This is a genomic window from Siminovitchia thermophila, assembly GCF_016909185.1.
GTDB lineage: Bacteria > Bacillota > Bacilli > Bacillales > Bacillaceae_C > Siminovitchia > Siminovitchia thermophila.
Genome location: NZ_JAFBFH010000011.1, coordinates 1 through 115,343, shown reverse-complemented (window position 1 = coordinate 115,343; position 115,343 = coordinate 1). Strand labels below are relative to the sequence as shown.

General features: G+C 40.4%; 96 protein-coding genes and 4 pseudogenes. 20 read left to right on the top strand and 80 right to left on the bottom strand.

All coding sequences use genetic code 11. The annotated features are described in order from the left end of the window. Positions 1-114: 114 nt before the first annotated feature. From JOC94_RS09575 to JOC94_RS09525, 11 genes are all read right to left on the bottom strand, one after another. Positions 115-480, bottom strand: coding sequence for a hypothetical protein (locus JOC94_RS09575; protein WP_077111499.1), 366 nt, complete (start codon positions 478-480; stop codon positions 115-117). Positions 481-1,022: 542 nt separating this feature from the next. Then, positions 1,023-1,229: a hypothetical protein gene (locus tag JOC94_RS09570; protein WP_077111500.1), complete on the bottom strand. Its 207-nt coding sequence runs from the start codon at positions 1,227-1,229 to the stop codon at positions 1,023-1,025. Positions 1,230-1,411: 182 nt separating this feature from the next. Next, positions 1,412-2,218: a serine hydrolase gene (locus JOC94_RS09565; RefSeq protein ID WP_077111501.1), complete on the bottom strand. Its 807-nt coding sequence runs from the start codon at positions 2,216-2,218 to the stop codon at positions 1,412-1,414. An 11-nt stretch (positions 2,219-2,229) separates the two neighbouring features. Continuing rightward, positions 2,230-3,840, bottom strand: a complete 1,611-nt coding sequence (locus JOC94_RS09560; protein WP_077111502.1) for an N-acyl-D-amino-acid deacylase family protein — start codon at positions 3,838-3,840, stop codon at positions 2,230-2,232. Between the two features lie 592 nt (positions 3,841-4,432). Beyond that, positions 4,433-5,326, bottom strand: a complete 894-nt coding sequence (locus JOC94_RS09555) for an acetamidase/formamidase family protein (protein WP_077111503.1) — start codon at positions 5,324-5,326, stop codon at positions 4,433-4,435. A gap of 9 nt (positions 5,327-5,335) precedes the next feature. After that, positions 5,336-6,559, bottom strand: coding sequence for an aromatic amino acid transport family protein (locus tag JOC94_RS09550; RefSeq protein ID WP_077111504.1), 1,224 nt, complete (start codon positions 6,557-6,559; stop codon positions 5,336-5,338). A gap of 1,209 nt (positions 6,560-7,768) precedes the next feature. After that, positions 7,769-9,034: a peptidase gene (locus JOC94_RS09545; protein WP_077112994.1), complete on the bottom strand. Its 1,266-nt coding sequence runs from the start codon at positions 9,032-9,034 to the stop codon at positions 7,769-7,771. A 42-nt stretch (positions 9,035-9,076) separates the two neighbouring features. After that, positions 9,077-10,258 carry a thiolase family protein gene (locus JOC94_RS09540; RefSeq protein ID WP_077112993.1) on the bottom strand — a complete coding sequence of 394 codons (1,182 nt, stop codon included), beginning with the start codon at positions 10,256-10,258 and terminating at the stop codon, positions 9,077-9,079. A gap of 184 nt (positions 10,259-10,442) precedes the next feature. Next, on the bottom strand, positions 10,443-11,096 hold the full coding sequence (locus JOC94_RS09535; protein WP_077112992.1) for a 3-oxoacid CoA-transferase subunit B: 654 nt from the start codon (positions 11,094-11,096) through the stop codon (positions 10,443-10,445). After that, positions 11,081-11,758 (bottom strand): CoA transferase subunit A, encoded by a 678-nt coding sequence (locus JOC94_RS09530; protein ID WP_139345690.1) that lies wholly within the window; start codon positions 11,756-11,758, stop codon positions 11,081-11,083. Before JOC94_RS09530 ends, JOC94_RS09535 begins: the two co-directional genes overlap by 16 nt. Positions 11,759-12,337: 579 nt before the next feature. After that, positions 12,338-13,690 carry an aspartate aminotransferase family protein gene (locus tag JOC94_RS09525; protein ID WP_077112991.1) on the bottom strand — a complete coding sequence of 451 codons (1,353 nt, stop codon included), beginning with the start codon at positions 13,688-13,690 and terminating at the stop codon, positions 12,338-12,340. Between the two features lie 189 nt (positions 13,691-13,879). Here JOC94_RS09525 and JOC94_RS09520 point away from each other — a divergent pair, with 189 nt between their 5' ends. Further along, positions 13,880-15,529, top strand: coding sequence for a PucR family transcriptional regulator (locus JOC94_RS09520; protein WP_083717638.1), 1,650 nt, complete (start codon positions 13,880-13,882; stop codon positions 15,527-15,529). Between the two features lie 113 nt (positions 15,530-15,642). Here the strand turns inward: JOC94_RS09520 and JOC94_RS09515 are convergent, their stop codons facing one another. The 8 genes from JOC94_RS09515 to JOC94_RS09480 form a co-directional block, all read right to left on the bottom strand. Continuing rightward, positions 15,643-16,431: an ABC transporter substrate-binding protein gene (locus JOC94_RS09515; protein ID WP_077112990.1), complete on the bottom strand. Its 789-nt coding sequence runs from the start codon at positions 16,429-16,431 to the stop codon at positions 15,643-15,645. A 32-nt stretch (positions 16,432-16,463) separates the two neighbouring features. Beyond that, the gene (locus JOC94_RS09510) at positions 16,464-17,186 is read right to left on the bottom strand and encodes an amino acid ABC transporter ATP-binding protein (protein WP_077112989.1); all 723 of its coding nucleotides are present in this window, start codon (positions 17,184-17,186) and stop codon (positions 16,464-16,466) included. A 2-nt stretch (positions 17,187-17,188) separates the two neighbouring features. Further along, positions 17,189-17,845, bottom strand: a complete 657-nt coding sequence (locus JOC94_RS09505) for an amino acid ABC transporter permease (RefSeq protein WP_077112988.1) — start codon at positions 17,843-17,845, stop codon at positions 17,189-17,191. 483 nt (positions 17,846-18,328) lie between these two features. Beyond that, entirely contained in the window at positions 18,329-19,651 is a 1,323-nt protein-coding gene (locus tag JOC94_RS09500) for a short-chain fatty acid transporter (RefSeq protein WP_077112987.1), read from the bottom strand. Positions 19,652-20,330: 679 nt separating this feature from the next. After that, the gene (locus tag JOC94_RS09495) at positions 20,331-21,800 is read right to left on the bottom strand and encodes a sodium:solute symporter family protein (RefSeq protein ID WP_205179221.1); all 1,470 of its coding nucleotides are present in this window, start codon (positions 21,798-21,800) and stop codon (positions 20,331-20,333) included. Positions 21,801-21,817: 17 nt separating this feature from the next. Beyond that, positions 21,818-22,045 (bottom strand): hypothetical protein, encoded by a 228-nt coding sequence (locus tag JOC94_RS09490; RefSeq protein ID WP_077112985.1) that lies wholly within the window; start codon positions 22,043-22,045, stop codon positions 21,818-21,820. An 18-nt stretch (positions 22,046-22,063) separates the two neighbouring features. After that, positions 22,064-22,513 (bottom strand): hypothetical protein, encoded by a 450-nt coding sequence (locus JOC94_RS09485; protein WP_077112984.1) that lies wholly within the window; start codon positions 22,511-22,513, stop codon positions 22,064-22,066. Positions 22,514-22,626: 113 nt separating this feature from the next. Next, positions 22,627-23,628, bottom strand: coding sequence for a dipeptidase (locus JOC94_RS09480; RefSeq protein WP_077112983.1), 1,002 nt, complete (start codon positions 23,626-23,628; stop codon positions 22,627-22,629). A 147-nt stretch (positions 23,629-23,775) separates the two neighbouring features. Between JOC94_RS09480 and JOC94_RS09475 the strand changes: the two genes are divergently transcribed. The 3 genes from JOC94_RS09475 to JOC94_RS23650 all read left to right on the top strand — a co-directional run bounded on the left by JOC94_RS09475 (position 23,776) and on the right by JOC94_RS23650 (position 26,551). Further along, the gene (locus JOC94_RS09475) at positions 23,776-24,675 is read left to right on the top strand and encodes a LysR substrate-binding domain-containing protein (RefSeq protein ID WP_077112982.1); all 900 of its coding nucleotides are present in this window, start codon (positions 23,776-23,778) and stop codon (positions 24,673-24,675) included. A gap of 200 nt (positions 24,676-24,875) precedes the next feature. Continuing rightward, on the top strand, positions 24,876-25,868 hold the full coding sequence (locus tag JOC94_RS09470; protein WP_077112981.1) for a zinc-dependent alcohol dehydrogenase family protein: 993 nt from the start codon (positions 24,876-24,878) through the stop codon (positions 25,866-25,868). Positions 25,869-26,191: 323 nt separating this feature from the next. Then, on the top strand, positions 26,192-26,551 hold the full coding sequence (locus JOC94_RS23650; RefSeq protein ID WP_077112980.1) for a hypothetical protein: 360 nt from the start codon (positions 26,192-26,194) through the stop codon (positions 26,549-26,551). Positions 26,552-26,554: 3 nt separating this feature from the next. On the opposite strand, the gene JOC94_RS09460 is transcribed toward JOC94_RS23650, so the two are convergent. The 11 genes from JOC94_RS09460 to JOC94_RS09415 form a co-directional block, all read right to left on the bottom strand. Next, the gene (locus tag JOC94_RS09460; RefSeq protein ID WP_077112979.1) at positions 26,555-27,676 is read right to left on the bottom strand and encodes an NAD(P)/FAD-dependent oxidoreductase; all 1,122 of its coding nucleotides are present in this window, start codon (positions 27,674-27,676) and stop codon (positions 26,555-26,557) included. A gap of 114 nt (positions 27,677-27,790) precedes the next feature. After that, the gene (locus JOC94_RS23195; RefSeq protein ID WP_268920972.1) at positions 27,791-27,925 is read right to left on the bottom strand and encodes a hypothetical protein; all 135 of its coding nucleotides are present in this window, start codon (positions 27,923-27,925) and stop codon (positions 27,791-27,793) included. 1,246 nt (positions 27,926-29,171) lie between these two features. Then, positions 29,172-29,585 carry a GNAT family N-acetyltransferase gene (locus tag JOC94_RS09455; RefSeq protein WP_139345688.1) on the bottom strand — a complete coding sequence of 138 codons (414 nt, stop codon included), beginning with the start codon at positions 29,583-29,585 and terminating at the stop codon, positions 29,172-29,174. A 189-nt stretch (positions 29,586-29,774) separates the two neighbouring features. Next, positions 29,775-29,966 (bottom strand): GrpB family protein, encoded by a 192-nt coding sequence (locus JOC94_RS09450; RefSeq protein ID WP_077112977.1) that lies wholly within the window; start codon positions 29,964-29,966, stop codon positions 29,775-29,777. Between the two features lie 40 nt (positions 29,967-30,006). Beyond that, positions 30,007-31,329 carry a 4-aminobutyrate--2-oxoglutarate transaminase gene (gene gabT / locus JOC94_RS09445; RefSeq protein ID WP_077112976.1) on the bottom strand — a complete coding sequence of 441 codons (1,323 nt, stop codon included), beginning with the start codon at positions 31,327-31,329 and terminating at the stop codon, positions 30,007-30,009. Between the two features lie 410 nt (positions 31,330-31,739). Beyond that, on the bottom strand, positions 31,740-33,155 hold the full coding sequence (locus JOC94_RS09440; protein ID WP_077112997.1) for an MDR family MFS transporter: 1,416 nt from the start codon (positions 33,153-33,155) through the stop codon (positions 31,740-31,742). A 760-nt stretch (positions 33,156-33,915) separates the two neighbouring features. Further along, on the bottom strand, positions 33,916-35,397 hold the full coding sequence (locus JOC94_RS09435; RefSeq protein WP_077112975.1) for an amidase: 1,482 nt from the start codon (positions 35,395-35,397) through the stop codon (positions 33,916-33,918). 255 nt (positions 35,398-35,652) lie between these two features. Further along, a complete protein-coding gene (locus JOC94_RS09430; protein ID WP_083717634.1) occupies positions 35,653-36,717 on the bottom strand; it encodes an NAD/NADP-dependent octopine/nopaline dehydrogenase family protein in 1,065 nt (354 codons plus the stop codon). Positions 36,718-37,090: 373 nt separating this feature from the next. After that, the gene (locus JOC94_RS09425; RefSeq protein WP_077112974.1) at positions 37,091-37,798 is read right to left on the bottom strand and encodes a GntR family transcriptional regulator; all 708 of its coding nucleotides are present in this window, start codon (positions 37,796-37,798) and stop codon (positions 37,091-37,093) included. Positions 37,799-37,827: 29 nt separating this feature from the next. Beyond that, positions 37,828-39,297 carry an argininosuccinate lyase gene (gene argH / locus JOC94_RS09420; RefSeq protein WP_077112973.1) on the bottom strand — a complete coding sequence of 490 codons (1,470 nt, stop codon included), beginning with the start codon at positions 39,295-39,297 and terminating at the stop codon, positions 37,828-37,830. A gap of 206 nt (positions 39,298-39,503) precedes the next feature. Further along, a complete protein-coding gene (locus tag JOC94_RS09415) occupies positions 39,504-39,701 on the bottom strand; it encodes a helix-turn-helix domain-containing protein (RefSeq protein WP_077112972.1) in 198 nt (65 codons plus the stop codon). Between the two features lie 163 nt (positions 39,702-39,864). Between JOC94_RS09415 and JOC94_RS09410 the strand changes: the two genes are divergently transcribed. Further along, positions 39,865-40,221 carry a helix-turn-helix domain-containing protein gene (locus tag JOC94_RS09410; protein ID WP_077112971.1) on the top strand — a complete coding sequence of 119 codons (357 nt, stop codon included), beginning with the start codon at positions 39,865-39,867 and terminating at the stop codon, positions 40,219-40,221. A gap of 189 nt (positions 40,222-40,410) precedes the next feature. Here the strand turns inward: JOC94_RS09410 and JOC94_RS22905 are convergent, their stop codons facing one another. From JOC94_RS22905 to JOC94_RS09305, 23 genes are all read right to left on the bottom strand, one after another. Beyond that, positions 40,411-40,503, bottom strand: coding sequence for a hypothetical protein (locus tag JOC94_RS22905; protein WP_236017047.1), 93 nt, complete (start codon positions 40,501-40,503; stop codon positions 40,411-40,413). Positions 40,504-40,808: 305 nt separating this feature from the next. Continuing rightward, positions 40,809-42,386: an OPT/YSL family transporter gene (locus JOC94_RS09405; protein WP_268920970.1), complete on the bottom strand. Its 1,578-nt coding sequence runs from the start codon at positions 42,384-42,386 to the stop codon at positions 40,809-40,811. 14 nt (positions 42,387-42,400) lie between these two features. Further along, the gene (locus tag JOC94_RS23190; RefSeq protein ID WP_268920969.1) at positions 42,401-42,526 is read right to left on the bottom strand and encodes a hypothetical protein; all 126 of its coding nucleotides are present in this window, start codon (positions 42,524-42,526) and stop codon (positions 42,401-42,403) included. Positions 42,527-42,558: 32 nt separating this feature from the next. Further along, on the bottom strand, positions 42,559-43,650 hold the full coding sequence (locus JOC94_RS09400; protein ID WP_077112969.1) for a M24 family metallopeptidase: 1,092 nt from the start codon (positions 43,648-43,650) through the stop codon (positions 42,559-42,561). 294 nt (positions 43,651-43,944) lie between these two features. Beyond that, positions 43,945-44,658: an aspartate/glutamate racemase family protein gene (locus tag JOC94_RS09395; RefSeq protein WP_077112968.1), complete on the bottom strand. Its 714-nt coding sequence runs from the start codon at positions 44,656-44,658 to the stop codon at positions 43,945-43,947. A gap of 21 nt (positions 44,659-44,679) precedes the next feature. Beyond that, positions 44,680-45,942, bottom strand: a complete 1,263-nt coding sequence (locus JOC94_RS09390; protein ID WP_083717632.1) for a purine-cytosine permease family protein — start codon at positions 45,940-45,942, stop codon at positions 44,680-44,682. A 76-nt stretch (positions 45,943-46,018) separates the two neighbouring features. Then, positions 46,019-46,774: an IclR family transcriptional regulator gene (locus JOC94_RS09385; RefSeq protein WP_236017046.1), complete on the bottom strand. Its 756-nt coding sequence runs from the start codon at positions 46,772-46,774 to the stop codon at positions 46,019-46,021. Positions 46,775-46,856: 82 nt separating this feature from the next. Then, entirely contained in the window at positions 46,857-48,551 is a 1,695-nt protein-coding gene (locus JOC94_RS09380; protein ID WP_077112966.1) for a hydantoinase B/oxoprolinase family protein, read from the bottom strand. Between the two features lie 2 nt (positions 48,552-48,553). Beyond that, positions 48,554-50,593: a hydantoinase/oxoprolinase family protein gene (locus tag JOC94_RS09375; RefSeq protein ID WP_077112965.1), complete on the bottom strand. Its 2,040-nt coding sequence runs from the start codon at positions 50,591-50,593 to the stop codon at positions 48,554-48,556. Between the two features lie 568 nt (positions 50,594-51,161). Beyond that, a complete protein-coding gene (locus JOC94_RS09370) occupies positions 51,162-54,941 on the bottom strand; it encodes a metallophosphoesterase (protein ID WP_077112964.1) in 3,780 nt (1,259 codons plus the stop codon). Positions 54,942-55,607: 666 nt separating this feature from the next. After that, positions 55,608-56,417, bottom strand: a complete 810-nt coding sequence (locus JOC94_RS09365) for a DUF368 domain-containing protein (RefSeq protein ID WP_077112963.1) — start codon at positions 56,415-56,417, stop codon at positions 55,608-55,610. Positions 56,418-57,631: 1,214 nt separating this feature from the next. After that, positions 57,632-58,387 (bottom strand): aspartate/glutamate racemase family protein, encoded by a 756-nt coding sequence (locus JOC94_RS09360; protein ID WP_077114396.1) that lies wholly within the window; start codon positions 58,385-58,387, stop codon positions 57,632-57,634. Between the two features lie 21 nt (positions 58,388-58,408). Beyond that, a complete protein-coding gene (locus JOC94_RS09355; RefSeq protein WP_077114398.1) occupies positions 58,409-59,140 on the bottom strand; it encodes an aspartate/glutamate racemase family protein in 732 nt (243 codons plus the stop codon). After that, positions 59,137-60,459 (bottom strand): purine-cytosine permease family protein, encoded by a 1,323-nt coding sequence (locus tag JOC94_RS09350; RefSeq protein ID WP_077114400.1) that lies wholly within the window; start codon positions 60,457-60,459, stop codon positions 59,137-59,139. Before JOC94_RS09350 ends, JOC94_RS09355 begins: the two co-directional genes overlap by 4 nt. 136 nt (positions 60,460-60,595) lie before the next feature. Continuing rightward, positions 60,596-60,913, bottom strand: coding sequence for a cupin domain-containing protein (locus tag JOC94_RS09345; RefSeq protein ID WP_077114401.1), 318 nt, complete (start codon positions 60,911-60,913; stop codon positions 60,596-60,598). Beyond that, entirely contained in the window at positions 60,910-62,658 is a 1,749-nt protein-coding gene (locus JOC94_RS09340) for a hydantoinase B/oxoprolinase family protein (RefSeq protein ID WP_077114403.1), read from the bottom strand. Before JOC94_RS09340 ends, JOC94_RS09345 begins: the two co-directional genes overlap by 4 nt. Before the next feature lies 1 nt (position 62,659). Continuing rightward, positions 62,660-64,702: a hydantoinase/oxoprolinase family protein gene (locus tag JOC94_RS09335; RefSeq protein WP_077114405.1), complete on the bottom strand. Its 2,043-nt coding sequence runs from the start codon at positions 64,700-64,702 to the stop codon at positions 62,660-62,662. Positions 64,703-64,870: 168 nt separating this feature from the next. Continuing rightward, positions 64,871-65,014 carry a hypothetical protein gene (locus JOC94_RS09330; protein ID WP_171974073.1) on the bottom strand — a complete coding sequence of 48 codons (144 nt, stop codon included), beginning with the start codon at positions 65,012-65,014 and terminating at the stop codon, positions 64,871-64,873. 474 nt (positions 65,015-65,488) lie between these two features. Continuing rightward, the gene (locus tag JOC94_RS09325) at positions 65,489-66,247 is read right to left on the bottom strand and encodes an aspartate/glutamate racemase family protein (RefSeq protein WP_077114406.1); all 759 of its coding nucleotides are present in this window, start codon (positions 66,245-66,247) and stop codon (positions 65,489-65,491) included. Beyond that, the gene (locus JOC94_RS09320) at positions 66,248-67,522 is read right to left on the bottom strand and encodes a purine-cytosine permease family protein (RefSeq protein ID WP_077114408.1); all 1,275 of its coding nucleotides are present in this window, start codon (positions 67,520-67,522) and stop codon (positions 66,248-66,250) included. It abuts the gene before it with no gap. Between the two features lie 200 nt (positions 67,523-67,722). Further along, positions 67,723-69,489, bottom strand: coding sequence for a hydantoinase B/oxoprolinase family protein (locus JOC94_RS09315; RefSeq protein WP_077114410.1), 1,767 nt, complete (start codon positions 69,487-69,489; stop codon positions 67,723-67,725). Then, positions 69,482-71,524, bottom strand: a complete 2,043-nt coding sequence (locus tag JOC94_RS09310; protein ID WP_077114412.1) for a hydantoinase/oxoprolinase family protein — start codon at positions 71,522-71,524, stop codon at positions 69,482-69,484. Before JOC94_RS09310 ends, JOC94_RS09315 begins: the two co-directional genes overlap by 8 nt. Positions 71,525-71,549: 25 nt before the next feature. After that, entirely contained in the window at positions 71,550-72,092 is a 543-nt protein-coding gene (locus JOC94_RS09305; protein ID WP_077114414.1) for a helix-turn-helix domain-containing protein, read from the bottom strand. Positions 72,093-72,701: 609 nt separating this feature from the next. Between JOC94_RS09305 and uvsE the strand changes: the two genes are divergently transcribed. Then, positions 72,702-73,667, top strand: coding sequence for a UV DNA damage repair endonuclease UvsE (gene uvsE, locus JOC94_RS09300; RefSeq protein WP_077114416.1), 966 nt, complete (start codon positions 72,702-72,704; stop codon positions 73,665-73,667). Positions 73,668-73,697: 30 nt separating this feature from the next. Here uvsE and JOC94_RS09295 read toward each other — a convergent pair whose 3' ends face one another. Next, positions 73,698-74,591, bottom strand: a complete 894-nt coding sequence (locus JOC94_RS09295) for a LysR family transcriptional regulator (protein ID WP_077114418.1) — start codon at positions 74,589-74,591, stop codon at positions 73,698-73,700. Between the two features lie 433 nt (positions 74,592-75,024). Between JOC94_RS09295 and JOC94_RS09290 the strand changes: the two genes are divergently transcribed. Beyond that, entirely contained in the window at positions 75,025-76,296 is a 1,272-nt protein-coding gene (locus JOC94_RS09290; RefSeq protein WP_171974074.1) for a dicarboxylate/amino acid:cation symporter, read from the top strand. Between the two features lie 23 nt (positions 76,297-76,319). Next, entirely contained in the window at positions 76,320-77,600 is a 1,281-nt protein-coding gene (locus JOC94_RS09285) for an aminotransferase class V-fold PLP-dependent enzyme (RefSeq protein ID WP_077114420.1), read from the top strand. 713 nt (positions 77,601-78,313) lie between these two features. Here the strand turns inward: JOC94_RS09285 and JOC94_RS09280 are convergent. Beyond that, positions 78,314-78,569: pseudogene (locus JOC94_RS09280) on the bottom strand (RidA family protein); the annotation flags it as partial. Between the two features lie 14 nt (positions 78,570-78,583). On the opposite strand from JOC94_RS09280, the gene JOC94_RS09275 reads away from it, so the two are divergent. Next, positions 78,584-79,147: an SGNH/GDSL hydrolase family protein gene (locus JOC94_RS09275; protein ID WP_139345771.1), complete on the top strand. Its 564-nt coding sequence runs from the start codon at positions 78,584-78,586 to the stop codon at positions 79,145-79,147. A gap of 771 nt (positions 79,148-79,918) precedes the next feature. Here the strand turns inward: JOC94_RS09275 and JOC94_RS09270 are convergent. The 4 genes and pseudogenes from JOC94_RS09270 to JOC94_RS09255 all read right to left on the bottom strand — a co-directional run. Then, positions 79,919-80,953: a glycosyltransferase family 4 protein gene (locus JOC94_RS09270; protein ID WP_083717781.1), complete on the bottom strand. Its 1,035-nt coding sequence runs from the start codon at positions 80,951-80,953 to the stop codon at positions 79,919-79,921. Positions 80,954-81,032: 79 nt separating this feature from the next. After that, the gene (tagH, locus tag JOC94_RS09265; RefSeq protein WP_077114426.1) at positions 81,033-81,839 is read right to left on the bottom strand and encodes a teichoic acids export ABC transporter ATP-binding subunit TagH; all 807 of its coding nucleotides are present in this window, start codon (positions 81,837-81,839) and stop codon (positions 81,033-81,035) included. A gap of 14 nt (positions 81,840-81,853) precedes the next feature. Then, entirely contained in the window at positions 81,854-82,672 is an 819-nt protein-coding gene (locus JOC94_RS09260) for an ABC transporter permease (protein ID WP_077114428.1), read from the bottom strand. A 13-nt stretch (positions 82,673-82,685) separates the two neighbouring features. Next, positions 82,686-83,882 (bottom strand): annotated as a pseudogene (locus tag JOC94_RS09255) (CDP-glycerol glycerophosphotransferase family protein); the annotation flags it as partial. 123 nt (positions 83,883-84,005) lie between these two features. Here JOC94_RS09255 and JOC94_RS09250 point away from each other — a divergent pair. The 4 genes from JOC94_RS09250 to JOC94_RS23180 all read left to right on the top strand — a co-directional run bounded on the left by JOC94_RS09250 (position 84,006) and on the right by JOC94_RS23180 (position 88,841). After that, positions 84,006-85,538, top strand: a complete 1,533-nt coding sequence (locus JOC94_RS09250) for a glycosyltransferase family 2 protein (protein ID WP_077114430.1) — start codon at positions 84,006-84,008, stop codon at positions 85,536-85,538. 955 nt (positions 85,539-86,493) lie between these two features. Further along, positions 86,494-87,489, top strand: a complete 996-nt coding sequence (locus JOC94_RS09245) for an LCP family protein (protein ID WP_205179219.1) — start codon at positions 86,494-86,496, stop codon at positions 87,487-87,489. Between the two features lie 220 nt (positions 87,490-87,709). After that, positions 87,710-88,405, top strand: a complete 696-nt coding sequence (locus JOC94_RS23185; protein WP_328799789.1) for an ISL3 family transposase — start codon at positions 87,710-87,712, stop codon at positions 88,403-88,405. Positions 88,406-88,418: 13 nt separating this feature from the next. After that, on the top strand, positions 88,419-88,841 hold the full coding sequence (locus tag JOC94_RS23180; protein ID WP_328799788.1) for a transposase: 423 nt from the start codon (positions 88,419-88,421) through the stop codon (positions 88,839-88,841). A 14-nt stretch (positions 88,842-88,855) separates the two neighbouring features. Here the strand turns inward: JOC94_RS23180 and JOC94_RS09235 are convergent, their stop codons facing one another. The 6 genes from JOC94_RS09235 to JOC94_RS09215 form a co-directional block, all read right to left on the bottom strand. Then, positions 88,856-89,977 carry a glycosyltransferase gene (locus JOC94_RS09235; RefSeq protein ID WP_205179217.1) on the bottom strand — a complete coding sequence of 374 codons (1,122 nt, stop codon included), beginning with the start codon at positions 89,975-89,977 and terminating at the stop codon, positions 88,856-88,858. Between the two features lie 96 nt (positions 89,978-90,073). Then, a complete protein-coding gene (locus JOC94_RS09230) occupies positions 90,074-91,387 on the bottom strand; it encodes a nucleotide sugar dehydrogenase (protein ID WP_205179216.1) in 1,314 nt (437 codons plus the stop codon). Positions 91,388-91,759: 372 nt separating this feature from the next. Then, positions 91,760-91,951: a UDP-N-acetylglucosamine 2-epimerase gene (locus JOC94_RS23175; protein ID WP_268920967.1), complete on the bottom strand. Its 192-nt coding sequence runs from the start codon at positions 91,949-91,951 to the stop codon at positions 91,760-91,762. Continuing rightward, entirely contained in the window at positions 91,923-92,171 is a 249-nt protein-coding gene (locus tag JOC94_RS23170; RefSeq protein WP_268920973.1) for a hypothetical protein, read from the bottom strand. Before JOC94_RS23170 ends, JOC94_RS23175 begins: the two co-directional genes overlap by 29 nt. A gap of 357 nt (positions 92,172-92,528) precedes the next feature. Beyond that, positions 92,529-92,726: a transposase gene (locus tag JOC94_RS23525; protein WP_205179215.1), complete on the bottom strand. Its 198-nt coding sequence runs from the start codon at positions 92,724-92,726 to the stop codon at positions 92,529-92,531. A 2-nt stretch (positions 92,727-92,728) separates the two neighbouring features. Continuing rightward, entirely contained in the window at positions 92,729-93,121 is a 393-nt protein-coding gene (locus tag JOC94_RS09215; protein ID WP_205179211.1) for a transposase family protein, read from the bottom strand. A 414-nt stretch (positions 93,122-93,535) separates the two neighbouring features. On the opposite strand from JOC94_RS09215, the pseudogene JOC94_RS09210 reads away from it, so the two are divergent. The 4 genes and pseudogenes from JOC94_RS09210 to JOC94_RS09200 all read left to right on the top strand — a co-directional run. Next, positions 93,536-94,047 (top strand): annotated as a pseudogene (locus JOC94_RS09210) (DUF4372 domain-containing protein); the annotation flags it as partial. A gap of 256 nt (positions 94,048-94,303) precedes the next feature. Next, a complete protein-coding gene (locus tag JOC94_RS22900) occupies positions 94,304-94,531 on the top strand; it encodes an ATP-binding protein (protein ID WP_236017045.1) in 228 nt (75 codons plus the stop codon). 103 nt (positions 94,532-94,634) lie between these two features. Beyond that, on the top strand, positions 94,635-94,847 hold the full coding sequence (locus tag JOC94_RS23520) for an ATP-binding protein (protein WP_408021912.1): 213 nt from the start codon (positions 94,635-94,637) through the stop codon (positions 94,845-94,847). 51 nt (positions 94,848-94,898) lie between these two features. Then, a pseudogene (locus JOC94_RS09200) lies at positions 94,899-95,069 on the top strand (IS4 family transposase); the annotation flags it as partial. A 196-nt stretch (positions 95,070-95,265) separates the two neighbouring features. On the opposite strand, the gene JOC94_RS09195 reads toward JOC94_RS09200, so the two are convergent. The 12 genes from JOC94_RS09195 to JOC94_RS23515 all read right to left on the bottom strand — a co-directional run bounded on the left by JOC94_RS09195 (position 95,266) and on the right by JOC94_RS23515 (position 109,606). Then, positions 95,266-96,405 carry a glycosyltransferase gene (locus tag JOC94_RS09195; RefSeq protein ID WP_205179209.1) on the bottom strand — a complete coding sequence of 380 codons (1,140 nt, stop codon included), beginning with the start codon at positions 96,403-96,405 and terminating at the stop codon, positions 95,266-95,268. An 81-nt stretch (positions 96,406-96,486) separates the two neighbouring features. Beyond that, entirely contained in the window at positions 96,487-97,860 is a 1,374-nt protein-coding gene (locus JOC94_RS09190) for an O-antigen polymerase (RefSeq protein ID WP_205179236.1), read from the bottom strand. A gap of 10 nt (positions 97,861-97,870) precedes the next feature. After that, entirely contained in the window at positions 97,871-99,292 is a 1,422-nt protein-coding gene (locus JOC94_RS09185) for a lipopolysaccharide biosynthesis protein (protein WP_205179207.1), read from the bottom strand. Positions 99,293-99,572: 280 nt separating this feature from the next. Beyond that, positions 99,573-100,313 carry a hypothetical protein gene (locus tag JOC94_RS09180; protein WP_205179198.1) on the bottom strand — a complete coding sequence of 247 codons (741 nt, stop codon included), beginning with the start codon at positions 100,311-100,313 and terminating at the stop codon, positions 99,573-99,575. 74 nt (positions 100,314-100,387) lie between these two features. Continuing rightward, positions 100,388-101,503, bottom strand: coding sequence for a DegT/DnrJ/EryC1/StrS family aminotransferase (locus tag JOC94_RS09175; protein WP_205179196.1), 1,116 nt, complete (start codon positions 101,501-101,503; stop codon positions 100,388-100,390). A 620-nt stretch (positions 101,504-102,123) separates the two neighbouring features. Continuing rightward, positions 102,124-102,762 (bottom strand): sugar transferase, encoded by a 639-nt coding sequence (locus tag JOC94_RS09170; protein ID WP_328799787.1) that lies wholly within the window; start codon positions 102,760-102,762, stop codon positions 102,124-102,126. 17 nt (positions 102,763-102,779) lie between these two features. After that, positions 102,780-103,931: a DegT/DnrJ/EryC1/StrS family aminotransferase gene (locus JOC94_RS09165; RefSeq protein WP_205179189.1), complete on the bottom strand. Its 1,152-nt coding sequence runs from the start codon at positions 103,929-103,931 to the stop codon at positions 102,780-102,782. Positions 103,932-103,972: 41 nt separating this feature from the next. Then, positions 103,973-105,202, bottom strand: a complete 1,230-nt coding sequence (locus JOC94_RS09160) for a glycosyltransferase family 4 protein (RefSeq protein ID WP_205179187.1) — start codon at positions 105,200-105,202, stop codon at positions 103,973-103,975. An 11-nt stretch (positions 105,203-105,213) separates the two neighbouring features. Further along, the gene (locus JOC94_RS09155) at positions 105,214-105,924 is read right to left on the bottom strand and encodes an acyltransferase (protein ID WP_205179185.1); all 711 of its coding nucleotides are present in this window, start codon (positions 105,922-105,924) and stop codon (positions 105,214-105,216) included. 27 nt (positions 105,925-105,951) lie between these two features. Further along, the gene (locus JOC94_RS09150) at positions 105,952-106,983 is read right to left on the bottom strand and encodes a Gfo/Idh/MocA family protein (RefSeq protein WP_205179183.1); all 1,032 of its coding nucleotides are present in this window, start codon (positions 106,981-106,983) and stop codon (positions 105,952-105,954) included. Between the two features lie 93 nt (positions 106,984-107,076). Continuing rightward, complete coding sequence (locus JOC94_RS09145; protein ID WP_205179182.1) at positions 107,077-108,948, bottom strand: polysaccharide biosynthesis protein; 1,872 nt, start codon at positions 108,946-108,948, stop codon at positions 107,077-107,079. Between the two features lie 520 nt (positions 108,949-109,468). Beyond that, positions 109,469-109,606, bottom strand: coding sequence for a hypothetical protein (locus JOC94_RS23515; RefSeq protein WP_205179180.1), 138 nt, complete (start codon positions 109,604-109,606; stop codon positions 109,469-109,471). 393 nt (positions 109,607-109,999) lie between these two features. On the opposite strand from JOC94_RS23515, the gene tagD reads away from it, so the two are divergent. Both tagD and JOC94_RS09130 read left to right on the top strand, forming a co-directional pair. Next, positions 110,000-110,395 (top strand): glycerol-3-phosphate cytidylyltransferase, encoded by a 396-nt coding sequence (gene tagD / locus JOC94_RS09135; protein ID WP_205179178.1) that lies wholly within the window; start codon positions 110,000-110,002, stop codon positions 110,393-110,395. A 13-nt stretch (positions 110,396-110,408) separates the two neighbouring features. After that, positions 110,409-111,539, top strand: a complete 1,131-nt coding sequence (locus tag JOC94_RS09130; RefSeq protein ID WP_205179176.1) for a CDP-glycerol glycerophosphotransferase family protein — start codon at positions 110,409-110,411, stop codon at positions 111,537-111,539. Between the two features lie 71 nt (positions 111,540-111,610). Here the strand turns inward: JOC94_RS09130 and JOC94_RS09125 are convergent, their stop codons facing one another. Together JOC94_RS09125 and JOC94_RS09120 are read right to left on the bottom strand one after the other, a co-directional pair. Continuing rightward, positions 111,611-112,369, bottom strand: coding sequence for a WecB/TagA/CpsF family glycosyltransferase (locus JOC94_RS09125; RefSeq protein ID WP_205179174.1), 759 nt, complete (start codon positions 112,367-112,369; stop codon positions 111,611-111,613). 230 nt (positions 112,370-112,599) lie between these two features. After that, positions 112,600-113,484, bottom strand: a complete 885-nt coding sequence (locus JOC94_RS09120; RefSeq protein ID WP_205179172.1) for a LysR family transcriptional regulator — start codon at positions 113,482-113,484, stop codon at positions 112,600-112,602. Between the two features lie 118 nt (positions 113,485-113,602). On the opposite strand from JOC94_RS09120, the gene JOC94_RS09115 reads away from it, so the two are divergent. Next, on the top strand, positions 113,603-114,661 hold the full coding sequence (locus JOC94_RS09115) for a YeiH family protein (RefSeq protein ID WP_205179170.1): 1,059 nt from the start codon (positions 113,603-113,605) through the stop codon (positions 114,659-114,661). 90 nt (positions 114,662-114,751) lie between these two features. Here the strand turns inward: JOC94_RS09115 and JOC94_RS09110 are convergent, their stop codons facing one another. After that, positions 114,752-115,081 (bottom strand): thioredoxin family protein, encoded by a 330-nt coding sequence (locus JOC94_RS09110; protein ID WP_205179167.1) that lies wholly within the window; start codon positions 115,079-115,081, stop codon positions 114,752-114,754. Positions 115,082-115,343 lie beyond the last annotated feature (262 nt).

The window sequence follows — 115,343 nt, the reverse complement described above, 5'->3', positions numbered from 1 at the left end:
AGTCGCGGCATAGGGAGCGACAAAGCATAAGTGGGGTCAAGTTTGGTATGGGGATTATTTCAATCCACGCACTCATATAGGGAGCGATTGGCGGGGCTTTGGCGGACGCAAAAATTAAACTCTAAAATGAACTTTTTCTCTAAGCGTTCTTGTTATCCCCCAAAACAGAAAGCGATATAAAATTATAAAACCAACAAACAAATAAATAAATTCGAAAATAGAAAAAGGCTCATAATCTATGAAATAAGAATTAGCATATACCAAAATCAAAGATGAGAGCTCTGTTAAAGAATCTTTTAATCCATTTTTCTTATATAAACTTCTTAACGATTCTAAATTCAAAAAGTCATGAAGCTTCCCACTGCACCAACCTTTCATAAAGCCAAAAGCTAACAAATAAATTCCTAAAGCAGGTCCAAAAGACAGATCTATAAGTCGTGTCACCAAGCAATAAATGATGGTGAATAAAAATAAATACACGTTAAATGCCCCCTTTATTTACTAGCAGTTTGTTCAAAAATGTAGAAACACCTAAAAAAGAAAAAACGCCTTATAATAGACGGATAAGTGATACCTTGTACAAATCCGTTACAAAAGGATAGCTCTACGGAAAGCATACACTATTTACGCCACTTGGTATACGAAATCCCTTTTGGGAGAAGCTTTTTTTACAACATGTTTCTATATGCCCTGCTGCAAGAATACCAGGGAATAAAGGCAATAAGCGATGATGCTCATGAAAATCTTCGTAAACAATGAGTACCGAGCCATATTCCAGAAAAAACAGTCTCGTTCATGCCAATTGTCTTTTGTACATCTGGCAATCACTTACACAGTATTCGCATGCTGGACTTTCCTTTGCAGAAAATGATACATGCAGAGTCCCCATTCAATAGAGTCATATCCTTTATTACTAAATGACATTTTTGATGGCAAGTCTATAGTATCGAATCTTAAAAACATTAAAAAGGTGAGTGTGCACCTGCATTACTCACCTTAGTGTTCTTATGCTTTGGAAATAATCATGGAATATTCACATTATAAGTCAAACTCAATCCAGGAATATTCCTGCCTAGCCAAACTTTTCTTATATTTTTTTCAACTGCACGTTTTACAGCAGCTGCTGTACCAGCAGTAATAAGACCTGGTACACCAGCAGTAATGGGATTAACAGCAAACTTTTTAGCATACCACCCTGCCGCAAAAGCACCGGCAGCCCATCCAATCATCTTACAAACTTTAGGACCTAAGTTAATGGATATACCAACAAATCCATAAGGTTGAACTTTTGAAGTTTGTTCAGGTTGTAATTCATCAACCGCCAGTCACATTAGATGAGCATCTTCCTCTGACACTCCTAACTCATTAACTAACGTATCACGATCAGCCGCAAATGTAAGGTTCCCATCTTCTAATTGTTTAACGCATAATCATATACGGCTTTTCCGATCTCTCCCAACACATCCAATGCGGTTTTTGAAGAAACATTTTCTGATAAAACGGATATAATCATTGTCCGTTGTCCCGTATATAAAATACCGGCATCATGTTGGCGGTTCAGATCCCATCCGGTCTTATGAGCCAGTTCCCACTTCGGAATATCTCCGGCGATTTTCCCGGATGGACTTGGAAGCTGTGATGGAAGACCATTTCTATATTGCTGCCATTTCATGATTTGAATCATTTGTTCACATGCATGCCGGGATACAAGTTGACCCGCGGCCATTTTTCTCAACATGAAAGACACATCAGCCGCCGTAACGATATTTTGCAAATGCTCACGTGCTGGATAGACCATCAGCTTCCGTTGAAAGTGGCTGTTTTTCATCCCCGCTTCCAATAAAGTTTGCTGTATCGCTTCCATTCCGACCAGATCAATGAGCATGTTTGTAGCTGTGTTATCGCTTTGAACGATCATAAGAACCAATAAATCATATATGGATAACTCAATGCCGGGTGTTACGTATTGCAAAGCACCCGCACCACCGACCTGATCCCCTTGATTCATGCTTACACAGTCGCTTAATCGCAGTTGCCGATTTTCCGCGGCGGAAAAAACGGCTGCCATTATCGGAATCTTAATAATACTTTCAGCAGGGAATGGTGTATGTGCCTCATATCCCCAACTGATATCGTTCTGTATATCTTCTATCATGATCCCCCAATCTCCGCCCGCTTGCTCCATGAGTTTTTTAACTCGTATTTCCACAGTTTTCATTTACCAGTCTCCTAATGATGGTTATGTGTTGATGGTATCAGATGATCTCTTCGAATGATTCGTCCTGCTGTTTCTCCCATGTATTTTCCATCTGATACAGTCCATTTTCCATTGACGAAAACGTGACGAATGCCTGATGGCAACTGATGTGGATTTTCAAATGTGGCACAATCCATCACTGTGGCCGGATCAAAAACAACGAGATCACCCCAGTACCCTTCTCGAATCATTCCTCTATCTTTTAAGCGCAGTAATTGGGCAGGCGCACTGGTCATCTTCCGAATAGCTTCCGGAATGGAGAAGATTTTTTCTTCCCGGCCATACTTGCCCAATACGCGTGCAAATGACCCATATAGTCTCGGATGCGGCTTTCCGCCGAACACACCGTCTGATCCGACCATCTGCAACGGATTTTTCATCACTTTCGTTACGTCTTCTTCAACGCCCCAGTGAATGATCATCGTAGCCGCAGCTTCCTCTGAGATCAGCAAATCCATTGCGGCGTCTGCTGGGTCCTTCTGCTGTATCTCTCCTATTTCTTGTAAGCTCTTGCCCTCAAATTTCTTGTTTTCATCCAAAACGACAGAGGCGATGACAATATGATCCCATCCATTATTTCTGACCGGATTATCGTACTCTCCGTTATGGAGCATTTCTTCCTTGATTTTTTCACGTAGATGCGGTTCCCTTAACCTGTTTAAGATGGCCTTTGTACCGTCCGCTTGCGCCCAAGGAGGTAAAATAGCCTGAAGCATCGTGGAAGCAGCCGTATATGGATATTGGTCAAACGTCACTTCGATTCCTTCCTGCCGTGCTTCTTCTAATTTGCGCAAAGCCTTTTCGAGCTTATCTCTATTGATTTTCCCGCAAACTTTAAAGTGGGAAATATGCAAGCGAATACCCGATATTCTCGCAGCCTCTATCACTTCATCAAGCGCTTCTAAAGACAAATTGCTTTCATTTCGAATATGAACAACAAAGCAGCCATCATACTTTGCGGCTCCCTTGCATATTTCAACCAGTTCCTCCAAGTTTGCATAGGCACAAGGAGGATATTGGATTCCCGAAGATATTCCAAAAGCGCCCTGACGCATTCCCGCTTCCACCCACTCACGCATTTCCCGGCACTCTTCTTTTGTTGCCTGGCGACCTTCAAATCCCATCACAAGCGTCCGAATATTGCCGTGCGGAATTAAATAAGCCGCGTTGCCAATCATATCGGCCGTCTCCAAAAAGGACAGATACTCTTCGATCGTTTCCCACGGCCAGTCCCCGATATCTCCGTTTAGACCTTTTAACTGTTTCTGCCATTCCTGCTTTGTATGTTTCGATACAGGAGCAACAGATATGCCGTCTTGCCCAAATAATTCCGTTGTGATTCCTTGAAGCACCCTTATTTTATGGATCTCCGGATTGGTGCATAACAAATCGGAATGCACGTGCGGATCGATAAAGCCGGGAGAAACGATGCAGCCTGAAACATCAACTTCTATTTCCGCTTGTTCAAAGACGAGTTTAGCCAATCTGACGATTTTTCCTGAACGGATGCCCACATCCAGTTTTGTCCAAGGATTTCCGGTCCCATCACATACCATCCCATTGCGGATAATCACATCATACATAGTTGGTGTCACCTTCCCATCATTCCTATCATCCTTAATCCTGCCTGAAGATATCCGATTTCCCGCCGCCAGATCAGATCTGGCGGAAACATCACTCTCGTCAAATACAAAGGGGGGGTATCGCGCTTTTCGCTCCCCAATAATAAGTGACAAGAGATATCAAAGCTACAATAATTTGATCCCATGGAGCCGCAATCCAGCCATTGCCGCCAAAAGTACCGGCCCAACTCAGTATGATCATGATGACATTATAAAAAACGAGCCATCATGCGGCAGGCATTTGTATCCTCAAGAGAGAACCCGGCTTTTTCTTTCCTTTCCATATAGCGATATATGCCACACTCCAATAATTAATAAGGAAAAAGACGATTAACAAAAATAACTGGTAAACCATCCAACCGCAGTTGGATTTTGGGAACCAAGAGACGGCCACCACACGTACAAAGGGATTGACAAGTTTTTATATCCATTATTGGCTATTTGTGTGCATACTTCAACCTTCATTAATCCAGTATGTTTTGCTCATATGGAAGCCTTGAATATTCAGCAAAAAAAAGCCTGCCCCCTGTAAGGACAAGCTCATATGTTCCAATTACTTTTTAAACAACCTCGGCAACAATTCCTTCGGCACCACAATCCTCACTGTTACGAGCGGGTTTACGATCTGGCTGATCCGCACGTCACAGAGCATGCTCAGAAGCCTGTATGCTTCCTGGAATTCGAGCGACAGCTCTTGTTGCAAATGCCCGACAACGTGTTTCGATCCCTTGCGAATCGCTTCGTCCAACGTTTTTGCCGAGGCTAAAAACATGAAGGAATCCGCGGTTTCAACGACAGGCGCTTCAAGTGTCCCGCCTTTTACCGCTCGTACCGTTAATGTCGTCCTGCCGCCAATTTCAACACCGGTTCCATCCAATTCTCCATCTCCCATGGAGGCGTGAAGATCACCCAGGGCAAATAAAGCGCCATCTTGGAACACCGGAAAATACAATTTGCTTCCTATCGTAATATCTTTCGTATCCAAGTTACCGCCATGATCTCCGGGTGAAGCACAATGGACACTTCCGGAGGCTGGAGCCACTCCGATAACCCCAATCATGGGCCGCACGGGAAAAATAAAGTCTTCCTTAAAACAAATTCGCCCTTCTTTTACCGGCAAGATTTTGGTCGTCGGCTCCTCAATATGGTCACCCAAAACGCCCAAACCTTTGGATGTGACCATTATCCCACGGGGATCAAGCTCGATTTCCTCGATGTCAATTTGAAGCACGTCCCCCTTTTCCACGCCATTGACGTAGATTGGACCAGTCGCCTGATTCATCGTTTCCAAGTTAATATCCGGACGAAGCACAGTTTCACTGTCTATTTGGCCCCCATAACAATCATGGGTTTCAACGGTGATCGTCTCCTGAAGACGGACGTCTGTAATCGGCTCCATATTTGCAGAGAAATGAGTGATCGTTCTATTTTTGCTTATAAACCTCATATCCCGTTCCTACCAGCCTTTCGGAAGAACGTTAAAAATACCCAATAGCGTATAAATACCGGCACCGGTATATAAAGCAATGATCAAGGTTTGAATAGCAGGATGCGCAAGCTTACCGCATGTCCACTCCGGTTCCTTTTCCTGTATTTTCCTGGATTTATTCAACATCATGACTGGCACAATGGCCATGATGATTCCGGCAAAAGCGCCTGCAATAGACAAGGCATCTACAAACCCGACAAAACCGCTATAGGCCAAAATGAACGGTGGAACAGCAACAACCGCCAATACAATGGCACGATACTTCTTATTCGTTTCCGATGGAACTTTGAAACGGTCGATAATGTTTGTAAAATAACTTTGTCCCAACGCCCAGAAAGACGTCATCATCGCCATTAAAGCAAAGCCGTTCGCTGTAAAAAATGCCCAGTCTCCCAGCATTTCCGCCCAGGCGATCGTAACAACCTCTGTTACTTTATCAGGACCTGTCAAACCAAGCGCCGCCATTGGCACGAGCGTCAATAAAATACCTGTGATCGCCATACCGATGACAATGGCGCGCGGCAAGTTTTTAATCGTTTCTTTATCATAGCCGCGTGACAACTCAGGCACAATGTATTGCGCCAAAAAGGCAAATACGGTCAAACTGAAAACAGGGATGGCAAATTTTGGATTGGTATAAATAAGATATTCCGCTTTCAATCCCGGGCCAAAGACCGATGCCAAAATTAAAATAAGAACTAACACAAGCATCCCGAAGGTTATTACTTTTTCCGCAACCCCCGCAGCTTTTAACCCCAACCAAATAACACCGACAGCCGGAATAAAAAAGAGAAAGCTTCCCAATACATTCGGTATACCGAAAACTTCAGCCATTATTTGGCCGCTTCCAGCCGTATAAGCAATCAATGCTCCAAGCGAGTTGACGGCTACAGATAAAAAGATCAGCCAAGATCCCAGGTTCCCGACATATTTTTCCGCTAAACCACTTAGCTGCAAGTTTTTCTTTGTCCGAAGCGTCGTCTCCGCAACATAAAGCATTGATATTGTTGTAAGAATACCCGCCACAATCACCCAGAAAACGAGCACGGGCCATCCAGCATTTTTCGCACCGTACGCTAAACTCAAAATGCCCGCACCAATATTGGCACCGACAATTAATGCAATCCCTTCCAACAGGGTCAATTTCGTCCGGACAAGTGCGGACTTCCCATTACTATTTGACTCAGACAATAAAACCTCTCCTTTGCTTCTAAAAAAATTCTATGATGTCAATTTGTCTTTAAAAAAAGATACAAAGAACATTATATCAAAACAAAAAAAATGAGACCGATTACATTGAAAGGAATTTTTTTTCGTTTTTTTCCAACTCTCCCAAAACCCTTTCATATCAATAGTTTTATCATTTCCAACTGTATATAAAAAATGAATTCAAAAATTTTTCATCAATACATTTTCGCCTTTTCGCCAAAAATTTGGATCCTATTTTCCACAATTTCACAATTCGGTCATATTTTTTAAAAGTAGACCGTTTAGTCCATCCTCCTTTTTAGCCACTACACAAAAACACCTCAAATTTAGCCTTAAACATTGGATACAGTTCGAAGAAGGAGAGGACGGTTATACGCGGACAGAAAAGATGATATAAAGTGAAACTTCATTCAGTAGGCGTTTTCTTCCATCTCCTACTGAATGTTAGTTGAACGAATCGAGGTGCCGCTTTCTCCCACTTTCAACTCAGGTCTTGAAGTGGTGTATATGGCACCTTACATGCGGGATAAAGTGAAACTTCATTCAGTAGGGCTCCTACTGAATGTTAGTTGAACCAATCGGGCATGTAGGTGCCGTTTTCTCACACTTAGACCTTTTGTATTCACTCAAGATGTTGAAGTGGGAGTCTTACGGCACCTTACATGCCGGATAATTGGAATAATGAACACAATCGAAATGTCAGACGTGGGCGGAAGCGCTTCTACGGCGGAAGAATATTCATAACTACAGTCATTTATAAAATAGAAATGAGAAGAGAGAGTTTCAAAGCACGTTATTGCACAGCATACAGCGAAAGAAGATTTGCTGGAAAAATTTATAACAATTTCATATTTTAAAGAAAACAGAGGGCTTATTTGTTCAGGTCGTAAACAACTCTTCCAGGCCGGGGTTTTTATGGTGACATTTATTTGCACGCAACTCCAATCTTTCTTGTTTCTCATGAAAAATGGGATGTTCATATGTATTTTTTTGTCGTATCTACATTATGGGGGCAGGAATCCATTTTCATTCATGGGTTGAGAGCGAAAGATCATGAACGTTTTTTTATGTGCAAATTGTGTGTCCCTAACATTTAGAATAGAGCCAACAGAAAAAACCCGGGACTATCAATCCGGAGCAAATGTAAAAACCCCAGATTCAATCTGGGGAAGGTATCCTTAATAGCCACTTCTATGAATCCACTTCACACCAATCCACAATCGTAGCCGCTATAATCTTAGCAGCTTCAAATATTTTTTCAATGTCAATCGCTTCATTTGGATAATGGGCAAGACCGGTCGTTCCGGGCCCAAACACAACGGTTGGCGTATCGCCCACTTGTGATAACAAGCCGCCGTCTGTCCCCCAAGGCGCCGCTTCGATCACAGGGTCTTCGTTCGTTATGGCTTTAAAGTTGCTGATCAAAGAATTCATGAGCGGGTGATCCGTGGCAATCTCTCCCGGCACCCACCGTGCCCCGAACCATTCAATTTCCACGGGATGATCTTGAAACCATTCATCCTTCTCAGACAGCTTCTTCATCCATTGCTCCATTTCCGCTTGAACCTGTTCCATCGTTTCATGGGGAGCAATGCCAATTCGTCCCTCCAATTGCACAATGTCCGGAACAGAAGAAGGCCAGTCCCCACCTTTTATGACTCCCATATTAATGGGAACAGGAATCGGGATATTGTTGTACAACGGATCGGTGATACGGTCGTTTCTGACTTTTTCCAATTCCTTTATATGTTCCGTCACGATGAATGTTTTATCAATCGCGCTAACGCCATGATATCTTGTGCCGCCATGGGCCGTTCTCCCCGTGATGATCAGGCGAAACCATTTGGAACCTTGCTGCTTAGGAAAAATTTTCATGTTGGTCGGCTCAGGAATAATGGCAGCATCTGCTTTATAGCCTTTCAAAATCGCGTCTAACGTTCCCGCGCCGCCGCTTTCTTCCTCCACGACACTCTGAAAAATGACGTCACCTTTCAAACGGATATCCAAAGATGTAACCGCATCCAGCGCAATCATCAATGATGCGTTGCCGCCCTTCATATCCGTGGCACCGCGACCATAGATTTTTCCGTCGACAATTTTGCCGCTGTACGGATCGTCGTCCCATTGTTCATGATCCCCTTCAGGGACAACATCCACATGGCCATTTAAAATAATGGATTTCCCGCCGCCCGTTCCTTTTAAAACACCCACCACATTGGGGCTGTTTTCAAATGTTTCCCGGTTTGAATAAAAATAAGGATGTTGTTTCAATCTGTCCCCATCCAACTCCCAAACGTCGACATCCAAATCAAGGCTGTTCAGAAAAAGGGCCACATTGTCTTGCACTTCCTTTTCATTCCCCTGCGTGCTCGCCAATTGAACTAATTTTTGTAAAAATTTAATATGGGCCTCTCTGTTTTCGTCGATCCATTGATTGATACGATGTTTCATCTCCATGATTTCCTCCCTAGAAAAAATCCTGTATAACTCAATGTTAAACTATAAAGTCATATTTTCATAGATCACTGTAATTCCCATACCTCCGGCCATGCACAAGGTCACCAAGCCATATTTCGTTTTTGAACGGATCATTTCATGGATAAGAGTGACGCTTAATTTGGCGCCAGTTGCACCTACTGGATGTCCAAGCGCAATGGCTCCTCCGTTCACATTTACCCGGCTTTCATCCAAGCCCAACTCTTTTATAACAGCAAGTGCCTGGGCGGCAAAAGCTTCATTTAACTCAATTAAACCGATATCATCAAGCGTTAAGCCCGCTTTTTCCAGTGCCTTTTTCGTTGCAGGAACAGGGCCGATTCCCATGACAGAATGGTTTACCCCGGCACTTGCATAAGCTTTTATTTTAACGAGCGGCCGCAGTCCCTCCTGCTCTGCGCGATCCATGGACATCATCAAAAGTGCTGCCGCCCCGTCGTTCATGGGGCAGGCATTTCCTGCTGTGACGAGACCACCCTTTTGAAAAACCGGGTTTAATGACGCCAGTTTTTCCAATTCAACGGATTCTCTTACACTTTCATCTGTTGAGAAAAATTGAATGCCTTTTTTTGTTTGTATTTCCACTGGCACGATTTCATCCGAAAATATATTTTCCTGAATCGCCCTGGCCGCCTTCAGATGACTGTTATAGGCAAAATAATCCTGCTCTTTGCGGGAAATTTGATATTCTTCCGCAAGCCGTTCGGCGGTAATTCCCATATGTTCATGTCCAAGTGAACATATAAGGCCGTCTGCCATCAGCGCATCTTCCATAATGATGTTGCCAAACTTGGAACCCCAGCGATTTTTCACTATATAAGGAACGTTACTCATACTTTCCGTTCCCCCGGCAACAATAACTTCATTTTGCCCGGCTTGAATGGAAGCCGCCGCATTTGTGATAGCCTTTAAGCTTGAACCACATGCTTTTATAACGATATATGCCGGCGTTTCTTCAGGAAACTCTGCTTTTTGGGACGCAATTCTAGCTGAATTCAACCCGCCGCCATGTACGTATCCATGTCCAAAGACCACTTCTTCCACACCGCTTTTGGGGAAAGCTGTTTTTTCCATTAATTTTTCTAAAACTTGCCTGCCAAGTTCAACTGCTCCCACGTTTTTTAACGATTTGCCAAAAGCGCCGGCTGCTGTTCTAACGCCTGCTACAATCACTGCATCTTGCATCGTGAAATCCCTCCACTATTTTACAAAGTCGGGATCAGGGAAATTCCCGCTATTTTACAAAGGATGAATCTGAAAAATTACTGCTACTTTACAAAGGATGAATCCGAAAAATTATTGCTACTTTACAAAGTATGGAACTGAAAAAAATATTGCTATTTCACAAAGTATGGATCTGAAAACTCCGCTACTTTACAAAATCGGCAACATGAAGTGCCGCCCCTGTAGCATTGATCACATCTTCCACTGTATAAGGTTCCTTAACTTCTATTAATTGCAGCCCTTGATCCGTAACCTCGATGACTGCCATATCTGTGATAATCAAATCTACACACTGTTCTGCAGTAAGCGGTAGCATACATTTGGGTACAATTTTTGGATTGCCATGTTTATCTGTATGATTCATCAATACAATGACTTTCTTCGCTTTTTGCGCTAAATCAACTGCGCCGCCCATACCGGACACAATTTTTCCAGGAACAATCCAATTCGCCAAATCCCCGTTTTCACTAACTTCAAACGCCCCTAAAATCGTAATATCCAGCAATCCGCGGCGGATAATACCGAATGCAATCGTACTATCAAAGTAAGATGCACCCGGTACAATAGTAATTGGAATTCCGCCGGCGTTACATAAGTTAGGATCTTCCTCACCTTTTATCGGAGCCGGCCCCGTACCCAGAACGCCATTTTCAGCATGAAACATCACGTTACTATTCGATGGAATATAATTGGCAACGAGAGTAGGTATCCCAATGCCCAAATTGACAACCATTCCATCTTTGATTTCTTGTGCGGCCCGCTTTGCGATCGCCTCGCGTACGCTTACTCCCATGCCCATGCCCAATTCACCCCTTCACTTTTTACGACCATATCGACAAACGCACCAGGTGTAACGACTTCCTCCGGATCCAGCCCGCCGACCGGTACAATTTCTTCCGCTTCCGCAATCGTAACCGTTCCAGCCATCGCCATGAGCGGATTTGTATTTCTTGCACTCTTATCAAAAACTAAATTGCCAAATGTATCCGCTTTTTTCGCATAAACGATTGCCACATCTGCGGTTATCGGCGGTTCAATCAAAAATGTTCTGCCATTGACCCCCACTTTTTCTTTCCCTTCCGCAACGAGTCCATCCACACCGATATCGACTAAAATGCCGCCCAAACCGACACCCCCGGCCCGGATTCGTTCCACTAACGTTCCCTGCGGAGAAAATTCAACATCTAATTTTTTCTCATGCATCAATTTTCCTGCATTCGGATTAGACCCGATATGTGATGCCACGAGCTTCTTTGCCCTGCCTTTTGTTATCAACTGGCCGATCCCAATATGCGGAAACCCGGCATCATTGCAAATTAAAGTCAATTCATCAATGCCGCTTTCTAAAATCGCTTTGATTACAGTCGGCGGATTTCCGATTCCCCCAAAGCCGCCAACCATCAGAGAGGAACCGCTTTTTATATGTTGAACCGCTTCCTGTATCGATTGTACTTTTGTCATCGTCGACGCTCCTCTATTTATTAAAAGATATATGGATAACCTTGTAATCATCCTTATTCAACAATGCATTCGCTCACATTTGGCTTAAAAGAATCATTTACCGCGCGCACGGACCTTGTATCAACTTCCGGTAAATCCTGCTTTGTCGGGAATACTCGCCACTTCTCGGGAATATTATCAGTTTTTCGGGAATACTATCAACTTTCCGTAAATACTATCAGCTTCCTAGGAATACTCGCAATTTTCCGTTAATACCATCAGTTTCTTGGATATACTCGCAACTTTCCGGGAATACAATCAGTTTCTTGGAAACACTCACAACTTTCCGGGAATACGATCAGTTTTTTGGAAATACTCACCAATTTTCGGATTTACTCGCAACGTCCAGATTTACTAACGAATTTTCCATTTTACTCGCCAATTTTTCCATTTTACTCGCCAAAATTTCTGAATTACGCGCGGACTTTACAAACTTTTGGAATTACTCAGTTCTTCAACTTTCCGATGTTACTCGCCCATTTCCAACTTACTCTCCACTTTCAGAATTTACTTCCGATTCCTAGAATGATCAGGACTTGCTCAATTTCTTGCAAAGGCCCCCAGAAGTTCCCTTTCTACCTTCCGAAGCGCCGCCGCAAATCTCGTGACCAACTCTTCCACTTCTTCTTTTCTAATGGTAAGAGGCGGTGATAAAATGATCGCGTCACCGGTAATCCCATCTACACCAGCGTTCGCTGGATAAACGAGGAGCCCCTCTTCGAAGTTGGCCCTTACGATACGATTAACGAGGTCACATTCTCGGGAAAAAGATTTTTTCGTTAGCTTGTCTTCCACAAACTCAATGCCGACAAATAATCCTTTCCCACGGACATCACCAATGATTTCACTCGTTTGCGCCAATTCAGTTATTCGCTTTTTTAAATAAGCACCCATACGGGCGGAATTTTCCACAACATTATATTTTTCCATATATTGCAAGACTGCCAGCGCGGTTGCCGCAGACTGCGGGTTGGCACTGAAAGTATGGCCGCTCATGATGCTTTTCGAACCGTTTAAAATCGGCTCCATTACTTTTTCACTCACGACAGCCGCAGCGATCGGCGTATATCCCGCCCCCATACCTTTTCCGGTCGCCATAATATCCGCCGTGATCCCGAAATGTTCCATTCCGAACATCTTTCCAGTTCTGCCTATACCTGTCATCACTTCATCGGCTATAAATAAAATGTCATATTCATCACAAACGGCTTTCATTTTCCGAAAGTATTGATCAGAAGGAGTCAAAGCACCGCCCGCAGCACCGACCAGCGGTTCAGCGATAAAAGCGGCGATATGTTCTTTGCCGACCCGCCATATTTCTTTCTCTAATTCCTCCGCATAATCGTCGTCACATTCCTCTATCGTTCTGCCATTGGCATCCCGATAATAGTAAGGCGCCGAAACAGATGGATAGTTTTCCAGCATAGGCTCAAAACGTTCTCTTCGCTGGATATGGCCAGACATGGACAAGGCTCCCATCGTAATGCCGTGATAGCTCATCCATCTCGAGATGATTTTATTTTTTGTGTTCCTCCCTTGTTCCTGCCAATATTGAATGGCAATTTTCATTGCCGTTTCCGTCGCTTCAGAGCCGCTGTTCACAAAAAAAGACCAGTTTAAATCTCCTGGTGATATATCGCTCATTTTTTTCGCTAACTGTTCCGCCACTTCCGTGGTAAATTGCGAACGGTAAACGAAAGAAACCTTTTTGGATTGCTCCGCCATAGCGTTAATCACTTCTTGTACACCATGTCCAATGCTGGCGGTGACAGCTCCCGAAGAACCGTCAATATATTGCTTCCCTTGATCATCATATAAATAAATCCCTTTTCCATGCGTAATGAAAGGGTATTCGTCATGTAAGACAGGCTTAATTAAATATGTTCGTTTCATATGTTTTCCACCTCAATCTTCAGTTCAATTTCACATATATTTTCATCATGTTGGAAAACGTTTACTTCGCAAAAGTGATAATATATGTATAATAAATTATAGCTAACGCCATCTGGACTATCCATTCGACTAAAATGTAAAAAACATCGGGCTTCATTGTACTTTGTGTATAAAAATGAAAAGTAGGAGTTGTCTAAAATAGCGATCAGCATTCATAAAGCGCTGCAACTGCCCGTTATGAAAAAGACAAGGTTAGTGGCAGGCCATAAGGGGATTGAAAATAATATCAAGTGGGTCACCATCGTTGAGGTGCTGGAAGATATCGGCAGGCTCCAGTACGGAGAATTTTTAATCACAACGGGCTTTGGACTATTGGAAAATGAGGAGCGGATGGAAGCTTTTCATCGTTTGCTCAAATCAAAATTACTGTCGGGAATCGCCATCTATACGAGTTTTTATATGAAAGAAATCCCAGCCAGTTTTATTGATCTGGCCGATCAAAATGATCTGCCTTTAATTGAAATTCCCACAGATATAAACTTTTCCGAAATCACGAAAGCCATTTTGGAGCAAATCGTCAATAACCAAATGCACCTGCTCGAGCAATCGGAAAATATCCACCGGGAACTGACGAACCTTATCTTAAATGACCAAAGTTTAACCGATGTCACGCTCCGGCTGTCTCAATTAACCGCAGCAAACATTCTTATATACAATGAGTTTTACGACATTATTTATGCCAATCAAAAGGATGAATTCCCTGTCAACAAAACCAACATTTCCCTGAATGGCCGACAGGTTAATATATCAAAACATTTATTGGCCAGTTTAGAAAAAGAAGCCACAGTGAACGAAACAATTGAACAGCATATTTTCACCATTTACCCCATCATAGCCAAACAGTCCTGTTACGGCTGGATCGTCATGATAAAGCTGGAAGAAAGCTGGCAAGAGCTTGACGATATTGCGATTGAACAAGCCGCACCGATTTATGCTATGGAATTTTTGAAACAGCAAGCGATTGAAGAAACACATTTACGCATTCAAAGTAATTTTTTAGACGACATTTTCAGTCAAAATTATATAAGCGAAAGAAACATGATTGACCATGGATTGAAGCTGAATTACGACCTTTCGTTACAACAGGCTGTTTTTCATTTGGCATTCAAGAATTCTGAAACCATTGATGACAACTTAATAGACAGGCTATATCATTTAACCGAACAAATCCTTGTTCAGAAAAAGAAACAGCACTTGATCCAGTCAAAATTACATTCGATTATCTTTTTAACGAATGTAACGGGAGAAACGAAAGAAGACAAATATAAATATTGTATTTCTTTGGCAGACGACATATTGAAAAATTGGCATTACTATTTTCCAAATGTTGAATTGGTGATCGGGATTGGAACAGACTACAATCAAGTGGATGAATTAGAGAAAAGCGCACGGGAAGCACGGTATGCGTTCAGATTGTGTGATTTAATCGGTACGGAAGCGCAAATTGTCCATTATCAGGATTTGGGAATGTATGATCTGTTGTTGAAAATGAGGAGAAACGGGATCCATTTAACATCCATCTATAAAGACCATATTAGCGGGCTGCTCAGTGAAACGGATAAAGAAATTGATCTGATTGAGACGTTGGACAGCTATTTTAAAAATAACCAAAGCATTCAAAAAGCGGCGGCAGAACTGTATATTCACCGTCATACGTTAAGATACAGGCTCAATCAAATCGAAGTCAAAACCGGGCTTGATATAAAATCGACGGAAGATCTGATGAAATTAAAGCTTGGTATTATGGCATATAAGCTGGTTGCCATATTGGATAAATAAAAGCATTAAGGGAAATTTGACAGCCAAGCTCAAAGGCTTCACGATAAACCCCTTTATTTAGCGAAGTAAAGGACAATACATACCGTTAATGAAAGCATGTATTGTCCTTCTTGTCATTTTTGGGAAATATCTTCACCAAAGTATTTTTCACTGATTTCGCCATAGGTTCCGTTTTCTTGAATTGATTTTAAAGCCTCGTTTACTTTTTTCAATAATTCTTCATCATCTTTTTGAATGGCTATCCCCATTTGATCTAAATAAATGGGTTCACCAACTTGTTTAATTTTCAAGTTATTTTGGTTGACAGCATACATTCCAACAAGTCGATCCGTGATGACGGCATCAAGACGCCCCTTTACCAACAAATCCTGCAGCGCGGTAACATCACTGTCGTATGTTTTGACATCATCTGTATATTCTTTTGCATTTTCTTCAAAAGTACTGGAAACGACCACACCTATCGTCTTTCCTTTTAAATCATCCGCGTTTTTAATGGAATCATTGTCTTTACTGACGAAAATTTGAGCACCTGACTCATAATAAGGGTCTGTAAAATTCACTTCTTTCAATCTTTCATCTGTAATCGCCATACTTCCGATAATGGCGTCAAATTTATCTGTTTGCAAAGCGGCGATAATGGTTTGCCAGGGATTCGTCACCGGCTTGGGATTCATGCCCATTTCTTCTGCAATCGCCGTACCAATTTCCACATCAAACCCGACCAACTTATTGTTTTCGGTATAGTTGAAAGGCGGATATAGACCGCTCGATGCAAAGACAAAATCCTCTTTTTGCTTATTTTCGGTACCGCTTGCCGCTTTTTCGCCACTTTCCTTTGTACCGCAAGCAGCCAGTCCTACCAATAGAATTGCCATCATTATTACGAAAATTGATCTTTTCACGATTGTTCCCTCCCTAAAAAAATGAATGTATGTTACAATACTTTTCCTAAAAATTGTCTCGCTTTTTCGCTTTTTGGATTTGTAAAAAATTCTTCAGGAGTGCTTTCCTCTGCGATGACTCCTTGATCCAAAAATACAATTCGATCCGCCACTTCACGTGCAAAGCCCATTTCATGTGTGACAACAACCATCGTCATGCCATCTTGCGCCAATTCTTTCATGACGTGTAATACTTCTCCCACCAGTTCGGGATCAAGCGCTGATGTTGGTTCATCAAATAGCAGTACACGAGGATTCATGGCCAATGATCGCGCAATCGCGACCCTCTGTTTCTGTCCTCCCGACAGCTTATCAGGATAGACATGAGCCTTGTCCGCCAAGCCGACCTTTTCTAACAGTTCCATTCCCTGCTCGGCGGCTTTTTCCTTTTCCATCTTACGGACAATAACAGGTGCTTCGATAATATTTTCAATGACTGTTTTGTGGGGAAAGAGATTAAAATGCTGAAAAACCATCCCAATTTCTTCGCGTATTTTATTTAACTTCATATTGGCCGGATCAACTTTACTGTCTTTAAACCAAATTTCACCGTCATCTTTAACTTCCAAATAATTCAAGCATCGAAGGAGAGTACTTTTTCCCGATCCGCTTGCTCCAAGAATAACAACGACTTCCTGACTTTTAATTTCTAAATCAATTCCTTTGAGGACGTGTAAATCCTTAAAGTACTTATGCAAGTTTTTCACTTTTATCATACTTATACTCTCCCCGTGTCTAGGTGTTTTTCAATTTTGTTCGTAATGAGTGTGAAAATAACGATCAAAATTAAATAATAAATCCCTGCAATCGTGTAAAATTCAAGCTGTCTAAATGTGGTGGCCGCCTGGCTCATGGAAAGATTGAAGATTTCGGTAATTCCAATAAATGCTACAAGTGAAGAGTCTTTTAAACCGATAATAAATTGGTTCCCCAACGAAGGTATGGAACGCTTGAACGCCTGAGGAAAAATAACGCGCCTCATTGCTTGCTTTTTCGTCATGCCAAGAGATTCTGCAGCTTCCATTTGTCCCTTATCAATAGACTGGATGGCCCCCCTGAAAATCTCGGCAATATACGCGCCGCTGTGAATCGCCAGCGCAATCGCCCCGGCCCAAAATGCCGATAAAACCACAATTTGCGTAATTCCGAAATATAGCCACATGATTTGAACGATGAGCGGCGTTCCACGAATCAGACCAATGTAAATGTTTGCAAGCCACGACAGCATTTTCTTATGAGAGATTTTCATAAGTGCGACGAACAATCCAATTACGCTAGCCAACACTAACGAAACAACGGTAATTTGCAAAGTTACGAGAGCAGCCTGCATAAAGCCGCTAAATGTCGATATGAAACTATCCATAAATTGACCCATGATCACATACATCCTTTTTTGATTTCTTATAGGAAAACGATAGCGCATACATTACAGAGGGAAAAGTGAAGACGCTAGCATTCCAAAAACATATTTATATATTACCAACAAGATGATAACGATTTCATTATCCAATTCATCATAATGTAGAGAGTCTTTTTATACGTGCTGTATAAGTGGCATATGAAAAAAAAGATATTTGTAGTATTTTGGAAATTTGGCGAGGATTTTTAAATTTGGGTGAGGATTTCCTTAATCTGGATAGTATACCGCTCAAAGTGAAGTGGACATAGCTTGGATGTGGATAGGATTTCTAATTTATGGAAAAACTACGTATGGCTGTAAGGTTTGGGAAGGATTTTCACTTTCTCGATAGTATCCATGCCAAGTCGGAGAGTATTTCTTCTGAAAAAGTCACGCCTCTCAAGGTTCTAAATAAAAGAAGGTTCGGCCAAAAGCTGAACCTCCCACTCTGGATCATGCTTAATATAAAAAGTAAATCAAAACACTTGTTACAGCTCCAACCAATATGCTCAGCAAGATACAATAGCCCATAATATCGCGAATATGAAGTCCCACAACTGATAGAATGGGCAATGCCCAAAATGGTTGGATCAAGTTTGTCCAGCCGTCTCCCCAAGCGACCGCCATCGCCGTTTTGGAAGGATCTACTCCAAGTTCAATTGCAGCTGGGATCTGCAAAGGACCTTGCAATGCCCATTGTCCGCCTCCGGATGGTGCAAATATGTTTACCAAACCGGCCACCCAATAACTGAAAACATTGAACGTCTCGGGTGTTGCAACGGAAATCATCCCATTAATCAGCAGCTGCCCTAACCCAGAGCTTGTCAATATCGCAATAATACCAGCGTAGAAAGGGAATTGGAGAATAATAGGTGAAATCGACTTTGACACATCCATAAAAGCTTTTGCATATTGCCCCAATGAACGATGTAATAATAAGCCGAGTGATAAAAAGAACAGATTAATAATGTCCAAGTCCAAGTCTCGTCCGCCTGCAAAAGAAATAATTGTATAAAAAATGCCAATTGTTCCAATCAATATTCCCAAAATAGGAGTGTATTCCAGTTTCAAGGCTGGCGTTAATTTGCTTGTATCAGTTTCCTTACGAGTAGATGGCCGCTCTTCACCATCTTTGAGTTGATAACGAATCATATTTTTCTTTGGAGACATTAAGATAATAAAAATCGACATGGTCACCACAAGCGATAAAAAGATAATGATTGTGGAAGAGTGAAATAATGTCTCTGATGTGGGAATAACCCCCATCACTTCTTCCAAAAAGTGACCTTTTGTTGCAATTGTTAATCCAATTGAGCTGGAAATTCCTCCTGGAAACAATATAGTGGCTGAGTAAGCGGAAGCTACGAGCAATGGAAAATGAGCGTTTTCATTTCTTTTCCCAATTTCTCTAGCGATAATCGCGCCGACTACAACGGCCAAGCCCCAGTTAATGTAATAGGCACCTGCTGAAACAAGAAAAGTGATCAAGTAGGCTTTCCAAGGTTTGTTTGCCAATTTCGCAAGGTTAGCCAAGCCTCTGTTCATAATAGGTACTGAAGCTAAAGTCATTCCAGTCATTAATAACAGGGCCATTTGCATTGTAAAAGCCAAATAGGCCCAAAATCCATCTCCCCAAGCTGAAACAATCTTGCCGGATTCAGTTGGATTCATTAACAAAGCAATGAAAAAAACGAATACAGTCATAAGAACAGCAATCACAAAAGCATCCGGCAAATACCGTTGAACAACTTTTGCAAAACGGTCAGCTACACCTGCTAACATATTTTTCCCCCTCCATTTTCTAGTTTAGATTACATCATAAGATAAACTTTTATAATGCGTAATTATCTGAAAGTATGAAAGGGAAAAGATTTCTTATACGCGATGTATAGAATGTGACTAAAACACATCCTCATCTCCAAAAAGTTCTTATTGCAATAATAAATAAGCTCCCCGGTATTTCAACTGATAAGAGGCCGGAACAGAACCCTAAAATGAGTAAACCGCATGGAATCAAGTTTTAAAACCTTGATTCCATGCGATTTTATTGTCACGATTTTTACGAATATCAATCAGCTTTCAACTTATGTCCCACCCCCTCCTTTTTGATGCATAACTGAATATTCTTCTTTATCGGAATCTATAGACATATCTATTTCCAGTTCCCTTTCCAATGGAAAGTTCGAGCGATTCCCGCTCAGTCCAACGTTTTATTCCATATTTCCAAGCCAATTGATTGATCCCATCTTGATTTGACACATATAGATGCAAGTCTTATTTACTTTAAAAAACCACTTGCCAATTCCTCACAATCATTCAAGCCGACAACAGGTTATTAAGAAGATAGTAACAGCAGCTATGACAGGCAGTACCTTTTCCAATGCAAGCTGAAACTCTGATCCACCTTTCACTGCGGACAGCTTTGAAACACGTTTACTGGCTAAGCGTTAAAAAGTAAACTTCAAGAGTGGGCATTTTTATGGTATCCATCCATTTTTTTCAAAACATGTTCTGAATTTTTCTTAGTCCTGAGAGATACAACATACATAATGATAAATGATAATGGTAACGAAATTAGAATCTCGGAGTTTTGCGGCAGTTCGAAAAGTGTAAATGCAACTAAAAAGCTAATTGCCCCTGAAAGCATCCCGGCGATGGCTCCCGATGTATTGGCTTCTTTCCACCATATTCCCAGCAATAATGGGACGAAAAAGGCAGAAACCATTAGCCCCAGAGCCGCTGTATAAAAGACCATTAAAAATGCCGGGGGATTTAGTGACAGTAACATGACAGCAATCCCAATGACCCATGTTAGTATGACGGAAACCTTTAATATTTTCTCCTTTCCTGCGTTGGGATTTATCACTCCACTGTATAAGTCATAAGCAACCGCGCTGCTTAGCGCCAATAATAGTGAGTCTGTTGTTGACATAATCGCGGCTAATATGGCTGCAACGATGATTCCCATCATGACAGGCCCAAAAAACTTTTCCGCAATGAGAAGCATCCACATGTCTGAAGAATAATTCTCCATAACGGATTGTCCCAAATTTGCAACATGCGGAACGACTGTGTAAGCCGGAGCGATGACAACAAAAGCATACACGAGTGTTGTATAATTTAATGTTAATTTCGCAGACTCTGCATTATCAGATGTAAATATACGCATAATCAAGTGCGGGGTTACACTAATAGCGGCAGCCCATGTAACAAATGCCCCTATATAGGTTAAAACGGAAAATGATTCACCGAAGGTTCCCAATGTCGGATTTATTTCAGCCGCATGAGCTATAAAATCGGTCCACTTCATTGGTAAATGGGCAATTCCTGCTACAATAATGGCCAATGTTAACAGTAATGTTAGGCCTCCCTGAAGAACATTTGTCCAAGTGACAGCCAACATTCCTCCCAGCGAAACATAAAAAATAAAAACAAGTGCAATAATGACCAAGCCCCATTCGTAAGGCCAGCCCGTGATATATGATGTAACGAGACCTCCAGCTTTCATTTGTGACATTAAATACATTCCTGAACCAATAATGATGATCACTGGAATCAAAACTTTTAAAAAGACACTTCCTTCATATCGGTCAATGAGAAACTCGGAAATTGTAATTTTTCCGGAATTTCTCAATGGCTTTGCCACTAAAAGGCCAGCTAACATAAATCCTACGGAGCATCCAATTCCAAAAGAAGTAATATATGGAAGTCCCAGCTCCCATGTCGTTCCTACACTTGCCATAAAAGTTCCGCCGCTGCCGGCTGCCGAAAGCAGCGCTATCGAATTAACTACCGGTCCAATTCTTTTTCCAGCCGCATAATATTCATCAATTCCCGAATCAGAAGATGATACTTTTTTTTGCGTAATAAGACCGAGTACCACTAAAAAAATGAAATAAATCATAACAATAATCAATTCAGTCATTCTCATAAACCTTACCTCCCTTTCTAATCCTCCTCATTGGGAGAACCTTTTTTTAATAGAAAGAAAATAGGAATTCCAACCGCCGGTATGAGAAGTTGTAAAAGTTGTGCTCCCCACACCCAAGATGAAATATTTAAAATTTTCTGATGGTAAGTCCATGGTAAAAATAAAATGATGATATATATAATAATCCCTATCAAAAAGATCTTTTCATAGGTTGGCAACGAATACCAACTCCCTTTATTTTTCATATATGATTCACACTCCTTTTATTGACCAAAGTCATCAATCCGTTTCCATTTATACTTGGTAATGAGCTGTAACAAAACGGCAAACCGAAAACGGGGATGTGATGTAATGTGCCATGGATCACTTGGCGCATTGTGGACAAAGCTTTTCATTACTGAATAAAAGCTCCCTTTAGACTGTTTTTTAAACTTGCATGACAGTAATGTGATTCCACTGTGTTGCTTTGATATCCCCATCACATTTGTAAAAAGCCTTGTTAAAGGATCCGCAGAAACATAAATAAATTGAATATGAAAATCCGGAGTGCGGATCAAGATTTTTTCATGTTGATCATCATACATAAAATGGGGGTGAGATGTAGATATTTGATAGGAAATACCTCTACTTTCCAAAATTTCCTTAAAAAGGCGAACAGATTTTTCTTGGGAAAGTCCCATATACACTTCCCATCTTTTTACAGTTGATAGCATCACACCACATCCAAATTGGTTATTTGGTAAAAAACGCCACATTTAGTTTTAAACACAGGATCGCTCAAGTGTCTAGAGCATATCCTGTGCTTTTTATCCAAAGAACAAATGCTTTATTTCCAAACTTGCTTAATGACCCTTGCAAAATTTCCTCCGATAAATTTATCTACATCATCATCACTATATCCTCTTTTTTTCAATCCCATCATGACATGATCCAATTCTTTAGATCCTTTAAAATCCTTCGCATGTGCCAATGAAAAATCTTCACTTACACTTGAATAATATTTCCCTACTACTTCCGGATATAATGTAGCTTGTTCCAGCACACCAGGAGTATCAATCTTATCATCTGGAGGTGCATCGCTGCCGTACCCAACGTGATCGATTCCTGCCAAATCAATCACATATTCAACATGATCTAAATAATCATCGAGAGTCGGCTGTTGATTGATCTCGCCTTTCCAACAAAGTGGCGCCCAAGGGGTTAAACCCATCACACCGCCTTTTTCAGCAAGCAACTTTATTTCTTCATCGGTTTTATTTCGCGGAATATGACTGATTCTCTTAACATTGGCATGAGAAAACACTACCGGGCTTTCACTCTCCTGAATAGCGGAAAGTGTTGTTAATTTGCTCGAGTGAGATACATCTATTAACATACCTAACCGATTCATTTCATGAATCATCTCTCTGCCAAAATCGGTTAAACCACGGTCAATTGTTTCCGTGCAACCGGAACCAATATAATTTGCTTTATTATAAGTAAGTTGTACGACTCTTACACCCATTTCATAAAAAGCACGTAAATTATTTAAGGAATTACCTATGGGATAAGGTTCTTGAAAAGTTAAAATGATAGATTTTTTTCCGGCAGCGGCATTCTTTTGCAGTTCAGCATATGTTCTTGCCACACCTAATGTCTTTTCCTGCTGATCAACGACATTATATATGTTAGCAATAGAACGGATTGTTTCCGAAAATCCTTCAAATGAAAGCAATGTTAGAAAGAAAGCATTCATTTTAGACTTTTGGACCGATTCCGAACACCCCTCAAAATCACCTACTGGATACATGCATCCGTCAATAACCAATTGTTGATTGTCTGATTCCATCACCATTCCTCCTTCTCAACTTGAACAGCACACTCTAGCTTTTGCTAATTTTGTTTATTATAGAATGCCATTATTAATATGTACAATATTCAAATAGTTTTGTTATGATATAAAATAAATATAGTTCAAAAGAAATGAGGCATCGTTATGGAACTTCGACATTTAAAATATTTTGTCACAGTTGCCGAAGAATTGAACTTTACAAAGGCGGCAAGCCGTTTAAATATGAGCCAGCCGCCTTTAAGTCAGCAAATTAAGCAATTGGAAAACAGTATTGGTGTAAAATTATTGGAACGCAGCAATCGAACAGTGGAATTAACGGATGCAGGAAGAGCTTTTTTGGAGAAAGCGTATAAAATACTCATAGATATAGAAAAAGCGCGTGAATACACAAGGAAGATTTACAAAGGGGAAAAAGGACAATTATCAATTGGATTCACCGATTCAGCACTCTATGACCTGATTCCCATTATCCAATCATATCAAAGCGTGAATACGGAAGTAGATATAACGATGCATCAAATGAGCACCGTTGATCAGCTTAAAGCATTACAAGAAGAGGAAATCCATATTGGATTCATTTGTACCCCTATTCAAAAAAGCAACCTTCATATCATTCCTATTCGCAAACAAAAATTCGTTGCAGTCCTTCCAAAGTCGCATAAGTTAGCCCAATCAGATTCACCCATTAACATTCAGGAATTAGTAGATGATACATTTATAGTTACCCCCAGAAAAGTGAGCCCTGTTTACTATGATACGGTTATGTCTATCTTTCATAAGATGAGTTTTGTTCCAAAGTTGACCATAACGGCACATATTTCAACGGCGGTTATTGCTTTAGTTTCATCAGGATTAGGAATTGCCCTGATTCCTTCTTCCATGAAAAATCTCCAAATTGCAAGTGTCGTCTTTAAGGAACTGGATTTTAGTCCCACTATAGAAACATCTGTAGTATGGCGCTTCAATGAAAAGTCTCATATCGTCAACAGTATTGTCACATTGCTTAAGCAGTATATTGCAGAAAACACATCCAAACATAGGTGATAAAAACGTTTTTATTGGCAAGCTATTCCGGCATTTTTTTCTCAAATCGGCTCTGGTACTTTACCAAAAAGCCGACCAATGTGCCCAAAACGCGCCGACCAACTTTATTGAAAAGCCTCTGCCATCTTTTTTGCAACTACACACTTTCATTTATTCGTTTTGTAAAGTGAAAAGATATTTGATAGAAGGAGAAAAAGCCCTTGAATGCAAAGTGTATAACATACAATGAATTTGGCAATCCGAAAGACGTATTAAAAATCGAATATAAAAGCATTGATCCCCCCAAAAATGACGAAATCCTTGTTCGCATGCTCGTTCGGCCCATCAATCCTTCTGACTTAATCCCGATTAAAGGGGCATACGCCCATCGAATTTCACTGCCGGATATACCTGGCTATGAAGGAGTTGGCATTGTAAAAGATGTCGGGTCATTTGTATCCCGGCACCTCATCGGAAGGCGCGTGTTACCTTTACGGGGAGAAGGCACATGGCAGGAATTTGTCAAATCATCGGCGGAATTGGCTGTTCCCGTCCCTGACTCCATTGATGATATGACCGCATCGCAAGTATATATTAATCCCGTTACGGCTTGGGTCGCTTGTACCGAAGTTTTACGTTTAAAACCAAATGATGTTTTACTTGTAAACGCCTGCTGTTCCGCCATCGGTCATATGTTTGCCCAGTTTGCAACCATATTGGGTTTTCGCTTAGTTGCGATCACCAGAAGCAACAAATATACCGAAGACCTTCTCCAGCTTGGGGCCTCCCATGTAATAGATAGTTCCAGAGAACCGCTGTATGAGACAGTCATGGACATAACAAAGGGGATGGGGGCGAATGCGGCTATCGATTCAATCGGAGGCAAGGCTGGAGAGGAACTGGCATTTTGTGTTCGACCTAATGGCCTATTTTTAGCGATTGGCCTTTTATCAGGCATCCAAGTAAACTGGAAAAATATTTACAATGAAGCCAAATTGCAAGCAACAATGTTCCATTTACGAAACTGGAATAAAAAGGTGTCAATCGACAAATGGCAACAAACCTTCCAATTGTTATTCAAACTCTTGGAGGACCGGAAATTGCGCTTGGCAAAAGTGCATTCCCAACACGATTTATCGAATATAAAGCAGGCTATTGATGCTACGTTAGAACCTCGTAAAGGAAAAGTGTTTTTAACGAGTGATAAAAATTAACGGGCGCCCTCATGTTGGTCATGAACATTTTTTCAAAGATGCTACTGGCTAACTGAAAACAATTATTCTAAGGAATCGGAGGGGGGCTTTATGAAAAAGGTATTGCTCATTGTAGCTGTTTCGGTAAGTGTAGTACTGCTTTCTTTATATGGAAGCTACCAGTATTTGGTACATAATCATGAAAAAAAGAACTGAAAATGAAGAAAAAAGCAGAAACGGCAGGTGTCCCCATCGAAGAATTTATCGAGCAAACGCAACCAATTGGTGGTATAAGCTATAAGGTTTAGCTTGGTGAAAACCCAACACAAAAGGCCGTCATTGCTGTGTTGCATAAAATGACTCACCTCAGCAAAGTAAGAGCCGAACAGAAGTGGGGGCTATCCCTGAAACGATTAACGATGTGTTTGCAATCGTCTCAAAGAGCCATTTTGAAAGAAAAGAAGAATGTCTTGCCCTACTGGATGGAGACTTTTCAAGAGCAGACGAAGATCATAACTACCTTTGGAGTTATGAAGGTGGTACGATCGGTAAAGTATATCATTATGTCGGAAAATGAAGAACAAGAGTTTATGAGAGATAATGTTAAAGAGGCAGGAACTACAAAAAAGATTGACCATATGATACAGGTAAAACAAAAAACAGCATTTGCCCAAATAGAGACAACTGCTGTCTTTTATGTATAGCTTTTACACCGTGACTTTTCTCAACGGATTAAAGGGGGTAAGATCCAAGTCCAGTTCATTGCCAAGCACAAGATTAGCCGCTGTTAATCCGACATACGGCCCCATCGTCAAGCCCGAAGCACCCAAACCATTGGCAATAACGAGCCCCTCCATAGAAGGAACAAGTCCAATCAAAGGTGAAAGTTCTTTGCCAAATGGCCTAAACCCGATTCTGATTTCCTTCAATGTGCCGTTGGCAAGACCGGGAGCGATTGACAATGCTTTATCAAGCACTTCTTTTACACCAGATGTCGTAACACGGTAATCGAATCCCGCTCCTGTTTCCCTTGTTGCTCCCACGACTACTCTGGAATGATCAAACGAAACGAGATAATGATCATTTTGCGGGAGAATGACGGGCCAATTGGAAGTGTCGTGTCCTGGAACTTCTAAATGGATGATTTGTCCCCGTTGCGGTACGATGGATACATCTATCCCCAAGGGCTCCAGCACTTTGGAAATCCACGCTCCTGCTGTCACGACAACAGCGTCGGCGGAAATGAATTGACCTTTCACACGGACACCAACCACTTTACCATCTTTTGCTTCCAGATCGGCTTCTCCTGATTGGTAAAGGGCACCATGCTTTTGGGCTGCTCTGTTCAGTGCGTCTCTCATCAACTTCCCGTCTACCCGTGCGGCGCCTGTAACATATACAGCCCCGAGACCGCTGTTTAAAGGCGGAAAAAGCGCTTGTGCCTCGGCAGGGGACAAACGGCGAATTTCACCCACTTCCGGAGTTTCCGATTGCCGTTTTCTAACCATTTGTTCGATTGCATCCAGTTTCGCTTCATCACTATTTACGGCCATCGCTCCCACTAAACGATAGCTGACATTTGTTTCACCATCTTGTCCCAGCATGGATATAAGTGAAGGATAGTAACACGCCCCCGCATTGGCAAGCGTATACAGATCCGGATGGTTGTCATCTCCGCTTGAAATCCAAGGGCAGACAATCCCGGCTCCCGCTGCTGTCGCCTGGCCTTCATGTAGATAATCCACAACCACAACCTCCACGCCTTCCCGCGCTAAATGGTAGGCCGTGCTTGCTCCTACAATACCCGCGCCTACAACGATTACTTTCATTTGTTCACGCCCTTTCCCATTTCATGTTGCATACTCTAAGCCAGATCGTGCTTCAGCTACGACCTTACGGCTGAAACAAAGCGATTAATGTCAGATGCCTGACTAAAAAACCTGTTATTGCTTGACCAATAGATGCAATAATTCACTCGCATCTTTTAACAACTGGTTGAGTGAAGCGCCTTCTTCCTGTCCTTTTTCATAAACGAGTTGCAAAACCTCTTTAAGAATCATTTGTGACTCATCGACCATGCAAACGCACTCCCTTCTAATGAAGTGGTCCTTGTTCATTATAAAAGAATAAGAGATTATTCACAGTTTATTCATCTTGGCTTGACTTGGAACAGAAGACCCATCACCGCTTACATTATATATAAAAAAGGAGAAAATGACTAAATAAAAAGCAATGAAGCAAATTGATCACTACGATTGTTAAAAATTTCTCCCAATCTTGTTTTAGTTTTTGCAATTTAATTACACCTATTGAAATATAGCAACCAATTGAGGTGAAAAATGTAAAGCAAGACACCCCGTGTTAGTTATAGTTGTAAATAAAAATAAAGGAATGATTCAAATGGCAATACCTATTATCGAATTGGAATTTGGACGTAAACTGTCAAAAGAAAAAGCATTATTTGTATTTAATGCATATTAAGCCAAATATGGAATTTCAAAAATAAAATTCTAAGATTTATTTTAAAGAAGATGCTATTACATTTTGGCAGCTAATAAAACAGAATTCGTTGCCCCGGTTGATGAAAATATTGTAATCTCATTACTCGTGTTGTACTGAAATTCGGCAATGCGGTCGTTTGTTAACAATTTTTACTAAGAAGTTGTAACAGCTGCGGTTTTAAAGGAAGGCGAAAACAAACTGACAACTTTTATAAGTTGAAATAGAAATTCCTTATACTGGAAAATCTATTGAATCAATGGACTTTGAAAAAGGCCTCCCGAATCATGCAAATTATGTTGAAGGTCAATCTTTTAAAACTGTTAAACCTTTGTATCAATGGGGCGATGGTTGTCCTGGATATAAACATTGTGGAAGGAACTGTGGTGATCGTGGAAAATATGGTGGCGATAAATCCATATGATGTTTGCTGCCCTACTCACGATCGTTATTGGTCAAGTTATGGAACTAATGACTGCCAATGTAATTGCAATTTCATTGCTTGTGCAAAGAAAAACTGGTTCTATGCCCCGACGGTATTACACTTAGTGTTATTGGCTTGGTTTCCTCGTAAAAAATTGCAAATGTTCATTAAAAAAACACCCCCACTTATTTATAGGCGGGGGTGTTTAAGGGTTTTTTGTTTTTTTAGCTATATAAAAAGTCAAGACGGTAAAAATAACAATGAGGTTTTATGTAATGTCAGACATTTAAGGGGTAAATTAAAAAGATAGATAGAGAAGTAAAGAATTATCCTCTATCTATCTTTTTTTGTACTACAAATGCCATATTTTACTACAAAAAGAATTTTTACTAACGCACCCGTCAGTTTAAGTAAGAATTTTTATTACGATGATTGCCATAATCCTCCTGAACCAGGTTAAAGCCATATGCTTTATAAAAGCTAGTTTTGTTTTCCTCGTATGACACCGTTACAATTCTTAATCCAAACCGTTCAGACTCTCGCAATAATTCCTTTACCAACTCAACTCCAATTCCCCGTCCTTGATACTGAGGATGAACGATTATATCTTCCATATATCCATGTTTTAAACCCTTTCCACAAACATACCCAAAGGCAATCAGTTTATTATTTTTACCTCTAACCCCAGCCCAGAAATTACAACGTTCAAACAATATTGGGTAATCATCATCTCGTCTACCCCAACCAATATGTTCTCTTAGTTCAGGTACTTCGTTATTAGATATTGGAATGTTTATAATAACTTTATAGTTCATATATACTAAACAACAATGCTAATTTCTCTTTGAAAGAGTCCTATTCCTTATTCCACTAACCTGCCCCTTTAGTGGAATAAAAAAAGCTGCTGATTTGCAGCCAGTTCGAATCCCAAAGGAAAGAACCCGTTAGTGTAAGTACATGTTTCACATACTGAAAAAGCAGTCGAACACTCAAAACTAATGACATTACCTCATTGCGTTCTCTAATATCTTAGTTACACATTTAGTTTTACCCTCGCTATAAGTAGCTCGGTCTTTTGCAGTCTTCGCCAATTCATTTTTTAACTGTTCATATTCATTAACTGCCTCTGGATTGTTACGAAGATAATTTCGAAATAACAAATGTCTAGCTAATTCTGTACTATCTTTATTACACACATATAAGGTTGAAGAATTGATCTAAACTTCCTGAAAAACATTAACAATTTCCTTCTTTTTCTAATCCGGATAAGACACTCTCCAATACAGCCAATGCTTCCGACAACTCTGCATCAGTAATGACCAAGGGCGGCAGCAGTCGTATTACATTCCCATATGCCCCGGCTGTCAGGATGATCACACCATTTTCATAACATTTTTTCACAATGTCTTTCACCATTTCAGGGTATGGTTCCATCGTGTCCTGATCTTTTACGATTTCAATTCCGATCATCGCGCCAATTCCTCTTATTTCACCAATGAACGATGATGAATGCGCCAAGCGCTTTTTGATTTGTTGACCGATTAGATTAGCTCTGTCTGTCAGATTCTCTTTTTCTATCATTTCCAACACTTTAAGGCCTGCGATACATCCTAACGGACTCCCTCCCAAAGTCGTTCCCAGTTCCTTTTGTTTTGGAGAATCCATGATGTCCGCTTTTCCAGTAACAGCTGCCAAGGGGATTCCGGCAGCAATTGATTTTGACAGTACTGTTATATCGGCCTCTACATCAAAATGTTCCATGGCAAATAATTTTCCTGTACGGGCAAAGCCGGTCTGAACTTCGTCGGCTATAAAAACGATGCCAAATTGATCACACAGCTTTCTGACTCCCTTTACAAATGTTGCGGACGGAACGACCAGTCCGCCTTCTCCTTGGACAGGCTCCATCATAATGGCCGCAACATCCCGCGGGTCAACCGTTGTTTGAAATAAGCGGTGAAAACTGTTGAGCAATTCCTCATCTGTCGTTTGCTCATCACGGTAAGGGTATGGATAGGGAACCTTGTATACATCTGTCGCCATCGGACCAAAACCTTGTTTAAAGTCTTTCACTTTACCTGTCAGTGACATCGTCATAAAGGTTCTTCCATGAAAGCTTCTTTCAAAAGAAATAATACCTGGTCGTCCGGTAAATCGCCGGGCAATTTTGATGGCGTTTTCAACTCCCTCTGCGCCACTGTTCAAGAAAATCGTTTTTTTAGGAAATGTTCCTGGGACTAAGCGATTAAGCTTTTCAGCCAATTGAATATAAGACTCATACATAGTGACCGAAAAAACAGGATGAATAAAGCAATCGAGTTGCTCTTTCAGCACCTCGACGATTCCGGGTGGTAAATGTCCAACATTTAAAGTTCCAATACCTCCAGCCAAATCAATGAAACAATTTCCATCCATATCCCTTATTAAAGCACCGGAAGCCTCAGAGACTCCGATTGGAATATTGGTGGAAATACCATTGGGAACAGCGTCTTTGCGCTTCTTCCATAAGTCTAATGAGCGCGGCCCGGGAATGGTTGTTTTTATTTCAATAAATCCCAATGAAAACTCCCCTTTCCACTTTCATTCAATGACAGCCCTTACAATTTTACTTTTGAGTAAGCAATAATATGTACTCTTTACACCTACATTTCATTAATTGAAATGTTATTTCATTTTTCGAGTTAATTATAACAACGAAAATAACAAAATTCAACATATTTTTTATATTGTCTTACAATTGATATAAAACTAAATCGCAACACACCGAATCATTTTGATGCTTTCTTTTAAAGGAAACTGGACGGAGCGCGGACTTTTACTACATCGCATCACTTCTATGCCGATATATGTTACGGCTCAAAAAAAGAGGCGCCCCAATGAACGCCTCTTTTCTTTTTCAAGTTCAATCCATATTCGTGATTTTTATTTGTCTGGAGAGGCCTTTATCAGCCCGTTTGTAAGGCCGTTATTTACTCCGATTCCTTCGATACCGGAGCGTTCATCTCTTTGGGCGTGGCCCGATACACAAAAAATGACATGATCAAAGCGATGACCGATAGGCCAAGAGCGATGAGATAGACAAATTCAACACCTTCCACCATTGATGCTTTGATCGTTGCAGGATGAGTCGGAGCCTCTGCTTTTTCCAGAAAATGAGCTTGCTTGGCATTCATCAAACTGATAAATACCGACACGCCTATCGCACCGGCAATCGGCTGCAAAGTGGTCATGATGGCCGTCCCATGGGGATACATTTTTTTCGGCAATTGATTCAGGCCATTCGTTTCAGCAGGCATCATTACAGCCGATATCGAAACCATGAGCAGCATATAACAAGCAACAATTACCCAAATTGGTGTTTGCAAGCTTAAATTACTTAATATAAACATCGTTGCGCATAATAGCATGGTGCCGGGAATGAGCAGGTTACGCGGTCCCAATTTATCAAACAGATGCCCCATTGCCGGTGACAAAAGCCCGCTTAACAAACTGCCCGGCAACAAAACCAAGCCCGCGGTCGCAGCCGTCAACGCCAACGGTCCTTGCATAAAGACCGGCAAAATAATTTCCGAAGAGAACATCGCCATCAGAATAATTAAAAATAAGATGACTCCGAGTGTATACATGGGAAACCGAAATACTCTGAGATCAAGCAGCGGTTCATCAAGCTTCAACTGCCGGAAGGAAAACAAGGTGAGTGCCGCGGCCCCAACAATAATCGGCAGGTAAACGAGCGGATTGAGGAATCCAGCATCACTTTCACCAAGCGAACTGAAACCAAATACAATGCCGCTTACGCCAATCGTCGATAACACAATGGACAATACATCCACTTTCGGCTTTGTGACTTCTGAAACATTGATTAAATACTTATAAGCAAACAAAATGGAAAACAAAGCAAATGGAATGACAACAATAAACAAATAGCGCCAACCCAAATATTCTACAATAACTCCGGATAATGTCGGCCCGATTGCCGGGGCGAACATAATCACCAAACCAACAATTCCCATTACCGCTCCGCGTCTATGAGGCGGATACAGCAATAAAAATGTATTGAAAATGAACGGTGTCAAAAGCCCGGTTCCAACTGCCTGAAGTAACCGGCCGACCAACAAAATGCTAAAATTAGGGGCAACAGCGCAAACGACCGTGCCAATTGTGAATACAATCATTGTCCCCAAGAACACTTGCCGTGTCGTAAACCATTGCATCAATACAGCTGATACAGGAATGACAATACCCATTACCAACATAAAACCGGTTGCCATCCACTGCACAATCGTCAAGGATACGCCAAATTCCTGCATTAACGTCGTTAGCGCAATATTTAACAACGTTTCATTTAAAATGGCAAAAAAGGCGCCGATGATTAATGAAAGCATAATTGGCAACACTTTGATATTGGGATCTTCTGATAAAAATTCATACTTGCTTTCCACACATATCGACTCCTTTTTACAAATATTTTTCCATCCTTGAAACATTTACTTTACAAACACAAAAAAACCTCCCGTCCTTTTCTGAACAGGAGGCAATGAGACCTTATAGCAAAAAGAAGACACTTCGCCCTTTTTAACTATAAAAGCACATAGCTAATCCTACCCAGAAAAGCACTGTTACAAACCATTCAATACCCAAATAAGAATCGACCTTTCATGCAGAAGTGATCCGAATAGTTCATAACAATGTTTTTTCTTGAAATAGGATTAGAAAATCATGTACTTTGTCCCCTTCCGATTGAAATAATATTCATTTTATACAAATTTGCCGACAAGTGTCAAGTATTGATGAGGAGGCCGGCTACATTGGTTGATTTTTCAATATTCAGCTTTCACCTTTGGGTATTTAGGTTTTGGCAATCGCAATTATACCAAATAGCCGGCGCCCTTTTTCGCATTTAACAGCAACTTTACTTATTTTTTTCTTAACATTAATAATTTCTTTTTTTGCTAAATGATCTTTCAATGATGGATAAAGTGAAACTTCATTCAGTAGGGCTCCTACTGAATGTTAGTTGAACCAATCGGGCATTTAGGTGCCGTTTTCTCACACTTAAACCTTTTGTATCAACTCAGGTCTTGAAGTGGTGTATATAGCATCTTACATGCGGGATCTAAAAGCTCATGCAAGTTTTTTTATGAATCAAGATTCGACACGGGCCCGATTATTGCAGATTTCGTACGTGCCTTTCCAAGGCTTAAGCTGTTCAAATATGGAACTGGCAGTGAATACATCCTCATCGGCCAATCTTTTTCCAATTATTTGCATTCCAACTGGAAGATGACCTGCCAAACCAGCAGGAATAGAAGCAGAGGGGTGTCCCGTGAAGTTTGTAAAGTAAGTGAGGCACCAACCAATTAACCGATTCATTTCAATTCCATTTATGTGAGAAGGCCCCTTTGTCTCCCCATCATCCGCATTATCCACTGGTAGACAAGCCAAAGTTGGCGTCATAATGAGATCATACTCGTTGAAGATCTTTTGAATGGAGTCAAAGATTTCTGTTCGGATGATTTGGTCATTGATGATATCTGTTGCTTTCATATGATGGACATATTCTGACCAGTAAGTAAATTCCTCAGGAAGGTCATCTCGATCATTCTTTAATAAATCCAGTCCTTGTCGCTTTAAAATTTCGAATGTTGCGATATTTGCGGTCATCATCATTCGACACCAGCAATCACTTAATTCCTTTTGGTCTCTTTTGATACCGAATTGCACCTCTTCTACATGCGCGCCAGCATCTTCAAACAGTTGCACAGCACTTTTCACAACATTCTTGACTCTTTCGTCTACCGGATACACATCAAAATCCGGGCTGTAGGCTATTTTCCATCCTTTCATAGATTTATGGAGGGCTCCCATGTAGTCCACCTTGCTGTTTACACTCAAAGGATCCCTGGAATCATAACCTGTCAAGGAGGCCATGCCAATGGCAGCATCTTCAACCGTTCTCGTTATCGTCCCTTCATAAAGAAAAGGACTCATACCGCCAAAAGCATTCGGCCTCATGACCATTGGAACTCTGCCATAGGACGCTTGATAGCCGTATGTGCCGCACCAGGCAGAAGGAATACGAATCGATCCACCCCCATCTGTACCTTCCGCAATAGGGATCAACCCATCCGCCACTGCAGCGGCACTTCCTCCCGAAGAACCACCACTATTTTTTGTTACATCAAATGGATTTTTTGTTGGTCCAAACAATGGATTATCGCACGTTCCTCGAAACCCCATGATAGGGCTATTTGTTTTACCTACAATAATCGCACCGGCTTTCTCCATTCTTTCAGCATACACACAATAAAAATCGGCTATATGGTCTTTTAAAGCGGGAATACCTCCATATGTGGCGGGCCAACCGGGTTTAAAATCAAATAAATCTTTTATAGCAGTTGGAATACCATGCAGAGGCCCCAACTTTTCCCCGGCCATCACCATCTCTTCAGCCTGCCTTGCTCTTTCTCTAGCTTCTGAAAAATTCAAGTAAACAAATGAATTGGTCTCTTGGTTGCGGGTCTCAATTCGCTTGATGGTCGCTTCAAGCAACTCAACAGGCGAAAGTCTTTTCTCCCTGATAAGTTGTGACAGCTCTGAAATACTTTTATACGCGTACTGACCCATGAAATGCCTCCTTTATCCGAATTTTCAATCATTATACCATACATGTAAGCGGTTTTATATAGTGAAAGCAATAATAGGTCATGAAGCATTGCTTTAAAAAATGTAACCTTGAAAATTGCCATAGTCTTTTTCTATCAGTAAGCTCTTTTTTCATATTTAGAAAGTTGTTATTTTCGGGTTTGCCCATAAAAAACTGCGGTACCAATTGTTCGCTCAACCATTAATACCGCCGTTTGTTGCTGACTCGTTTATATTTTACTCCTCCAAATACGCTACTATTTCATCCGGATTCATATCCGCCAATCCTAAATCCGACAGCCTGACAGCCCTCTCCCTCAAGTCTTCCTTTACCAGTAAGGACGCCATATCAATGAGCAGATTGCAACACCTCATATGAATACCGAGCTTTTCGCCAAGTTCAACCATCGGATGTAAACCATAAGGAATATCTTCATATATATAACGATGATTTAATGTGACGGGAGCTTTTTCGCATTGATAGACCGGGTTTTTTTGAATACTTTTATATAAGGTTGTTGCCTCCACCCGATAAAAACGGCGCAGCAAATCCAGTGCGGGAGACAATTTTATCCCTAAGTGACGTCCCATTACCAACCGCTCTTGTTCCAACTCTTCCACAACATTCACGACTGATGGTGTGGCACCTTCAAGGAAAAAGGCAAATTCCCCTTCAGATTCAATTCTCCCCGCATTTAACAGTGCGATCGGCACGTGTAAAATCGGATTGCAATTGTTCAAAGTTGTCACCAACACACTACCGGCAATCTTTAATTGCGGATATACTTCACTAAGTCTGTCTTTTACAATGGCCGAATCACTCGAAGGCAGAGCCGAAAATTCCAGAGATTCCTTGATTTTCCTAATTTGAACATGTCCCGGTGCCGTAGAGTGGCAAGTATAAATGAAAGATTCCGTTTCTGCGACATACACTTTTTTATTCATGCCCATATCTCTGAAAATACTCCTGCATTCCAAAGCTCCCCAATAACCCGGACAAAGCATAATCACTTGTCCATCTTGTAAATAAGGCGCAATCGCGCGCGCCACTGTCCGGTGTGCGCTTCCTGTTGTCGTGATCATAATGACATCCGTATTTTCCATGGCATTTTCCAGATTGGTTGTAGCCTTTACTGGAGCGAAACCTTGGATAAACCCTTCGACTTCGATTCCACCTTTTTCATTGATTCCTTCTATTAAACTTTCCTGAATATCATATAAAGAAATGTTATAACCCAATAACGTTAAATGTGCCGCCATGCTTTGACCGCTATTTCCGGCGCCAATAATTGTAAACTTCAATGTCTATCCCTCCTTAGGCAGATAACGATTCATTGGATTTTTTATTTTTTCAAACGGAAAATCCCCAATACAAGATCATCCCTAAAATAGTGGCCACTCCTTCCGGACGATAAGCAAAATGGGAGAAATTCCAAGCAACGAGCAAATCACATAGTCGCCGGAGCCTTTAGACTAGCCGACCAACATCGTTCCTATCCTTGAAAACGATCTAATCTGTCACAAAAACAAGGCTATGTCACATCTTGAAGTCCTGCATTAAATATAGGTTCCTATTTTCATTGCGGTAGCCACTCAAAAATAATGTTTGCGAAACCATCATGTGGAACTAGAAACAACTGATGCCACCCACGAAACAACTCTTTTTCCTCTTTCATTAGCTGGATTGAATAAACATTCTCACCTTATCGCCCCGGATCAAACTGTCGGTTAAAATAACCGGTTTTCCCGATAATGTTTTACCAACCCGTGTTATTTTCAACCCCGGTTTGTCCATATTCGTTTTCAACATTCCCGCTTCCGCTGAATTTAAAAGAACAGGCTCCATATCACTCTCCGCATTTGTAATGGAAATATGGTATTTCTCGTTCAACAAATCATATAATCTTCCTTCGATAGAATGGTTTGTCAAATTAGGTACACATGCTTTTTGGATATAAGAAATTTCCAAAGCTGCCGGTTCAGTATGAAAAAAGTTGATTCGTTTAATCTCATAGACGATCTCATTTAGCGCCAATCCCAATGCTTTTGCCACTGAAACAGTACAAGGCTTTTCAATTACATGAACCATTTGTTGCTTAAAGGCCCATTTGCTTGAAAAATTGAAGTTGATCAGTTCACCTTCGATTTTCGGTTGCGATACAAAAGTTCCCTTACCTTGATATCTGACAAGTACACCTTCCCGAACCAATTGAAGGATTGCTTCTCTTACAGTGGATCGGCTCACTTGAAAGATGTCCGCGAGCTCAATTTCATTTGGGATTTGGTCTCCCGGTTTCCATACACCGCTTGCAACTTTTTCTTGCAATACTTTTTTAATATGAAAATATAATGGAAGTGCCTGATCAAATTTGTTCGTTTTCAATATTTCCACTCCCGGGTTATTTTGTCATTTTACATGTAAGATTCTAACTCCTTTTTAAAACGGCCGATCGTTTCTTCGAATTGGAGCATCCACTTTTTATCTTGTTGAATCTTGTGATTCAACTTTTCCAGTTGCTTTTTCACTTCCATAAAATCCGTCTCTTCTTGCACCATTTTCGCATTTACATTTTTGACAGAACGTAAAACGTTTTCAATTTTTTCTTGAGAGATAAAAATACCTTTTCCTAGCACATCAATGGATGATTGTTCGATGAATCTGGAATCTAACTGATGGAATGTACGGTTTTGCTGTAACATATTGTTCACCATCGAACCGATTATTTGATGGGCTTGCCGAAAAGAGATGCCTGCTTCACGGACAAGCAGACCTGCCAGCTCAGTAACAGTGGAGAAATTACGGGATGATTCGCTCTGCATCTTCTTTTCCTTAAAATCAATCGTTTGTATTGTCTCTAACAACAACTCCAATGCTGTTCCCACTTCATGCAAGGAATCCCAAAAAAGCTTCGTACTCTCCCCTGCCAAGTCCTGGCAATGGGCATATGGAATGTTGCTCATGCAACCGATGGCGGAAACAAGGGCTGCCAACACATGTGATGACTTTGCTTTTATACGTTCCAAAGTAACCAGATTCTTTTTATGCAACGTTCTACCGCTGGAAGCAGTTGCTGATTCTCCGACCGTAACGATGCCATATTCATCTGTAGACCAAATATGTAAATCATGGCACAGACGATTGATATGATTCATGAGAATATTCATTGCAGATAAAGCTTCCAACATATAATCACGAGAAGCGATTCCATCCAATGAATTGGTCATTGATTCCGCGAAACCCAGTAACTCGGCAGTCTTCTTCCATTTAATCGGAAAAGCCGTACCTGCCATCGCATCTGATCCCAGGGGAGAAAGATTAGTCTGTTGCAAGGCCCTGCCCAAGCGGGTAAAGTCTCGTTCCATTGCATGAAGGATCGCCGAAAAATAATGACCCAATGTAATCGGGACCGCAGGCTGCATATGTGTATAAGCGGTAAAAACCATATGACAATGATAGTCAGCAAGTTCTAACAAGGCGCCGCGCAGCTTTAATAACAGAGCGCATAACCTTTTTATGCCTTCACGGCTGTTCATCCTCGTGACAGTCGCATACAGATCATTTCTGTTTCTGCCTTTATGCAGTTGTTCGGCAACCTCTCTCCCGACTTTATCAACCAATTTCTGTTCAATATAGAAGCAAAGGTTCTCCAAGCGATGATCAATCTCAAACTGTTCGTTTCCTTCATTATGTATTTCTTTCAGTGACCGCATGATCTCTTTACCTGTTTCTAAGTCGACAATGCCTTCGGAAATCAGCATTGATACATATGCCTTATTCACATCAAGCATATAATGAAAAGACCGTTCCGCTCCTTCATCAATAGGTTCAAATAGATAACAAATCACTTTTTCCGACAATCCCGAAGCATACCTTTCTCCCATCTCAATCCACTCCCTCTTTAGCCATTACATTGTTTGAATGACCGAACAATTTCATTAAAAAAAGGGTATTGGAACTTGTGCCTCACATCCACTCAAGACTTGCTTTGAAGTAAAACAGAATTTTTCACAGGCTAATAGATTTTCCATTCATTACATTTATCGTCTCCTTTCCGACATTTATGAATTACAAATCTTTAACCCTGCGTTTAATCCGCTTTCAAAAAAAATGTCGACACCGGCACATCTAGTTTGGCAGCGATCAACTCCAGCTCGGCTGTAGTTATTGGGCGCTTGCCTCCTTCCTTCATGCTGTACGCTTGCACGGTAATACCAAGAGCATTCGCTATCACAACTTGTTTTATATTTTTGGCTGTCCTGACCTCTTTAATTTTTTTGTGCAACATTGTGATATCACCGCCTTTTCAACGTAAAGTTTAAACGGCTACTTTTATTATATACACGTACCGTTGAAAGTCAAGTGCGCTACTAAACTTTTTGTTAAATCTACTTAACACAGCGTTTATTTTGGGTAAACTATAAGTATAATGTATAAAATGGTGATGTATGATGAGCTTAGGATCTCGTTTAAAAAAAGAAAGAGAGAAAAGAAATTGGTCCCAAATTTATGTGGCTAAAAAGATTGGAATCACAAATGCAGTCTTATCGAACTATGAAAGGGACTATCGTGATCCTGACACTGACACACTAAAAAAGTTAGCCTTATTATATGGCGTAAAAACGGATTATTTACTCGGTATAACCGATGATCCCACTGGATCTGAAAAAGAAGATGATGATGAGTATCCAACAGTCATCAAGGACCCTGAACTTGACCGCTGGCATAAAGAACTGCCTAAATCCGATGAAGAGGATTTGCGTAAGCTAAGACAAATGTGGAAAATTATCAAAGGGGAAACAGAATAAGCGGATGAATTTCTCACGTGCTTCAATGTTGATGCCAAATCCACCATTCTCCCATTACATATGATAAGCGGGCACTTACGCCCAAATTTGGCGAGCCACGCACTTTCTTGAAAGTAAAGAAAAGACAAGAGTGTAACAAGTCTTTGCCTTTCCTTCACTTCTGGTCGCATATACACTTCGTTCATTGTTTTACCCAAAGATGGCTTTGGTCGTTAAAAAGAGAATAGAAGGAGCCATTAAACATCCAAGACCTGTATAAAATGTTGCATACAAACACCTCATTCTTTTTTAGGATGTTGAAGTACACCGAGAGAAATTAAGCGTTTATAAAATAGTTATCATCAGACCGTAGTCTAAAAGGTTTATCATAAAACAACCAAAAGCAAGCCTCATTTGCTGTTGTAGCAGATTCCCAAAATCGATTTCCGTATGCTAAAAAGGCCGATTATTTTTTCCCGCCCTTCAACATCCACGCCTTCTGGGAAAGTATAGCTGTGTTCCGAAAATGACTTTCGGTTACAGGTATGTCTCTTTTATAGGTATACCGAATACAAAATATTAGAGCATGCTGCAGCCGCCGTACTAAATTACTGCTTTCCCATCTTAAAGATGGAAGAAAAAAAGCTGTACAAAGCGTCACCGGCAATAAATCCGGCGGCCATAACCGTCATCAACTGATGATCTTGGTTTCTATTGATCTTATACATCATAAAGCGGATGAAAATACCGGCAAGCACCGCCCATCCGGCAATGGGATTTATTAATAATAATCCGGTTGCAAACAGAACCCCCATCTGTCGTTTAGGGCCGCCAATCATTTGAAGCAACGCCCCGGGTATAGCCCAAATCATGAGTTGAGTCGCTATTTGGGGAGAAACACCGGATTCAATAGTAGCCGCATACACAAAATTAACAGGCGGGATTAAGTCTTTTTCAAAATAGCTTTGAAAGGATACAAAAACAACTGTAACCGTTACCAAAAAAGCCAGGACAGCGGCATATAATTGCTGCTTTCTTCCTTCCTTTTCAAAAGTTGGGTCTGTACCATTCCCCCGTAAAATGTAGCCCGTTTTTAAGTCATAGCCCATATCAGCAAAAGCAACGCCTGTTGAAGCACTATAACCAACTAAAATAGCCAAAGCCTCTTTTGGAAAACCAATGAGAATGCCGATGATTAAAGTAATAAGCGCAACCGCAAAAGCCGGAAACCATCCTGCATGCATAGCTGCAATCCCTACGATTAATTCATGAGCAAAAGCAGCAAGCGTCGCAAACAAAATAAAACCAATTAACATCAAAATCGACATATCCTGATATATGCCAGATATCAGTGCCATCAAGACAGCAATGATAAGATAGGCAAGTGTACCGTTTCTAAATCCTTGGGCAATATCTTTTTCATTTCTTGAATACCTATTGACCGATTCACCGTTTCCCTTTTGCTCTTGTTTCTGGAATATTAACATGCATACTTGAGCCAATGCCACGATCCCGGCACCTATCATAAAACCATGAGGTATATAATAATCGTTTATATCACTTCCGAATAAAGGCACTGAATATCCCCTGAGCAAGAGACCGATACCAAACATTGTTAACGCCCAAATATTTCCTATAAAGGCGACACCAAAAGCGGACATCGGAATCTTGGCGATCGAACCCAAAATTCCAATAACAATACCTGCTCCTAATACTTTAGCCCTTTTTCCACCTTCATCACCCGCCTTAATTGCTTCGGCTGTTGCAATACCCGGTGGCCAGGCTTCTTCTGCCGGGAATATTTTTGAATCAAAAAACTTATATAATAAAATGGCATCGACAAACATCGCAAGCGTTACACCTATAAACAAGGGCAATATTAGCTCGGGCATCCCCATGACAAAGGGAATGCCAATTGGCAGCAGTAAACTGCTTGCTGCTCCAAAAGTTGCGGCCGAGATGGAAGTTTGAATCATATTCTGCCGATGGACAGATTTAAAACGAATAAAATGCTGAATGGGTATTCTGGCAATCATCATAGCGAAAATTGCTCCAATGATGGATGTATTTGCGGAAATACCTAATGTTGTGATTAATTGCATCCCGATGACTGCTCCAAAGATAGCCGTAAAAACGATTAAAAAAATCGTGATTGGGTTAAAAATAGTTGGATGTTTTTTTCTCAATATCTATCTCTTCCTTACCAATCATAATGATGAATCACCTTTTGGATCGTTTTTGTTTCCTCTTTTCCATAATGGCGGCATTTCTTCTTATCCAGAAATGCGGAACGTTTTTCCCCTGGATCAAAAGCTGATAGACGCAATGCACGTCCATCCCCTGGAAAAATAACGTCATTTATAAAACAATCAAATCATGACTGACGGTCATGACATTTTCTATTTCTGCTTCGGTTACAACGATGTTGTCTTCTATTCGAACCCCAAATTCATTTTGAAGATAGATACCCGGCTCAATTGTAAATGCCATGCCCGGACGAATCTGATCATCGTTTGTTTGCATAATATAAGGATCTTCATGGGCATCCAAACCAATTCCATGACCTAACCGATGTGTAAAGCAGTCCCCGTAACCGGCTTGGGAAATGATATTTCGGGCGGTTGCGTCAATGTCACCGATCTTTTCATCAATCTTAATAGATGCAATTGCTTCCGTTAGCGCTCTTTTGACCACATGATAAACTTCTTTTTGTTTAGCAGAAATATGTCCGATCCCGATTGTTCTAGTCATATCGCCTACATAACCATCTACAATCGCCCCAAAGTCAATGACAATAAAATCCCCATCTTCAATCGTCTTGTCAGACGCTCGGCCATGTGGCAGCGCTCCTCTATACCCCGAAGCCACAATCGTTGAAAAAGGAGTGCCTTCCGACCCTCTCATTCTCATTTCGTATTCTAATTTGGCCGCAATTTCATTTTCTTGTACTCCTATATGAATAGTCGGTAAAACAGCTAATAAACTCTCCTCTAAAACAGAAACAGCTTTTTTGATACTCTTTATTTCTTCTGAATTCTTATATTGTCGCATCTCTTTCAATAGATTCATTGCATGAACAGTTTGCCGAATACCTAATTCATGTAAGAATTGATATTCAAATAATCGCATCGTGTTTGTTTCAACACCGACTCTACTATAGTGTTGGGCTAAACTGCTTTTTACATCATCTAATAAGGACTGAGGACCTTCATCATCAGAATAACTTAATATACAATCATCCTCGCCCAGTATGAATTTCGTTTTCTCAACTTCTGGAACAAAGAAAATACCTCTTCCACTGCGCTCTAAAAAATATAATGTTAACCTTTCACTTTGTTTCAGTTTGTTTCCAGTCATATAATATAAATTTGAACCCGGAACCAATACCAATAGGTCTATATCAAATTCCTTCATATATGTTAGAGCGGCTGCTTTTCTTTTATGAAACATTGTCTGCCTCCTTCAAAGTAGATTCAAAATAGCCATGTAAAGTTCGGCAACTCATTCGTATTTTTTTTAATATGTTTCATTCTGATTTTACTCAACGCATTCATGTAGAATGCGACGGATATGATGAAAAAGGTGTGCCGATCCGCGAAAGTTTCAATCCACGCACTGATGTAGAGTGAGCCGTTTTATCTGGATATGTGATTACAGCGGTAACACTATTTCAATCCACGCACTGATACTGAAATACGTCATCATAACGAATAAATGTAATCGTTATCAAATTCCATATCGTTATCAAAAATGCAAATATTTATTTTCATAGTCATACAGTTTACTCGTTGTCAATTGGGCCGTCTTTCGCAAGCTGGCCAGCGTTTCCGCCATTTTAATGCCTGCAACAATCGGGTTAATAATCGGCATTTGAAACTTTTGAATCAGCTCATCTTCTAGTCCCGATAAAGCTCCGCACCCTAAAATAATCACTTCGGATTTATATATTTCAATGGCTTCTTTTATAAGCTTCGAAGTAGAAGAAAGCAGTTCCGCCTGATCGATCCGATTCAATTGTTGGACAGTCAAATCTAAAGATTGCCAAACGCTAATATGATCGTTAAAACCGTATAGGAACATATTATCTTTCATTTTAGGCAAGTTTTTATCCCTGCTTACGATGATGGCGCTATTATGCCCATATACTTGAGCGAGTAATATGGATGCTTGTGAAATGCCAATAACCGGTATATTTAACAATTCTCTCAGTTCCCTCACACCCGGATCATAAAAGCATGCAATACTAATGGCATCGTAGGAGTTTAATCGCTCTTTATCTTTTATCATCAGATCAATCGCCAAATGCTCATAAGTGTAATATTCCAAATCTTTCGGCCCTTCTTGATAAGTGATGATGTCTAATTGAGTATCCGGGAACAAGTTGGGGGTCAATTTGCTTTTTATATTATTGATTCTCTCCTTGCTAACATTGACAGGTAAAACATGTGCTATTTTCATAAGGTTCCCTCCTACTTTTCTTTATGCTTTTTTAAATAGGTTATGGTACAAATAATAACTAACCATACTGATGATAAATGCATTTAAAGCTGGTATAAATACAGGAATGATGAAAGCTGAAAAACCACCGATCAACCAACAAACAATACTAGGCCAATAGAAGTCTCCTTTTTCTCTCAGTTGTTTTCCAGAAATGAAGAAATAATCTGTTATGATGATAGCGGCAACTGGTGAAACAAAAGCTGCCAGCATCCCTAAAAACGGTATAAAAAATTTGATAATACCGCCTAAAGCCAAACAAGTTCCGACAACAGCCACGATAAAAGTCCACCAAAACCTGCTCCAACCAAACGCCTTTGTTAAAGCCAATCCAGCACTATAAGCAGCTACGATTGTCGTAGTCCATTGCAATAATACAACCAATATCATGGAAAGAGCCGGTAATCCCAAAGCCGCGAGCACTTTCGAAACATCCCATGGCTCATCTATTCCAATCGTTGTAGCTGTAAGCGCCATCATTGATCCGACAACAGTTAAGGCCACTTTTGGCGTTATTACGCCCAGTATCCCTGTATACGAAACATTCCTGACGTTACTGGGAATCCATCGCGTATAATCAGGTGAAAAACAAGAACCTGCCACCGAAGCCCCCAAAATAAGATTAATCCCCCAAAATAGCGACTGGGTCGTACTAGGCTCATAAGAAAAAACGCCGCTCATGCTCGAGATGCTCATCACTTTGAAAAAGCCTAACAGTGTAATAAGCAAGATTGCCGGTATGCTGATATAATCCAGCCATGCCATGCTTGTCACTCCAAACAATGCCGGAATCACAAATAATAATCCTAAAATGACGATAAATAACTTAGTAAAATCTCCAACATGTAACATTTGATTAAAAGCCTCTGCGGCAATCGACACTTGCACCCCATACCAGCCAAACGCCGGTAATACAGAAATAACCATCCCGGTAGTAAAGTTCGTAGCTTTCTTCCCAAACACATACTCCCCCAAGACATAAGTGTTTAACCCTTCTTTAGCGCCGATATACCCCATGGGAATAAAAAATAATAATACAAGCAACACACTTCCCACAATTGCTGAAACGATGGAGTTTGTTAAATTTAAGCCTGTTATGAGACCGCCGCCGGCAGAAAAAGATGAAATAGCGGCAGTCATTCCAAAATAGATTGCCGCTATGCCAATCCAAGATTTCTTTTTAGAGTCTGGTATTCTTGCTTGTACATACATCTCTTCTTGTTCTTTATTGCTTCTCGCCATCATAAACCCCCTTATTGTTTGACATCCTGGATTGGATTGACTTGACGTTCTTTACGATCTTTTTTCAGATACTTGAATGTTAGAAAAAATTATAAATGATTTGTTGAATCTCCTGCGCTCCTTCTTTTATGATGTCCAACATGTCTCCTTTACTTTTATGTGTAAGCCGATATTGAGGCCCTGCGGCCGTAATAGAAGCGATGACTTGTTGATGTTTATTAAATAAAGGAACCGCCAGTCCGAATACTTGGTCTGTATATTCACCGTGCGTATAGCACCACTTTCTCTCTTTAATTTCTTTTAACTCATTCAATAAAGCGATTTTGTCGGTAGTCGTTTTTTCAGTGTACCTCGTTAGTCCTTGATCGATAATGACAAGCTGTTCTTCTTCAGGCAAAAAAGCCATAATGACTTTGCAAGAAGCGCCAACATAAAGCGGTGTTCTAGTGCCGATTGACACCGAAAATTTAATTCGTTCCTCACTCTCGGCAATCGCCAACGTCACTCCGTCATTATTTTCCTTCCAAGTTAAAAAGATGGATTCTTTTGTTTTTTCCGCTATCTTTTCCATAATAGGCAAAATATCTTCTGTAATAGACATTCTTTCTCTAATGATTTGGCTAAATTCAATAAACTTTAAGCCCAGCTGATATTTTTTCGTCTCGGCATCTTGTGTTAAAAATCCATTCCTTTCATACGTTTTAACAATGCGATTGACAGCTGTATGGCTTATATTTAATTCTCTGGCCAGCTCCCTGACTCCCCATGCTTTCTTTTGAGCAGTAAAACAATTTAATACTTGAATGGCATTATCTAGTGTTTTTAACATCATCATGATCTCCCTCCTGCTCTTTATACTAATTTATCAAGCCCATTTCTTCTAGTTTGTAATAAAGAGCAGGAATGGGTATTGATGATTACACCTCTTTCTTATAAACCTTTCTGGCATCAGCCAACGAAATATAACCATTTTTCACATCACTGATCACTTGTTGTAAGGGCCGTTCTTCAGGATTGCCATATCCCCCTCCAGTTGCGGTAGCCAACTCTACAACATCGCCTTTATTAAATTGCAAGTTTTTCACAATTCCCGTAGGCCCCACTTTTGTGCCATCCTTTCTCATTACTTTAATGTAGCTTTTCTCTCCCTCTTTACCGCCATTCACACCCCAAGGAGCATATTGATGCCTTCCAAAACTGATGGATAGTCTTTGCCCATCACTTAAAGCCCTGTATGTCCGAATCACACCTGAACCGCCAATATATTTTCCAGCTCCTCCGCCATCACATCTTAAGGCGTATTGTTCTACTAGAACACCATATCTGGCTTCGGCAACTTCCATTGGGATGTTATACGTTTCTCCATCCCCCATACAAAATTGCCCTCTTTGTCCATCATGGTCATGAGCCGCACCCCAGCCGCCAACCGATGGTTCCACTAATAAGAACGGTTCCTCTGTTTCAGGATGTATGCCGCTTATTAATACCGAGGAAACAGATAGCAAGTGCCCGGCCGGCAACTGCTCCGGAATATACGGGGCCATCGCCTTCCATATTAAGTCCGCGCCCCCCAATCTGCCCTCAAAGTTCATCGAAACGGGGGCAGGTCTTTCGGCGGAAATAATGGAACCTTTATCCGTTATAATCTTTAGAGGGTGAAAAATACCTTCATTTATATTTTTCGTTGGATGAATAATCGCCAAGTACATCACTCTTACACTTGCCATTAAGCCATAATAAGAGCAATTCACCGGAGACTGAACTTGTTGATGGCTGCCTCTAAAATCACATATAAATTCATCCTCCGTGATGGTCACTTTTACCTGAATAGGATATGGACCTCCAGTATTGGGGTCATCCTCTATAAAATCGGACGCTTCGAAAGTTCCTTTTGGCAATTTTGCCAATGCCTGTTTTGATAATATTTCTCCTTGCTGCAGCAAAAAGTTGATAGATTGGATAACGGATTTCTTTGTGTATTTTTGACAAAGCTCTTCAAATCTTTTTCTACCCGTTCGCAATGCGGCAATTTGTGCCCACATATCACCTAATGATTGTTTGGGCAAACGAACATTTTGCTCAATAATACTGACAACCGCCTTGTTTACTTTTCCGCCTTCAAATAATTTAACACCCGGCAACTGAAGGCCTTCTTGATAAATTTCGATAGAATCATTCGTAAAAGACCCCGGGTCCTTTCCGCCCACTTCTGTCCAATGGCCCTTATTCACTGAAAAAGCAACAATCTCATTTTCGAAGAAGATGGGCATGACCAAACCTACATCTGATAAATGAGAGCCCCCTCCCACATAAGGATCATTGATGATAATCACATCTCCATCTTGCAAGTCTTTTCCATCGTCATAAAGTGTCAAGACATGCTGCACCATCGGACTTAGCATACCGATAAAACTGGTTACCCCATTGCCTTGGCTGATCAAATTTCCTTTGGCGTCTGTTAAACCACACGCATAATCCAAAGCTTCATAAAACATGGGGCTCATAGATGTTTTTGCCAACGCGATAAACATCTCATCCCCGATAGACAATAACGAATCTTTGATCACTTCAAGCAAAAATGGGCTTGGGCTTTCAATCTTTTCGGAAAACATGTTCATACCCCCGTTTCAATGATTAAATTGCCGTACTTATCAACCGTTAACGTTTGGCCGGGATACAGTACTGTCGATGTTTGTTTTTCTTCTATAATGGCGGGACCTTGTATCACGGCATCTGTCCCTAAATATTCCCTGGCATACACTTTCGTTGGGAGCCAGCCCTCCTGTTCAAAATAAACATCCCGTACCTCTAAAATGGGATTTTGCCGTTTTGAAACCATATCAATTTCTCGCGGGCTGATTTTATCTACTTGTCCAAAACCCGTTACATGAATATTGACGATTTCCGTATCGGTATCAGGCAATTTAAACGTATAATGTTGTTCGTGTAATTCATGAAACCTCTCGATGATTTCCTGGCGATTTTCTTTTGACCAATCACCATTAGGAACAGGAACTTTGACCGAGTGTTCCTGGCCGGCATATCTCATATCCAAATATCTTGTGAACAAAATGCTGCCGGCTTCCATTCCCTCTTCCATAAACTCTTCAGCAGCCACTGATTCTATCTCTTTCCACTTGTGATTCAGTCTCTGTAAATCCAACTGTTCAAAAGGCTCCACATAAGTTTGGATATAATCGCGTCTCAGGTCTGTTTGCAGCATGCCCCAAGCAGAAAAAACAGCAGAAGAAACCGGAATGATTACTTTTTTAACCCCTAATTCTTTCCCTAAAATAGCGGCATGCATTGAACCTCCGCCGCCATATGCAATCATGACAAATTCAGATGGATCATAACCCTTCCGGACAGATATTAGCCGTAAAGCGTTTAACATATTGGAATTGGCAATTTGGATAATACCTAATGCCCCTTCCTCTGTTGACACTTGGAACGGTGCAGATACTTGTTCCTTTATCACTTGCTTTACTTTTTCCATGTCCACATCGTAATCGAAGTATTTTGGCGATAATCGTCCTGTCACCAAATGGGCATCTGTTGTAGTAGGCGATTCTCCTCCCAAGCCGTAAGCAACCGGTCCGGGATAAGCGCCTGCTGATTGCGGCCCCACCTGCAAGGAGCCTAATTCGTCAATCCAGGCAATGGAGCCGCCGCCATTTCCGATTTCGACAATATCAACCACCGGCGCTTTTATCGGGTAGCCGGCGTTCGTATCTGTCTTTTCGATATAATAATCGGTCGTTATTTTCACTTCAGATTGGTGAATTAAGGAGCATTTTGCGGTAGTCCCGCCAATATCAAATGCAATCATATTCTTTTCTCCTATCAATTCACCCAACACTTTCGCACCGTAAATCCCCGCGACAGGCCCCGACTCTACCATTTGAATCGGGTCATTTTTAGCATGTTCAAAAGTCGTGGACCCGCCATTAGATTGCATAATGTACTTCGTTCCATCAATATGAATATTTTCCAGTTCAATTTTCAGGTTATTAATATACTCCGTTGCAATGGGCTTTACATAAGAATTCAATACGGTTGTATTCGTTCTCTCGTATTCACGCCATTCTTTTGATATTTCAAATGAAGCGGTTACATACACTTCAGGCCAATGCTTTTGAATATACGCTTTCGCCATTTGTTCATGTACAGGGTTTTTATAAGAATGCAAGAAAACAATCGCAATGGCTTCAACGCCTTCTTGTCGAAAATATTCTATAGCTCTTTTTAAATCGCTTTCATGTAATTCAACTAAAACCTCGCCTTTGTAATTCAATCTTTCAGCCACTTCAAGCCGCAAATGCCTTTCAACAAAAGGCTTCGGTTTTTTATATTTAAAATTATAGAGATCAGGCCTGTTTCCCCTCGCTATTTCTAAAACATCTCTCATCCCTTTGGTCGTGATTAATCCTACTTTTACGCCCTTTCGTTCTGTCAACGTGTTGATGACGACTGTAGAACCATGAATGAACATGTCAATTTCACCGGGAGAAATCCCGCTCTTTTGTATGGCATTTAATATGCCCCTTTCGTACCTTCCGGGGGTGGTGTGATCTTTGGCAATGCCAAACTCGCCATTTTTTTTGATATAGACTAAATCTGTAAATGTTCCTCCGATATCTGTTGCAACTCTCATGTTATGCACCTCTCATAAAGTGTACCGATAATAGAACCAGTGGTTCTAAATTTAACTTTGTGTTATTCATTATAATACCAATTCAGAATAATGCAAGAGGTAAAATAAAGTGAAACTTCATTTAGTAGGAGTTTTCTTCCATCTCCTGCTGAATGTTAGTTGAACAAATCGGGCATTTAGGTGCCGTTTTCTCACACTTAGACCTTCTGTATTCACTCAAGATTTTGAAGTGGGAGTCTTACGGCACCTTACATGCGGGATAAAGTGAAACTTCATTTAGTAGGAGTTTTCTTCCATCTCCTACTGAATGTTAGTTGAACAAATCGGGCATTTAGGTGCCGTTTTCTCACACTTAGACCTTTTGTATCAACTCAGGTCTTGAAGTGGGAGTCTTACGGCACCTTACATGCGGGATAAAAATGAATAACCGCATGAAATCAAATGTAAAAAACTTGATTTCACGCGGCTCTATTTTCACTGTTGTACAAATATCAATTCGTTTTCAACTGATTATGTCCAAGTCGTTTTCGAATAATATTTCGATGATTGATCATTCAACCTTGTTCATCTATGATGCTTTTCGCCCCCGGAAATAGAGCACTCCACCAATGAGTAACATCATAAGACCCAGTGCCAGCCAGTTAAAAATCGATGTGGCGGTATTTGGAAGCTTGCTCGATTCTGTATGATCAGCTTCACTTTGTTTCGTTGTACCCGCTTGTTTGCCATTTGCGTCTTTGGCTGATTTTTCACCTTCAGGACGCTTTGATTCTTCTTCTGGCTTTTTAGGCTCTGTTCCTGGCTTTGAAGAATCTTCTTCAGGTTGCTCTATTGGGTCTCTTGGTTCTTCTCCCGGTTTATCGGGCTTCTGCTCTGTTTCCCCAGGTTTCTCCCCTGTTCCCGGCTGCTCAGGCTTTTCTTCAGGATCTTTTGGATTTTCTCCCTCTCCCGGCTGCTCAGGTTTTTCCTCCGGATCTTTTGGATTTTCTCCCTCTCCCGGCTGCTCAGGCTTTTCTTCAGGATCTTTTGGATTTTCTCCTTCTCCCGGCTGCTCAGGCTTGTCAACCGGCTGTTTGGTTAACGTATGGGAATCAATTAATTCATTATCGGTTGTATAAGCTTCAATTTTTATTTCGTTTTTATTAACTGCTAAAGAAGTATATACTTGCTTGTTTTCCGCATAAAGCACGTCTACATAATCATGCTTTTCTCCAGGGTAAAATTTTGGTCCTGCTGATCCGCCAATAATATAAGATGTGCCTGTTCCATCTTTCTGCGGTTTGCCATCCTTCATTGGGTAACTCCGCATATATGCATGATCATGTCCTGTTAAAACTAAATCCACATTCAATCCTTCTAAAACGGGAGCGAAAGTCTCAATGGTTGCGTCCGTTCCTCTCTTTGGGTTGCTTTTATATGGCGGACGGTGGAATACAGCAATATTCCAAAGCTTATCTGAGTTTGCTATTTCTTCTTTGATCCACTCTTGTTGTTCTTCCATATCTTTAATACCGAACTCGGAATTCAACATAATAAATCGTACATTTCCGTAATCAAACGAGTAGACAAAGTTTTCCTTGCCTTTAGGTCCATTTTTAGGATAAGGAAATAATGTTTTGTACGTATTTTCTCCATCTCCATACACATCATGATTTCCCATTACTGACATGAATGGTACTTTACGAACCAATCCTTCGGACGCTGTTAAAAAATCATTCCATTGCGCTAATTTATTGCCTTCTTCCACAATATCCCCGCCATGGACAGCAAACTTGGCATCAGGAAATTTTTCTAGAGCCGATTCATATAGCTTTGTCCATAATGAAAAACCAGCTTGGTCGTATGCTTGTGTATCCGCGAAAAGTAAGAAACGAAACGGATCGTCAGCTGCGGCATTTTCTGTTGTAAATGTACTTACTTCACTCCAGCCTTCAGCGGTTCCATCTCCCACTCTATATTGATACGTGGTACCCGGGGTTAATTTGGTTGCTTCTGCATAATGTTGCATAAACTCGCCAATTTCATCAGAAACTAATGTTTTGTTTCCTTTAAATCGAAGTACATGTTCACTATCGAAACCTGCTTTATCTGTTTTGGCAACTACTTCTAAAACAGAAGTATCAACGGCAGTATTTGTCCGCCATGTTACATGCTGGGTTGTTTTCGGATCATTCGCCCAAGTTAACGTGACCTTCTCAGGTACAGGTGTTCCAAGCTGTGGAAGAACTTTAAATGAAAATACCTGGCTAACTAACTTCCCTTTGCTCGCTTGTAATTTTAATGGAATCTGGGCCAATGTAAGCAAGTCTGTTTTACTTTCACCATTTACATCTGTAGGATTCAAAAGAGAACTCCATTCTACTTCCTCTACATCATCCTTTGGCACATGAAAATAACGTTGTTGGCCATCAGGCATATAAATCCGATAAAAATCAAAGCCTTTGTATGGAGTCTTAGCGACAGGAATATATGTCCCTGCTTCCACTGGCTGGAAAGGCTCCCCAGCTACTCCGCTTCCGCCTTTATAAATATGTGTTGATTTTTTTACTTGAATAAGCTTCTGATCTCCTAAAATATCGACTTTAGCCCCTTCAACCGGCTTTCCTTCCTGATCTACCACTTTAAAGGTACTTGGGGTATGAAGGGATTTACCTTCCACATTAAGTGTCAACGGTTGTGAAATCTTATTTTTATACGCTTTTGCATAAAACGGAATGGTACCTATTGCTTTATCCACATACGTTTGTGTGCCATTGGCAAGCGCGATCTCGAAATCTCCAGACCCATCAATTCCTACATTGAACTTGAGTGTAGCAAGAACCTCATTGTCGGAAAGAGCGACATCTTCTAGGTTGTCCCATTCTAAAGTGATTTCTCCAGTCTCTTCATTGACACTGTTTTGTACAACAGATTGTTGTAATTTTTCCGGAATAATCGCTTTTGGCTTATCTCCCTCTTCACTATGAAACTGTAACAAATTGCTGTCATATGTCAGAATCATATTCGTCCCGCTCAATGCTTTAGCATGTTGCATCGTTACTTGCACTTCAAAGCTTGAACCAGCATAAATTTTCTCCGGTCCTTTCCAGGCAAATGCGGGACCACCATTAGAAACATAAAATTCCCAGCTTAAAAACTTATGGTTTCCTGCTTGATCAAACACTTCGATTCTGGCACGGTTTAACCCTTCAGCGAGTGCCTTTTCGGGTGTATAGGAAACTACCCCTGTTTTCGCATCATATGCAACAGACACTTGCTCGCCATTAACTGTTAAAAAAATCTTTTTCGGATCAATGCCTGAACCATTTTCATCGCTGACAACAGCAGTAATTTCAGGCTTATTGGAATAGGCGATTTCACCGTCTGCCGGTTTAACATTTGCAATGTTTGGATTTGTTACATCTTCATCTGTATCCTCATATACCGCACGAATTTGATCAATATATATACTTCCGGCTGATTTGGCCTGATCACTAGTTGCCATATAACGAATCGCTTGGCTGCTCATTGTATAAGGTGCTTGCCAATTATCCGGAATTGACGCTTCCACATATTTCCAGCCTTCCCATGTCACGCCATTAGGATAGCTATCCGTATAGTCGATATTAAAATTTTCGCCATTAGCATCGGTGAGCTGTTGTCTTAACCAATGTTTGTGACCATCACCATAAACCCACATACCGATTTTCTTTGGTTTTCCCGGGATTTTGATTTTTTCTCCTAAAGTTGCATAAATACCTGATGTACCTTGCGTGTTTAAAAAGTCATAATCCAATTTCAAAGCTTGTTTGCCAAACCTTACCACATCATTTGATATACCAATATTAACTTTATTGTGCCTGGCTCCGCTGACAGTCCAACTCCCCAGCCCTTGTTCAAAATCTTCCAAGACAATATAGGGCTTATCAACTGTTTCTTCCGCCACCTTTTCCTCTTTGGCAGGATCAGATATATTCAACTGCTTATTCTGATTATGTATATCTTCTTCGCTTTCCTTATTATGTTTAACTTCTTTGCTTTCCTTTTTGTTAGGAGTAATTACTTCGGCTTGTTCCTTTTTATTTTCTTCTGTATGAGGTACCGCTTCTTGTTTTGGTTGTTGCTTTTCTATACCAACAGGCGCCTCTTTACCAGCTTCCGGTTGACTTTCTACAGATAGGTCTTTTTCCTCAAGTATTTCTTCCTTATTTTGTTGTTGATCAACTTGTTCTTCCGTTTGAACTGCTTGAGGTGGGCTTTCCATGCTCTCCAACATTTGAGTCTCAGCAGAAACCCATCTTACATTACTCCCCATTTGTGTAAAAACAATGAAGAAAATAATTGTAAAAATAAATAATTTCTTTTTCACAGAAACATTCTCCCCCCAGTGCGATAATGGTTATACTTTGTCAATAATCGACAGTATTTAACATACCATCACAAGAGTAATGATTTGTTAAGCTATTATAAAGTTAATGTAAAAGTTTCGATTATCCAACTAACCCTATATACCTGCCTCAATTATTCTCAAAAAAGGAAAAAAATCCAAGTTTGTATTGGCAATTGATTTCAAACCATTACCAAAGTCACAAATGAAGAGAATTAACCAGAGGAGGAGAATGTGTCGAAAAAGAGGAGAGTTTTAGGCCATAATATGGGAATATTTCAAAAAAGAGCAGACCATTCGTTCAGAAGACGGGAGGACTTTCATAAAGTGGAGAGTATTAGCCTATAAAATAGCAAGTCTCCCCAGAGTTAGCAAGAAAATTTTTAGATGATCAAGTAACATTTCCTGCAACATTACTCATCACCTTCATAGACGTAGTTGTAGTCCGATTGATCAGATCCAGAAAAGCCGCACAAATGATTGGCTAGAGGGAACGCCGCCCCTGGTAAAATAAAAGTGATGACCATATACGATATATACCAGGTTCATAAAAAATTGATATATTCGGAAAATATCAAAAAAAGAGGGCTATTCCCCTCTCCTTGGTATTACCAAATTGTCACACTCACACAGTGACTTCCAAATCACTCAATATTCAATTTTACCCAAAATATAAGCAGCTACCAAACCGATGATAAAAGTCAAAATACTAACGAATGTTAATGTCAGATTTGCAGGCCATCCAGGAAAAATAACGAAAAACGATCCAATAACCATCCCAATGATAACTGCAAAAGTACTTATTCGATAATGGGTTAAAAAATAATGAATCACTTTGCTCATTATGATAATTCCCAGTGCAATTCCAGCTCCAGTGACAGCAATGATATCAAGCTTAAAATTGCTAATAGCGCCAATGACAGTCGGGTAGACACCAATTACCAATAATATAAATGAACCGCTGATCCCCGGTAGAATCATAGCGGAACTGCCAATGAATCCGGAGACAAATAACAGAAAATATGTTGCAAAAGTCATATTCTCTATCACTGCTCCTTCACTTTCGTTTAAAAAAGCGAGTGAAGCGATTAAAATGGCGCCGATCGCCAACAAAATGTATTGCTGTGCTTTAAATGTACTCTTTGCACGTGCTTGGCGAAACAAAAAAGGTAAAACGCCCAATATTAAACCAAGAAAAAAGAAGTAAGTCGGTCCTGGATGCGTATGAAGCAGCCATTCCATAAGCCGACTTAACGAAAAAATGGAAAGAACAATACCGAACCCGAGAGGAATTAAAAAGCTTAATTGTTTTTTCCAACCTTTTGAAAATACTCCATTAATCGCTTCTATAAGTCGATCATAAATCCCTAATAGAACGGCAATCGTTCCGCCACTCACGCCCGGGATAACATCACTTGCTCCCATCACTATACCCCGATAAATATTTTTCCATTCCATGTTTGAAGCTCCCTTTTTTATATTTAGATTAACATAACACTTTAGACTTGCTTACATTACGTCACATGAAAAATGTTCCAGAAAGACCCAATGGACATGTAGTGAAATACGCGAGTGTCCAGCATAGATAAGAAGATAGCGCAGACTCCAATAGTCAACATGATTGCCTTAATAAGGTGCACGGAAATGTTTTTAAAGGGATCACAATACTTTGACCCTAAATTGATTGCTCCCCTCTTGGCACCTTCTTCGTAACCACCTTGTTTTATCAATTCATCCAATTATGTTCTTATCTTCATCACTCTGTTCTAATTGATTGCCATATCTAGTCCATCACCCTAATTCATCTACAAGCTATTCATGCGAATATGATTAATATAAATTAATGCAACTGTAATTGCAATCCAGTAGCAAAAATGAACCCAAAGTGGATCACTTCAAAAATTCAATCCAACTGGATTTTTCAAAAGTAAATTATATCCAGCTTTGCTTTATATCTCTGAGACTAACTATTTTTTCCTTGTCAAGAATGGCCCCCCCTAAAATAAATGATATCTTGAATTTTCACCTATTCTTAAAATTTGATAGCCCAAATACCCCAAACAGAGCCCCCTTGATTCATGAAAAAATAAAATAATTTTCAGAGTCTGGGACACAACTAAATCAGCTGATGAAAAAACGAACAATAAAGTGAAACTTCATTCAGTAGGGCTCCTACTGAATGTTAGTTGAACCAATCGGGCATTTAGGTGCCGTTTTCTCCCACTTGGACCTTTTGTATTCACTCAAGATTTTGAAGTGGGAGTCTTACGGCACCTTACATGCCGGATAAATTGTCCAGTGTATACGTAAGCTTTTAGCGTAGTCAAAATAGGTAGACTCCTGCGGGAATAGCTCGAGCTGAAGATCCCGCAGGAAAGCGACCTTTGCTTTCCGAGGAAGCTGAAGCCGTGCCTGCGGAAAGCGAAATATTTTGACGTAGCGATGATAGGGATTTTTTTAACACAAATAAGGGGCCGGGACAGAACCCTGTAAAAATGAATAAACCGCGTTAAATCAAGTTTGAAAACCTTGATTTAACGCGGCTTTATTCTCACGATTTTTACGAATATCAATCAGCTTTCAACTTATGTCCCAGCCTCATGATAACACAATGCCTTGGGAACATTCAGGTAAAAATTCTTATATGATTCGATCCTCTTTTGAACAAAAGTTCATTTCTGCATGAGAATCCCAAAAGATTGGACCTCTTCTTCGGGTGGGGATTGATAGCCTATTAATTTACTATGTGTCCAATTCATTTTATCTTTTATTTCAATCAAGAATTCAGCATATTTAAATGCCGCCAAACCGGAATCAATCACTGGAATCCCCAACTCTTGTTGAATTTCATCATACGTTCCAAATTCTGCTGTACACCCTAAAACAATGATATCCGCCCCATCTTTTTCAATAGCTTCTTTCGAGGCTTGCAAAATTCTTCTTTTTGTTTCCTGTAGATCTTTTTGAAATTCATGCACTTTTAAATCAACAGACTTAAAAGAAACGACTCTTTCACCAAATCCATATTTCCTTACGTTTTCTCTCATCTCAGGTATACACTTTTTTTCACTGACAATGATGGAAATCGTTTCCCCAAGAGTTGATGCGATATGAAGGGAAGATTCTGCTGGAGCTGCCACAACCATTTTTCTGCTAATTTCTCTGCTCGCTCTTAAAGCGGTATCATAAAAGCATCCAATAATCACGGCATCATAGTTTTCCTCTTCCGCTTCTCGAACTCTTTGTATGATTTTCGGCATCACCATTGCCTCATATGAATGGTATTGTAAGTGGCATGGTCCCTTCCCGTTTTCTAAAGAGACTACATCTACACTGGTATCCTGTAGTTTGGAATTATTTAACATTTTTTTAAATTCATGATTAAAAATATCTGTATGAATAGGATTTATAAATAAAATTTTCTTCACTCTTGATCATCTCCTCATCTTTTATACGAAATTTTCTTCTAAGAGCGGGGACTGGTACCCAATTCTTTTACTGTGGGACCAATTCATTTTTCCTTTCATTTCGGTCAGTAATTCCGCATATTTAAATGCCGCCAATCCTGAGTCAATTACTGGTATGCCTAATTCTTCTTGAAGCTCTCCATACATGCCAAACTCGGCCGTACAGCCTAAAATGATGACATCTGCCCCGTCCTTTTTAATGGCTTCTTTTGAGGCTTGCATAATTCTCTTTTTAGTTTCTGTGAGATCTTTCTGAAATTCATGGACTCCCAGGTTGACAGATTTAAAAGATGTTACTTTATTTGTATAACCGTAATGTGAAACATTTTCCTGCATTTCAGGAATCCACTTTCGCTGCCCTACTATAATAGAGATAGATTCCCCTAAAGTAGCGCCAATATGAAGAGATGATTCAGCTGGAGCAGTGATCATCATATTTTGACTTACTTCTCGTGCCGCTCTAAGTGCCGTATCATAAAAGCAACCAATCACCATGCCATCGAAGCCCGCGTTTTCTGCTTCTTTAACCTTTTTCACAATATTAGGCATGGCGATCGCCTCATAGCAGGTATACTCTAAATGCTTGGGACCGACGCCCTCAAGAGATGTTACTTCAATCTCTGTCTCTTTATTTTTATATTGTTTTAAGATTTCAAGATAAGGCTGATTAAAAATATTGGTATGGATAGGATTCAGAAATAATATCCTTTTCATTCTGCCACCTTCTCGTTTGGCGTCTTTTTAATGAATTTATGATAGACAGTATACAAAACAAAACTAATGATAAAGCCATTCACAGCAGGTATGAAATACGGGATAAAATAAGCTACAAATCCCCCAATCAGCCAAGTGATAATACCAGGCCAGTAAAAGCCTTCTTTTCGATTAAATTGTCCTTTTGATACAAAAAAGTATTCACTGATTAACACACCGGCAACTGGTGAGACAAAAACGGCAAGCAATCCTAAAAACAACAGAAAAAATTTGACAATTCCGAATATTGATAGTGCTGTACCGACTATTGCGACGATGAGTGTCCACCAAAATCTACTCCATCCAAATGCTTTTGTCAGTGCTAAACCCGCACTGTAAGCTGCCACGATATTGGTGGTCCATTGTAGCAAAATAACAAATATCAAGGCAATGGCTGGCAAACCTAAAACCGATAGTACTTGCGAGATATTCCAAGGTTCATCAACCCCAAGCGTTGTTGCCGTGAGTGCCATCATGGCTCCTATCAGCGTTAATATAATAAGTGGCGCCACTATGCCAACAATCCCTGAAAGAGAAACACTAGAAACCTTTGGATGGGTCCAACGAGTATAATCGGGCGCAAACGAAGCACCTGCCACCATACTTCCTATCACAATATTGATTCCCCAAAAGAGAGATTCTGTAGTAGCAGGTTGATACGATAGTACATGGGATAAATCCGAAGTATTAAAAACTTTAATAACCCCTAAAATGGTAATCCCCAAAATAGCCGGAATGCTTACATAATCCAACCAAGCCATGCTGGTGATCCCAAACAATGCCGGAACAACAAATAACAAACCGATAATAATCATGAATAGAGGCACTAGATTCGTATGACCCCCAAAAGCCTGATTTAATGCTTCTGCAGCAATTGACACTTGTACACCATACCATCCAAAGGCAGGCAAGGCCCCTATCACCATACCTGTTGCGATATTGGTTCCTTTCTTTCCAAAAGCTGCTTCCCCTACCATGTAAGTGTTCAATCCCTCTTTTGCGCCAATCACTCCCATTGGAATATAAAAGAGACAAAGTAAAATGGCTGTGGCAATACCTAATGATAGGGTTGCTTGGGTGAGTGTTAAATTCACAATCAGTCCACCACCAGTTGCAAAGGAGGAGATAGCTGCTGTCATGCCAAAAAAAATCGCCGCTACACCCAGCCATGACTTTCTATCTTTGTATGGAATGGGGTTTGTAGAATAATACTCTTCACTTTTAATTACATTACTCTCATTCGTGGTCGTGGTTGTCTTTTTAACGGCTGTATTTCCCATACTCTTCCTCCTTTGATAAATCATGTTTTGGGAATATAATGACTTTTCACAATTCCATCATCTTGAAACTATTCTTTTTCTGTTCTAGCAATAGAATAGGAAAACTATTTCTCCTATTCTATTGCTCTATGGAACATCAAGCCTTTATTAAGGCGTATACTAATTCACAAGCACTTTTACTTTTATTCACGCACCAATGCTTTTCTCCGGCTGGTATATAAGATGCCTCACCCGCACTTATTTCAAAAGGATTCCCTCCACTTTCACCAGACAAACTACCTTTCACAATATAAGCGTACTCATGCTCTGTATGGCTTGTCGTTCCTTCTTTTGGCAAACGTTCACCGCTTGGTATGGAGACAAAGCCAAAGTCGATTTCTGCTCCAGGAAACTTTCTTTGAAAAAGACTTTTCACCGTTTCTTTTTCACTAAAATCAGGTTTTTTTATATTCATTGTTTCCCCTCCAAATGTCTTCCAGGCAGCTCTTTATATTCAAACGTAAGCGGATCTACTTCTACCAAAAAATGCTCTCTTGCCTCATCCACTGTGAAATAACCATTTTTAACGTCCTGAGCAACTTTTTCAGCAGGCCGTTTTCGAGGGTTTCCATATCCACCGCCTGTTCCTGTCATTAAGCGAATCACATCATTCTTGTTAAGCTTATATCGAGGATAGACACCATATGGCCCATCAATTTCCCCGTTTGATTTATGAATATAAAACTCATTTGGCGAACCATCATTGCCGCCTTTCATGCCCCACGGACTGAATTTGTTGCGTCCGTAAGTAATCGTGGCCGCTTGATCATCCGACAATGCCCTGTAAGCTCGAATGACACCTTTACCGCCGATATATTCTCCCGCACCAGCCCCCGTGCCATCCTCACGCAAGCTGTATTCATCTACCCGTACCCCGTATCGCGTCTCAGCCACCTCTATGGGAATGTTATATGTTTCTCCATCCGCAATACAAAATTGTCCTGAAGCGCCATCTTGGCCTTCGGCCCCACCCCAGCCACCAACCGATGGTTCGACAATTAAGAACGGCTCTCGGGTATCGTGATGATTGCCGGACAAGGTGACAGAACTGACGGATAAATGATGGCCAGCAGTGAGCCGATTAGGCAAATGTGGTGCCAACGCTTTCCAAACTAAATCCAAACTGCCTAGCAGCGTTTCAAAATAATTAGAAACAGGAACCGGCCGTTCGGCAGACATGATCGACTTTGGATCAACTAATACTTTTAAAGGGCGAAAGACACCGTCGTTGACATCCTGCTCGGGATTGGTAACAGCTAAAAAAATGACTCTTACCGCAGACATCAAACCTGTATAGGAACAGTTCATTGGACCTGGAACCTGTGGGTGGCTCCCTCGAAAATCGCATATAAACTCATCATCCGTAATCGTAACTTTCACTTTAATTTTGAATGGGCCATTCCCCATGCCATCGGTATCAATATAATCTTCCGCCGTAAATACACCCTTTGGAAGCTTTTGAAGTTCTTGGCGGGACATCGTTTCACCGTGATTTAATAAGTAGTCAATCGCAGCCAAGATTGTCTCCCGGCCATGTTTGCTGCAAAGTTCTCTTAAACGGCGATCACCTGTGCGCAAAGCCGCCACCTGTGCCCACATATCCCCCAATGAAAGATCCGGAAATCTTACATTGGATCGAATTATTTCAACAATGCCCTCATTTAAGGTACCTGCGTCATATAGCTTAATACAAGGAAACTGCAAACCTTCTTGAAATATATCGACCGCATCGTTTGTAAACGAACCGGGATCCTTTCCCCCTACCTCTGTCCAGTGGGCTTTATTGGCGGAAAAAGCGACCAGCTTGCCTTCAGCAAATATAGGCATCACGAGGCCAACATCAGATAAGTGAGAACCCCCGCCATTATACGGATCATTAATGATGATGATATCCCCTGGCTTCAGCTGGTCGCCAGGATATTTACGAAGCGTTTCCTTCACCATAAATGTCAACATCCCAATAAAACCTGTCACACCATTTCCTTGAGTAAGCAAGTTTCCCTCTGAATCAGTCAAGCCGCTTGCATAATCAAGTACTTCGTAAATAATGGGACTCATGGATGTACGAGCCAGTGCCACAAACATTTCATCCCCTATCGCCAAAAGTGAGTCTTTCACAATTTCCAGCGTAAAAGGATCTACTTTCATAGTTGTTGTCATACTACCTTTCCTCCATTTCAATAATCAGGTTCCCATAATGGTCTACATGTAGTTTTTGACTTTCATATATGACTGTTACAGCTGATTTTTCTTCTACGACAGCCGGTCCCTGAATTTCTACTTTTGGCGGCAGTTTATCTCGGTCATAAATCGGCGTGTTGACCCAGCCTTTGCCCTCATAATAAATATCCCGATACTCCTTTTTAGCTTCCTCTACGTTCCCCGATCTCGTTATTTCCGCAATTAAAGGCTTCGGTACTTTTCCGAGGGCAATGACATGGAGGTTGACAATTTCCGTAGCGGTTTCTTCCAATTTAAATGTATAGTTTTTTTCATGGAGTGCATGAAATGTTTCAATGATGGACTCTTTGTCCGCTTGACTCCACTTTCCATTAGGGACGGGAACCTTCACCGTATGTTCTTGCCCTAAGTAACGCATATCTGCAAACCTTTGAAAGAAAACATTTGCAGCACTCATTCCCTCTTCTTGAAAATGATTGAATGCATGCTTTTCAATATTGTTCCATTGCTGGTCCATTTCTTCTAAAGAAAGCTCGTCCATACGCTTTATATACGTTTGGATATAATCGTGTCTTAGATCAGTCATTAACATACCCCATGCTGAAAAAACCGGAGAAGCGATTGGTACAATTACCTTTTTCACGCCGAGTTCTAATGCCAGTGCAGGAGCGTGCATTGACCCGCCCCCTCCAAAGGCCAATAAGGTAAAATCTTGGGGATTATAACCCTTTCTGATTGATATTAATTTCAGTGCATTTAACATATTGGAATTTGCGATGCGAATAATCCCTAGTGCGGCTTCTTCCGCAGATATGCCGAAATGATTGCCTATTTTTTGTTCCATTGCTGATCTTACATTATCTAAATCTACTTTATAGTCGAAGTTTTTCGGCGATAAACGACCCGTTAACAAGTTGGCATCTGTTGTAGTCGGTTCCGTTCCTCCTAATCCGTAAGCAACTGGGCCCGGGTTTGCGCCAGCAGATTGCGGCCCGACTTTTAATGCTCCCGCTTTGTCAATCCATGCAATGGAACCGCCTCCATTACCAATTTCCACAATGTCCACAACCGGAGTTTTAATGGGATAACCGGCATTTCGGGCATTCTTTTCAATGTAATAATCTGTAGAAACTTTTACTTCGCCATTTTCGATGAGAGAGCATTTTGCCGTAGTTCCCCCTATATCAAACGCGATAATATTCTTTTCATGAATCAGTTCACCTAAAACCGCTGCCCCAAAAATCCCAGCTACCGGGCCGGATTCCACCATGTTAATGGGGGTTTTCTTGACCTTGTCAAATTTTGTGGTTCCTCCATTTGATTGCATAATATATCGTTGCTTCATATCGGTTTTTTCATGTAACTCATGATCTAATTTATCGATATAAGTAGTGGCTGCCGGTTGAACATATGCATTTAAAACAGCAGTATTTGTCCTTTCGTACTCTCTCCACTCTTTCGTAATATCACTTGATGCCGTAATCAATACTTCCGGCCAAAGTTCTTTGATTATATTTACGGTTTCTTTTTCATGTTGTGGATTGGCATACGAGTGTAAATAGGATACGGCGATCGCTTCCACTCCTTCTTTTTTAAAATAATCCACACATTTTTCAACTTCTTCACGAAGAAGCGGCGATAATACTTCGCCTTTATCATTTGAGCGTTCACTTACTTCCAGGCGTAAATGTCTTTCCACAAATGGTTTGGGTTTTTTATAACGAATATTATATAAATCAGGCCGGTTCCCCCTGGCAATTTCTAGCACATCACGAAATCCTTTCGTGGTAATCAGGCCAACCTTCGCCCCTTTTCTTTCAGTCAAGGCGTTAATGATGACCGTTGTTCCATGTATAAACATGGAAATCTTCTCAGTATCGACCTTTGCTTTATTCAGTACATCCATTACACCTTTTTCAAAATGAGGCGGGGTGGTATGGCTTTTTTCAATCCCGACCCTTCCTTTCTCATCGACATAAACAAGATCCGTAAAAGTACCACCTATATCTGTAGCAACCCTCATCATATATCCACCTTTCTTATTGCCAATTCGTTATTTAAAAGTGATTTTCTATTGGAAAATAATAAAGATGAAACTTTATTACTCCTTAATCTTGGGATATTACATGAACCATCCATCATCCTTCTATACATGCAAAACGGAATCTGCATTTTTAATGTTTGCTCTTCTTCAGGTGACAACTCTAGCCTCGGATAAGGCGCGTTGTCTCCTTGATGCATTTTTCATTTTGATCACTTCGGAAGCGTTTTCAATAAGCGGGTCAAGCGCAACCGAGAACCTTCCTCCTATCACCAATACGACACAATGCTGCATGGTTGTCCCTCCTCGTTGTGTAACTGCTATCTTTTTTATACTTGCAATTCATATGCCAAAACAAATAAACAGCCATGAACCGTTTTGCATAGGTCAACTTTTTGTATTCCAAAATTTGGTGTGCATTATTTTTTACAGAAACTGTATAATTTTTTTTACAAGCTGAAAAAGTTAGACATCATGTGACACATATTGCGGCATTTCGACAGTGAAGGAAAAAAGTATGATGGTGGCCATGAAGCTTCAAAATGGACAGTTCCTTATCTTACAAATAAAATCGTCCCTTCCCGTAAAATGTAAGTTATCACGTCAACATTTCAGAAAAAGACGATCTTAGAGCAATCGAATTCGTTAAAAAAGGTCTAACACATAGATCACAATTCCGTAGAAGCAATGATTATGCGTTGTTTTTTTACCTACATTGTTAATCCCGACAAAAATGAAAATCTGGATGGCATTTTTCGATTGTTGTTTTTAATTTCTATCAAAAATGCCAAAACAACGCGCCTCTTCTGGTGGCGGACTCTCATATCCGTTGACTTTGCTATGGCCCCATCCCAATGTTTTATTGATCTCAACGAGAAATTCAGCATATTTTAACGCGGCAATACTTGCGTCCAGCACCGGTACACCCAACTCTTTTTGCAGCTCTTCATAAAATCCAAGCTCCGCTGTGCAGCCTAAAATAATCACATCCGCATGGTGATTCTCTATCGCGTCTTGGGCAGCATGGCGAATTTTCCGCATAGTTACTTCATGATCTTTTTGAAAATCTAAAACTCCGAGCCCAACAGACTTGAATGTTGAAAACCGCCTTTCCATTCCATACTCAAATATATTTCTTTTGATTTCCGGGATTGTTTTTTCCCGCCCCACAATAATCGCTATATTTTCACCAAGCGACTTGGCGATAGTAAAAGAAGCTTCAGCGGGTGCGGTAACAATCATATTGTCGGCAATTTCCCTGCAAGCTCTTAGCGCGGGGTCATAAAAGCATCCTATAACAACGCCGTCAAACTGATTGTCTTGTGCTTCTTTCACTGTTTTAATCAAATCAGGTATAACCATTGCCTCATAACAACTATACTCAACATGTTTCGGACCTTTTTTTTCACCTAAAGAAGTTACATGAATGTCGATATCATCGTTTTTAATTTTTTCAAAATGCTCTTTAAACGCGCGCAAATAACTATTATCATATACGGGATCTATATATAGGATTTTCTTTTGCATTTATGCTTCTCCTTTTTTCTTTGAAGTAATAACGTGATACAACCAGTAAAAGACTCCCCCTGCAATTAAACCATTGATTGCTTCAATAAAATAAGGGAAAAAGTATGCGAATACGCTTCCAAATATCCAAGAAACAATCCCGGGCCAGTATATAAGATCTTTTCGAATGAGTTTTCCTTTTGCCACTAAGAAATAGTCACTCATAATAACCCCGGCGACGGGTGAAACAAAGATAGACAATAACATAATAAAGTTGATAAAGTGATCAATAATGCCAAACATTGCTAATGCTGTTCCGAGAACCGCCGAGATAAAAGTCCACCAAAACCTGCTCCAGCCAAATATTTTCTCCAATGCCAACCCGGAGCTATACGCTGCTGTAATATTGGTTGTCCATTGTAAAATAATGACCAAAAATAATGCCACGACCGGAAGACCCAAAGCATGCAACACTTCGGCAACATTCCATGGTTGATCAACGCCCAGTGTAGACGCTGTCAATGCCATAATGACACCGACAATAACTAGAAGGAGTTCGGGTGATAAGCCGACAAATCCAGAAAGCGCTATTCCCGAAGGCTTTTTATGTGTCCATCTAGCATAATCGGGTAAAAATGTAGTCCCAATAATCATGCCGCCAACAGATAAGTTAATTCCCCATAAGATGGATTTTGCCGTTTCCGGTTCATACGCAAACAAACCATCCATTCCGCCGCCTATATGAATCGCTTTATACAGACCAAATCCAACGATAAATAAGATGATGGGAATACTAATAAAATCTAACCAAGCCATACTAGTGATTCCGTACATTGCCGGAATTGCAAATAAAATCCCCAAAAATATCATGATCCAAGGCGTTAAGGCTTCGGGACTTCCTAATCCAAGGGATAACGCATCCGCGGCTATTGATACTTGAATCCCATACCATCCTATACTTGGGATGATCGTCACAACAAGGGCGGTTGTTAGCTTGGAGCCCAAAGCACCAAATGCCCCTTCGCCAATGTTGTATGTGTTTAAGCCTTCTCTCGCTCCGATGATTCCCATCGGCAAAAAGAACACAAGTGCCAAAACACAATAAGATGTGATATTGGAAACAATCGCTTGACTGAGTGACAGACCGGTAATATAGCTTCCCGCAGTTGTAAAAGAGGATAGTGATGCTGTCAATCCAAAGTAAATCGCGGCCACATGAAGCCAATGTTTTCTTTTATTCAACGGAATCGGTCTATTTGCATAATAATCTTCTAATTTTCTTTGTTCAGCGGCCATTATGTTCCCCCATTCATATAAGCAAAGGATAAAGTGGAAATGATGATTGAAATAGCGATCAGACCTTATCCTTTGCTTTGATTGCATTGACAGTGTCCTGATATCCGCTTGTATTTGGCAGATTAATCGTTTTGTATAGATATTGTGGCAAGGTTCTTAAAAAAACGCAGCTCTGTCGATTTCCTTCTCTCCTATTCTGCTTAACTCATATTCTCAAGAAATTGCTTTCTTTTCTCCGTTTCCCGGATAAATCGGCAAGTTTGCCTGTCCATCACTACACCAAACTTCTCTTCCGCATCCTCTACAGAAAAGTAACCATTCTTAACATCTCTGATTACTTGATTGACAGGCCGCAAATAAGGATTTCCATAACCGCCGCCCGTTCCAGTCACAAGCTTCAATACATCCCCATCACGTAAAGGATATCTGGCATACATTCCATACGGTCCATCAGAAGTGCCATCGCTTTTCAGGATATAAAATCGGTTTGTCGATCCTTCTTCACCACCGTTAACTCCCCATGGCGCATACAGATGTCTGCCATAAGTGACAGTAGCCTTGGCCTGGTCAGACAAAATTCGGTAAGAGCGGATAGTGCCTGCCCCGCCGATGAATTGTCCTGCTCCTTTGCCATCACAGTTCAAACGATATTCATCAATCATGACCCCGTACCTGGCTTCTGCGATTTCTGCGGGAATATTATAGGTTTCTCCGTCTCCGATACAAAATTGTCCTCGTTGACCGTCATGCTTCTCACCCGCTCCCCATCCTCCAACCGAAGGCTCAACCAATAAATAAGGGTCTCCGAAATCCGGATGATTTCCCGACAAGGTCACGGAACATACTGATAGAAAATGTCCTGCTGTCAGGCGGCCGGGAAGAATGGAGGCGAGTGCTTGCCACACTAAATCTGCTCCAGAAGAACCACTTTCCCAATAATTGGATACAGGCGCGGGTCTTTCCGCCGAAAAAATGGATGCCCGGTCTGTAATGACTTTCAAGGGGCGAAATACGCCGTCATTGACATCTTGGGATGGATTCGTGATCGCTAAAAATATCGTTCGAATATCCGTAACAAGCGTTGTATAGGAGCCATTGATCGGCCCCGGAACTTGTGGGTGACTCCCTCTAAAATCACAAATAAACTCATCATCCGTGATGGTCACTGTTACCTGAATGGGAAAAGGACCGTTGCCCAACCCATCCCCATCTATAAAATTTTGAGCTTTATATGTTCCATTGGGGAGCTTTGCGATTTCTTTCAAAGCCATCTGTTCCCCTTGGTATAACAGAAGATTAATCGATGCCTCGACGGTATCTTTTCCGTAACGCTCACATAGTTCATTAAAGCGTTTCCCGCCAATTTTCAAGGCGGCAATCTGCGCCCACATATCACCAACAGACAATTCAGGGAATCTGACATTGCTTTTAATCATTTCAACAAGAGCATCGTTCATCTTTCCTTCCTCACAGAGCTTAATACACGGAAACTGGAGCCCTTCTTGATAAATATCTGTTGAATCATTGGTAAAAGATCCCGGATCTTTTCCCCCGACCTCTGTCCAGTGGGCTTTGTTGGCGGAAAATCCCAATAATTGCTCCTTGTAAAATACAGGCATAACCAACCCAACATCGGATAAATGTGTTCCTCCCCCGCCATATGGGTCATTAATGATAAAAATATCTCCGGGTTTAATCTCGTTTGTACTGCCATATTTGTTGATGACATCTTTGACCATATAACTCAATGTTCCGATAAATCCGGCAACCCCGTTGCCCTGCGTGAGCAACTGCCCCTGTCTATCGGTCAAGCCGCAAGCAAAATCAAGGACCTCATAAATAATGGGGCTCATGGAGGTTCTTGCCAATGTGTGAAACATTTCTTCTCCAATGGACAACAGTGATTCCCTGACAATCTCCAATGTGAATGGATCATGTTCTTTCATGAGTGTTTGGATATTATTCATCTGAACCTACTCCTGTTTCGATGATTAAATTGCCGTATTTATCTGCATGTAGATTTTGTCCTTTATAGATCACAGTTACCGCGGCTTTTTCTTCGATGACTGCCGGCCCTTCAATCTGCTTTCCCGTTGGCAGTTTGCTTCGGGCGTATACGTTTGTTTGAACCCAGCCTTCTTGTTCATAGTAAACAGGTCTGATTTCGATTAGTGCGTCCTCTAGATGCCCTCTTTTTTCAATCGCTTCTAAAGAAGGTTTATCTGTTCTTCCCAATGCCACCAAATGAATGTTTACAATCTCTGTTTCCTGTCCTTGCAATTGAAAAGTGTAATTTTTTTCGTGAAGATGATGAAAAGCCTCGATCATTTCCCCAATCGTTTCTTTTGTCCACCTTCCGTTTGGAACAGGCACCTTTACCGTATGTTCTTGACCGATATAACGAATATCCATAAATCGGGAAAAAACGATCGATTTTTCCGGCATCCCTTCTTCCCGAAGCTTTTCCAATGCCGACTTTTCCATTGTGATCCATTTTTCATTTAGGTCGGCAACATGCAACTCCTCAGTTCTTTGAATATACGTTTGAATATAATCGTTTCTCAAATCCGTCATCAACATTCCCCACGCAGAAAAAACGGGAGAGGCAAAAGGAATGATTACCTTCCTTACACCCAATTCTTTGGCAAGAGCGGCAGCATGCATGGACCCGCCTCCACCAAAAGCCACAATGGAAAAATTGCGCGGATCATGGCCTTTACGGATTGAGATGAGCTTTAAAGCCGTAAGCATGTTGGAGTTGGCGATTCGAATAATGCCCAAGGCTGCTTCTTCCGGACTTATATGGAACGCTTTTGCGATCTTTTCCTGTAATGCGGCCTCCACCTTTTTCATGTCAACGGAATAGTCGAAATGATTGGGCGATAACCTTCCGGTATAAAGATTCGCATCCGTAGTAGTGGGTTCTGTTCCGCCCCTGTTATACGCCACTGGCCCAGGCGAAGCACCCGCCGATTGCGGCCCGACCTTTAAGGACCGTCCTTCATCTATCCAAGCTATTGATCCCCCGCCATTGCCGATTTCAACAATATCAACAACTGGCACCTTTACCGGATATCCGGCATTTCTGCTATCTCTTTCAATGTAATAATCAGTAGAGACTTTCATTTCTCCATTCTCGATCAGGGAACATTTAGCGGTTGTCCCGCCAATATCAAACGCGATCATATTTTTTTCACCGATCAACTCCCCCAAGATAGCAGCCCCATAAACACCAGCCACTGGCCCCGATTCCAGCATATTGATGGATTGTTTTTTGGCTTCGGCAAAAGTTGTCGTTCCGCCATTGGATTGCATAATATAGTTTTTATCAGGCGACCGCTCAGTTATCTCTTCTTGGAGATTGTCAATATAGGTGGATGCAATTGGTTGAACATAGGCATTTAACACTGTCGTGCTTGTTCTCTCATATTCTCTCCATTCCTTTGTCAATTCGTGGGACACGCTCACGAACACTTCCGGCCAAAGCTTCATGACCTCTTCTCTGGCTAAAATTTCATGCTTCGGATTGATATAAGAATGCAAAAAGACAATGCCGATCGCTTCCACTCCTTCGGACTTAAACTCCTCGACAATCTCTTTCAGTTCATGTATATGGAGCGGTTGCATGACTTCTCCTTTATAATTGATCCGTTCATTTACCTCTTTTCTTAAAAGCCGCTCCACAAAAGGAGTCGGCTTTTTATATCGAATATTAAAGAGATCCGGTCTGTTCCCGCGAGCAATCTCCAGTACATCCCTAAACCCTTTTGTCGTGATGAGTCCGGTTTTCACACCTTTCCTTTCCGTAATGGCATTGATGACAACGGTAGACCCATGAATAAATTGATCAATTGTTTCGACATGATTTTTTTCGATTACATTCATAACCCCTCTTTCAAAATGTGGAGGAGTCGTAGGGCTTTTATCAACCCGCAGCTTTCCAGAATCATCAATATATGCCAGATCTGTGAATGTGCCTCCAATATCTGTTGCCACTCTCATGTCATCCCACTCCCCTAACTTGTTGTTAAAAAATCACCGGTGTCAAAACACTGATAATAACCGTTTCTTCATTAAGCGGGTTCTTCCACATATGCTTCAGTTCTGAAGGAAAGTGAATAGACTCCCCTTCCTTTAAATAAAACTCTTCCTGTTCAACCACAAAAATGATGGCCCCTTTTAATACATAGTGAAACTCCTCGCCTGGATGTCCAAAGGTAAATGTATCAACTTGCAACGGCTTCACCAAAACTTTAAACGCTTCCATTTTTCTGTCATTAAAATGGCCGCTTAACATCGTAAATATAGAATCTGATCTCGTTGTTTGAAATGGCTTTTGATCCTCCTGCTTGTTGATATACTTAATCGCTATATCCTTTTGAAAAAAATCTGCCATTTCAATCTGCAACGCATCGGCTATCTTCTTTAAAGAAGTGATTGCCAATGAGGAAGAGCCCCTTTCAACCTGGGATAAAAAACCCACTGATAACTCTGTAGCTTCACTTAACTCCTTTAACGTCATCCCTTTAGCTTTCCTAAACTCTCTAATCTTCCGCGAAACACTTTCCATAATTTTAGTATCACCTTAAATTTTATAGTATATATTAAATTATTAATATAATATCATAATTATTAAAATATACAATACTTTTTTTATGTGGACTGCTTCCGCAATTCTTAACACTTTATTATGTATCAGTATGGAATGATGACGAAAAAACAGTGAACGGGGGTATTGGAGCCAGCTGTCATTGGCAAAACAAAAGGAGATGGCGGGAAGATGTGAGAGAATTTGGCATGATCGAAAGCAAAAGCGAGGAAGAAAGAGGTGTCCGAAAAAGGTGTATCTATAAAAAGATAGAAGGAATAGCATAATATAATTAAAGAGGAAGGCGCCCAAAGGCCGAAAACTCGGCTGATTGGACACCTTCCTTTTTCAGTACGATCAACCGGGATGGCGACCGCTTGCTCTAGAGGATCGTGTTAGGAGTGAGCCGGATCGTAAAGTCTGAAAAGCGGTGAGTATTGTATTTCTTGCTCGTATTTTTCAAATCCGGATAATCGTATCCGCAGAAATAGCTAGCATTGGCGAAAAAAATAGCCAGGTTAACATGAAGTCTCATCATTTTTTACATGAGTGCCGGCTATCATGTCCATACTAACCATTGAGGTGGGCAATATGACTCTTGTACGTCTCGGCTATGTCGCCATGAGTATGGAACTTCAAAATGCTTCCCCATCAAAAACAATGACATTTTCACAATTTCAAAAAATAAAGGACCGGGAAGCTGCCATTCGTAAGCTAGAACGGATTGCGCTTAACAATCTGGAAAATACACTGCGGCTTTTTAAGCATAATCTGATAAATGAGATACACTTTTATCGAATGACTTCGCGGCTTATTCCACTTGCCACACATGAGGAATTATTGGATTGGGATTACCTTGCGCCATTGTTGGGGATGTTGCGTGAAGTAGGAGCTTTTGCCAAAAAACACCGGATGAGAGTCGATTTTCATCCGGATCATTTTGTATTGATTAATTCTCCCAAGCAAGAGGTGCTGAAAAACTCCGTACAAAATTTAAAGCTTCATTATTTATTGTTGAAAGGGATGGGCCTCGATCAAACCCATCGTTGTGTCATGCATGTAGGCGGCAATTATAAGGAGACCGTCCAGTCGTTGGAACGATTCGTAGACAATTGGATGTTGCTGCCGCCTGCGATCCAACGGATGATCATGCTTGAAAATGACGATACATCGTTCACCCTGGATGACACCTTGTATCTTTGTGAAAAGCTTGGCATCCCCTTGGTGTTTGACTATCATCATCACCTCGCCCATCACAAGGACCCCCATTGGGAAGAGCGCTGGGACCGGGTCACACAAACTTGGAAAGATTCTCCCTTTCCAATTAAAATGCATATTTCCAGCCCCAAAAGCGAAAAAACCTTTCGCCATCACGCAGATTATGTAGATGCCGACATGTTTTTCGCATTTTTACATGAAATAAAGGGATCCGTCCCGCAAATTGACTGTATGATCGAAGCAAAGATGAAAGATCAGGCCCTCTTTACATTGATGGAAGACTGCAAGAAGCGGGAGGATGTCGAAATTGTGGATGGGTCATCTTTCTTTTTACGTTAATGATTTTTGCTATACATGAAAATGTGCATGCTAACCATCCTCCCACAATTTTACAATCTGCCCAATCAGTTCTCCAGATCGAAAAATAACTTCACTTACTTCACGAGCTGCCTGATTGATCTCTTCTTTGGCAACATAGTAACAGACCCGATTGGGCGGACGGTCAGTCAGTTGTAAGATTGGCCACCCTCCCTTTTCCCTCAATGCTCGTGCAACTGAGATAGGAACAATTGCCCAATAACCGCCTTTCGAAAGAAACATATAGAGCATCTTAACGGTATCCACTTGAATTGCAGTGTTAGCCACCGGACCCCAGTGTTTCTCATGCCAAATTTGATATTCGGCACCCCAGTTGATTAAAAGTTGCTTTGTAGGATTCAAGCTGCCGTTTTCAACTACTGATTCGCCATCTTCGGTTGGATAAACTAACACCATTTGCTCTTCAAATAGTTGAGTGACTTTCACATCGCGCATAATCCGATCCTGCAGGGAAAAACCAATATCCAATTGATTACCGGCAATTAATGAGTAGATTTGATCTGACTGATAAGTATGTATTCCCAGTCGGATATGTGGCAGTTCATCTATAATCCTGGCATATAAGTCATGTAAAATGTAATTATGAACGCTATCAACTGCACCAACTGTCACCGTTGTTCCTTCTTGCATTTTTCCAATGCTTCTTGCCTCAATCATAAGAGTCTCATATTTTAATGCAAGCTGGTAGAAACGCTCTCCCTCATTCGTAAGCGAAATGCTCTTTACTCCTTTTTCTCTATTCAGCAATTTTACTCCATATTCTTTCTCCAGAGAATCAAGCCTTTGGCTAATTGTAGACTGAGATACAAATAAATGGTGAGCTGCCCTGGATAAACTTCCTTGACGAACAATCGCTAAATACGTTTCCAATTGGACCGGGTTCATATAGTTCCTCCTAATATCTAATTCTTTAATATTTCAATCCTTTAAATTTAATTTTACTATATATCGGAACGGTGATACACTTCATGAAAGGGATTTCATAGTATGAGGCCTGAGGTGAAATGTCAAATAAAAAATAAATAAATATTTTATTCCCAATCTTCGAACTTATTGAAAAATAACCTTTAAGCTAAACGGTCTGTCTAAAAAGCCTAAACGATTTCATCAACTTAACGTAGGATCGTGACCGTACTAAGGCGGCAATCAAAAAAAACGGTCACATACCTATATGATCGTAAACTACAGGGTAGGTCATCAGCATTCATCGCGCCTAAAGATGGTGTAAAAACATCATGTACTAACGTCCAGGACGCTACAAGTAAAAATTGATAGGCATTAAAGGAAGCCTAAATATACGATACGAGGAGAAATGCACATGAAATGGTGGATGAGACAACCGCTGTACAAGCAGATAGCGCTCGGAGGGCTGATCGGTGTTCTTTTAGGCTTCATGCTTGGGGAAAACGTCAAGTATTTTGAACCCTTTGGCACACTATTCCTCAGACTCCTGCAAATGCTCATTATTCCGTTGGTCATCACTTCCATCTTGGCCGGCATTTTACAGATGAAAGATGCAAAGTCAGTTGGAAAGGTTGGAGGCGGCTTTCTTATTTATCTTGTTGTTTCAAGCTTAATCGCAACAACAATTGGTGTTCTTACAGCTTTCATCATTCAGCCTGGTAAAGGGGTCGGTTCCATCCTCGATCACGGTGAATCGGTTGAGTCACAGGATTTCAGCTTTGTCGAACATTTCCTCTCTTGGGTACCGACAAACATTTTTGAGTCCCTGGCGAACTTGGAAATGTTGCAAATCATCATTTTTACAGTATTTATCGGACTTGTAATGCTTTCCTTGGGCAAGGAAAAGACATCCACAATAACAAATTTTGTTAATGAAAGCTCAGACATCATGATGAAGTTGACGAATTATGTAATTCAACTTGCTCCTTACGGCATCCTTGCACTCCTCGCAGGACTCGTCGGTCAGTTCGACTCCGATATGCTGGGTGAAGTTTTAAAATTTGTGATCGCAGACTATATTGCCTTATTAGTCGTCGTCTTGCTCGTCTATCCGTTTTTGCTTAAGTTAACGACAGGTCTGAGCCCGCTTCAATTCTATAAAAACGTCTATCCATCCATGCTATTTGCTTTCACTACATCCACCAGCTCTGCGACGATCCCAATTTCCCTGCAAGTCGCAAAAAAGAACCTGGGGATATCAGAACGTACAGCGGGCTTTACGATTCCATTCGGTGCTACCGCTAATATGGATGGGTTTGCAGTCGCCATTGGGATCATCTCTGTTTTTGCAGCAAACTTGTACGGTATCGATTTAACATTCGGTATGATCGTACAGTTCGTTCTTCTTGGATTGGTGTTATCTATAGGGGCTGCCGGAGTAAGAGGAGCTGGTGTGGTCATGTCAATCGTTCTTTTAGAGTCACTTGGAATGCCGCTCACCCTTATTCCAATCCTCGCAGCAATCTGGCCGGTCATAGACATGGGACATACAACCGTTAACATCACAAGTGATTTGACCGGAACGACAATCGTCGCTAAGAAAACGAATGACCTTGATGAATCCGCATTCAATAGAGCAAACAAAGAGAAAATTTTAACTGCAACATCTTCTCAAGAAATTTCTTAAACATTAGGAAGGCTGTGTTAGAAATGACTAAACGAAACACTGAGTTTTTTCCGAGCGACCTTGGAAACGAAATTGCTTCACAATTTATATATTTGAATAAAGACCCGGCTGGAAACAAGCGTCTCTTTTTCGAAAATGCAGGTGGTTCACTTCGATTAAAGGCAGCGGTGGATGCACAGAGTAAGCTTTCTTCCATTCCAGATTGCCCTGAACGCACACATGATATTGCACTTGAAATACGTGAAATAATTAAACAAGGGGAGCGCGATATTCGACTATTCTTGAATGCAAAAGACGGCACAGTCGCCGCCTCCCTTACCGCTTCAAAACTGATGTTCGAGATGGTGACAGTAATAGCCTCAGCTTCTGAGAAAGGAAATATTGTCACAACTGCTATCGAACATCCGTCTTCCTTTGATGCCTGTCAACTTGCTTCGGATTGGTTTGGACATGAACTTCGTGTAGCCGATGCAAACCCGGCATCCGGAAGCATTCCACTCGATCATATTTTGGAGTTAATCGATGAAAATACAGTCATGGCATCCATCATTATGACATCCAATATCACAGGGGCGATGCACGATATTCATACATATGCTTCCGCAATTCGGGAAAAGAATCCCGCTGTCTTTATCGTGGTAGATGCCGTTCAGGGGGCGCCGCACGGCCCAATTGACGTCAACAGCTGGGGAATAGATGCGCTCAATATCGCTCCATACAAAATGTTCGGAAACCGGGGAATTGGCTTCGCTTATCTGTCGGACCGCGTCGCCTGCCTTCCACATCATCGGCTACTTGCCACTCCAGAAAATAACTGGAGTGTAGGAAGCCCGACTCCGGCCCACTACGCATCATTCAGCAAAGTCATCGACTATATTTGCAGGATTGGTGCCTACTTCATTAACAGTGAAGATCGGCGCGCGCTTATCGAAGAAGGAATGAATCGGATTCATCTTCAAGAACAAGCCATTCTCCATCGGCTTTTGAATGGCTCTGAACGGCAGCCAGGTACAAAGCAAATGGAAAATGTCAATGTCCATTTTGAAGAAATAAATGGAGTGAATCAAGATTTGATTCTTGCACTTACATTCGATAACCTTTCTTGTACAGATGTGATACGTAAGTATGGAGAACAAGGCATCCTTGTCTATGCCCGAGAATCAACTAGCCATTATTCAAAGCGCATTCTCAACGCCGTCAGTCTCGATGCCATCGTCCGTGTCTCTCCCATCCACTGCCATAGAGAGGAAGATGTCGACAGATTCTTAGAAGTAACAGAAGGGATTGCAGCAGGCCAAATTTAAATCGGAAATATTTTTAAAATATAAGCCCAAGAGTGAAGCATTATAACCTATACGGATATCCTACATACAAATATTCCGGTGAGTGAACGATAAGACGACTTCAGCATTTGCGGGGTCGTCTTTTCACTTTGCTCCTTCCCCTATACTTAGCCCAACAGTTGAAAAGTAATTATTCGCTATTGTACCCCAGCCGACCGTTCAAATCAGAGTAATTAGCCTGATAAGCAATTAAGGAGTTATTTAGAGAAGTGACGGATATTTCTTTAGCAGCACGAGAAATCCCCCTTCTTTTTCGGAGAAAAATGAAATGTCATCAGCAGCCTAAAGCTGGTACTGCAGACTGTACTTCATTGTGTCCAAACACATCCTGGTCAAGCGATTTCTCCTGATACTTATGTTGCCATGCCCTTCGTTCCTATGAGCGACATGATCAATGAACGAAATTTCTTTTGCCCACTTCCTAATCTAACTTGTCACTATTGGGAAAAAGGAACCTCTTTTAATTGTTAAACATGTGTATAATGTTACGAAAATAAAGTGGCGACGTTTATAATTTTGCAAAGAAAGTGATGAGCACACAACAGGAAATTTTTAAAATCGAATTGAACCTTTTTAAAAAAATAAAAAAACCCCGAATAGATGAACTTTTTCTAAGATTGTTTACAATCCGGGGTTCGGTCAATCAAGTTGATTCCCCTATTTTCATTTTCCCCTTAGTCCGTGTGTGCGACGGCGCTGATTTCGATCAGTTGCTCCGGGAATGCCAAGTAATTTCACGCCGATGAGGCTGCCGGCCGGCCGATGTTGTCCCATGTATTCCTTTAACAGCCGGATGACTGGTTCAGTATGCTCTTGCGCATTTGTTAAATAGATCTCGATGTAAGCGAGATTGGACTTTGTGACATCAAACCCCTGCAGTACGCGATCGAGATTTTCAAGCGTCTGTCGAGTTTGAGCTTCGATATCGCCCTCGCGAAAGCGCCATGTTGAATGAACAGCCATTTAAATTGGCCCTTGTCGGCTCGAAAGCGCTTGGAGAAGAAGCGAATGGCTGGTCTATTCAATTGCAAAAAGCATTGGCTGATGCATATGGGGAAACACTCGACGTGAAGATTTTCCAATATGAAGAACAGTCGGATCAATTTATAACTTCCGGCCACGGCAAAGAAGTAGCCGAATTCCAACCTGATATCGTTTTATTTGAACCATTCACATTAAATGATAATGGAACAGTTACCTTGGAAGACAGCCATGAAAACATTCACACCTTTATATCCACTGTTCAAAAGGAGAAAGAAGAGGCTGTCGTCATTTTGCAGCCGCCGCATCCTATCCACAATGCCACTTTTTATCCATCAGAAGTGGAGGCGTTAGAAAAGTTTGCCAAGGATAACAACTTGCCCTTTTTGAATCACTGGGCCAAATGGCCGGCTGTGGAAAATGAAGAACTGCGCTCCTATTTATTAGAGGATCAAAGCGCTCCAAATGATAAAGGACATGAAGTGTGGTTTACCTATTTAAATGAATATTTTATTGCAGATGCATAGGAAAAGAAAAGCCGGGCAGATAAATTCTGACCGGCTTTTCCATATGTACGGGAACAATGGCTTGCGCCTTCTGCCACAGTCCCTTACAAAAAGGGATTGCCTTCCACTCAGATCCAACAGAAGCTTTTTATATGCTCCTTGTTGCTTTCATTGTCCCAATTGCATTTTGTTCTGCCCTTTTTCCGTTGTTCCCCATCTCCTCCGTTGGATGGCGTAAGTAATTTCTTCTAGATTTAATAGATCGACACAAATACCACATTCGCGTCAATTTTTTTCATAACGGAAATCTTAACTGGAATTCCCGCAGCCAAATATTCAAACATTTTTGTGGGCAGAGTCTGAGTAATGTATTCTGATTCTGGATGAAGCACGATTAGTCCTGCTTGACTCCTTTTCTATCCAGGATAAACCATGTTTCGATCCGCCGTAGACTCACTCTTCCATTATCCATCGGAGCTTGTATCCGCATGAGTTGTCTATCGCTGACTGCATAACATACAACATTTCCTTTTTCAAGCCACGAAGGGTTACTTTCAATTCATCCAATTTGGGAAAATAATTAGCATTGGCTCAAAGTTTTATAAAAACAATCGTGGATATGTGGTGATCGCGGCCACAATTAAGTCGATTTTTTAGCACTCTATTTTGAAACAAGCTTTGGATTTCCCGGTCATTTACCTTGAAACGGTGGCTTAAAAAGTTATTTGCGATGTTCCCAGACAAATTTTGATTAAAGACGGGCTGTAGAAGCATAACCCGCAGAAAATTCAGCTATTTTCTCCTGATCATGGTCAGAAGCGGTTTGTAGTTTTCGCCCACAAGACCAAGGGCTTCCGCAAAAATTTGCAAGGCAATGATCAAGATGCAAAGGATGACGATGGACAGCCAGGCGGTGGCCATGGAAAAAATAATTCCTGCCAGGCTGAATAGAGCCGCAATCGCATAGATCAGAAGCACTGCTTGCCGGTGGGAAAACCCTATTAGCAGCAGGCAATGGTGTAAGTGAGCTTTGTCAGGGGCGGCAATTGGTTTTTTATGAAGAATACGTCTAATAATGGCAAATAGCGTGTCAGAAATGGGCACACCCAACATGATGATCGGAATTATGAAGGAGATAAAGGTAACGCTTTTAAATCCGAGAAGGGAGAGAACAGCGATCATGTAGCCGAGAAACAAGGCGCCGGTGTCTCCCATGAACATTTTAGCCGGATAAAAATTGTACACGAGAAAGCCGAGGGTGCTGCCAATACATATCAATCCAAGAACGAGTACAAAAAAATCACCATGAAGGAATGCCATGAAGGTGATGGCTGAAAAAGCAATGGCCGATACGCCAGCAGCCAACCCGTCCAACCCGTCGATCAAATTGATGGCGTTTGTGATACCGACCACCCACAACAGAGTGATCGGAACACTAACAAAGCCGAGCACGAACTGCCCTCCAAACGGAATGTTCAATTCGGTGATCACCAATCCGCCATAAATGACAACGCCGCCTGCCGCGATCTGCCCAAGGAGTTTCATATGTGGAGGTAATTGTAGCATGTCGTCAAGGATGCCAGTCATGACAATGATGACTCCCCCAACCACGATCGTGAACACACGCTGGTCGAATGGCAAAACGAGAATGACACCTGCCAAAAAACTGGCGAAGATGGCAAGACCGCCCAAAAGCGGCATCGGCTTTTGATGAATTTTTCGCTGATTCGGCTGATCGATAGCTCCCCAATAATAGGCCAATCGTTTCACGGCCGGAGTCAAAGCGATCGAGATGATAAAACAAATCAACGGCACTACATATATCACTGGAACCTTCCTCCTCCACCTTATCATGTGTAGCTATGAGGTGAAGTACCACAAGTTTTATCATGTAAATGATGGGAGATTATACTTGTGGCAAAAGGAATTCCTTCTGTCGTTCCATGGCCTTCTCTTTGTACATTTCCTTTTCTTCCCGTGACATTTTTTTAAAATCGCTTAAAAATGTTTCGTATTGCGGAATCATTTTATCCACAGCGCCAAAACCTTTCACCATCCCGTACTCAAGCCAAAGAATTTTTTCGCAAAACTGTCTCATCTGTCCGAGTGAATGGCTAACGAAGATGAGTGTTTTTCCCCTCTTTTTAAATTCCTTCATTTTATCGAGGCTTTTTTCAGCAAACGCCCTGTCTCCAACGGAAAGTGCCTCGTCAATGAGTAAAATATCGGGATCGATATGGACAGAGATGGAAAATCCGAGACGGGATCTCATACCGCTTGAATATGACTTCACGGGTTGATCGATGAATTTTCCCAACTCCGAAAAATCGATGATTTCCGGTTCCAATGCTTTGATTTCTTCTTTCGAAAAACCGAGCATGAGCAGCTTTAATTCAATGTTATCCCGCCCGGACAAGTCTCCTTTGAGTCCTGCAGCTACTGCGATCAATGCCGCCTGTCCGCTTAATTCCACCGTACCCGACGTTTCGGGAACAATCCCGGCGACGATGTTCGCCAACGTTGACTTCCCTGATCCGTTCATGCCCATAAACCCGACGGATTCGCCTTTTTCAACTTCAAAACTGACATTGGCCAATGCATAGAAATCCTCGCCATAATCTTTGGGAAAAATCAAATCAAACAGACGCTCTTTCGTTCCATTGTACAATTTATATTTTTTAGTGACGTTTCTGGCGATAATTGCTTTTTCCATTTCATCACGACCTGTTATAAGTAATCAATAAAATGTCTCCTGAATTTCATATGCAGCCTTGCGCCAAATAGGAGCAATATAATGGCGACCGCCCAGAAATAAAGCGAATATCTCCAGTGTTCGGCAAAATACCAGCCCGTTCCAAACAGTGCGGCCCGATATCCTTCAATTAAATAATATAGTGGATTGATTTTCATAATGGTCGGAAGCGGGTCTTCTAAAATGGTGACTTGCCATAAAACAGGCGACAAATATAGAAGCATTCTCAATGTCGCGTTCAGCAGCATATGTACATCGCGAATGATCGTCGACAACGTGGAGGTAATCAACGAAATGGCGAATACCAAGAAAAAAGTCGCGAAAATAAAGTAAAAGATTTGCAAGAAATAAATCGTCACAAAATAGCCGGATACTTGAAATATCAGGATTGTAATGCCAAGTAATATCAAGTGCGTGTAAAACTGCGAGAAAATGACGATGTTTGGTATAACGCTCATCGGAAAATTCATTTTTGACAGTATGAGCAAACGTGTATAAATCGATTTTGACCCTTGAATGACGGCTTGATAAAAAAAGGTCCATAACACAAAACCGCCCAGCAACCAATAGATAAAGGGCACTTCAAACCCGGGAACCACTTCGATATTCGCCCGTTGGCGGATGCTCCCGAAAACGAACCAGTATATCAAAATTTGAATGACCGGGCTGATCACTTCCCACGCCATCCCAAGGTAGTTGCTTTTATTTTTGCTTTTTAATTCATAAAGGGACAGCCTCCGGATCAAATAGAAATGCCCGATTTGCTCTTTCAAGACGTTCCATGCAGATTTCATGAAAAAAACCCTTTCACAGCGGGCGTACGTTGAATACTTCATTGACGACCCGTTCACTGGCATTCCCTTTATCCAAATAACAAAATTTGTCATAAAAAGCTTGCAATGTGTTAGAGTCGATTTGATATTTCATGCTCTTAATTTCGTGAATTAGATCATCAGTCGTTTTAACCAAGGGACCCGGGGCCTCTTTTTCAAAATCAAAATAAAAGCCGCGTAATTTGTCCCGGTAATCTTCAATGTCATACACGAAAAAAATCATCGGCCGCTTTAAGTTGGCAAAATCAAAAAAGACGGAAGAATAATCGGTAACAAGGATGTCCGAAATGAGATACAGGTCACGAATATCTTCATGTTGGGAAAAATCGTACATAAATCCTTCATAGCCTGACAGATCAAGATGTTCCGCAACAAGATAATGGAGCCGGAATATGATAATATATTCATCGGCAAGCTCCCTTTTTAAGGCTGCAAAATCAAGCTGAATGTCAAATTTATACCGGCCTTTGCCGTAGTACTGATTATCCCGCCATGTCGGGGCATATAAAATGACCTTTTTCTCCATTGGCAAGCCGCATGACTTCTTGATTTCCGCGATTTTTTTAGTATTGTTGTTATGGATTAAAAAATCGTTCCGGGGATAGCCCGCTTCAATCATTTTTTTTCCAAAAAGAAATGCCCGCTTAAAAATCTCCGTCGAGTATGCATTCGGTGAAATTAAAACATCCCATTTTCCGGATTCTCTTACAAAGTTTCGCTTATATTTATTCGTGTTTGTCCCCGGCATGTGCACCTCTTCCATGTCAAGTCCGAGCTTTTTTAACGGCGTGCCATGCCATGTTTGGACATAAATGGTTTTCGGGGATTTGGTCATCCAAAGCGGAAATCGGCAATTCGTCACCCAATATTTCGCTCTGGTCACCGTAAAAAGCCATTCAAGAGAAAAGCGCCTGACATATGGGATACCGTGTTTGTCAAATTTCTCCGTACAACGCTTATCAACACTCCACACCATTTTATATCCCGAATGATGGTCTCTTAAAAATTCATAAATAGCCCTTGGATTACAGCTGTACTGCTTTCCCAAAAAACTTTCAAACACAATGAGGTTCTTGTTTTTCGGCAATATTAAAGCCAACCATCTAAACGTCTTTTTGTATATTTTTAAAAGCTTTTTTTTAAGTTTTTTACTCATCACCATCACCGTGCTCCATTTGGAATGCCATATTGAAAAGTATGTCCAATGAATCGGGTAATAAACCGGGGAGAACTTATAAAATGAGGGTGTAAAGCTCATAATACGGTTAACTGATACGCTTATGGGAGGATTACCATGTTTTCATTCCTGACTCGCATGTATGCCACTTTTACAAATGGAAGATCGCGGTTTGAGTATAATCCTGAAGGTTATTACGTCCATCCAGCCAACCGGAACAGGGAATTTAAAGTTTCGGTCGTCATGCCTGTATATAACGCGGAAAAAACACTGCGAAAAACAATTGATTCCGTTATCCGGCAAACGATCGGCTTTGAAAATATCGAATTTTTGATACTGGATGATAAGTCAACAGACAATTCGCGGCCGATCATTATGGAGTACGCCCGTTCTTATTCAAATATCGTTCCCGTTTTTTTTAAAAGCAATAACGGTTCTCCTGCGAAGCCGAGAAATGTCGGAATTGATTTGGCAAAAGGCAAGTATCTCATGTTTATTGATTCAGATGACTGGCTGAGTAAAAACGGAATTGCAGTCCTACACCAATTGTTAGAAAAAACGGGAGATCCTTACGGGATTGGAAGAACGATTAAAGTGGAAGATAATAAGTTTGTCATCACTGGAGAGTACAACAGTTGCGAGTATCGAGAATCGATAAATCCCTGCACGATTCCCCATATTTTTCAGCATTTGGGGCCGACGGCGAGAATGATGAGAACGGAATTTTTAAGACAACACAACTGCCGTTTTCCGCATATGAGGTTTGCGGAAGATAAACAATTTTTCATTGATGTTTTAACAAACTGTCCGAACATATCGACTACAAAAGAGGTTATTTATTACGTCAATCGTTATCGGGACAATAAAAGCCTCGTTTCCAAAACATCTATTTTTGAAAAAACGGATACGAACTTGGAAGTCATTCGGAATGTCATCAAGAAACAGTTGCCGGAAAACATTGAGCGGATGGTTTTGAACCGTTTATACGAATTTGATTGCATCACCAGGCTGTTCAACCGCCACCACTTCTTGCGATCCCTTCGAAAAGACAAGTATTACAAGAAATTTGCGGAGGTGTTGGAAACGACGAAAGGGCTGCGGTACGACTTTACCGAAAATTTTTTCGAACCTTGGCATAAAGTGCTCGTTGATCTTTTCAAGCAAAATCGCTATGACGACATTGTCAGATTAATTGAGTGGAGCCTGAAAGATACGACAAAAGAAACAGTCATTAGGCAAGGATTGCCATACTACCGACTGCCCCTTGATGAGCCGTACCAATGGGCCCGAATCAGAATGCTCGCACTGCACCACGACCAAGTCAAGGAAGCTGATCGTTTTTTATTACGAGTCAAGATTTACGGTGACTATATGGACAAACTACATTCATTTGTCATTCGCCAGCGTCATAACGAATTGAATGAAATCGAGTTGCCCATTCGCCATGCGGGCGGAGAGCTGTATGAAATTGAAATTCCATTTGAGCGCCTGGCCGAACTCTCTTCCGCGAGCCACTTCATGTTCATTCGCTACTGTGACTATCAAAAATTGCCGATCAAAATGAACGCGCGTCGAATTTTTGATTACGATAAGCGGCAAATTGATTTTTATACAACAATCGGGGATAACATTGGAGTGAATATCAAGTAGAGTTGAAAATGAGGGCAGACACGTTTGCCGGAAGTCAAATTCGCGTTCCAGAAGGCGTAACAACTGGAATTGCAGAAGAGTTCCCAACAGGTTACAGGGTACCGAAGCAAAGATATCCAACATAGTGGGGCAAAGGGTGTCCAAAGCTTTTTGGACACCTGTTTTTTATGCTGTATAACCGGGAAGATACGTCCAAATACCCGCTTGAAAGAGGGAATTGAATATCACTTCGGATTAGTTGGAAACAGCCCACCCTTTTGATAGAACCTAAAAATGAGCCTGACCTTTTGAAGGAATGGAAATTTTCAACACAAGAAAAACCAATTCGGAGAATTTGCCTTCATAGAGGATACTCCACCATTTCTTACAAATACTGCTGAAATATTGTGATATAATGGATTGTATGTAATAGTGCAGATCGAAAAACCGGAATGGCGAACCCGTTAGCTACACCTATGACAGGAAACAATCCGATCATGATCTTCCGTAACAGGGGTTGTGGATTGCTTTCTTAGTCTGTCTAAAACAACCAAGTTTTCCAAAAACTGGATGAATTCATAAACTGGAAATAATGCTTGCGTGGTTCAACCCAAGGACAACTGTTATAATGACTAGATTTGTAGTAAACTGCACCTAAAGACGCTCCTTTCTTTGGGTATTTAGATTTGCGGAAACTCATTGAAATCAAAGGACGGAGCTTTTTTTCTTTAGCAACTTAATATTACTGTCACAATTTCAGCTTTACAATCTTCGCCAAACATCTTCAAAAATAGACTTCAGTATGCTATTCTTTTGTAGAATATTAAAATGGTGCCGATGATTTGAAAAAACTGCACGTCACGATTTTGCAAACAACTTAAGAACGCGCTGCATTCTTCACTACTGGTACAAGTTGTCCTTCATAATTAGACAACAATTTGAGCTGTTAATTTAATTCGAAAAGAGGTACCTGTGCATGGAACAAACCAGGTTAATAAAAAAGAAGAAAAAAAGAAAGAAACTTAAAATATTTGTCTTTTTCATAATTTTACTTTTAGTAGGGGCACCTTTAACATATGGCGGCTACTTATTTTTTACAATTAAAAATGCTGCCGGGAAGTCATATACCGAACTAGAACGCGAAAAATCAGAATATAGGATAGAAGATGTAAAACTAGGTAAGGATCCTGTATCGATTCTACTTATCGGTGTAGAGGATTATTTAGAAGACGGTCCTGGCCGCTCGGATGCCTTATTGTTAGTCACACTGAATCCAGAGACCAAAGAAGTGGCAACTTTAAGCATTCCAAGGGATACAAGGACCTACATTAAAACAGAAGGCAAAAAAGATAAAATCAACCATGCCTATGCATTTGGCGGAGTACAAGCAACTATACAAGCCGTCGAAGATTTATTTGAACTTCCTGTTGATTATTATGTCGAAACAAATATTAAAGGCTTTCAGGACATTGTCAATGAACTGGGCGGTATAACGGTTGATGTGCCGTTTGACTTTAAGCAAGTGGGTATGGACGGAAACATGATATACTTCAATCAAGGGGAAGCGAAACTAAACGGACGTGAAGCATTAGCATTTGTACAAATGAGAAAAGAAGATCCGCGCGGTGATTTTGGACGCCAGGAAAGGCAACAGATTGCACTTAGAGCCATTGCAGATAAAGCTCTTTCCATCAGCTCATTGGCCAAAATTGATAATGCCATTGATGCAGTGAGCGACAGCACGAAAACAAACATATCATTAAACGAACTACTCGGACTCAGAAATTTTTACAACGAAATTAAAAATCAAGAGATCAACATACTGCAACTTGAAGGTGAAGACACGAGAATCAACGACGTTTACTATTTTGTTCCCCATACTGAATCGATTAATGAAGTAAGGAATGAATTAAGCCAGATCCTTGAAATAGAAGACAACATAGACAACACCGGAGAAAGCATAAATGAATAAATGAGCAAACGAAAGGCCGCACCGTAAGGATAGGGTTACCCTTTTTGGTGCAGCCTTTTATTTTGGCTCTATAAATGTTGGGGTTTTCAAACAATTTGCCCATAAAAATATACACGCAAACTTCCAATTCTCTTATACTTGAATTGCCTAGAAACAAGAAAAGATTGGAGTTGCGTGCAAATGAATTTTACCATAAAAATAAGAAGTGGAAGATCGTATTGTGCTTCATGTAGAAATGGCTGTCAAGGTACTTAAGTGTCCCAGCTGTGGGGAGAGGACCAAGAAAACTCATGATTATCGGATCCAAAAGATCAAACATTTAAAGTGGTTTGAACGGTTGACGTACCTATTCTACAAAAAGCGCCGTTATGCCTGTTCGTGCGGGAAGCGATTTGCGGAGGACAACCCTTTTGTTCATCGATATCAACGGCTTTCTATCGAATGGAATCGGGCAGTATCCATTCGGATCGTGCAGCCAAGACGTTTAAGGAAACAGCCGAGCAGTTTGGCGTCTCCGTATCGACCATCATGCGCAGGGTTTGATCGTTTGGCCGTAAAGGAAATGACAGAGGTTCAAGAACTGCCCAGGGTGATCGCCATCGATGAGTACAAGGGAGATACAAAGGAAGGAAAATATCAATTGATTATTGCTGACGGGGAGACAAAGGAACCGATTGATATCTTGCCAAACCGAAAAAAGAAGACCATCAAGGATTATCTCCAAAAACATGGAACCAATGTGGAAGTGGTCATTATGGATATGAGCCCTTCTTTTAAAGCAGCTGTCCGAAAGGCGTTGGGGAAGCCAGTTATTGTAGCAGATCGTTTTTATTTTTGCCGTTATATTTATTGGGCTCTTGACGGGGTCAGAAGAAGAATCCGGTCTGATTGGAATGATATACCTGCAGAAATGTAAAAGGATGCGCTATGTGTTTTACAAAGACAGGGCAAAGCTGACCGAAGAGGACCGCTGGTATTTGGACAGGTACCTTGGGATGGACGAAGAACTTCACAGGGCTTACGAGTTGAAAGAGTCCTACTGCTGTTGGTTTAAGCAAGCCAAGGAAAATGGACAGGCTAAGATCCAAGAAACCAAGCAAGGATTAATGGATTTTTATAGGAAGGTAGAACAAGAGGGCATCCCTGAATTTGTGAAGGCTATCCGTACATTCAAGAACTGGCAGACAGAGGTACTAAACAGCTTTTTATTTGGTTACTCAAATGGTTTTTTGGAGGGAATTAATAACCTAACGAAAGTCATGAAGAGGAACGCCTTTGGATTTAGGAACTTCCTAAGGGCAAGAATACTTCTTTTACATAAGTATAAAAAAATTGGAAGTCATGTTGGGTAGGGTGAGATTGCATCTCACTCCACCCCAACATTTGACATAGAACCTTTATTTGTAACCGTTTCAATATAAATGCTTTCCATAGTGCCTACGTTCTTTTCCCAAGCATAATTCTCTAATACAAACTTTCTACCGGCAGCCCCCATCTGTTTGCGCAATGATTGATCATTAACAAGAATAAGGATTTTCTCCGCCAACTGTTCCACATGTTTCGGTTCTACGATAAAACCGGTAACTTCATCTATTACAACTTCCGGCAATCCCCCCACATTTGAGACAACAACAGGAGTTTCACAAGCAGATGCCTCAATTACTGCCACACCAAAGCTTTCACTAAGACTCGGTGCACAAAAAACATCGATGCGGTTCAACCACAATGGTACTTGATCATTTGGAACAGCCCCAACAAATTCAACGTGCTTTTGTATTCCTTTTTTTCCTACCATTTGTTCTAATGCTTCCCTCCCGCTCCCATCACCTACAAACAAAAGCTTAAGGTTTATTGTATTGTTCTCATCATTGTTTCCTATGTCGGTTAAGACCTTCGCAAATGCTTCAATTAAATATTTAGCTCCATAAATAGGCTCCAAAAGTTTTATCATACCGATTGTTATACTGTTATCTAGGCTTTCCTTCTGTTCGTAACGTTTAAATTTTGTCGTATCAACCCCAAATGGGGTTACCCTGATATCAGTTTCCGGTTTTAGGAATTTCTCTGTTTGGATTTTCATACTATAACTCGTTGAAAGGATTTGATCAGCACTCTGTAAATTCCTTTTCAAGGTTTTCTCTTTGAAGCGACTTTGATAAGGAAACTCAAAAACATCGCTCCCCCACACCGACAAGATCATTGGATGAAAGTTGATTAACCGTCCCAAAGTCCCATATCCACTTGCATAGTGAACATGAAATAGATCCGGCTTTATTTTGTTTAACAGCCTTTTCCCTTGCAATGCGTTCAAATAATATCCTACAGGGGCGTGAAACAACAATTTATGAACTTTGATCTTGGGATGCAATGCTTTTATATCAGGTGTATGTATTGTCAATAAATGAACTTCATAATTTTTTTCAGCAAAAGCATTTACCCATTTGATTGTATGAATGGAATTGGCCGGCGCCAAAAAACATATTCTCATGTTTATGTCTCCCTTTAGCTTTCCTTTAAAAAACGATAAAAAAACAATAAATAGTAGGACATGCCTATTATTTATTGTTTTTTTTACTTATATTTTTCAGAGCTTATAATAGTTGTCCATTTTTTCTTGTTTACTCATTGCATTCCTAGTATCAAATATTGCTTTGCTTGACCGGGCTACTAAATCGTAATCAAAGGCACTATGATCCGTCAGAATTAGAGTTAAATCCGCACTTTGGATTGCTTTTTCAGTGAGAAGAACCGTTTCAACTACTTGATGATCAAGTTTAAAACTTGCTACATGTGGGTCAATTGAAATCACTTCGGCCCCTCTTTGCTTCAACATGGAAATGATGGAAAGGGATGGCGATTCTCTTACATCATCAATATCTTTCTTATACGAAACACCAAGAACTGCTACAGTTGAACCCTTTAATGCCTTTCCAAACTCATTTAATATTTCCAAGCATTTATGCACGACAAATTCAGGCATTGAATTATTGATTTCACCCGCTAATTCAATCAATCTTGTATGATAATTGTACTCCCGCGCCTTCCAGGTTAAGTAAAATGGATCGATTGGTATACAATGGCCGCCAAGGCCAGGACCGGGATAAAATGCCATAAAACCATACGGTTTTGTTTTTGCAGCATTAATCACTTCCCAAACATCAATATCCATCTTATCACATAAAATAGCCATTTCATTTGCCAATGCGATATTGATATGCCTGAATGTGTTTTCGAATATTTTTTCCATCTCTGCAACAGCGGGGCTTGAGACTTCATGAACTTCCCCATCCAGTACAGCCCGATAAAGCGCTGAAGCTACTGCTGTACAATTTGAGGTAATCCCTCCAACAACTTTGGGAGTGTTTTTTGTATTATAAAGCTTGTTACCCGGATCGACGCGTTCCGGTGAATAGGCGACAAATACGTTTTCTCCGACGACAAGCCCATTAGCTTCTAAAACCGGGCTAATAATTTCTTCCGTTGTTCCGGGATATGTGGTCGATTCCAGTACAACGAGCATGCCTTCATGTGCATATTTTGCTATTTCCTTGCTTGATTGGCGTACATAAGACGTATCGGGTTGCATATGCCGATCTAACGGTGTTGGAACACAGATGGCTACAGCATCTACTTCCTGAATACGTTGATAATCAGTTGTTGCTTCCAATCTTCCCAACTTCACCATTTTTGACAAATCTTCATCCACGACATCGCCAATATAGTTATGACCTTCATTCACAAGGTTTACTCGACTTTCTTGTATATCAAAGCCAATGACTTTAAAACCAGCCTTCGCTTTTTCAACAGCTAACGGCAATCCTACATAACCAAGTCCAACGACACCAATAATGGCCTCTTTCACTTCAATCTTCTTTAATAAAGTATTTACAATGGTCAAAATTGACCTCCTCCCCTACTCTTAAGAAATTGTTATGTGATTTTATTGAGCAAGCTTATAACTTCCCCAATTAAATAACATACGACGTATGATCAAAAACTTGCCATACGAAATTATAATGCAGAAACTTAGTAAAAGTATCCCCGAAATTCATCATTAAAAAAACTCACAAGCACGAACAACCTTTTAATATTGTGAGATTCACGCTTCATTTACGGAATTCATTATAACACAAAAAAACAAAGGGAAATAGTAGCTTAATCATACGGGAGAGGTAATACATTCTGTCTTATCTATTAATAACAGCCTGTATTGCTTTTTTACAAAATAAGGAAAAACGCTTTATACGCCTTAGAAAAGCTTGACAGTTAATTACTTTGACAACAATTCAACAATTTTTTTAGATGCATCCGCTTCTCCAAAATATGCTTCATAGTTCGGCGAAATTGATTTATATACAGCATCCACGATCTTTTGAGTATCCGTACCAACAATGTTAGCTTCCGATTCCAGTGTCTCGACCCACTCCGTTTGCTCACGCAAAGTAACACAAGGAACTTCCATGAAATATGCTTCTTTTTGAACCCCGCCTGAATGTTACAATTTTCAATTCAAGATTTTCTAATTTCAACATATCTAAATATCCGACTGGTTCAATAATATGCAGATCAGGTATCTTGTTAATATCCAGTCCAAAATAATGAAGCTTCTTTTTTGTACGTGGGTGGACTGGCCAAACTTTTGGCCCTTTTATTTGAGAAAAAGCATCAATAATCCGACTCATTTTTTCAAAATCATCGGTATTCTCAGCTCTATGAATGGTAATTAACTCAACTTTCGCACCAATCAACTAGTGTGTAATCATTGGTAGTCTTAGTACGAAGGCTTGCCAATCATAACCTTGACATCTGCAGTAAGAAATGAAAAAACACCTCATTTTTTGGTACAGTGAGATTGTCTGAGATCACTACCACAGAAGAGGCGTTCCTACTATAATAGATCAAAATAGCCAATATAATCAACTGCCGAATGAACTTAATTTGTTTTTTTCTGAGCTAGAAGTGAAAGGCATTTGCGTCAAGCAGGCATTAAATAATTCTTTGGTTTCAGTTGTTCTTACTTGTTTCAGCTTGTATTCTGCTTAATTTTCCAGCAACCATGTCTTAAATGTTTCAGCTGTTCGATCGGGTAATAAGTCAATGGGATGAGATGTTTGAGCATCGCAAATAATAACCCCATACTTATGTCGCCGTTTGAAAGCAAAATCATCAATACCAACGAAAGGGACTCTCCTTTTTTGGCAGAGGTGTTTTGTAGATAAGACGCAATAAAGAATCATGGCTAACCGGCATACCTAATGTCCGGCACACTTTTTTCTGCCTGCATTGCATGCGTTGAAAATGCAACCTCTCGAAGAGCATTTTCCAGTCGCTGAGTACGTCTGCGATAAGGAGCTATCCAAGGTAGTCGTTCTGTAAATACTTGTCTCTCACATTTGCTATTTTTGCAGAACCATTTATAAGATTTTACATGAATAAAAACTTTACGTTCTTCTATAGGGAGATCTGAAATCTTACGCATATAGGAGCTATGACGATTAAACGAACGCTTGCCGCATGTTGGGCATAGGGCGGAAGACGAGGAAACAAACACAACAAACTCCATTCGATCAGATTCCTCTAATACCGATTCAACCTTAAGAAAGGGATCTAGTCGTTTCAGAACATTTTTCATGAGTATCACGCTCTTTTTCCTTTTGGTTGTTATATTCCCATTTTATTGTCAAATAACACCCATCAAAAGTGCGTAAGAACCCTTTTTTCAAACAGGACAATTTCCCGTAAATGTTCTTTATCCCGGTTTGAAACCGCCTCTCGAAAGCCTTGAATGAAGCAAAATAGGGGCGTAGTTCTGGATATCGTTTAAGAAATCATCAACGAACGCCTTGTCTTTTTCTTTTGTAGAATACCTCCATTGCCATAAAGCTCGACGAATTTCATTTCTTGTGTAATAGCTTGATGGCTGAAGTGTTTGTCCCTCTGTTTTCGTTTTCTGCGAATTTCGGTAACTAGCACTCGTACAGAACTATAGGGACCTTTATATCCCTGTTCGGTAATGGTATTGTAAATTTCCTGAACAGTACGTCCATTTTTTTCTAAGGTGAAAACCATGAAATTAGATTTCTATACGAAAAAATTAACGACAGAGTCATTCCTAAAATTACTGCTTTTTTCTCAGCTACATGAAGTAGAAAGTCTTCATACGCTAAGTGATTGTCTTTTCGATGATCATTTTCAAAAAGAGATTGACCTTGATTCGATCAGTATTTCGTAGCTGTCACGCCGATTAAATGGCATGAATCCAGATCTATTTCAAAGGCTTTTCCTTGACTTAGTCCCACAAATTCATGCCAAAAATCACTATACAAAACTTGTAATGTCGTTAAAAATCATAGATTCAAGCACATTGCCACTGAATTTAACTAACCATAGGTGGGAAAAGTTCCGCAAAACAAAAGCCGGCGTGAAACTGCATCTACGCCTTGTATTTATGGAAAAAGGAACTTCCTATCCCGAAAAAGCCGTCATATCAATGCCAAAGAACACGAACGTGGTCAGCTTGAAGACATGGTGGATGACAAGGAATGCATGTATGTGTTTTGTATTTGTTGATAATTGAGCCTAAAGTTAAAAAGTCGAATATAGTTACAATATGAACAGTTAACAGGAGGTCAGATGAAATGAATACGAAACTAATGCTAGATCACATTGTTACACAGTTAAGAATGCCTACAATTGGAAGATAGTATCGTTCTCTCGCAAGAGAAGCTGAAGAACGAAATATAAGTTATGAAGGATACTTATTAGCGTTACTAGAAACAGAACTACAAGCAAGAGAAGAAAATCAAAAACAAAGTTGGCTCAAACAGGCCACATAGACATTAATACTTATGATTTTAGCCTAGTGCCAAGTCTGAATAAAAATCGCTTTATCACTTTAGCGAAAGGAAAGTTTGTAGAAAAGAAAGAGAAACTCATTTTTCTTGGAAATAGTGGCACAGGAAAAACATATCTGTCCATAGCTTTGGGGATAGAAATGGTTTATCACTGCTTCTGCACTGGTAAAGGAATTACTAATGGTTAATGAAGAAATAGGCTTGAGCATTTGAGAAAAAGTGGCTCAAATTTGATTTGAGCATCGTAGATAAACTAGGTTACGTCCCTCTCTCTAAAACAGGAGCAGGGTTATTGTTCCAATCTTTTCAAGTAGATATGAAAGCGCGAGCGTGATTATCACGACCAATCTAGCATTCTCTGAATGGACGAACGTTTTTGGAAATGATAAGGTGACAGCTGCATTACTCGATCGATTGACACATCAATCACATATTCACTTACTAAACGGAGAATCGTACCGTTTCCGTCAAAGTATGGAGCATCAGGCAAACGAAGAAAGGTAACATTATCGGCGGGGTGTTTGGGATTCTTTCCCCGGGGCAAGAATCCCAAACATCCAAAATCAAGTGTTCATCGCACTGATTGTTTTTTGCCTACATGTTCTCGAACAAATAGAAACAGGAAGCAAACGAAAAACCTTACAAATCAGCCGTTATCTACGGGCTGCTTTGTGGAAGCCAGCGCATATTTGGCTTCGAAAAATTGAAGGAAAAGGCGTTCCCTGATAAGTAAGTTGTCATCGCTCTTAAAGTCTAATTATAAATAAATCTCAAATGGATGGAACCACCTGTAGTTAGGTATTTACTTTTTTGGCTCTTAACAGGGAAAACAAATAAGCGGAAAATCCCATCAAATTTTATGCAACACTAGTGCTTCCTTGCTATTAAAATATTTGACTTGGATAATTACCTTGCTTGGGTACTATGCCTCCGAAAAAAGTTTTTTTATTTTGGATAAATCTGCATACACTTTAGCAGCCCTTGCATACCAAGAATGATTTTTAAAAGCGGTTTGTAGAATATTATTTTTATACTCAATATAATTATTTTTTTGGATAATGTTTAAAATAGATTGAGCAAGCTCATCAGCCGAATCTTTTATAACTAAGCCATATCCGCCTTCCCTTACGATCCTTGTTTGCGCGCTACAATCTGTTACGATTAGCGGCAACCCAAAAGAGAGGTATTCAAACAATTTTACGGGCACTGCAAAGTCATGATATGAATTTTTTTGTATCGGAACTATTCCGATATGAGCTTTTTTGAACACTTGTATTAAACTTTCTCCTGATAAGTGCTCAATTGTAACCCAATCATTTTCAGCCTTTTCTTTTAGAAATGTATTTTGTTCATATTCAGCTTTTCTACATATTACATACAAATGAACATGCTTTTTCTTTTTTTGTAATAATATTTCCATTGCGTCAATTAAAGTCTTTATTCCATATCTTTTACTTATCCCGCCTATATATATTAAGTTCACTCTGTCATTTATCTTTGGATTACTTAGATTCTTCATTTTATCAATCCCAGGTGGAAGTTCTTCAATATTTCCATCCCAACCTACATATTCATTCATCTCTAATGAGGGGAGATATAAAACATCAACAATTTTGTGGAACTGTCTTAATTCCTTTTGATAGATAGCGCGCATCACGGGCGTTAATAACTTCTTAGCTCCTTCTAGCGTATACAATTCTTTAAATTTCCAATAAATATCCCGATAAAATAATCCGATGGGAACATTGTTTCTTTTCAAGAATTTCCAAAATCGAATATCACTAAAAGGATGTCTAGGAACATGGTCTTCATCGGTTAACCAATAGGGCATTGTACTATTTTCCATATAGCAAAACAATGTTTTTTTTATTTTCTCAGAATTAATAAATTCCTTTATTTCCCTTTTCCTTTGTTTGCTTTCTCCTGAAATAACGATTATTTCAATCCCATAATTATTACCCAGTAACTTAAAAGCCTCAACCATTTTATGAGGTCTAACACTAGAACCGGTTTTTGGATTGTCACTTAGCTTATATGGAAAATATACAATAATATTTTTCATCCAACTTCACCTTTTACTTGTTTAAATTTCAAAAAGAAGGCTTTATGCATAGTTATAAAACACTTTTTTATTTTACAAGCCTTAAGATTTTTGGTTCATGTAAACCTCGGAGTAATACTTATGAATTTCTTGTTTGAAGCGGCTTAGAATGAGTATACCTACAAAAAGGAAGAACAATAAGATCCAGTAAGAATTAAATATAAAGTCAGTAAAGCCCCCCACCAATACCCGAGGAATATTTACTGTAAAATATACAAATAAACTAATGAGTATAGGGTTTTTAGGCAGACGAATAAAAGAAATATATATTATCTGTACGAATAGACCTATATATAGTGTACCTAAAACAATACCAGCATAACCAAAGTTTGCAAAAGCTTCTCCAGCGAATATGGTATTCAATACTCCTGCTATCCCTGCTTCTACTTTTTCTGGATAATATACTTCCATAACTAGCCTTGCAGATCTTACATGCTCAATATCATACAAATTTAAAATGATATTTGGCAGGCTCTTTCCCATTAACGGATCAATTTTATCACCAAATAATTCAAGGTGTAAAAAAAATGGAGAGATCTGGGATAATATCATACGCCCTATTGGCCCCGTATTATAAGATAATAAATTGAGTAGCGACATATTTCCAATGACCTTATACATGACTAATAAAAAAGAGAAACCGAAAACACCAATTACAGATATCCACCTGAAATTTAAAGTAAGTTTCCCAATATATATGTTAACCAAAATAAACATTAATACATAGAAAAAGATCGGAGCCTTCTGCAAGTCATACACACTTACAAATATCGACATGCCAAATAACATTAAAAACAACAGCCACCAAGGAAGGCTTTTGGTTTTTATAGCATAAATGTAAGCAATTAAAGATAAAACTGGCGGAAGACCAAGTGCAAAGATATTCCTAAATACTATATTTCCTTCAAACCCTCTTCCAGCATTAATTCTCAATTCATCTAAGTTTGAAGCGCCTCTAAATAGTTCAACAATCGGTATTTTATCTAGTATAAATATCATATAAACAACTGCTAAAAAACAAATTAAAGATAGAGTAGTCATCAAAATAAATATATCTCTATCCTTTTTCGCGCTTAATGATACTTTTTTCTTTAGATAATTATGAAATTCTCCATGCGCATTAAAGCCAAACAACCGTGTTACCAAAAGCATTGTTAACGGCATGAAAATCATAATATAACAAATCCAATAAAAGCCTATTTCCCGATAATCATCATTATGGAGCCTTGTTAACATATAATGTTCATCTATATTTAACACTATAAACAATGCTCCAATAAAGCTGGTCACCAGAAGTGAATAGTAAAATATTATTGAGATTAAATTTGGCTTTAAAATTGACAATGATCCAGATACAATTTTAAAAAGATATATGGAAATAAATAATGTGATAATCCAGATTGCTACATAAAACAATATTCTCCACTCACTTTTTATCAAAGATGGCCTTCCAAATTCCTGTTAAATATATGGATCCAAGTAGCAAAAACCATGGTACTACATGTAATATGGCATTAAGTTGAGGATTATTATACAAAAAGGTAATCATCCCTATACTTATTAGTGTTGCCAAATACACGATAATCATTTTGCCAGGCTTAACAGGAATATAGTATACTTCTTGGCTCTTTTTAAATATGATGACATTTACAAAGAGATAAGAAATGATTAAGGCAGCTACCGCTCCCCAAATGGAGAACAAGGGAATTAAAACGATGTTCAGAATTACACTGATAACTGCTGAAATCCCAACATATTTTGATATAGCCCCTGTCTTTTCCTTAAGGAAAAGACCTACAGAAATAATCAGGTAGTAAAAGCTAAGAAATGAACTCATACTTAGAAATGCGATGTAGTTTCTTGCTTCTATATATTCGGGATTAATCATCATCATTTTTAAAATAAGTGGGCTCAACTGAGCAACCATGGTAATCCCCAGCATACCTATTATAAAAATAATGTAAAAAATACCAGCATATATACGGTCAGCATCTGGCTTTTCTCTAATAGACATAGAATAGGGCCGCCACGCCATTTGTACACTAGATGTAAGTAAAGTAATCACCATGCCTATCTTCATAGCGATACCATATATACCTACACTATCCAACGATTCAAATTTTGTTAAAAAAATCCGATTAGAGAATGTAATAACCCAGAAAGCTAATGAAGCAGGAACTAAAGGTGCTCCGTAAACCAAGAGCTTTTTTAGCAAATCTTTCTCAATTTTTATTCTTAGTAATTTTGATAACGTACTAAATAAGGCTATTGATATTAGGATTAAACTGTAAAACCTTGCCCAAAATATTGCATCTACATTATACGAAAAATATTTCAATAGCAAAAAAGAAATGACTGCTACAGCCCCTAATTGCAAAACTGTATAAATCACTACTTTCAGGCTTTTAAATTGGAATCTGAAATAAGTAAGAATCACAGTGGTTATTGCCTCAAAAACGAGTATGATTCCTGTTAGATAAAAAAGTTTCTCGTATCCTGACATCCCCAATAACAAAAAAGAGAGAGGCTTTGCAAAAAGCAGGAATACAATTAAAAAAAGAGAGGCCAGGTACAATCTGAAACTTAAAACAGTCTGAACATACCTCTCCTTCAATTCTTTATTATCGGTACTGTAAAAAAAATAGGCTAAGGCACTGTCCGTTCCAAAAATAATAACAAATGTTAATATAGAGGAAATGGCGTCAATATTTTCCATTATCCCCATTTCTCCCGGACTCAAATAATGTGTATATACAGGGAGCATTAAAAATGCTATAAGTTTCGTCCCTACATTCATTAAAGCGAAAAGGAGAGAGTCCCCCCCAAGCCTCTTAATTTGCTTAAACAAAGATAACCTCTCCTACATCTCAATGCATTTATTAATATCAAATACTTTTTTTGGGCTTTTGGTTTACTTCATTCCATTTCTATATTAAACATTAGCTTTTACAGTCACTAAGTAAATCATAGTCAAATTATTATGGTCGGTAAGCAATAAAACAATTTTTGCTTCTTCTATAAGATCCTTAATCGTTTCGACCCTAGCTGGAATGAAAAGTCAAATGGGGCAACACTTTAAACCTTGCCTCATTTTATTTAAAGCTTGTATGATTTCATTCCAAAACGAATCAAGCTTTTTTCACCCTTCTCGCATCTGCCATATACTTCATAAGAACCAACAGTAGGACAGATAAAAACAAGCCAAATACTGTTGCAATAAGGAGGTTGGCCTTCAAATTCCCTCCTTGATCATTGACTGCTGTATCTAATACTCGTGGCTCCTCCAACTGGATTAATTCACCTTCAATTTCATTGATTTTCTGAAGATAATCATATTTCCTTTTTTCAATTTCACGCAACAAATCAAAATACCTTGCTTCCAAGGAGGTATCTGTATTTGGAGCTTTTAATGCATTTTTATATTCCTGGGCCGACTCTTCCAACTCTAATAAATATTTTTTTGAGTAATTTAACTCATCTTCCTTAGAGCGATGCATCTCCTTATAGATACCATTAACCTTTTGATGGTACAGATTTGTTAGGCGCTTTAAAGAATTTATAACTTGCTTCTTGTCGGTTCCCTCTATGCTAAGTGTAGTTCTTTTCTCACCCTTGGTAATGGTATAGTCTAGATCCTGCTTAAGCTCTTTATCCAATTCCCTTTGGATTAAATCGGGCTCAAGCCATGTTTCCTTTGTGACTGAACCCACATAAACTATAGAAGTCCCTGTATAAGTTTTTCCTTGAGTGGATATAATCCCTGCAATGATCATCAATAAAATTGGCATTATAGGAATTAGCCATTTCTTTTTCCAAAAAAATATTAGATATTCGTAAAAAGTATATTTTTCCGTTTCTTGGCCTGACAATATAAACACCTCCCAGATTACTGGATGTTAAACGAAGTAACCCCTTAGTTTGATAGGTAAGGGGTAAATCGAGTTTAATTTTTTGAAAAGTATTTTTTCATCGTTTCGATCACGTATTTTTGCTGTTCTTCTTTAATCTCAGGGAACATCGGTAATGATATAGCCTCTTTTGCTGCTTTTTCACTTTCAGGAAAATCTCCTTCTTTCAACCCCAGTTCTTGAAATACAGGTTGCAAATGTAGAGGTACAGGGTAATAAATCATTGAAGCTACACCATTTTCCTTCAGGTAGGATTGGAATGTATCTCTCTCTGGTACTCGAATGGTATATTGATGATAGACATGAAAATTCCCACCTGCTTCAACAGGTGTATCTATTAGTTCACCGAACTCTTTTTGGATCATACTTGTATAATTTGAGGCTGCATTTCGTCTATTATCTACCCATGTATTTAAATGCTTGAACTTTACATTCAATACAGCTGCCTGAAGTTCATCGAGACGACTGTTATACCCAAGTACGTGATGATAATACTTTGGCTTACTGCCATGAACTCTTAGTACTCTACAATTTTCAGCGATAACATCGTCGTTAGTGACAATCATTCCGGCATCTCCATATGCACCTAGATTCTTTGTAGGAAAGAAACTAAAGCATGCGGCATTTCCCATTTCACCAACCATTTTACCCCTATATCTAGCCCCAATAGCCTGAGCAGCATCTTCAACAATATAAAGACCATGTTTCTTGGCGATTCCTATAATAGGATCCATGTCTGCACTTTGACCGTACAAATGGACTGGAAGAATTGCCTTTGTTTTAGTTGTAATAGCTGATTCAATTTGTTCAGGGTCTATATTGTAAGTCGTTGGATCTATGTCTACAAATACAGGCTTGGCGCCGCAACGAGCAATTGCACCCGCAGTTGCAAAGAAAGTGAATGGAGTGGTGATTACTTCATCACCTTCGGATACTCCACATGCTTGAAGTGAAATATGTAATGCATCGCTGCCATTGGCTACCCCAATGCCATGTTTTACATTTGAATAGTTTGCAATCGCCTCTTCTATTTGCTTAACATTCGATCCTAAAATAAACTTCGATGAGGTCATGACTTCATCTAGAGCCTGAATCATTTCTTCTCGCAACTTACTATACTGTTCGGACAAGTCTAACATAGGTATTTTCAATATAATCGCTCCTTCTACATAAAACCACGAACCTTAAGTCAGATTACCACAAAATAGTGATGTTGAAAAGAAGCAGAAAAAAGTTTTATTGACAATTTCCGGTATTGTTTTTTGAAATTTACTGTTTTACATGTTATATCCATTAAAGTATCATTTCACTATAACACTAATATTTAGGATAGATGGTTTTATTAATTATACTAAGAATCTTTTCTTTGTTTAGATAGCCGTTTGTATCAGTGGTTATTAGGAGTTAGATTTAAGTAGTGACAACATGCCCTAATCCCCTCAAAGTGATAGGGATCACGCCAGTTTCTTTCAAGGGGATCCCACAAATGGAAAATCAGGCGGAAGAAAACGAATTGTTTTCTTCCTCCTGATTGTTTTTAGACCCACCTATTTTTCTTACTTGAATCCGATGTTCTTCACGGCATTTGACATTTACATAAAATCTCGAATAACACAACCATAAGCGCCGACATGGTGAAAGTTCCTTATCCAAACATCTATGTTCCCTGGATAAAGCTTTTATAAGGGCATCAACAAAATGAACTTTTTTAAAATATGAACCCTGGATGGAACTAAGATAATCCCATCTCACAAGCAATAACATTAAATCACTATCTCAATATTGCTATAATCGTCATAAAGATAATTTTAACATCATTTATAACCGATTGCTGATCCAAATATTTCAAGTTCAAGCTCAGTTTATCTCTCATTACTTCTTCGATATACGTTTTTTCGGGGTCTTCGCTTTTCGCCAAAACTTCATTTTCGTTCCGATATTTTATTGAGGCATAATCAGTTATACCGGGTCTGATTTCAAAGATTCTTTTTTGTTCATTTGTATAATAAGCTGTGTATTTGGGCACTTCAGGCCGAGGACCTACCAGGCTCATGTCACCTATTAGAACATTGATGAGCTGCGGAAGTTCGTCCAGCTTATATTTCCGAAGAAATTGCCCTGTTTTGGTGATCCGGGAATCTTTGCCAACAGTAATTTGTTTCCCTTTTTTCTCGGCATCTACGATCATCGTTCGAAACTTGAAAATTTGAAAAGGCTCTTCATACCGGCCTACCCTCGTTTGTTTAAAGAATACCGGACCTCTTGAATCAAGCTTTATACATATACTTATAATGAACAAGAGGGGAGAGATGATCACCAGTCCCGCCAATGATAATATGACATCCATTGTCCTTTTTAACACATCATTGAGCTTGTTGCCTTTTTCGTAATAAAGCTGTTTTTCATCCACATTGCTCACCTGCCCGCTTATCTTTTATACGTTTCGGCCAGTTCAGTTACAGATTTGATGACACGATGAATTTGATCCTCGCTCATTTTCGGATATAGAGGCAATGAGATGGCTCCTTCATATGCCGCCAATGCTTGAGGATAATCTTCAATTTTATAGCCAAGCTTTTTGTAATAAGGATGCATAGGAACAGGGATAAAATGTACACTTGTTCCGATGCCTTTCTCATTTAATTTTTCAATGAACTCTCCTCGGTTTATTGTAAACCGATCCGATTCAAATCGTAACACATACAAATGCCAGGCATGGCGATTAATTTCGTCGCTATAAGGCGTGATCAATCCTTCTAAGTTTTGAAATGCCTCATTGTACATTTTCGCATATTTTTCCCGAATCTGCTGCATTTTATTAAGCTTTTTCAATTGAACAATACCAAAAGAAGCCTGAATATCTGTCATGTTGTATTTAAATCCGGGATACTCCACCTCATAATACCAGGATCCTCTTTCGGCGTAACGGTTCCAAGCGTTCTTGCTCATACCGTGGAGGCTCATAACCCTTAGTTGATCGGCCGCTTCCACATTGTTCGTCGTTACCATGCCGCCTTCTCCTGTTGCAAGATTCTTAGTTGCATAGAAACTAAAGCAAGTGTAGTCCCCGATGCTCCCGATCATCTTGCCTTTATATTGTGTATAAACTGCATGCGCCGCATCTTCTATGACAATCAGGTTATGCTTTTTGGCAATCTCCATGAGCGGCTCCATGTCACACGGATATCCTGCAAAGTGGACAGGTATAATCGCTTTGGTTCTTTCGGTAATGTTTGCTTCAATTTGATGAACATCTATATTCATCGTGACAGGATCAATATCAACAAATACAGGCTTGGCACCTGTATGAATAATGGTATTGGCACTCGCAACAAAAGTGTAAGGTGTGGTAATGACTTCATCACCTGGACCGATTCCTGCCGCAAGCTGTGCAATGTGAAGCCCTGCCGTACATGAATTTAAGCCAATAGCATGCTTGGCATGAACATAATCACTAAAGGCTTTTTCAAACTGAATCGTTTTCGGACCCTTACTCAGCCAGTTTGATTGTATCGTGTCAATTACTTCTTTGATCTCTTCATCTTCGATGAAAGGTAGTGCGTAAGGGATTGTTTCCATATGTCTATCCACCTCTAAAATAAGTCCAAAAGGACTTTTGTTTAATCACTCATTATGAGCAGGAACTTCTCTGCCAGCACTTTATAATCATGGGTTGCCATGACAAAATTTTTACCATTTAGACCCATTTGCATTCTTTCTTTTTCCGTTTTTTTCATGAGTTCTTTAACAGCAGTAGCTATTTCTTCCGGATTTTCAGGTGGGATCGATATCCCGCATGAAGCTTCTTTTACAATGTCATTTCCTGCCTCAATCCCATGGATAATCGGTTTTGCAGACATCAAATAATCGAGTAACTTATTGGGACTGACACCGTATTGATAAAGAGGGCTTTTCCTCCATCCTATATATAAAGCATCCATTCGACTTAAGAAATCAGGTATCGCCTTTTTGTTAATAACCGGTAAAAAATACAGGTTATTAACACCTTTTTGCTCCGCTTGTTTCATCAGGTGTTCCTTCTCAGGACCTTTGCCGACAAATACAAATGCAGCATTCTCTTCCTTTAACAGTTGGCACGCTTCGATAACATACTCTAAGGCATTCGCTATGCCGTGTGTCCCCGCATAGCCAATTAAAAATTGACCATCCTTCTTTAGTTGATTAATCACTTCTTGATGTTCCTTTGGAATGATTTCTGTAGCTTCATTCCATTGTTCAACATCAATACCATTGGGCAAATAATGAAATTTTCCAGGTGCCATCCCGTGATCAATCATATGTTGTTTAGCCTTCGGAAGAAAGGATACCACTTTATCGGCCTTGCGGTATGCATCATTCTCACCTTTTTGCATGATCATAATAAATGGGTGATATGGTGACATGTTTCCAAGCAACATTGGGGATAACGGCCACAGGTCATGTACTTCAAATATCAACTTGGCATTGGCTTTCTTTGCAATGGCAGAGGCCGGGTAAATATCCAACGGATAAGTGGATGATGCAATAACGACATCAGGTGATACGCCTTCCACTAGCTTTTTCGTGTTAAATTGCAATTCTTTTACAAAAGAAAGCATGTTTAAGAACCTTTTCACACCATTGCCTTCATATTCAGGCGTTTTTATCCAAATATAAGAGATACCGTCTATCAGCTCTTCCGTCCATTTTCCCCTAATTGTAGGCTGGTTGGTTCTAATGTGGGAATGTGACGCTCCAATAATTGTCACCTGATGCCCTTGCTTCACCCACTCTTTTGCCATATGATAGGGTCGATATTCCATTCCATGGATATTTGATCCTGCGTAATGGTTTATGAGTAATATATTCATAGCATCACCAATTATTGATTCCTTAACAACTGATCCTCAGGAACGTTTCGCAGCTTTCGTGCCGGTACCCCGATAACCAGCTCTTCTTTCTGGACATCTTTACTCACTACGCTTGCCGCTGCAACCGTTCCGTCTTCATGTATCACTTTTCCAGGCAAAATCGTAGCATTCGCCCCGATCCTGCCTCCTTTTTTTACCGTCACACCTTTAAAATGCTTGAGGCGCTCCTTGGAACGGGCCATATAATTATCATTTGTCGTGACGACATACGGTGCAATAAACACATGGTCTTCTAATGTGGAATAGGCCGTAATGTAACAATTCGTTTCCAATTTACAATATTTCCCCACATTACAATCATTTTCTACAGCTACTCCCCGTCCAACTATTGTTTTTTCACCGATTGAAACTCGTTCTCTAATGGTAGCCAAATCGGCAATAAAAACATCATCGCCAATTTCAGCATTGGCATAAATAATCGCGGATGTTCCGATTGTTACACCATTTCCAATCACAGTAGGCGGTAGCTTCTTTACATCCGGCAAGATGGAAGTTTTGGCTCTTGTAGGTTGTTTTCCAATGACGGCATTATCTTGGATGATAATGTTGTTTCCAAGTTTTACCCCATCATATATTACTACATTATGGCCGATCGTCACATTTTCTCCAAACTTGACATTCTTGCCAATCACTGCGTTTTCTCCCATTTGAACATTTTTCATAGTTATCAATTCCTTCGGTTATTGATTTCATTCAATGTCATGCGCTTTTATAGGCATTCTCTTCTCAGCAGACTGGTAGAGCCCGGCAACCAATCGCAATGCCCTGATGCCGTCTTCACCTGTAATGATCGGTTCGCGATCATCATTAACAGCTTGAACCATGTCTTCTATAATACACTGGTGGCCAGGAATTCCGTATGGATTTTCATTTATTTTATGTTTTAATTGCGCAACCTCTTCTTCCGGCATTCCTTCCATCACCCAGTGCTCGATGAAGTTGGCCGTTCTTCCTCCGATTTTCACCGATGCCGTTTCTCCGAAAATGCTCAAAGACTCTTCAAAGTTCTTTGGATATATGGTTGTAGCAGCTTCTATGACACCCAAGGCGCCGTTTTTAAATTTCACAGTTCCTACTGATACATCTTCGGCTTCAATTTTCCGGAGTCTTGTAGCGGACATACTGTACACTTCATCGATATCTCCCATTAGCCATAAAAGGAGATCCAAATTATGTATAGCCTGATTCATTAAAACGCCGCCATCCAGTGATTTGGTTCCTCTCCAGGGTGCTTGATCATAATATTGCTGATTACGATTCCACCGAACAGTGGCATTGGCATGGCTCAGCTTTCCAAAGCGCCCCTCATCCATCATTTTTTTCAATTCCATCATTGCAGGTCGAAAACGATTCGGATGCAGCACTGATAATTTGACTTTGTTCTTCTTGCAAGCCTCTACAATGGCATCTGCGTCTTTTATAGTTAATGCTATTGGTTTCTCAACGATGACATGTTTTTTCGCTTCTGCGGCTTTTATAGCCAAAGGGGCATGGGAGCCGCTTGGCGTACAAATGTTCACAACATCTATTTTAGGATTTTTTAACATTTCATCATAATCTTGATAAGCAACGGCCTGACATTCTTGAACATACCATTCCATATTGGAAGGAATGGTATCGCACACGGCAACCAATGTTGCTCCTGGTGTATTTTTGATTCCTTCAGCATGTTTTTTGGCAATATGGCCACAGCCTACTATTGCAAAATGAACGTTTTCCATTTTTCCACCTCATCACATGGGAGCATAAATTATCCCGATTCAAAGAAAGAACGTCAGTACGAAATATATGGACACGTACTACGTTCTTTGTTATCAATGAGCCATTGTCAGTATTTTCTTTACGGCTTCATGATTGGGACCTTTACATTCCGTCGGATTCTTTTTATTGGTTATTGTCAGAAGCGTTTTTCTAAGTTCTTCCTTATCATTGATAATTAGCTCGATCTCTTGAAGCACCTCAGTCATATTTTCTTCTGTTGCTTTTCCAATAAATATTTTCGGATATACTTGGACGGGATCTACTTCTTCTTCATTCATGATTTCTTCATATAGTTTTTCACCTGGACGGACCCCGGTAAATTTGATTTTAATCTCGTCTTCGGTGAAGCCGGAAAGTTTAATAACTTTTTTGGCAAGATCTACAATTTTTACAGGCTCACCCATATCAAGCACAAAAATTTCGCCGCCTTTTGCCAGAGCGCCCGCTTGGATAACAAGTCTTGCCGCTTCGGGAATCGTCATAAAAAAGCGTGTCATCTCTGGATGGGTAACAGTTACTGGCCCGCCATTGGCAATTTGCTTTTTAAATAACGGAACAACACTGCCTCTGCTTCCCAACACATTTCCGAACCTTACGGAAACAAATTTGGTTTGGCTAACTTTATTTAAGTTCTGAACGATGATCTCGGCAATGCGCTTAGTCGCTCCCATTACACTTGTCGGATTGACCGCCTTGTCGGTTGAAATAAGCACAAAAGTATCAACATTCGCGGCATCGGAGGCTTCAGCAACATTTTTCGTACCATAAATATTGTTTTTGACCGCCGCTTCCGGATTTCTTTCCATAAGGGGAACATGTTTATGGGCAGCTGCATGAAATACAAAAGCAGGTTTATGCTTGCCTACTATTTCAAACATCGTATGGCGGTCTTGAACATCCGCAATTTCTGTTAAAAATGTGATTTTATCTTGATGTTTGGATTTTAGTTCCATGTCAATGCTATATATACTGTTTTCGCCATGCCCAAGCAGGATCATCTTTTTCGGGGAAAAGTGGCATAATTGCCTGCAAAGTTCCGAACCAATGGAACCCCCTGCCCCGGTGATGAGTATTGTTTGTCCTTTGATTTTATTGGCGATACCTTCTATATCAAGTTCTACCGGCTCTCTCCCCAGTAAGTCTTCGATGGAGACATCCCGGATCTCAGTGATCTCGACTTTTCCTGATGCTAAATCACCGATCATCGGCAGTATTTGAACATTTTTCACATATTTCTTCGCTTCGGAAACAATATCATTCAATTTTTGTTTCTTTAATGATGGGATAGCGATCACAACATGTTCAATCTTGTAGCGTTTCATCACTTTCGGCATATCTTCGATTGTACCCGCAACTGGCAGGCCGCCGATCTCCAATTGTTGGACACTTGAATTATCATCAAGAAACGCAACTGGCTGGAGTTCTGTATTGGGATGCTCTTTGAGCTGGCGATGCAGCATCCTTCCTGTTGATCCAGCGCCAATGATTAAAGTCCTTACTTTTTTACTTGGGCTAACCCCCCAATTTTTAATGTCGAATAAAACAGACTGGATAAATCTCCACCAAAACCGGACTCCACCCAACAACAGTATGTGAAACATAAATGTCAGTGACAGCCCGCGAGAATATATATTATTAAAGGCAAGCTTTTGAACAATTGCCGTAATAATAATGGATGAGGTCACGACATAAAATACGCCGGCAAGCTCTTCCATACTCGCATATCTCCACACTCTTCGGTACAAGCCAAAAAAATAGGAGAAAAGATGGTGAGTGATTAACAAAGTGATCGATGTAGTAATGATCAGTTCATTAACGACATATTTATAAAATGGGTTTAATAAAAAATGCGACATGAAAATCGATAATAAAACAATCGCTGAATCAATACAGACAAGCACAAACATTCTTGTCTTGTAATTCATGAAACTTCCCTCCCGGTGCGCTTTAGAGAAAACTGCACTCTGACACATTATAACATAAAATTTTCTAGGGACGATGAACATTCTGTTGCAAAATGAACCAGATCGCTTAGCTAGGTCAAAAATTGTCAAATCGGGCAACTTGTACGCGATGGAAACTACCGTGTTTGCCTGTTAATCAGTGTCTTAAAGACTAACCGAAAAACTTACAATCGTCAATAATAGTAGAAACGTCTGGCGGCCCGTAAAAAGCCCTAAGGAACCAGGAACTTGGCCTTGATTTTTACGTTTCCCCCACTTCACAAAAAAAGCTCCCTCATTTGGTAAAATGAGGTTTGAGAAAAACCAACAATCCAAAAAAAAGAGCACTTTTATCGTGAAGTTTATCATAAACCCCACAAATAGAAAAGCAAATTTTCATTAAGAAGTGTTACCAATATTGCAAGATTGTTGCTGCTTTATGAATAACACTTTACTGCTTTTGAATCAAAATAAGGAAAACGAGGAGGCCGCATGATCATTTTCAAAGATCAATATACCCTTGCTTAAGATGTTGTAAACTCCCACTAGGCAGATCAATATACCCTTGCTTAAAATGTTGTAAACTCCCACTGGGCCGATCAACACCCCTTATAAAACTGCCCTCTACCGTTCCAAACAAATCACTTTCCAGCAGCGAAGACGGGACTGCTGACAATTTTGATCAATGAATGGAGCCGACCTTATCCGGGGTGGATCTTTATACAACCACCCTATATTCCGAAAGGATCGTGCAACGAAGTGTTGCCACCGTGGCACTTATTTCACGAAAAAAGGTTTGTAGTGTCATAGATTCAGCTCTGAATGAGTTCATAAAATACTTCAAATGATGTTGATATATTTACTTTCTTTAAAGAAACAAAGACTGAACGATATTGTTTCCGTAGCGAAAAGAGATGTGAAAAATGTTCAAATACTTTCCTTGGGATAAATGGCAAATTCTTGACATAACATAATAACTAACGCTTACGGAGAAGTTTGCAAATGTTTAAAACAAATTGGAGGGCTCTTCAGCATGAAGAAAATCATCACGTATGGCACTTTTGATTTGCTTCATATCGGGCACATTAATATTTTGCACCGCGCGAAGGAATATGGGGACTATTTAATCGTGGCGATTTCCACTGATGAATTTAATGCTTTAAAACAAAAAAAAGCATACTACACATTTGAACAACGAAAAGCGATTATGGAAGCGATTCGCTATGTGGATCAGGTGATTCCGGAGCATAGTTGGGAGCAGAAAGTAGAAGATATAAAGAAGTATGGCATTGATGTATTCATAATGGGTGATGACTGGAAAGGGAAGTTTGATTTTTTGCTGGAATACTGTAATGTGGTTTATCTTCCGCGCACTGTTGGGATTTCAACGACTAAAATTAAAAATGATTTACAGCTTAGTAATGCTTAGAGAAGCGGCGATTATGTTATATTTACTTGTTTTTCGCGTGTTTTTCTCAATCTTTCAATTATATCCCCAGCAGGCGAAAACAACTTTCGTCGCGTCTTTTGGAGATAATGTTTTATTTACATTAAACGCGCTGGAAAAGCAAGTAAACCATTCTATTGTTATTTTAAAAACTTCCCAATGCAAAATGGATTTCGAGCGGCGATGTGACTGCCTTGTGTTAGCCTTTGATCCCAAGAATGTCATTGACTGGTTTCGCTCCATTTACCATCTGGCTACATCCACCCATGTTTTTGTGGATAATTATTTCGGTTTTTTGGCGGCAGCTCGGTTTAAACCGAATGTGGTTTGCATACAGTTATGGCATGCAGCGGGGGCGATTAAACGGTTTGGACTTAAAGACCCTTCTATCCAGAATCGTTCCCCGCGGGCGTTGAAACGTTTTATCAAAGTATACAGCCGCTTTGATTATGTTGTGGTTGGAAGCCGGAAGATGGCGGACATTTTTCACGAAAGTTTTGGCATTGAAACTGAAAAAATGTTGCGGACAGGCATTCCCCGGACAGATTTTTTCTTCCATAAAAAAGACATGGAGAAGGCGGCAGATTTGCTGAAAACAAAAATCCCAATCATTCACGGTAAAAAGGTCCTTTTATATGCTCCTACTTACCGTGACAATGACATTCACAACTCCAGGCTCAAGTTGAATATCGATCGAATGTATCAGGAGTTGAATGAAGATTATGTGCTCCTTCTACGACTTCATCCGGCTATCCAAACAACATTTTGTCACATGTATCCGGACTTTATTTGTGATGTCTCGGGATATTCTGAAGTCAATCCATTATTGGTTATTACGGAAATACTCATTACCGACTACTCGTCCATTCCGTTTGAATTCTCGCTTTTACATAAACCAATGATCTTTTTTGCTTATGATTTGGACGTTTATGCTTCATCCCGCGGTTTTTGGGAGCCTTATGAACAGCTGGTTCCGGGGCCGATCGTGAAGAATACAGAAGAACTCATAAAAGAAATTCACAAAAATCATGAAGAGTACCTTGAGAGGGTTCAAACATTCGCGAATGATTGGAATGAATATTCAAGGGGAAATTCAAGTGATCGGTTAATAAAATACTTATACTGATACATGATCTCCCTAACAAACTGGAGGGGTCATTCGTCCCCTTCAGTTTTAATGTTAAGCTCCAAAAATGTCTATCGGATCAATTTTATCGTTTTTTTTAACGTATCGCTTGCTGTAGAACCTAATATTTTTAAAACAAACAACGGTAAACATGTCATCCTTTTCCATCTGGATGGCTGTTTGCATAACCGATATAACCATTCGATTTTCCAGCTTCTCCAGATAGTTGGTGCACGTTTTACAACACCGGCTAACACATCGAAACTACCGCCCACTCCTATAAAAATGCCCTTTTCAAATACGTTTACATTCTTTTGAATCCACCTTTCCTGCCTTGGGAAGCCCATCGCAACGAAAACAAGATCGGAATTTGCTTTTTTTACCATATCAGTAATATGAGGATCATTTCCATCAAAGTAGCCGTGATGGTAGCCGCCTATTCGGACATTAGGATATTCTTGCTTCACATTACGGATCATCATTTGGATTACATTGTCTTTGGAGCCGAGGAAGAATACATTCAAGCAGTCTTGATTGGCCACCGCCAATAGTTCTGTCATTAGGTCGAAACCCGCTATCCTCTCAATAAGCGGCCTTTTTAACATCTTCGCTCCCAGCATAATCCCAACTCCATCCGGAATGATAAAATCGGCAGACTGAAGAGTATCCTTATAATCTTGATCTCGCTGTGCTTTCATAACAATTTCTGGATTCGCTGTAACAATAAATGTTTTCTTTTTCTGTTTGATGCGAGTCTTGATCATATCAATCATTTGTTTTTGGGTCATATTATCAAATTCTATTCCCAAAACATCCACTTTTTTTGACATATTAAGCTCCATCATAACAATTCCCTTTCACATATGCTGCATGGAAGTAACTTGGAATTTATATTCTCCATTATGGTTAATGTTGCCCATGTTCAGATACTCTAGTCTTCGATGAAACCAATAAATCTCCACTACCAGCGTCTTCAGAGTGCGTTCTTTAAAATTGAATTAGATTGAAGTGTATACCGGATTCAATCCACGCACTCAGATAGGAATCATAGGACACGCATTCAGCTTTTCTCGGATACTTCACGGACAAACTGCAAAAATGTGTCCAACGCTTTTGTTCTATAAGGAGACGATGTAACGATTGAGAATGTTCTTGTGAAAGGCAGGCCGTTTACATCAATGATTTTTAAAGTATCCATGGAGAGCTCCTTTCTGATGGCCCACTTTGAAAGCAAGCTGACACCAAGCCCCGCCTCAACGGACTCTTTAATGATTTGAAGACTTCCGAATTCCATCATTTTTTCGGGAGATATATCAAGGGAATCAAGCATCTTATCTGCCGCTGTTCTTGTTCCGGAGCCTTCTTCCCGAACAATCCATGTTTCTTGGGCCAAGTCGGCGGGTGTCACTTTTTTCAACTTGGCAAGCTTGTGGGTCGGCGCCGTGACAATATGCATAATATCTTTAGCAAAGGGCTCAATCATAAGCTGGTGGTGGCGGAAATCCCCTTCCACAATGCCGACATCCAGCTGGTGTTTCAAGACGGATTCCGCAATGTCCCGGGTGTTGCCAATGGAAATGCTTGGAGTGACAAGCGGGTATTGTTCAAGCATATCGGCAATTACATAGGGCAAAATATACTCGCCGAATGTGTAGCTTGCCCCAATCGTTAACGGTCCGCTCGTTTTGTTTGTCAAATCATCGACAAGGCGTTGCATTTTCGTATAAAGACCGAGTATTTCCACCGCATGGTCGTATACGATTTCACCAGCTTTATTGAGTTTCACATATTTATTGGTCCGATCCAATAGCCTCGTTCCGATCTCCCGCTCGAACGCCTGAATGTGCTGGCTTACCGCAGGCTGAGTCATATGCAGTTCTTCAGCTGCCCGTGAAAAATTTTTCTTTTCGGCAACAGCGACAAACACTTCCAGTAGCTGATCCATCACGCATTCCTCCCAAGTATTTAAAATGCTTATTATTGCTATTATAATCATTTATTTTTCTTATATATCTTTTTCATATATCCTTACATTAGGAGATCAGCCGGAGGGATGGATACACATGAGTTTTGGAAAAACGGAACATCATAAAGAGGAAGGCGAACCCCTGCAACGGCAGAAGGAAAAAAGTTCTTTTTTCGGATTATGGGCAGGAGGAGTTGCTTTTACGTTTTTCATTGCATTGCTTGGATTTTTGCTTGCAAGAATTCCGGGTTTCAGTTTGATCGGTCAAATGGCTTCTGCCATTTTAATAGCGGTCGTTTTCCGGCAAATTTTCGGCTATCCGGAAGCATTGCGGTCGGGGGTGGCTTTTTCTTCTAAAGTGTTGCTGCGGACAGCGATTGTTCTATATGGATTGAAATTGAATATTCATACCGTTTTACAAGATGGTCTTGGGTTATTGATACGGGATGCGGGCATTATTACGATTGCCATTTTGGTGACGGTATGGGTCGCGAAGCGGCTGCGGGCAAATCCAGTCATTTCGCTTCTTCTTGGTGTTGGAACTGGAGTATGCGGGGCAGCCGCAATTGCGGCGGTAGCTCCAATTATCAAAGCAAAGGATGAAGATACCGCGATCAGCGTGGGGATCATTGCTCTTGTGGGAACGGTCTTCGGTATTGTGTATACGATTTTGCGGCCGGTTTTGCCGCTGACCGGCGCTGAGTACGGAGCGTGGACCGGGATGAGTCTGCATGAAATCGCCCACGTCGTGCTGGCAGGCGCGCCAGGGGGCCAAGAGGCACTGGCCATGGCATTGCTGGCCAAATTGGGACGGGTATTCTTGCTTATACCGCTTTGTTTCATATTGGTTTATTGGGTTAAATCAAGGTCGGGAAAAGATTCGACAGGGAATGCCAAAGTAGGCTTTCCGTTATTTCTTCTCGGCTTTATTGCGATGAGCATAATCGGAACGTATGTGCTCGGAGCTGTGATCGTGGTTCCACAAGGCTTCATGGACTTTGTTTCAAGCGGAACGACGTGGCTTCTCACGGCAGCCATGGTCGGTCTTGGACTGAATGTCAGCCTACAGGATGTAAGGACAAAGGCATTGAAGCCGCTTTTGGCGATGAGCGTGGCGTCCGTCTTGATTTCGGTATTGGCATTTTTGCTTGTGTAAAAAAGAGTTGATGTTCAGATCGTCATTTCGCAGTTCCAGATCATGACCGCACGCGCCACCACTACCGTAGCGGACAGGTCACAACTATTATTAGGTTAAGGTTAAATGGGAAATAAGCTTTGAAAGCTGCTCCTCCAATTCTCCAATCGGCACAAATCTTGCTTCTCTAATCATTTCTTTTCCGTTGGCGAAGACAAGAACGGCAGGGACGGTAAAAACAGAGTATTCCCCTGCTATTTCAGGAATTTGATCGGCATTTGCGTGAATCGGAACGATTGCTGGAAATTGTGTCAGCAGCTCTTCCACCTGCGGGAGCAGTGAGTGGCATACCGAACAACTGGGTCTGGATATATAAAGGAGTGTTACCTTGTTTTCTTCAATATTTGCCTTGATTTCTTCCAAGGAATGTACATGAATCACAGCTTTCAATCCTCCATCTAGATGTGTAGTGGGCGATACAGTGAAACTTCATTCAGTAGGCGTTTTCTTCTTTTCCTACTGAATGTTAGTTGAACCAATCGGGCATTTAGGTGCCGTTTCTCACACTTAGACCTTTTGTATTCACTCAAGATTTTGAAGTGGGAGTCTTACGGCACCTTACATGCGGGATAAAGTGAAACTTCATTCAGTAGGCGTTTTCTCCTTTTCCTACTGAATGTTAGTTGAACCAATCGGGCATTTA

Coding starts and splice junctions, on each gene's coding strand:
- JOC94_RS09145 (WP_205179182.1), bottom strand. CDS start 108,948: ATGAATTACAAGACAAGAATGTTTGTGCTTGTCTGTATTGATTCAGCG.
- JOC94_RS09535 (WP_077112992.1), bottom strand. CDS start 11,096: ATGGGCATGGGAGTAAGCGTACGCGAGGCGATCGCAAAGCGGGCCGCA.
- JOC94_RS09115 (WP_205179170.1), top strand. CDS start 113,603: ATGAGTTTTGGAAAAACGGAACATCATAAAGAGGAAGGCGAACCCCTG.
- JOC94_RS09330 (WP_171974073.1), bottom strand. CDS start 65,014: ATGCAGCATTGTGTCGTATTGGTGATAGGAGGAAGGTTCTCGGTTGCG.
- JOC94_RS09130 (WP_205179176.1), top strand. CDS start 110,409: ATGTTATATTTACTTGTTTTTCGCGTGTTTTTCTCAATCTTTCAATTA.
- JOC94_RS09160 (WP_205179187.1), bottom strand. CDS start 105,202: ATGAATATATTACTCATAAACCATTACGCAGGATCAAATATCCATGGA.
- tagH (WP_077114426.1), bottom strand. CDS start 81,839: ATGGAAAAAGCAATTATCGCCAGAAACGTCACTAAAAAATATAAATTG.
- JOC94_RS09310 (WP_077114412.1), bottom strand. CDS start 71,524: ATGAGAGTGGCAACAGATATTGGAGGCACATTCACAGATCTGGCATAT.
- JOC94_RS09400 (WP_077112969.1), bottom strand. CDS start 43,650: ATGTTTCATAAAAGAAAAGCAGCCGCTCTAACATATATGAAGGAATTT.
- JOC94_RS09165 (WP_205179189.1), bottom strand. CDS start 103,931: ATGGAAACAATCCCTTACGCACTACCTTTCATCGAAGATGAAGAGATC.
- JOC94_RS09285 (WP_077114420.1), top strand. CDS start 76,320: ATGACTAAACGAAACACTGAGTTTTTTCCGAGCGACCTTGGAAACGAA.
- argH (WP_077112973.1), bottom strand. CDS start 39,297: ATGGGAGAAAGGTATGCTTCGGGATTGTCGGAAAAAGTGATTTGTTAT.
- JOC94_RS09320 (WP_077114408.1), bottom strand. CDS start 67,522: ATGGCCGCTGAACAAAGAAAATTAGAAGATTATTATGCAAATAGACCG.
- JOC94_RS09355 (WP_077114398.1), bottom strand. CDS start 59,140: ATGAAAAGGATATTATTTCTGAATCCTATCCATACCAATATTTTTAAT.
- JOC94_RS23170 (WP_268920973.1), bottom strand. CDS start 92,171: ATGAGTCGGATTATTGATGCTTTTTCTCAAATAAAAGGGCCAAAAGTT.
- JOC94_RS09530 (WP_139345690.1), bottom strand. CDS start 11,758: ATGACAAAAGTACAATCGATACAGGAAGCGGTTCAACATATAAAAAGC.
- JOC94_RS09560 (WP_077111502.1), bottom strand. CDS start 3,840: ATGTATGATGTGATTATCCGCAATGGGATGGTATGTGATGGGACCGGA.
- JOC94_RS09525 (WP_077112991.1), bottom strand. CDS start 13,690: ATGAAACGAACATATTTAATTAAGCCTGTCTTACATGACGAATACCCT.
- JOC94_RS09365 (WP_077112963.1), bottom strand. CDS start 56,417: ATGGAATGGAAAAATATTTATCGGGGTATAGTGATGGGAGCAAGTGAT.
- JOC94_RS09335 (WP_077114405.1), bottom strand. CDS start 64,702: ATGAGGGTTGCTACAGATATAGGTGGTACTTTTACGGATCTTGTTTAT.
- JOC94_RS09490 (WP_077112985.1), bottom strand. CDS start 22,045: ATGAAAAATAAAGGGAGTTGGTATTCGTTGCCAACCTATGAAAAGATC.
- JOC94_RS09345 (WP_077114401.1), bottom strand. CDS start 60,913: ATGAATATAAAAAAACCTGATTTTAGTGAAAAAGAAACGGTGAAAAGT.
- JOC94_RS09390 (WP_083717632.1), bottom strand. CDS start 45,942: ATGATGGCGAGAAGCAATAAAGAACAAGAAGAGATGTATGTACAAGCA.
- JOC94_RS23195 (WP_268920972.1), bottom strand. CDS start 27,925: ATGGTCGATGAGTCACAAATGATTCTTAAAGAGGTTTTGCAACTCGTT.
- JOC94_RS23525 (WP_205179215.1), bottom strand. CDS start 92,726: ATGATTCTTTATTGCGTCTTATCTACAAAACACCTCTGCCAAAAAAGG.
- JOC94_RS09440 (WP_077112997.1), bottom strand. CDS start 33,155: ATGCTTTCATTAATCATCGGCGCCTTTTTTGCCATTTTAAATGAAACG.
- JOC94_RS09540 (WP_077112993.1), bottom strand. CDS start 10,258: ATGCAAGATGCAGTGATTGTAGCAGGCGTTAGAACAGCAGCCGGCGCT.
- JOC94_RS09570 (WP_077111500.1), bottom strand. CDS start 1,229: ATGATTGGATGGGCTGCCGGTGCTTTTGCGGCAGGGTGGTATGCTAAA.
- JOC94_RS09410 (WP_077112971.1), top strand. CDS start 39,865: ATGAGCTTAGGATCTCGTTTAAAAAAAGAAAGAGAGAAAAGAAATTGG.
- JOC94_RS09245 (WP_205179219.1), top strand. CDS start 86,494: ATGGAACAAACCAGGTTAATAAAAAAGAAGAAAAAAAGAAAGAAACTT.
- JOC94_RS09415 (WP_077112972.1), bottom strand. CDS start 39,701: ATGTTGCACAAAAAAATTAAAGAGGTCAGGACAGCCAAAAATATAAAA.
- JOC94_RS09120 (WP_205179172.1), bottom strand. CDS start 113,484: ATGGATCAGCTACTGGAAGTGTTTGTCGCTGTTGCCGAAAAGAAAAAT.
- JOC94_RS09340 (WP_077114403.1), bottom strand. CDS start 62,658: ATGACAACAACTATGAAAGTAGATCCTTTTACGCTGGAAATTGTGAAA.
- JOC94_RS23175 (WP_268920967.1), bottom strand. CDS start 91,951: ATGGAAGTTCCTTGTGTTACTTTGCGTGAGCAAACGGAGTGGGTCGAG.
- JOC94_RS09125 (WP_205179174.1), bottom strand. CDS start 112,369: ATGTCAAAAAAAGTGGATGTTTTGGGAATAGAATTTGATAATATGACC.
- JOC94_RS09545 (WP_077112994.1), bottom strand. CDS start 9,034: ATGGAGATGAAACATCGTATCAATCAATGGATCGACGAAAACAGAGAG.
- JOC94_RS09260 (WP_077114428.1), bottom strand. CDS start 82,672: ATGAAATCTGCATGGAACGTCTTGAAAGAGCAAATCGGGCATTTCTAT.
- JOC94_RS09275 (WP_139345771.1), top strand. CDS start 78,584: ATGTTGAATGAACAGCCATTTAAATTGGCCCTTGTCGGCTCGAAAGCG.
- JOC94_RS22905 (WP_236017047.1), bottom strand. CDS start 40,503: ATGAGGTGTTTGTATGCAACATTTTATACAGGTCTTGGATGTTTAATG.
- JOC94_RS09500 (WP_077112987.1), bottom strand. CDS start 19,651: ATGTTAGCAGGTGTAGCTGACCGTTTTGCAAAAGTTGTTCAACGGTAT.
- JOC94_RS09475 (WP_077112982.1), top strand. CDS start 23,776: ATGGAACTTCGACATTTAAAATATTTTGTCACAGTTGCCGAAGAATTG.
- JOC94_RS09485 (WP_077112984.1), bottom strand. CDS start 22,513: ATGCTATCAACTGTAAAAAGATGGGAAGTGTATATGGGACTTTCCCAA.
- JOC94_RS09375 (WP_077112965.1), bottom strand. CDS start 50,593: ATGAGAGTTGCAACAGATATCGGAGGAACATTTACAGATTTAGTCTAT.
- JOC94_RS09305 (WP_077114414.1), bottom strand. CDS start 72,092: ATGGAAAGTGTTTCGCGGAAGATTAGAGAGTTTAGGAAAGCTAAAGGG.
- JOC94_RS09290 (WP_171974074.1), top strand. CDS start 75,025: ATGAAATGGTGGATGAGACAACCGCTGTACAAGCAGATAGCGCTCGGA.
- JOC94_RS09460 (WP_077112979.1), bottom strand. CDS start 27,676: ATGAAAGTAATCGTTGTAGGCGCGGGTATTGTAGGAGCAAGCACGGCC.
- JOC94_RS09350 (WP_077114400.1), bottom strand. CDS start 60,459: ATGGGAAATACAGCCGTTAAAAAGACAACCACGACCACGAATGAGAGT.
- JOC94_RS09385 (WP_236017046.1), bottom strand. CDS start 46,774: ATGATGATGTTAAAAACACTAGATAATGCCATTCAAGTATTAAATTGT.
- JOC94_RS09325 (WP_077114406.1), bottom strand. CDS start 66,247: ATGCAAAAGAAAATCCTATATATAGATCCCGTATATGATAATAGTTAT.
- JOC94_RS09555 (WP_077111503.1), bottom strand. CDS start 5,326: ATGAGGTTTATAAGCAAAAATAGAACGATCACTCATTTCTCTGCAAAT.
- JOC94_RS09150 (WP_205179183.1), bottom strand. CDS start 106,983: ATGGAAAACGTTCATTTTGCAATAGTAGGCTGTGGCCATATTGCCAAA.
- JOC94_RS09565 (WP_077111501.1), bottom strand. CDS start 2,218: ATGAAAACTGTGGAAATACGAGTTAAAAAACTCATGGAGCAAGCGGGC.
- JOC94_RS09195 (WP_205179209.1), bottom strand. CDS start 96,405: ATGAAAAATATTATTGTATATTTTCCATATAAGCTAAGTGACAATCCA.
- JOC94_RS09435 (WP_077112975.1), bottom strand. CDS start 35,397: ATGGGTCAGTACGCGTATAAAAGTATTTCAGAGCTGTCACAACTTATC.
- JOC94_RS09315 (WP_077114410.1), bottom strand. CDS start 69,489: ATGAATAATATCCAAACACTCATGAAAGAACATGATCCATTCACATTG.
- JOC94_RS09505 (WP_077112988.1), bottom strand. CDS start 17,845: ATGGGTCAATTTATGGATAGTTTCATATCGACATTTAGCGGCTTTATG.
- JOC94_RS09295 (WP_077114418.1), bottom strand. CDS start 74,591: ATGAACCCGGTCCAATTGGAAACGTATTTAGCGATTGTTCGTCAAGGA.
- JOC94_RS09455 (WP_139345688.1), bottom strand. CDS start 29,585: ATGAACTATAAAGTTATTATAAACATTCCAATATCTAATAACGAAGTA.
- JOC94_RS09495 (WP_205179221.1), bottom strand. CDS start 21,800: ATGAGAATGACTGAATTGATTATTGTTATGATTTATTTCATTTTTTTA.
- JOC94_RS09395 (WP_077112968.1), bottom strand. CDS start 44,658: ATGAAAATAGCACATGTTTTACCTGTCAATGTTAGCAAGGAGAGAATC.
- JOC94_RS09480 (WP_077112983.1), bottom strand. CDS start 23,628: ATGGAATCAGACAATCAACAATTGGTTATTGACGGATGCATGTATCCA.
- uvsE (WP_077114416.1), top strand. CDS start 72,702: ATGACTCTTGTACGTCTCGGCTATGTCGCCATGAGTATGGAACTTCAA.
- tagD (WP_205179178.1), top strand. CDS start 110,000: ATGAAGAAAATCATCACGTATGGCACTTTTGATTTGCTTCATATCGGG.
- JOC94_RS09235 (WP_205179217.1), bottom strand. CDS start 89,977: ATGAGAATATGTTTTTTGGCGCCGGCCAATTCCATTCATACAATCAAA.
- JOC94_RS09215 (WP_205179211.1), bottom strand. CDS start 93,121: ATGAAAAATGTTCTGAAACGACTAGATCCCTTTCTTAAGGTTGAATCG.
- JOC94_RS09250 (WP_077114430.1), top strand. CDS start 84,006: ATGTTTTCATTCCTGACTCGCATGTATGCCACTTTTACAAATGGAAGA.
- JOC94_RS09155 (WP_205179185.1), bottom strand. CDS start 105,924: ATGAAAAATGTTCAAATGGGAGAAAACGCAGTGATTGGCAAGAATGTC.
- JOC94_RS09380 (WP_077112966.1), bottom strand. CDS start 48,551: ATGTTTTCCGAAAAGATTGAAAGCCCAAGCCCATTTTTGCTTGAAGTG.
- JOC94_RS09510 (WP_077112989.1), bottom strand. CDS start 17,186: ATGATAAAAGTGAAAAACTTGCATAAGTACTTTAAGGATTTACACGTC.